The 86,345-nt window shown below is 64.0% G+C and carries 94 protein-coding genes and 1 pseudogene; 48 read left to right on the top strand and 47 right to left on the bottom strand.

The features are described from left to right. Positions 1-443: 443 nt before the first annotated feature. Both rpsT and mutM read right to left on the bottom strand, forming a co-directional pair. A complete protein-coding gene (gene rpsT, locus VVT58_RS15700) occupies positions 444-707 on the bottom strand; it encodes a 30S ribosomal protein S20 (protein ID WP_066559930.1) in 264 nt (87 codons plus the stop codon). A 119-nt stretch (positions 708-826) separates the two neighbouring features. Further along, positions 827-1,639 carry a bifunctional DNA-formamidopyrimidine glycosylase/DNA-(apurinic or apyrimidinic site) lyase gene (gene mutM / locus VVT58_RS15695; RefSeq protein ID WP_327752899.1) on the bottom strand — a complete coding sequence of 271 codons (813 nt, stop codon included), beginning with the start codon at positions 1,637-1,639 and terminating at the stop codon, positions 827-829. 126 nt (positions 1,640-1,765) lie between these two features. On the opposite strand from mutM, the gene VVT58_RS15690 reads away from it, so the two are divergent. The 10 genes and pseudogenes from VVT58_RS15690 to VVT58_RS15645 all read left to right on the top strand — a co-directional run bounded on the left by VVT58_RS15690 (position 1,766) and on the right by VVT58_RS15645 (position 10,404). After that, positions 1,766-2,497 carry a class I SAM-dependent methyltransferase gene (locus VVT58_RS15690; protein ID WP_327752900.1) on the top strand — a complete coding sequence of 244 codons (732 nt, stop codon included), beginning with the start codon at positions 1,766-1,768 and terminating at the stop codon, positions 2,495-2,497. Positions 2,498-2,623: 126 nt separating this feature from the next. Next, complete coding sequence (gene ubiB, locus VVT58_RS15685; protein ID WP_066559939.1) at positions 2,624-4,165, top strand: 2-polyprenylphenol 6-hydroxylase; 1,542 nt, start codon at positions 2,624-2,626, stop codon at positions 4,163-4,165. Between the two features lie 127 nt (positions 4,166-4,292). Beyond that, on the top strand, positions 4,293-5,663 hold the full coding sequence (locus tag VVT58_RS15680) for a M48 family metalloprotease (RefSeq protein ID WP_327752901.1): 1,371 nt from the start codon (positions 4,293-4,295) through the stop codon (positions 5,661-5,663). Then, positions 5,660-6,430 carry a DsbA family protein gene (locus tag VVT58_RS15675; RefSeq protein WP_327752902.1) on the top strand — a complete coding sequence of 257 codons (771 nt, stop codon included), beginning with the start codon at positions 5,660-5,662 and terminating at the stop codon, positions 6,428-6,430. Before VVT58_RS15680 ends, VVT58_RS15675 begins: the two co-directional genes overlap by 4 nt. 358 nt (positions 6,431-6,788) lie before the next feature. After that, complete coding sequence (rpmH, locus tag VVT58_RS15670) at positions 6,789-6,923, top strand: 50S ribosomal protein L34 (protein WP_021317369.1); 135 nt, start codon at positions 6,789-6,791, stop codon at positions 6,921-6,923. A gap of 32 nt (positions 6,924-6,955) precedes the next feature. Further along, positions 6,956-7,303, top strand: a pseudogene (gene rnpA, locus VVT58_RS15665) (ribonuclease P protein component); the annotation flags it as partial. Between the two features lie 167 nt (positions 7,304-7,470). Next, complete coding sequence (yidD, locus tag VVT58_RS15660) at positions 7,471-7,683, top strand: membrane protein insertion efficiency factor YidD (RefSeq protein WP_082748686.1); 213 nt, start codon at positions 7,471-7,473, stop codon at positions 7,681-7,683. Between the two features lie 35 nt (positions 7,684-7,718). Continuing rightward, positions 7,719-9,422: a membrane protein insertase YidC gene (yidC, locus tag VVT58_RS15655; RefSeq protein WP_327752903.1), complete on the top strand. Its 1,704-nt coding sequence runs from the start codon at positions 7,719-7,721 to the stop codon at positions 9,420-9,422. A gap of 25 nt (positions 9,423-9,447) precedes the next feature. Further along, positions 9,448-10,095: a ribosome biogenesis GTP-binding protein YihA/YsxC gene (gene yihA, locus VVT58_RS15650; RefSeq protein WP_327752995.1), complete on the top strand. Its 648-nt coding sequence runs from the start codon at positions 9,448-9,450 to the stop codon at positions 10,093-10,095. A 6-nt stretch (positions 10,096-10,101) separates the two neighbouring features. Then, the gene (locus tag VVT58_RS15645; RefSeq protein ID WP_327752904.1) at positions 10,102-10,404 is read left to right on the top strand and encodes an alkylphosphonate utilization protein; all 303 of its coding nucleotides are present in this window, start codon (positions 10,102-10,104) and stop codon (positions 10,402-10,404) included. A gap of 6 nt (positions 10,405-10,410) precedes the next feature. Here VVT58_RS15645 and VVT58_RS15640 read toward each other — a convergent pair whose 3' ends face one another. Beyond that, the gene (locus VVT58_RS15640; protein WP_327752905.1) at positions 10,411-10,965 is read right to left on the bottom strand and encodes a 2'-5' RNA ligase family protein; all 555 of its coding nucleotides are present in this window, start codon (positions 10,963-10,965) and stop codon (positions 10,411-10,413) included. A gap of 125 nt (positions 10,966-11,090) precedes the next feature. Here VVT58_RS15640 and VVT58_RS15635 point away from each other — a divergent pair, with 125 nt between their 5' ends. The 4 genes from VVT58_RS15635 (at position 11,091) to VVT58_RS15620 (ending at position 14,121) form a co-directional block, all read left to right on the top strand. Beyond that, positions 11,091-11,363 carry a pyridoxamine 5'-phosphate oxidase family protein gene (locus VVT58_RS15635; protein WP_327752906.1) on the top strand — a complete coding sequence of 91 codons (273 nt, stop codon included), beginning with the start codon at positions 11,091-11,093 and terminating at the stop codon, positions 11,361-11,363. Then, positions 11,360-11,788 carry a DoxX family protein gene (locus tag VVT58_RS15630; RefSeq protein ID WP_327752907.1) on the top strand — a complete coding sequence of 143 codons (429 nt, stop codon included), beginning with the start codon at positions 11,360-11,362 and terminating at the stop codon, positions 11,786-11,788. Before VVT58_RS15635 ends, VVT58_RS15630 begins: the two co-directional genes overlap by 4 nt. A gap of 102 nt (positions 11,789-11,890) precedes the next feature. Next, a complete protein-coding gene (locus VVT58_RS15625) occupies positions 11,891-13,939 on the top strand; it encodes a carbon starvation CstA family protein (protein ID WP_327752908.1) in 2,049 nt (682 codons plus the stop codon). Further along, the gene (locus tag VVT58_RS15620) at positions 13,936-14,121 is read left to right on the top strand and encodes a YbdD/YjiX family protein (protein ID WP_327752909.1); all 186 of its coding nucleotides are present in this window, start codon (positions 13,936-13,938) and stop codon (positions 14,119-14,121) included. The genes VVT58_RS15625 and VVT58_RS15620 overlap by 4 nt, the downstream gene beginning before the upstream one ends. 193 nt (positions 14,122-14,314) lie before the next feature. On the opposite strand, the gene VVT58_RS15615 is transcribed toward VVT58_RS15620, so the two are convergent. After that, on the bottom strand, positions 14,315-15,232 hold the full coding sequence (locus tag VVT58_RS15615) for an XdhC family protein (protein WP_327752910.1): 918 nt from the start codon (positions 15,230-15,232) through the stop codon (positions 14,315-14,317). 11 nt (positions 15,233-15,243) lie between these two features. Then, a complete protein-coding gene (locus VVT58_RS15610; protein ID WP_327752911.1) occupies positions 15,244-15,915 on the bottom strand; it encodes a S24 family peptidase in 672 nt (223 codons plus the stop codon). A 112-nt stretch (positions 15,916-16,027) separates the two neighbouring features. On the opposite strand from VVT58_RS15610, the gene VVT58_RS15605 reads away from it, so the two are divergent. Beyond that, complete coding sequence (locus VVT58_RS15605) at positions 16,028-16,213, top strand: hypothetical protein (protein ID WP_082748690.1); 186 nt, start codon at positions 16,028-16,030, stop codon at positions 16,211-16,213. 109 nt (positions 16,214-16,322) lie between these two features. Here the strand turns inward: VVT58_RS15605 and VVT58_RS15600 are convergent, their stop codons facing one another. The 7 genes from VVT58_RS15600 to VVT58_RS15570 form a co-directional block, all read right to left on the bottom strand. Further along, positions 16,323-16,955, bottom strand: coding sequence for a hypothetical protein (locus VVT58_RS15600; RefSeq protein WP_327752912.1), 633 nt, complete (start codon positions 16,953-16,955; stop codon positions 16,323-16,325). After that, a complete protein-coding gene (locus tag VVT58_RS15595; protein WP_327752913.1) occupies positions 16,952-17,512 on the bottom strand; it encodes a glycoside hydrolase family protein in 561 nt (186 codons plus the stop codon). The genes VVT58_RS15600 and VVT58_RS15595 overlap by 4 nt, the downstream gene beginning before the upstream one ends. A gap of 41 nt (positions 17,513-17,553) precedes the next feature. Beyond that, complete coding sequence (locus tag VVT58_RS15590) at positions 17,554-18,306, bottom strand: hypothetical protein (protein ID WP_327752914.1); 753 nt, start codon at positions 18,304-18,306, stop codon at positions 17,554-17,556. Further along, positions 18,303-18,665, bottom strand: coding sequence for a hypothetical protein (locus VVT58_RS15585; RefSeq protein ID WP_327752915.1), 363 nt, complete (start codon positions 18,663-18,665; stop codon positions 18,303-18,305). Before VVT58_RS15585 ends, VVT58_RS15590 begins: the two co-directional genes overlap by 4 nt. A 6-nt stretch (positions 18,666-18,671) precedes the next feature. Next, positions 18,672-18,968 carry a hypothetical protein gene (locus tag VVT58_RS15580; protein ID WP_327752916.1) on the bottom strand — a complete coding sequence of 99 codons (297 nt, stop codon included), beginning with the start codon at positions 18,966-18,968 and terminating at the stop codon, positions 18,672-18,674. 108 nt (positions 18,969-19,076) lie between these two features. After that, positions 19,077-19,616, bottom strand: a complete 540-nt coding sequence (locus tag VVT58_RS15575; protein WP_327752917.1) for a hypothetical protein — start codon at positions 19,614-19,616, stop codon at positions 19,077-19,079. A gap of 2 nt (positions 19,617-19,618) precedes the next feature. After that, positions 19,619-22,309, bottom strand: a complete 2,691-nt coding sequence (locus VVT58_RS15570) for a hypothetical protein (RefSeq protein ID WP_327752918.1) — start codon at positions 22,307-22,309, stop codon at positions 19,619-19,621. A 64-nt stretch (positions 22,310-22,373) separates the two neighbouring features. Here VVT58_RS15570 and VVT58_RS15565 point away from each other — a divergent pair, with 64 nt between their 5' ends. From VVT58_RS15565 to VVT58_RS15525, 9 genes are all read left to right on the top strand, one after another. Further along, entirely contained in the window at positions 22,374-22,832 is a 459-nt protein-coding gene (locus tag VVT58_RS15565) for a hypothetical protein (RefSeq protein WP_327752920.1), read from the top strand. Next, positions 22,792-23,550 carry a hypothetical protein gene (locus tag VVT58_RS15560; RefSeq protein WP_327752921.1) on the top strand — a complete coding sequence of 253 codons (759 nt, stop codon included), beginning with the start codon at positions 22,792-22,794 and terminating at the stop codon, positions 23,548-23,550. Before VVT58_RS15565 ends, VVT58_RS15560 begins: the two co-directional genes overlap by 41 nt. After that, positions 23,492-24,613, top strand: a complete 1,122-nt coding sequence (locus VVT58_RS15555; protein WP_327752922.1) for a DUF935 family protein — start codon at positions 23,492-23,494, stop codon at positions 24,611-24,613. The genes VVT58_RS15560 and VVT58_RS15555 overlap by 59 nt, the downstream gene beginning before the upstream one ends. Then, positions 24,610-24,843 (top strand): hypothetical protein, encoded by a 234-nt coding sequence (locus tag VVT58_RS15550; RefSeq protein ID WP_327752923.1) that lies wholly within the window; start codon positions 24,610-24,612, stop codon positions 24,841-24,843. Before VVT58_RS15555 ends, VVT58_RS15550 begins: the two co-directional genes overlap by 4 nt. Then, positions 24,840-25,040, top strand: coding sequence for a hypothetical protein (locus tag VVT58_RS15545; protein ID WP_327752924.1), 201 nt, complete (start codon positions 24,840-24,842; stop codon positions 25,038-25,040). Before VVT58_RS15550 ends, VVT58_RS15545 begins: the two co-directional genes overlap by 4 nt. Further along, positions 25,033-25,533 (top strand): hypothetical protein, encoded by a 501-nt coding sequence (locus tag VVT58_RS15540; protein ID WP_327752925.1) that lies wholly within the window; start codon positions 25,033-25,035, stop codon positions 25,531-25,533. The genes VVT58_RS15545 and VVT58_RS15540 overlap by 8 nt, the downstream gene beginning before the upstream one ends. An 820-nt stretch (positions 25,534-26,353) precedes the next feature. Beyond that, positions 26,354-27,211, top strand: coding sequence for a DNA adenine methylase (locus VVT58_RS15535; RefSeq protein ID WP_405053710.1), 858 nt, complete (start codon positions 26,354-26,356; stop codon positions 27,209-27,211). Between the two features lie 218 nt (positions 27,212-27,429). Then, a complete protein-coding gene (locus VVT58_RS15530) occupies positions 27,430-27,927 on the top strand; it encodes a hypothetical protein (RefSeq protein WP_327752926.1) in 498 nt (165 codons plus the stop codon). Between the two features lie 682 nt (positions 27,928-28,609). Continuing rightward, a complete protein-coding gene (locus tag VVT58_RS15525) occupies positions 28,610-28,948 on the top strand; it encodes a hypothetical protein (protein ID WP_327752927.1) in 339 nt (112 codons plus the stop codon). 46 nt (positions 28,949-28,994) lie between these two features. Here the strand turns inward: VVT58_RS15525 and VVT58_RS15520 are convergent, their stop codons facing one another. Then, positions 28,995-29,852 carry a hypothetical protein gene (locus VVT58_RS15520; protein WP_327752928.1) on the bottom strand — a complete coding sequence of 286 codons (858 nt, stop codon included), beginning with the start codon at positions 29,850-29,852 and terminating at the stop codon, positions 28,995-28,997. A 5-nt stretch (positions 29,853-29,857) separates the two neighbouring features. Then, a complete protein-coding gene (locus tag VVT58_RS15515) occupies positions 29,858-31,084 on the bottom strand; it encodes a TIGR04063 family PEP-CTERM/XrtA system glycosyltransferase (RefSeq protein ID WP_327752929.1) in 1,227 nt (408 codons plus the stop codon). Positions 31,085-31,373: 289 nt separating this feature from the next. On the opposite strand from VVT58_RS15515, the gene VVT58_RS15510 reads away from it, so the two are divergent. The 5 genes from VVT58_RS15510 to VVT58_RS15490 all read left to right on the top strand — a co-directional run bounded on the left by VVT58_RS15510 (position 31,374) and on the right by VVT58_RS15490 (position 36,309). Beyond that, positions 31,374-32,732 carry a putative O-glycosylation ligase, exosortase A system-associated gene (locus VVT58_RS15510; protein ID WP_327752930.1) on the top strand — a complete coding sequence of 453 codons (1,359 nt, stop codon included), beginning with the start codon at positions 31,374-31,376 and terminating at the stop codon, positions 32,730-32,732. After that, positions 32,729-33,424, top strand: coding sequence for a hypothetical protein (locus VVT58_RS15505; protein ID WP_327752931.1), 696 nt, complete (start codon positions 32,729-32,731; stop codon positions 33,422-33,424). The genes VVT58_RS15510 and VVT58_RS15505 overlap by 4 nt, the downstream gene beginning before the upstream one ends. A 222-nt stretch (positions 33,425-33,646) precedes the next feature. Further along, a complete protein-coding gene (locus tag VVT58_RS15500; protein WP_327752933.1) occupies positions 33,647-34,654 on the top strand; it encodes a DNA topoisomerase IB in 1,008 nt (335 codons plus the stop codon). 27 nt (positions 34,655-34,681) lie between these two features. After that, positions 34,682-35,827: a mechanosensitive ion channel domain-containing protein gene (locus tag VVT58_RS15495; protein ID WP_327752934.1), complete on the top strand. Its 1,146-nt coding sequence runs from the start codon at positions 34,682-34,684 to the stop codon at positions 35,825-35,827. A gap of 95 nt (positions 35,828-35,922) precedes the next feature. Beyond that, positions 35,923-36,309 (top strand): hypothetical protein, encoded by a 387-nt coding sequence (locus VVT58_RS15490; RefSeq protein WP_327752935.1) that lies wholly within the window; start codon positions 35,923-35,925, stop codon positions 36,307-36,309. A 42-nt stretch (positions 36,310-36,351) separates the two neighbouring features. Here the strand turns inward: VVT58_RS15490 and dgcA are convergent, their stop codons facing one another. Then, complete coding sequence (gene dgcA / locus VVT58_RS15485) at positions 36,352-37,326, bottom strand: N-acetyl-D-Glu racemase DgcA (RefSeq protein ID WP_327752936.1); 975 nt, start codon at positions 37,324-37,326, stop codon at positions 36,352-36,354. Positions 37,327-37,421: 95 nt separating this feature from the next. Here dgcA and VVT58_RS15480 point away from each other — a divergent pair, with 95 nt between their 5' ends. Next, positions 37,422-38,708 (top strand): class I SAM-dependent methyltransferase, encoded by a 1,287-nt coding sequence (locus VVT58_RS15480; RefSeq protein ID WP_327752937.1) that lies wholly within the window; start codon positions 37,422-37,424, stop codon positions 38,706-38,708. Between the two features lie 92 nt (positions 38,709-38,800). Then, on the top strand, positions 38,801-40,588 hold the full coding sequence (locus VVT58_RS15475) for an ABC transporter transmembrane domain-containing protein (RefSeq protein WP_327752938.1): 1,788 nt from the start codon (positions 38,801-38,803) through the stop codon (positions 40,586-40,588). Positions 40,589-40,605: 17 nt separating this feature from the next. Here VVT58_RS15475 and gltX read toward each other — a convergent pair whose 3' ends face one another. Then, positions 40,606-41,934: a glutamate--tRNA ligase gene (gene gltX / locus VVT58_RS15470; RefSeq protein WP_327752939.1), complete on the bottom strand. Its 1,329-nt coding sequence runs from the start codon at positions 41,932-41,934 to the stop codon at positions 40,606-40,608. Positions 41,935-41,939: 5 nt separating this feature from the next. Continuing rightward, complete coding sequence (locus tag VVT58_RS15465) at positions 41,940-43,601, bottom strand: NAD+ synthase (RefSeq protein ID WP_327752940.1); 1,662 nt, start codon at positions 43,599-43,601, stop codon at positions 41,940-41,942. Between the two features lie 212 nt (positions 43,602-43,813). On the opposite strand from VVT58_RS15465, the gene VVT58_RS15460 reads away from it, so the two are divergent. Next, positions 43,814-44,749: a ribose-phosphate pyrophosphokinase gene (locus VVT58_RS15460; RefSeq protein ID WP_066559994.1), complete on the top strand. Its 936-nt coding sequence runs from the start codon at positions 43,814-43,816 to the stop codon at positions 44,747-44,749. An 89-nt stretch (positions 44,750-44,838) separates the two neighbouring features. Here VVT58_RS15460 and VVT58_RS15455 read toward each other — a convergent pair whose 3' ends face one another. Continuing rightward, complete coding sequence (locus VVT58_RS15455; protein ID WP_327752997.1) at positions 44,839-45,075, bottom strand: hypothetical protein; 237 nt, start codon at positions 45,073-45,075, stop codon at positions 44,839-44,841. Between the two features lie 51 nt (positions 45,076-45,126). Further along, positions 45,127-45,555, bottom strand: coding sequence for a VOC family protein (locus VVT58_RS15450; protein ID WP_327752941.1), 429 nt, complete (start codon positions 45,553-45,555; stop codon positions 45,127-45,129). 138 nt (positions 45,556-45,693) lie between these two features. Between VVT58_RS15450 and hisN the strand changes: the two genes are divergently transcribed. Further along, the gene (gene hisN / locus VVT58_RS15445) at positions 45,694-46,479 is read left to right on the top strand and encodes a histidinol-phosphatase (RefSeq protein ID WP_327752942.1); all 786 of its coding nucleotides are present in this window, start codon (positions 45,694-45,696) and stop codon (positions 46,477-46,479) included. A 116-nt stretch (positions 46,480-46,595) separates the two neighbouring features. On the opposite strand, the gene VVT58_RS15440 is transcribed toward hisN, so the two are convergent. The 5 genes from VVT58_RS15440 to VVT58_RS15420 all read right to left on the bottom strand — a co-directional run bounded on the left by VVT58_RS15440 (position 46,596) and on the right by VVT58_RS15420 (position 49,844). Next, positions 46,596-46,913 (bottom strand): PilZ domain-containing protein, encoded by a 318-nt coding sequence (locus VVT58_RS15440; RefSeq protein ID WP_066560006.1) that lies wholly within the window; start codon positions 46,911-46,913, stop codon positions 46,596-46,598. 326 nt (positions 46,914-47,239) lie between these two features. Further along, positions 47,240-47,662, bottom strand: coding sequence for a biopolymer transporter ExbD (locus VVT58_RS15435; protein WP_066560011.1), 423 nt, complete (start codon positions 47,660-47,662; stop codon positions 47,240-47,242). Between the two features lie 80 nt (positions 47,663-47,742). Next, entirely contained in the window at positions 47,743-48,231 is a 489-nt protein-coding gene (locus VVT58_RS15430; protein ID WP_176597522.1) for a biopolymer transporter ExbD, read from the bottom strand. Between the two features lie 113 nt (positions 48,232-48,344). After that, complete coding sequence (locus VVT58_RS15425) at positions 48,345-49,103, bottom strand: MotA/TolQ/ExbB proton channel family protein (protein ID WP_066560014.1); 759 nt, start codon at positions 49,101-49,103, stop codon at positions 48,345-48,347. A gap of 84 nt (positions 49,104-49,187) precedes the next feature. After that, the gene (locus tag VVT58_RS15420; RefSeq protein ID WP_327752943.1) at positions 49,188-49,844 is read right to left on the bottom strand and encodes an energy transducer TonB; all 657 of its coding nucleotides are present in this window, start codon (positions 49,842-49,844) and stop codon (positions 49,188-49,190) included. A 267-nt stretch (positions 49,845-50,111) separates the two neighbouring features. On the opposite strand from VVT58_RS15420, the gene VVT58_RS15415 reads away from it, so the two are divergent. Both VVT58_RS15415 and VVT58_RS15410 read left to right on the top strand, forming a co-directional pair. Further along, on the top strand, positions 50,112-50,972 hold the full coding sequence (locus VVT58_RS15415) for a hypothetical protein (protein WP_327752944.1): 861 nt from the start codon (positions 50,112-50,114) through the stop codon (positions 50,970-50,972). A gap of 97 nt (positions 50,973-51,069) precedes the next feature. Continuing rightward, complete coding sequence (locus VVT58_RS15410; RefSeq protein WP_066560022.1) at positions 51,070-52,389, top strand: homoserine dehydrogenase; 1,320 nt, start codon at positions 51,070-51,072, stop codon at positions 52,387-52,389. Between the two features lie 4 nt (positions 52,390-52,393). Here VVT58_RS15410 and VVT58_RS15405 read toward each other — a convergent pair whose 3' ends face one another. Beyond that, positions 52,394-52,705, bottom strand: coding sequence for a hypothetical protein (locus VVT58_RS15405; protein WP_327752945.1), 312 nt, complete (start codon positions 52,703-52,705; stop codon positions 52,394-52,396). 212 nt (positions 52,706-52,917) lie between these two features. Here VVT58_RS15405 and glpX point away from each other — a divergent pair, with 212 nt between their 5' ends. After that, positions 52,918-53,901 (top strand): class II fructose-bisphosphatase, encoded by a 984-nt coding sequence (gene glpX, locus VVT58_RS15400; RefSeq protein WP_327752946.1) that lies wholly within the window; start codon positions 52,918-52,920, stop codon positions 53,899-53,901. A 70-nt stretch (positions 53,902-53,971) separates the two neighbouring features. Here glpX and VVT58_RS15395 read toward each other — a convergent pair whose 3' ends face one another. From VVT58_RS15395 to VVT58_RS15365, 7 genes are all read right to left on the bottom strand, one after another. After that, entirely contained in the window at positions 53,972-54,349 is a 378-nt protein-coding gene (locus tag VVT58_RS15395) for a MerC domain-containing protein (RefSeq protein WP_066560034.1), read from the bottom strand. A 243-nt stretch (positions 54,350-54,592) separates the two neighbouring features. Then, positions 54,593-56,374 (bottom strand): diguanylate cyclase, encoded by a 1,782-nt coding sequence (locus VVT58_RS15390; protein WP_327752947.1) that lies wholly within the window; start codon positions 56,372-56,374, stop codon positions 54,593-54,595. A gap of 67 nt (positions 56,375-56,441) precedes the next feature. Next, entirely contained in the window at positions 56,442-57,908 is a 1,467-nt protein-coding gene (locus tag VVT58_RS15385; protein ID WP_327752948.1) for a glycerol kinase, read from the bottom strand. Further along, complete coding sequence (locus tag VVT58_RS15380; RefSeq protein WP_327752950.1) at positions 57,905-59,413, bottom strand: glycerol-3-phosphate dehydrogenase; 1,509 nt, start codon at positions 59,411-59,413, stop codon at positions 57,905-57,907. Before VVT58_RS15380 ends, VVT58_RS15385 begins: the two co-directional genes overlap by 4 nt. Before the next feature lie 108 nt (positions 59,414-59,521). Next, positions 59,522-59,929: an ATP-dependent Clp protease adapter ClpS gene (gene clpS, locus VVT58_RS15375; protein WP_066560041.1), complete on the bottom strand. Its 408-nt coding sequence runs from the start codon at positions 59,927-59,929 to the stop codon at positions 59,522-59,524. Positions 59,930-60,277: 348 nt separating this feature from the next. Next, complete coding sequence (locus VVT58_RS15370; protein ID WP_327752951.1) at positions 60,278-61,183, bottom strand: phasin family protein; 906 nt, start codon at positions 61,181-61,183, stop codon at positions 60,278-60,280. Between the two features lie 143 nt (positions 61,184-61,326). Beyond that, complete coding sequence (locus tag VVT58_RS15365; RefSeq protein ID WP_327752998.1) at positions 61,327-63,066, bottom strand: class I poly(R)-hydroxyalkanoic acid synthase; 1,740 nt, start codon at positions 63,064-63,066, stop codon at positions 61,327-61,329. Positions 63,067-63,206: 140 nt separating this feature from the next. On the opposite strand from VVT58_RS15365, the gene VVT58_RS15360 reads away from it, so the two are divergent. The 3 genes from VVT58_RS15360 (at position 63,207) to VVT58_RS15350 (ending at position 65,544) form a co-directional block, all read left to right on the top strand. Next, positions 63,207-64,415: an LL-diaminopimelate aminotransferase gene (locus VVT58_RS15360; RefSeq protein ID WP_327752952.1), complete on the top strand. Its 1,209-nt coding sequence runs from the start codon at positions 63,207-63,209 to the stop codon at positions 64,413-64,415. Positions 64,416-64,534: 119 nt separating this feature from the next. Next, positions 64,535-65,011 (top strand): DUF2721 domain-containing protein, encoded by a 477-nt coding sequence (locus tag VVT58_RS15355; RefSeq protein WP_066560049.1) that lies wholly within the window; start codon positions 64,535-64,537, stop codon positions 65,009-65,011. After that, a complete protein-coding gene (locus tag VVT58_RS15350; protein ID WP_327752953.1) occupies positions 65,008-65,544 on the top strand; it encodes a (2Fe-2S)-binding protein in 537 nt (178 codons plus the stop codon). Before VVT58_RS15355 ends, VVT58_RS15350 begins: the two co-directional genes overlap by 4 nt. A 55-nt stretch (positions 65,545-65,599) precedes the next feature. Here VVT58_RS15350 and VVT58_RS15345 read toward each other — a convergent pair whose 3' ends face one another. The 3 genes from VVT58_RS15345 to VVT58_RS15335 all read right to left on the bottom strand — a co-directional run bounded on the left by VVT58_RS15345 (position 65,600) and on the right by VVT58_RS15335 (position 69,648). Beyond that, positions 65,600-66,409 (bottom strand): class III extradiol ring-cleavage dioxygenase, encoded by an 810-nt coding sequence (locus tag VVT58_RS15345; protein ID WP_327752954.1) that lies wholly within the window; start codon positions 66,407-66,409, stop codon positions 65,600-65,602. A 130-nt stretch (positions 66,410-66,539) separates the two neighbouring features. After that, the gene (locus tag VVT58_RS15340; RefSeq protein ID WP_327752955.1) at positions 66,540-69,110 is read right to left on the bottom strand and encodes an HWE histidine kinase domain-containing protein; all 2,571 of its coding nucleotides are present in this window, start codon (positions 69,108-69,110) and stop codon (positions 66,540-66,542) included. After that, positions 69,103-69,648 (bottom strand): biliverdin-producing heme oxygenase, encoded by a 546-nt coding sequence (locus VVT58_RS15335; RefSeq protein WP_327752956.1) that lies wholly within the window; start codon positions 69,646-69,648, stop codon positions 69,103-69,105. The genes VVT58_RS15340 and VVT58_RS15335 overlap by 8 nt, the downstream gene beginning before the upstream one ends. 243 nt (positions 69,649-69,891) lie before the next feature. Between VVT58_RS15335 and VVT58_RS15330 the strand changes: the two genes are divergently transcribed. The 3 genes from VVT58_RS15330 (at position 69,892) to VVT58_RS15320 (ending at position 72,222) form a co-directional block, all read left to right on the top strand. Further along, a complete protein-coding gene (locus VVT58_RS15330) occupies positions 69,892-70,782 on the top strand; it encodes an RcnB family protein (protein WP_327752957.1) in 891 nt (296 codons plus the stop codon). A gap of 113 nt (positions 70,783-70,895) precedes the next feature. Further along, positions 70,896-71,573 carry a 2OG-Fe(II) oxygenase gene (locus tag VVT58_RS15325; protein ID WP_327752958.1) on the top strand — a complete coding sequence of 226 codons (678 nt, stop codon included), beginning with the start codon at positions 70,896-70,898 and terminating at the stop codon, positions 71,571-71,573. A gap of 178 nt (positions 71,574-71,751) precedes the next feature. Beyond that, positions 71,752-72,222 carry an RcnB family protein gene (locus VVT58_RS15320; protein WP_327752959.1) on the top strand — a complete coding sequence of 157 codons (471 nt, stop codon included), beginning with the start codon at positions 71,752-71,754 and terminating at the stop codon, positions 72,220-72,222. A 223-nt stretch (positions 72,223-72,445) separates the two neighbouring features. Here VVT58_RS15320 and VVT58_RS15315 read toward each other — a convergent pair whose 3' ends face one another. Next, positions 72,446-74,026, bottom strand: coding sequence for a lysine--tRNA ligase (locus VVT58_RS15315; RefSeq protein ID WP_327752960.1), 1,581 nt, complete (start codon positions 74,024-74,026; stop codon positions 72,446-72,448). Positions 74,027-74,232: 206 nt separating this feature from the next. Here VVT58_RS15315 and VVT58_RS15310 point away from each other — a divergent pair, with 206 nt between their 5' ends. From VVT58_RS15310 to VVT58_RS15295, 4 genes are read left to right on the top strand one after another with little or no spacing between them, the layout of a single operon-like run. Further along, the gene (locus VVT58_RS15310; RefSeq protein ID WP_327752961.1) at positions 74,233-74,589 is read left to right on the top strand and encodes a PilZ domain-containing protein; all 357 of its coding nucleotides are present in this window, start codon (positions 74,233-74,235) and stop codon (positions 74,587-74,589) included. Between the two features lie 52 nt (positions 74,590-74,641). After that, complete coding sequence (locus tag VVT58_RS15305; protein WP_327752962.1) at positions 74,642-77,392, top strand: ATP-dependent DNA helicase; 2,751 nt, start codon at positions 74,642-74,644, stop codon at positions 77,390-77,392. Next, positions 77,389-77,931 (top strand): histidine phosphatase family protein, encoded by a 543-nt coding sequence (locus tag VVT58_RS15300; protein WP_327752963.1) that lies wholly within the window; start codon positions 77,389-77,391, stop codon positions 77,929-77,931. The genes VVT58_RS15305 and VVT58_RS15300 overlap by 4 nt, the downstream gene beginning before the upstream one ends. Before the next feature lie 7 nt (positions 77,932-77,938). After that, complete coding sequence (locus tag VVT58_RS15295) at positions 77,939-78,460, top strand: GNAT family N-acetyltransferase (RefSeq protein WP_327752999.1); 522 nt, start codon at positions 77,939-77,941, stop codon at positions 78,458-78,460. Positions 78,461-78,466: 6 nt separating this feature from the next. Here the strand turns inward: VVT58_RS15295 and VVT58_RS15290 are convergent, their stop codons facing one another. From VVT58_RS15290 to rpmF, 5 genes are all read right to left on the bottom strand, one after another. After that, a complete protein-coding gene (locus VVT58_RS15290) occupies positions 78,467-78,826 on the bottom strand; it encodes a MerR family transcriptional regulator (protein WP_327753000.1) in 360 nt (119 codons plus the stop codon). A gap of 198 nt (positions 78,827-79,024) precedes the next feature. After that, the gene (gene ihfA / locus VVT58_RS15285; RefSeq protein WP_087575301.1) at positions 79,025-79,321 is read right to left on the bottom strand and encodes an integration host factor subunit alpha; all 297 of its coding nucleotides are present in this window, start codon (positions 79,319-79,321) and stop codon (positions 79,025-79,027) included. A gap of 314 nt (positions 79,322-79,635) precedes the next feature. After that, a complete protein-coding gene (locus VVT58_RS15280; protein ID WP_087576026.1) occupies positions 79,636-80,604 on the bottom strand; it encodes a beta-ketoacyl-ACP synthase III in 969 nt (322 codons plus the stop codon). Beyond that, the gene (gene plsX, locus VVT58_RS15275) at positions 80,601-81,626 is read right to left on the bottom strand and encodes a phosphate acyltransferase PlsX (RefSeq protein ID WP_066560084.1); all 1,026 of its coding nucleotides are present in this window, start codon (positions 81,624-81,626) and stop codon (positions 80,601-80,603) included. Before plsX ends, VVT58_RS15280 begins: the two co-directional genes overlap by 4 nt. 68 nt (positions 81,627-81,694) lie before the next feature. Beyond that, entirely contained in the window at positions 81,695-81,874 is a 180-nt protein-coding gene (gene rpmF / locus VVT58_RS15270; protein WP_066560085.1) for a 50S ribosomal protein L32, read from the bottom strand. Positions 81,875-82,081: 207 nt separating this feature from the next. On the opposite strand from rpmF, the gene VVT58_RS15265 reads away from it, so the two are divergent. Then, a complete protein-coding gene (locus VVT58_RS15265) occupies positions 82,082-82,513 on the top strand; it encodes an MAPEG family protein (RefSeq protein ID WP_087576027.1) in 432 nt (143 codons plus the stop codon). A 2-nt stretch (positions 82,514-82,515) separates the two neighbouring features. On the opposite strand, the gene VVT58_RS15260 is transcribed toward VVT58_RS15265, so the two are convergent. From VVT58_RS15260 to VVT58_RS15240, 5 genes are read right to left on the bottom strand one after another with little or no spacing between them, the layout of a single operon-like run. Further along, positions 82,516-83,172 (bottom strand): MBL fold metallo-hydrolase, encoded by a 657-nt coding sequence (locus VVT58_RS15260; RefSeq protein ID WP_327752965.1) that lies wholly within the window; start codon positions 83,170-83,172, stop codon positions 82,516-82,518. Between the two features lie 38 nt (positions 83,173-83,210). After that, the gene (locus VVT58_RS15255; RefSeq protein WP_066560091.1) at positions 83,211-83,636 is read right to left on the bottom strand and encodes an Rrf2 family transcriptional regulator; all 426 of its coding nucleotides are present in this window, start codon (positions 83,634-83,636) and stop codon (positions 83,211-83,213) included. Between the two features lie 39 nt (positions 83,637-83,675). Then, positions 83,676-84,716, bottom strand: coding sequence for a glycerophosphodiester phosphodiesterase (locus VVT58_RS15250; RefSeq protein WP_327752966.1), 1,041 nt, complete (start codon positions 84,714-84,716; stop codon positions 83,676-83,678). Beyond that, a complete protein-coding gene (locus tag VVT58_RS15245) occupies positions 84,713-85,069 on the bottom strand; it encodes an ArsC family reductase (protein ID WP_066560099.1) in 357 nt (118 codons plus the stop codon). Before VVT58_RS15245 ends, VVT58_RS15250 begins: the two co-directional genes overlap by 4 nt. A 5-nt stretch (positions 85,070-85,074) precedes the next feature. Then, positions 85,075-85,455 (bottom strand): RidA family protein, encoded by a 381-nt coding sequence (locus VVT58_RS15240; protein ID WP_066560102.1) that lies wholly within the window; start codon positions 85,453-85,455, stop codon positions 85,075-85,077. 147 nt (positions 85,456-85,602) lie between these two features. Between VVT58_RS15240 and VVT58_RS15235 the strand changes: the two genes are divergently transcribed. After that, positions 85,603-85,908, top strand: a complete 306-nt coding sequence (locus VVT58_RS15235; protein ID WP_087576030.1) for a hypothetical protein — start codon at positions 85,603-85,605, stop codon at positions 85,906-85,908. 18 nt (positions 85,909-85,926) lie between these two features. Here VVT58_RS15235 and VVT58_RS15230 read toward each other — a convergent pair whose 3' ends face one another. Further along, positions 85,927-86,316, bottom strand: a complete 390-nt coding sequence (locus tag VVT58_RS15230; RefSeq protein ID WP_327752968.1) for a globin — start codon at positions 86,314-86,316, stop codon at positions 85,927-85,929. Between the last annotated feature and the right edge of the window lie 29 nt (positions 86,317-86,345).

Genomic DNA, 86,345 nt, shown 5'->3' with positions numbered 1-86,345 from the left:
AAACAGTCGACCCCCATCAACTGCACCCCCATAGGCAGGGGCGATGCGACGCAGAAACCCGTTCCGGAAAAGCCCCGCCTTCCCGAGTTTCGTGCATCAACTAACCTTCTGATGGCCGCCGGAAATTCGATTCGAGTGGCAGCCGGAGGATCAAAATAGACAGGCCTGCATCGCCGGATCAAGGGCACTGCCAGTCAAAAATGTGAAATAAAGCCGTTGACTCGGCAAACCCGCAGAAAAGGCCGGTTTGAATAAATTTCTATATATATCAGATACTTAATAGATCATCTTGACCGCCACCTGTCTCGAATCGAGAGAGAATCGCCGGAAATAGGCGCTTCCTCCAAAATGACCCTTTGGTGAACGAAACATGAAAAAGCCCGCCCCGCTGAGAATCGCGGGGCGGGCGTATTTCTTCTGACGAGTTTGAAAGTGGCTGGGGCTTAGCCCAGCGCGCCGACGCGCTTCGTCAGGCGGCCGAACTTGCGAGCCGCAGTATTCTTGTGCAGCACGCCGCGGGCCACGCCACGCGCGAGTTCCGGCTGGACCGACTGAAGCGCCGTGGTCGCAGCCGCCTTGTCGCCGGCGGCGAGGGCGGTTTCGACCTTCTTCACCAGGGTGCGAATCCGGCTGATGCGGGCGCCGTTGATTTCGGCGCGGCGGGCGTTGCGGCGGATGCGCTTCTTGGCTTGCGGCGTATTGGCCATTTACTGTCCTCGGTTCTCGTCAAATCTCATGAAAAGGCCCGCCGGGAATCGCCAGCCAGCCCTGTGAAGGTGCGCCCCTTACAGGGGATCATGAGGGGCGTCAACCGCTGAACGCCCCGCTATCGCTGGCATTTCGGGCAGAAAAAGGTCGATCTGCCCCCATCCACCCGGCGGCTTATGAGCGTGCCGCAAAGGCATGGCTGCCCTTCGCGGCCATAGACCCGCCATTGTTTGGAGAAATAGCCCAGCTCCCCATCGGGCCGCGCATAGTCGCGCAAAGTGGAGCCGCCAGCGGCAATGGCGGCGGTCAGCACCTCGCGAATCGCCTCGACCAGCAAAGTAAGGCGCGGGCGGCTGATCCTGCCCGCTTCGCGGGTCGGGGCGATGCCCGCCATGTTGAGCGCTTCGCAGACATAGATATTGCCCAGACCCGCGACGATGCGCTGATCGAGCAGCGCGGCCTTGATCGAGGTCGCCTTGCCATGGAGCCTGGCCGCCAGGGCGGCGGCGGTGAAGTCCGGGCCCAATGGTTCCGGCCCCATGCGGGTGAACGGGCTATAGCTTTCCCAAACCTCGCTGCGGACGAGATCGAGCGAGCCGAAGCGGCGGGGATCGTTGAGGGAGAGCAATCGCCCGCCCGAAGTCTCGATCAGCAGATGGTCGTGCGCGCCGATCTCCGCCGGGTCGATTCGCCAGCGGCCGGACATGCCGAGATGGAAGATCAGCGTGTCGCCCCGGTCGGTGTCGATCAGGCCATATTTGGCGCGGCGGGCCAGCGCCGTGACTGTGGCGCCGGTCAGGCGCTGGCGCAAATCGACGGGAATCGGGAAGCGCAGGTCGGCGCGGCGCGGCTCGACACGGGTAAGGACGGCGCCCTCAAGAACCGAGCGGAGGCCCGTGACCGTGGTTTCGACTTCGGGGAGTTCGGGCATGGCCTTTCTATGTCGTGCGTCAACCGGCCGGGCAACAGGCGACTTGATGCATGCGCCGCTCCCCGGACATTTTAGCTGATCTCAGATGTTTCCTCTCCTCAAGAAAATGCTCTAGAGCGTGCGCCCATGAGTGAAACCGCTTCCTTTGGCTATCGCGATGTCGAAGCCACCGACAAACAGGGGATGGTCCGCGCCGTCTTCTCCAACGTGGCGTCCAAATATGATCTGATGAACGACGCCATGTCGGCGGGCGCGCATCGGCTGTGGAAGGACCAGTTCGTCAATCGCGTGAAGCCACGGCGGGACGAGCAGATTCTCGACATGGCGGGCGGCACCGGGGACATTGCTTTCCGGATGCACAAGCATGGCGCGCGGGTCACGGTGTCGGACATCAACCCCGAAATGCTGGCCGTGGGCGTCGAACGGGCGCAGAAGAAAGGCTATGAAGGTCTGATCTGGTCGGAGCAGAATGCGGAAGAGTTGAGCTTCGGGGATCGCGCTTTCGACGCTTATACGATCGCGTTCGGCATCCGGAACGTGACGCATATCGACAAGGCGCTGCGGGAAGCGCATCGGGTGCTGAAATTTGGCGGGCGCTTCTTCTGCCTCGAATTTTCCACCACGACCTGGCCGGGCTTTTCGGATGTCTATGACGTCTATTCGCATCGGCTGGTGCCTAAGCTCGGCAAGCTGCTGGCGGACGATGAGGACAGCTATCGTTACCTGATCGAATCGATCCGGCGCTTCCCGACCATGCCGGAGTTCGAACGGATGATCCGGGAAGCCGGGTTCGTGCAGACCAAGGTCGAGCCGATTCTCGGCGGGCTGGTCGCAATCCATAGCGGCTGGAAGATTTGATGGGCAGGCAAGTAAAGCCCCTCCCGTTCAGGGGAGGGGTTGGGGTGGGAGCCATCCATTTTGCACAGCGCTTGGGGCACTCCCCCACCCCCAACCCCTCCCCTTCAGGGGAGGGGAGCAAGTAACGTGGCCTCCCATATCACGCATATCTGGCGGCTGGTTAAGTGGAGCCGTATCCTAGCGCGCCATGGAGCCTTGCGGGGAATTGAGCGCGATCCCTTGACCCCGACGCCAGTGCGGCGGCTGATCAAGGTGGCGCGTTTCGGCGCGCGCGTGCCCAGGCAACCACGCTATGCCGACGCCTTTCAGTCCATCGGCCCGGCGGCGATCAAACTGGGGCAGACGCTGGCGACGCGGCCCGATCTGGTAGGCGACGAGGCCGCCAATGATCTGCTGCGCTTGCAGGACGCGCTGCCGCCCGTGCCCTTTGCGACCATCAAGGCGCAGATCGAGCAGAGTTTCGGGCGACCGCTGGAGGCGCTGTACAGCCGCTTCGATGAGGAGCCGGTGGGCGCGGCCTCCATCGCGCAGGTGCATCGGGCGGTCACGACGCAGGGGCGCGACGTCGCGGTCAAGGTGATCCGCCCCGGCGTCACCGATCAGTTCAATCGCGACATCCAGACCTATGAATGGGCCGCCGCCCATGTCGAGATGCTGGGCGGCGAACTGGCGCGGCTGCGGCCCCGGCTCGTCATCGCGAACATGAAGCGTTGGACGGCGCGGGAACTCGACCTGCGGCGCGAGGCGGCCTCCGCCTCCGAATTGGGCGAGGCGATGGAGGCGATGCCCGGCTATCGCGTGCCCGCCATCGACTGGGACCGCACCAGCGGCAAGGTCATGACGATGGAATGGATCGACGGGGTCAAGATCTCCGATCGGGACGCGCTGATCGCCGCCGGGCATGATGTGAAGGAGATCGCGTCGCGGCTGGTGAATGCTTTCCTGCGGCAGGCGATTGCCGAGGGCTTCTTCCATGCCGACATGCATCAGGGCAATCTGTTCGTGACCGCCAATGGCGATATCGTCGCCATCGACTTCGGCATCATGGGGCGGATCGACCGGCGCGCGCGCATGTGGCTGGCGGAGATTCTCTATGGCCTCATCACCGGCAACTATAAGCGCGTGGCGGAAATCCACTTCGAGGCGCAATATGTGCCGGGCCATCATAATGTCGAGGAGTTCGCGACGGCTCTGCGGGCCGTGGGCGAGCCGATGCGCGGCAAGCCGGTGCGCGAGCTGTCGGTCGGCGGCATGCTGGACGGGCTGTTCGCGATCACCCGCGATTTCGACATGCAGACCCAGCCGCATCTGCTGCTGCTGCAAAAGACCATGGTGATGGTGGAGGGCGTGGCGACCTCGCTCGATCCCGACATCAACCTGTGGGAGACGAGCGGGCCTTATGTGAAGGAATGGCTGCGGTCGGAACTGGGGCCGGAGGCGAAGGCGGCCGACGCGCTGATCGAAAATTGGCGGATTTTGCAGCGCCTGCCGGGACTGGTGAAGCGGATCGAGGAGGCTTTCCCCGAAAAGGGTGGCGCGCCGCCGCCGCCGCCTTTGCCGGAGGTGCGGCTGATCCGGGTCGGGGCCGGGTGGCGCTATGTGGTGGTGGCGTTGCTGGCCGGAGCGATCGGGGCTGGCGCCATGGCGGCGGTGACGTCCTTTCTGTAGGGGTTGTTTTCGGCCAGAGGTGGACGTTGATAATAGGCTACATATATCCTTTCAGTTACCGTTCATCCCGTTCAAGGCATTGACAGTCAGCGATGGAGCCTCTTCCCCTGCCCCGGACCGCCCTCGCATGCCGAACCATGATCGCATGAACGCCCGCTGGCTTCGCGTCGCCGCCATTGCCGTGGCGTCACTCGCCTTGCTGGCGCGCCCGGCGGCGGCACAGCAGATTTTGCGGGACGCGGAAACCGAGGCGTTCATGGCCGACATGTCCGCGCCCTTGGCCAAAGCGGCGGGCATGGAGCCGCGCAATGTCCAGGTGCTGGTGATCAATGACCCGGATATCAATGCCTTCGTCGCGGGCGGCCAATATGTCTGGGTGCATAGCGGGCTGATCGCCGCGGCCGACAATGTGAACCAGGTGCAGGGCGTGGTCGCGCACGAAATCGGCCATATCGAGGGCGGCCATGTCATCCGCTATGGCGAAGGGATGAAGGAGGCGACCGGCATCACCCTGCTCAGTCTGGTTCTGGGCGCTGCGGCGATCGCGGCGGGCGGCGCGGAAGCGGGCATGGGCATTTTGGGCATGGGGCAGCAGGCGGCGATGGGCAAGTTCCTCGCCTTTTCGCGCGCGCAGGAAAGCTCCGCCGATCTGGCCGGGGCGCGTTATCTCAGTAAGGCCGGAATTTCGGGCAAGGGCAGCCTGGAATTTTTCAAGAAGCTGCAGAACCAGGAATATCGCCTCGCCATCCCGCAGGACGACAGTTACGGCCGCACCCACCCGCTGTCGGGCGAACGCATCAATGTGCTGCGGGAGGTTTATAGCGTCGATCCCGCCTGGGACAAGCCGATCGACCCGAAGCTGGAGGCGCGGTTCGAGCGGATCAAGGCGAAGCTGGTCGGCTTCGTATCGGAGCCCAATCAGACCCTCATCAAATATCCCGAAAGCGACCAGTCGATCCCGGCCCATTATGCCCGCGCCTATGCCTGGCATAAGAGCGCCTATCCGGACAAGGCGCTGGCGGAGGTCGACGCGCTGCTGACAGCCGTGCCGCACGATCCCTATTTTCTGGAGTTGAAGGGGCAGGTGCTGCTGGAAAGCGGCAAGCCCGCCGATGCCATTCCGCCATTGCGGGAAGCGGTGCAGCTTACCAACCAGCCGCTGATCGCCACCCTGCTCGGCCATGCGCTGATCGCGACGGAGAATGACGCGAATTTCGCGGAAGCGGAAAAGGTCTTGCGCAACGCCATAGCGCGGGACCGGGAAAATCCCTTCGCCTGGTATCAATTGGGCGTCGTTTACGAGCATCGCGGCGACTTGCCCCGCGCGGCGCTGGCGACGGCGGAGCGCTATTCGATGATAGGCGAGGACCAGATGGCGCTGCGCAGCGCCGACGCCGCGATGCAGGGGTTGAAGCCAGGCACGGTTGACTATCTGCGCGCACAGGATATCGCCATGGTCTCCCGCGCCGCCGTCGAACAGAAGCGAAAGAAAAAATGACCGAAAATTCGCGACCCGGCTTTCGTGCGGCGCTTTCCAACAGGACCATATTGATGACCCTTGGCGTTTTCGCCTTTATCGCCGTCACCGCGACCGGCGCTGCGCTAGGCACGCAGAGCACTGGCCGCGTGGATGCGAGCGACAAGGCTGCGATCGAGCAGATCGTCCACGACTATATATTGGAGCATCCCGAGATCATTCCGCAGGCGGTTGAGAAATTGCAGACCAAGCGGATGGCCGGCACGATCGACGCCAGCCGCCAGACCATCGAAACGCCCTATGCCGGGGCATGGGAGGGCGCGGCCAAGGGCGATGTAACTGTGGTCGAGTTTTTCGACTATGCCTGCGGCTATTGCCGGGCTTCGCTCCCCGATCTCGCCAAGCTGGTGGGTGAGGACAAGGGGGTCAAGGTCGTCTATCGCGAACTGCCGATTCTGTCCGACGAGAGCATCAATGCCGCGAAGGTGTCGCTGCTGGCGGCGGAGAAGAACCAATATATGCCCTATCACCGGGCGCTTTACGCCGCCGGGAAAGTGACGCGCGAGACGATCCTGGCTGCGGCGGCGAAGGTCGGCATCGACGCCAGGGCGGCGGAAGCGGCCATTGCGGACAGCAAATATAATGCGGAGATCCAGTCGAATATCGCGCTGGCGCAGAAGCTGCAGGCGTCCGGCACGCCGACCTTCGTGATCGGGGGACAGGTTCTGAACGGGGCTGTGGGTTATGATGCGCTGCAGGCGGCGGTGAGCGCGGCGCGGGGGAAATAGGCGGCGGTTTTGGGTGGGGGCGGACATTCTGCTTGCGCCGTTTCCCAGAAACGCAACGTACTGCTGCGAAGGCACTGGAGCGAGACCCGCGGCTCGCGACGGCTCAGTCCCGTCGTCAGTGGATCATCGCACGGCCTGAACTGGGTTCCTGCCTGCGCAGGAACGCGTTGCGCCTAATGTCCCGTACTGACCAAGAACGGACATTCCGCTCCACCATCTTCAAAACCATGACCTCCTGCCTCCTCCGCCATTGACTCGGCCATGCCTTTTGCCTATCGGACGCCCCCTGACATGCGGTCGCCCAACGGCGGCCCTTTTTTGTCACGCCTGATTCTTTTAGTATTTTGAGGAATGAACGATGAAGCGCACCTTTCAGCCGAGCAATCTGGTTCGGAAGCGCCGTCACGGTTTCCGCGCCCGCATGGCGACTCCCGGCGGCCGCAATGTGATCCGCGCACGCCGTTCGCGCGGCCGCAAGAGCCTGAGCGCCTGAACGACGCGCCGCTAGCGAGCGCGCCTGCCGTCATGGCACGGCGCGCCGATTTTCTGGCGGCGAATCGCGGACGGCGCGCCCCCATGCCGGGCTTTGTCCTGCTGGTGCGCGAACGTGGCGATGGCGATCCGGCGATGCGCATCGGCATCACGGTCACGAAAAAGATTGGCGGCGCTGTCATCCGCAACCGGATGAAGCGCCGTTTTCGCGTCCTGGCGCGGGAACTGCTGCCCGCGCTTGGCGTGCCGGGGGCCGACCATGTGCTCATCGGACGCGCTGAGGGGATCGAGCGCGATTTCGGCCTGCTCCGTGGCGAGATGGAGAAGGCGCTGCGCAAGGTGATGAGCCGGCCTGTTGGCGAGGCGCCGCGCAGGAAGGGGCGGCCTTCTGCACCGAAGAATAAGGCGCTTTTGCGAAAGCACCCGACCGAAACCGTCGGCTCGGGAGAGCCTGGTCCAGACACAGCGATTCCAGGCGACGACCGAACCGGGCCGCCGCGAGCCGGTCTCGCTCCAGTGCCTTCGCAGGAAAATGGAGCGGAAAAGCCTTGATCGGGCGCATCCTCATCCTGATAGCGCGCTTCTGGCAGCTTGGTCCTTCGCGCATTTTACCGCCCAGTTGCCGCTATGCCCCCTCCTGTTCGGAATATGCCATTCAGGCGATCCGCAAATATGGTGCGGTGAAGGGTAGCTGGCTGGCCACGAAGCGGCTAATGCGATGCCACCCTTGGGGCGGTTCGGGTTACGACCCGGTCCCCTGACACAGATTTCAAAAGATACGGCGGAGCCGACAAGCGTGGACGACAAGAAGAATATCATTCTGGCGGTGCTGCTGACCGCGGCGATCCTGTTCGGCTGGCCCTATGTCACCAAACATTTCTTCCCCGCCGCCAATCCGCCCGCGACCAAGGTCGAAAGCGGCAAGACCACGCCGCTGACGCCCTCCGGCTCCACTCCGGCGGCCGAAGGCTCCGCCGCGGTCCGCGATCTGGCGCTGGTGTTGAAGGACAGCCCGCGTATCCCGATCCGCACGCCCAAGATCACCGGCTCGATCAACCTCAAGGGCGCGCGCATCGATGACATCGTGCTGCCGACCTACAAGGAAACCATCGCCAAGGATTCGCCCGCGATCCGCCTCTACAGCCCCAGCGGCACGAAGGACGCTTATTTCGCGGGCTTCGGCTGGCAGGGCGAAGGGGTAAAGACGCCCGATGGCAGCAGCGCCTGGACAGCGAACGGCAAGGAGCTAACCCCGACCAGCCCCGTCACGCTGACGTGGAACAATGGCGCGGGCCAGACCTTCGAGATTCGCTATTCGATCGACGAAAATTACATGATCACCGCGCAGCAGAAGGTGTCGAACAGCAGCGTCGGCGCGGTGGGCGTGAAAAGCTATGGCTATGTCAGCCGGGCGCATCCTTCGGTCGATCCCGACACCTGGACGATTCACGTCGGCCCGATGGGCGTGTTCAACGGCGCGGCCAATTATGACGTGAATTACAAGGATCTGGCCAAAGGACCGGCGAGCCAGAGCTTCCAGTCGACTGGCGGCTGGATCGGCTTTACCGACAAATATTGGCTGTCCGCGCTGGTGCCTGATCAGAAGACCGCCTTCTCCGGCCAGATGCGCAAGGGTGCGGGGACGCAGTTCCAGACCGACGTGTCGCTGGCTCCCGTGATGCTCGCGCCCGGCAAGGCGGTGACGCAGACCAACCGGCTGTTCGTCGGCGCCAAGGAAGTGAAGACGCTGCAAGCCTATGAGCGGGCGGGCGTGCCGCTGTTCGACCGGGCGATCGACTGGGGTTGGTTCTACTGGTTCGAACAGCCGATCTTCGCGTTGCTGCACTGGCTGTTCACCGTCATCGGCAATTTCGGCGTGGCGATCATCTGCCTGACCTTCGTGGTGCGCGGCCTGATGTTCCCCGTCGCCCAGCGCCAGTTCGCCAGCATGGCGGCGATGCGCGCCGTGCAGCCCAAGATGAAGGCGCTGCAGGAGAAGCATAAGGACGACAAGCAGAAGCTCCAGCAGGAGATGATGGAACTTTACAAGCGCGAGAAGGTGAACCCGCTCGCCGGCTGCCTGCCGATCTTCATTCAGATTCCGATCTTCTTCGCGCTGTACAAGGTGTTGCAGCTGACGATCGAAATGCGCCACCAGCCCTTCGTGCTGTGGATCAAGGATCTCTCTGCGCCCGATCCGCTGCACATCGTCAATCTCTTTGGCCTGCTGCCCTTCACGCCACCCGCTTTCCTCGGCATCGGCCTGCTGGCGCTGCTGCTCGGCATCAGCATGTATTTCCAGTTCAAGCTGAACCCGGCGCAGATGGACCCGATGCAGCAGCAGGTGTTCGCGATCATGCCGTGGATGATGATGTTCATCATGGCGCCCTTCGCGGCGGGCCTGCTGGTCTACTGGATCACCAACAACTGCCTGTCGATGTTGCAGCAGTGGTTCCTCTACAAGCGTCACCCGCAGCTCAGCGCAGCGACCGCGAAATAAGGCTGCAATCTCAGTGACCTCCGAATTGACCGAACAGGAACAGGCCGATCTGATCGAGGAAGCGCGCAAGGTCTTTGCCGGACCGATCGCCTTCCTCAAATCCGCGCCCGACCTCAAATTCCTGCCGGACATGGCGGTGAATGAGGTCGCGTTCGCGGGCCGGTCCAATGTCGGCAAATCCTCGCTGCTGAATGCGCTGACAAATCGCAACGGATTGGCGCGGACTTCCAACACGCCGGGGCGGACGCAGGAGCTGAATTTCTTCGACGTCGGCGATCCGCTGCGGTTCCGGCTGGTCGACATGCCGGGCTATGGTTATGCGAAGGCGCCCAAGGATATGGTCCGCAAGTGGCGCTTCCTGGTGAACGACTATCTGCGCGGGCGGGCGAAGCTCAAGCGCACGCTGGTGCTCATCGACAGCCGTCATGGGATCAAGGATGCCGATACCGACATTCTCGACATGCTGGATGCGGCGGCGGTCAGCTATCGCATCGTGCTGACCAAGACGGACAAGGTGAAGGCCAGCCATCTGGCCGACGTCTCCCAAGCTGTCGCGGAGGCCATTCGCAAGCGGCCTGCCGCCCATCCCGACATCATCGCCACATCGAGCGACAAGGGCATGGGCATAGCGGAACTGCGCGCGGCTGTGCTGGAAAGCGTGATGCAAGGATAAGCCGCCATGACCGACGACGATTACATCTATGACGAAGCCAGCGGCGAATGGATCAGCGCGGCCGAGGCAAGTTCCAAGGCCAACGCCGCCGACAGCATCGAGGTTCGTGATGCGGTCGGCAATCTGCTGGCCGATGGCGATCAGGTGACGCTGATCAAGGATCTGACCGTCAAGGGCGCGGGACAGACGCTCAAGCGCGGGACGCTCATCAAGTCGATCCGCCTGACCGGCGATCCCCAGGAAATCGACTGCCGCTATGACGGCATCAAGGGGCTGGTGCTGCGCGCAGAATTTGTGCGCAAACGCTGACTCCCATCAAAACAGGCTATATTGCCCGCTGCCGTTCAATCCCCAGGTCGCCAGCGTTTCATGATGGGTGCGGCCGACATGGCTGCACACCAGCATGAACTGGTCGACATGCCAACTGAACCCGTCAACGGGGCGCACCTCTGATCGGCCGTTCAGGTAGAACAGCGTCTGGTGCGGGCTGAAGCTCCAGCCGGGCCGCAGCATCACCCCTGCCCCTTTCATACCGGCCACGATCTGCCTTTGCAGCGCATTCAGCAGCGGCACGGCATGCGACGGGCGCAGAGCCGCCGAGCGATTGCCGATGCTGAGCTGGTCCAGCCGCAGGTCGAAGGGTTCGGCCATCACGCCCGTCCCGGCACGCATCAGCGCCTTGATGACCGCATAGGGATAGTCGACATAATCGCTGCTGATCGCCAGCGTCACATGTTGATGATCCACGGCAATGCGCCGGGCGCCCTGGGCGATGGTTTCAGCGAAATGATCTGTCTGGCGCGCGATCAGCGGGCTGGGCTTCAACGCGAAGAAGAGGCGGAAGAGGGTCTGGGTGGACCGGCTTTCCATGGCATTTGCTCCATGCGACTCGATACTATTTGTTCATGATATGTTCTTTTTTCCCGCAAGGCGAATCTGCGGGAGCCGCCCATGATTTCATGCGTTTGGGCAAAATGGGACAAGGAGAGTGGACGATGATGGTCAAGGATATCGAGCGCGATCCACGCGTCGGCCTGTCCTTTCAGGGGCGCACAGGGTTGCTCAAGCAGAACCCGCTGTTCATCGCCGTGGAGGGCCGCGCCGACCTGATCCGCGACCGCGATGCGATCCAAGCGCATTGGAACAGCGATCTGCAAGGTTGGTTCGAGGAAGGACCGGACACGCCGGGCCTGGTGATGATAAGGGTCCATGCCGAACGCGCCCATGTCTGGGACGGCGAGAATGAGGCTGAAATGGAGCTTGGATGACATTCGACCGCGCGGTGCCGGAAGGGCGGGGAAGACGGATCGGGCGGATCGTTCTGGCGGCGGCTTACGGATTGGCCGGGGTAGCGCATCTGGCCCGGCCCGGCGGCTTCGTCGCGATCACGCCTGGCTGGGTGCCGGCGCCGGAGATGGTGGTGGCGCTGACCGGAGCGGCGGAAATTGCGGGGGCGGTCGGGTTGATGATCCCGGCGCTGCGCAAGGCGGCAGGGATTGGACTGGCCCTGTATGCGCTGTGCGTCTGGCCGGCGAATTTCCACCATGCGCTGGACGATATTGCCTTGAGCGGGGTGCATTTAAGCTGGTGGTATCATGGGCCGCGGTTGGCGGTGCAGCCGGTGATCATCTGGTGGGCGCTTTGGGCGAGCGGGGTGGTGAATTGGCCGTTCAGGGGTGATTGGAGACATTAAGCCCCTCGCCCGAAGGGAAGGCGCGGTGCAAGAGACGATTGTCTTTGCAAGGCGCGGCTTTACTGTGGCGGCCTTCGGACGAGCAGGCGGCCAGAGAGAGTGATGACCCGGCATATTCCATGGATAATGATCGCGATCGTCGGTGCGGTGGCGCTGTCGGTCGTTGCCGTATCGCGCGGCGAAGCGGTCAATGCGCTGTGGATCGTGGTGGCGGCGGTGAGCAGCTTCCTCGTCGCCTATCGCTATTATGCGCTCTATATCGCGCAGAATGTGATGCGGCTGGACCCATCGCGGCCCACGCCCGCGATCCGGCGGGCCGATGGGCTGGACTATGTCGCGACGGATCGGACGGTGCTGTTCGGGCATCATTTCGCGGCGATTGCGGGCGCGGGGCCGCTGGTGGGGCCAGTGTTGGCGACGCAGATGGGCTATCTGCCCGGCACGCTCTGGATCATTGCGGGCGTCGTGCTGGCGGGCGCGGTGCAGGATTTCATGGTGCTGTTCATCTCCATGCGACGCGACGGCAAGTCGCTGGGCGAACTGATCCGCATGGAAATGGGGCAGGTCGCGGGCGCCATCGCCCTGTTCGGCGCCTTCATGATCATGGTCATCATCCTCGCCGTGCTGGCGCTGATCGTGGTCAAGGCGCTGGCGGAGAGTCCATGGGGCATGTTCACAGTGGCGGCTACCGTGCCGCTCGCCATGTTCATGGGCGCTTATACGCGCTGGATCAGGCCGGGGCGGATCGGGGAAGTCTCGCTGCTGGGACTGGTCGGGCTGCTGGCGGCGATCGTCTATGGGCAGAGCATCGCGCAATCGCCGGTCTGGGCTCCGGTGTTCACCTTCACGCCGGTGCAGCTCTGCTGGATCCTGATCGGCTATGGCGCGGTGGCTTCGGTGCTGCCGGTGTGGCTGTTGCTGGCGCCGCGGGATTATCTGTCGACCTTCCTCAAGATCGGGGCGATCGCGGCATTGGCGATCGGGATCGTCATCATGGCGCCGCCGCTGAAAATGCACGCCGTCACCCAGTTCGTGAACGGCAATGGGCCGGTCTGGGCGGGCGGGCTGTTCCCCTTCCTGTTCATCACCATCGCTTGCGGAGCAGTGTCCGGCTTCCATGCGCTGATCGCCAGCGGCACCACGCCCAAGCTGATCGCCAGCGAGGCGCATGCGCCGATGATCGGCTATGGCGCGATGCTGATGGAGGCTTTCGTGGCGATCATGGCGCTGGTCGGCGCGTCGATCCTCGACCCAGGCATCTACTTCACGATGAACAGCCCGGCCGCCGTGATCGGCAAGGATGCGGCGAGCGCGGCGGCGGCGGTGACGGCAATGGGTTTCCCGATCTCGCCCGACCTGATCCTCCAGACCGCGAAGGATGTGGGCGAGCATAGCATCATATCCCGCGCGGGCGGCGCGCCGACTTTGGCGGTGGCCATGGCGGAGATATTCTCCCATGTCGTGGGCGGGCCAGCGATGAAGGCCTTCTGGTATCATTTCGCGATATTGTTCGAGGCGCTGTTCATCCTGACCGCCGTGGACGCGGGCACCCGCGCCGGACGCTTCATGCTGCAGGATCTGATCGCGCTGCTGGTGCCGGGGTTCAAGGAGACGAAGAGCATGGCGCCAGGGATCGTCGCGACGGCGCTGACCGTCGCGGCCTGGGGCTTCTTTCTCTATCAGGGCGTGACCGATCCGTTGGGCGGGGTGAACACGCTCTGGCCGGTGTTCGGCATCTCCAACCAGATGCTGGCGGCGATCGCGCTGATGCTGGGGACGGCGGTGCTGTTCCGGATGAAGCGGGATCGGTTCGCCTGGGTGACATTGGTGCCGACGGCCTGGTTGTTGATCTGCACCCTGTCGGCGGGGTTCCTGAAGCTATTCTCGGCCGATACCAAGCTGGGGTTCCTGGCGCATGCGGCCAGATTCGGCGCGGCGGCGGACGAGGGTCAGGTGCTGGCGCCGGCCAAGTCGATGGCGGAGATGCGGCAGATCATCTTCAACGACCGGGTCGACGCCGGGCTGGTGGCGATCTTCCTGTTCGTGGTGCTGGCCGTGCTGTTCTTCACCATCCGAACCTGTCTGGCGGCGCGGAAGGTGACGGCGCCCACTGCTCGGGAAATTCCGGCGCGACTGGTGCCGGCGGAATGAGCGTCTTTCTCCTCCGACTGCGGCAGATGGCGCGCATGATGGTTGGAGTGCCGGATTATGACGTCTATTTGCGGCATATGCAGGAGCATCATCCCAAGCATGATCCGATGGATCGAACCGCCTTTTTCCGGGAGCGGCAGGAGGCGCGCTATGGGGGAAAGAATGGGGGGAAGTGCTGTTAGGGCCAATCGACATTCAGCCCTGACGGCCTGCAAATGGCGCTTTTCCGTGCTTCCGGTGCTCACGTACTTTTAGTACGCTGCGCTCCAGATCACGAAAAACCACCATTTTCGGCACGTCATCATCTGAATGTCGATTGACCCTAGGACACAGCGTCCTTTCCCCTCCCCGCCCGCTTCGCGATAGGGTGGATTTTCAGCGCGTGACGTTGAAGCCCGCGATCATGCCGGCGGCGATCGACAGCGCGATTTCCGCGGCGCCGATCGCGCCTATGTCGAGGCCAGCGGGACCATCTATGCGCGCCAGATCCTCCGGCGAAAAGCCCATGGCGGTCAACCGTTCCAGCCGCGCCGCATGGCTTTTGCGCGATCCCAGCGCGGCAATATAGCCCGTCGGCGCGCGTAACGCGGCGGCCAGCGCCGGATCGTCGATCTTGATGTCATGGCTGAGCGTCACCACCGCCGTCGATTCGCCGGGAAAGCGGGCGGCGACAGCTTCATCGGGCCAGCGATCGTCCAATTCGACGCCTGGGAATCGCTCCTCCGTCAGAAAACGGCCGCGTGGATCGATGACGACCGGCGTGACGCCGATCGCCTGCGCCAGCGCGCTCAACGACTGGGCGATCTGCACCGCACCAACGATCAGCACCCGGCGCGGCGGATCGTAGCGGTTGTGGAACTGCCCCTCGATCGCGCCTTCCCGCGTCAGGCCGGTTGCCAGGTCGGTCGACAAGGTCAGCGCCCTGCCCTTCTCGCTTGCCGTGTCGATCCGATCGAACAGCGCCGCATCGAAGCCATCCGGGCCGACCGGCTGGACCAGCACGCTGATCTCCCCGCCGCAGGGCAGGCCGACGGCCCAGGCGTCTCCATCGGCCACGCCATAAATTTCCAGATGGGCCGGACGCCCGGCGATCACTTCGGCAGCGCGCTGGAGCAAGTCGGTTTCGACGCATCCCCCCGATATGCTGCCTTCGAAGCGGCCATCCTCATGCACGACCATATGGCTGCCACGCGGCCGGGGCGCCGATCCCCAGGTCGACACGACCGTCGCCAGCGCCAATCGCGCGCCGCGCCATTCCCTGGCCTTGCGGATGACCGCGCCATTGTCGTTCAAAATCCCGCCTCCTAAACCAGCCGTCTTCCGGTCCATACCACCCGTCCCACGATCACGACCAGCGCCGGGTCGATATCGATCCAGTCGGGATAATGGGGATTGTCGCTAAGGACAGAGAAAAAGCCCCGGCGCGGTCCCATGGCAACCCGCTTCACCATCAGCACCTCGTCGAGCCTCAACACATAGACGCCATCGCGCAGCCGCGCCGCGTCGTCATCATGATCGACCATGATCTCATCGCCGTCGCTCAGCGTCGGCGCCATGGATTCGCCGTCGACGCGGATGATCGATATTTTTTGCGGCCGGACGCCCAGATGGCGCAGCCAGTTGGCGTCGAACGCCATCACGCCGGTCGTCCGCTCATCTTCGTCCAGCGATCCCGGCCCGGCGGACGCACCCAGGGACAGGCGCGGCACGGTCACGACCGAAGGCAAGGACCGTAGCTTGACCGGCGATGTCCCCCGCACGGTCGATCCGCCCAGCATCTCCTCCGCCACGCCGAAATAGCGGGCCAATATGCGCCGGTCCTCCTCGTCCAGCTTACGCGGCGTGCCGCGTTTGATGAACTGCTGGATATAGGCCGGATTGCGGTTGAGCAGGCGCGAGAGGTCGGAATAGCTGTCCCCCCGCTCGGCAATCAGCCGTTCCAGCACGATGCGTGGATCTTCTCCGTTACCGACCATATTTCATCCATAATGATAGGAATTTTCCTAGACAAGTAGGAAATAGGGCAACAAGAAAATGTCTTCCGGATTCGCAGGGGGCGAATCGAATCGACAGAGGAGAAACAGGACGATGCTGTTGCGTGCCGTCGAAAAATTTCTGCGAGAAAATGCTATCCCGGCGACCAGATTTGGCCGCGAGAGCGTTCGCGACCCACGGCTGGTCTTCGACCTGCGCAAGGGGCGCGAACCGGGCGACAGAATGAGGAGACGCGTAGAACATTTCATGAACACATATCGCAGGAGCGTCAGCCAATGACAAGCATCGACATGAACGCCGCCAAGGCAAATCTGGTCCGAAATGGTTGTAGCGCGACAAAAATTGACGACAAAAATTCGCGACAAAAACTACGATGAGAAAGAGCAGTTCAGGGCAGTTGCAGGGGCGCTTCAGGCGCCTTTTTTGTTGCCCCGTTGACGTCGATCGATGCGGCATCCTTCCATGCCGCAATGAGCGCCTCCAGGCGCTTGCCGCGCGCCACGCAATTCAGCGCGTCGGCTCTTGAAATGATAGCGGCTCCACCGGCTGACAGAGGTCCGCTGGGCATGATGGAAAGGCGGGGCAGTTCCGCTGATCCGCTACCACCGGCAAGGCTTTCTCCACCCGAGGCTGCCCCGCCACTCCGCATGCGGCGATCAGCATCAGCAAGGGCAGCGGCAAGAGACGATTGATAGGCATTGGACCGTTTCTCCAGCTTGGTCGACCATTCCCCTTCGACCCGTTTGACGTTGGCGACATCATCCTTGGCCGCCTGAATGCGGGCTGCGCGGACCAGTGCCGCGAACTTCCGCATCTCCTCCCGTTGGGTGAGGAAATCGCCTTTCCACTGCGTTGCCTTGGCCGTCTGGACGCCGATCTCCGCCTTTGCCTTGCGCAACTCCACACCACGCCAGCCAGCGACAATGGCCAGAGCAATCATGCCCATCAGGTATGGGCGGTCAGCGATCCACCCGAACGCGGCGCGCGCCAACCCGCTGAAGCGAATGATGGCGGCGATCACGCGATCAGACCCCGAAGGCAGACGGTCATTTCATAGGTGCGGCGGAAGATCAGGCCGTCTACCGGCTGGAGCTTGCCATTGATGCGGGAGTTGATGAACCCGCTCGTGACGACGGTAGCGCCGTCCTTACGCAGCACTGTGAAATAGGGGCCGGTGGCGAGGCAGCCGCCTAGCCAGTCCCCGACCTTGAATCGCTTTCCAGCCGTCGAGTCGCACCATGCGGCAATGCCGACGTTATAAGCCATCAGTCCGGATGCCCGGATCAGTTGAGGGCGACCAGCAAGGCCAGGGGCGCACTGAAGGACGCCGTCGACATGAACGATCGCCTGCTTGTCGAGACTCGCGGCGCATTCGGCGTCGGTGTAGAGCTTTCCGACGACGACATCGGTTGTATCGCCAGAGCATTTGGTCGGAATTTTCGCGATATCGAGGTAGCCAACATTCTTCGACCCCTCCCATAGTTTGATGTCCGCCGTCAGGGCGGTGGCAGCAACGGCGCTGCCCAAAAGAACAGCCAGCGTTTTCTTGGGTGCAGAGTTTGCCATGAAGGACGGCATGGGCCGCCCGAGGGCATTTCCTTGAGTTCCCCCGAGGGACATCAAGCCCACTCTACATGGGCGCAAGCCCATCGGGCGGCGTCCGGATCGGTTTCCTCATATGCCTGGAAGCGATCGAACGTGCCATAGTGAATAGCATCGTTCAGACCGACGGGAGTGTCCGCATCTTCCACCAACAGGACCGGCTTGCGCAAGCCGCGATCCTTGGCGATCGACCATAGCCGGGCAAGCTCTGCATCCGTCAGATCGACGAACGAACAGGAAAAGGCCGCCTTCACCACGCCGTCGCCCGTACCGAACCCACCGCCGGGAAGGTCTTGGCGAGTGCCAGTATCGACCGGCGTCCGGCCTCCGCCCAACTCCCGGTGTTTCTCGAAGGCCGAGCCGATCACCAGCGCGCCTGCATAGAGTGCGGTGGCGCCCGCTTGGGTGAGCGTAAGGCGGAAATAGCGCGCCGTGACCGGCTCCGCGAGGCGGGCAAAGGCGTGGTGGCGCGGACCTTCGCTGTCGGCGGCGCGCATCGGCCCGACCGCTTTTATGACGGCAAGGCCGGTGCCCAGGCCGGTCCCCGACGCTATCGTCCAGGTCGCGGCTACAGCGGCATTGGTATAGCCGAGATAGAAGCTGTCGACCGTCACCGCCGCGCCCATGTCGATGTCCACTGTTACCGGCGCGGTGGATGGCGCGATCCACGCCTCGTTCGGATCAAAGCTGCGGAGATTGTCGGCGCCGGACCCTGCGACGACGGGAGCCGCCGCGATCGGCAACGGCTTGACGATCAGAACCCCGCTCATGCGAGCTTCCTCAACACGGTCAGATTGGTCCGTTCGACCACATCCTGTTCCTTCACGCCTATGACGAAGACGGTAGCTCCCTCATGATAGCCCTGCCGCGCTGCGGTCAGGTTCACGGCGCGACAAAGAAGGTCGATCCGCAAGCCCGCGACCTGAAGGACTTCGACCACCATCGGCTGGCCAAAAAGAACGAGCTGCCTAGCCGCCTCCGCGTCAGCATCGGCTTGATTGGCCAGCGGAGAGACAACCTCTCCAACGGCCGCCAACTGCCCCCACGCCCCTTCGATCTCTGCTGAAGAGGCCGTGGCGACAAGGCAGGCCGATCGGAGCCATGCACCAAAATCAGCGGGGACGTTCATGATGGGTTATTCCGCTGCGTTGGGCTGCGTGATCGCCTCGACCCGCGACACTTCCTGGTCGATCAAGGCCTGGACCGCTCGGATCACAGTGATCACGTTGCCCACTTGTTCGTGGGCCAATTCGCCCTCCGGCAGATCAGCACGCAGCTTTTCGAGATCGTCAGCGATCTTTCCGGTCGAGGGGCGGTTCATGACCGCCTGAGCGGCTTGGAGCGGCACAAGAGTTTCCACCGCGATCTGGCGGTCGAGTTCGGCACGCTGCGCCAGAAGCGTGGCAATGGCGCTGTTAGAGGTATCAGTCATGAACATTCTCCTTTGAAAAAAGCGGGGATCAGTTGCAGCGTCATGGGCTTCGATCGCGGCGGATTGCGCTGCCAATTCTGAAAGGGAAGGCGAGGTCATCGACGGCTCCTATTGAACAGCGGGCCAGCCGCGAAACACGTCGACGGCCAGCGCTTCCGGCGCCGTCTGCGCAGCGTCCAGGCTGATCCGCAGACCCCGCGCATATTCATGTATGCCGTCGAGATAGCCCATGGCCTGCCCGGCGAGCTTCAGCACGTCGCCAGGCGAAAGCTCGACAACTGAATTATCATGCATCGTGAAGTGCATCGGGCCAGCGTCACCCTCATGCTGGAGCCACATGGCTGCCCCAGCCTTCATTTGAAGATTGAGAATGGAGTTCGCGTCGGAATCCACCACGCCCCAATCCGTAAGCGCGCCACGGACCAGCATTTGCGACCGGATGATCTTGGTGAACTCCCACAGGCTGTCGCGCAGCCCTTCGACGGGCAGTGCATCAACCGGCGTCTGGGCCGCATAGTCGTCAGCCGAAATGACCACCACGCCCCTGCTGGCGTGGAGCGGTTGGAGCCGGGCCGTGCCAGTCGGACCGGAGCCGCGCATCAGCTCTTCGCCCGAAACCACGTCATAAAGGATGAAAAACTCTTGCATATTTACCTCTTCAACTCAGTCGCGACGAGTGTCCTGTGCGCCACGTCGAATGTTGCCGTGTCGCGGTAGCATTGGATTTTGTAAGTGTGCGTACCCGCCGAGGGCGTGTCCAAAATCTGGAAGGCGGCAGGGCCGCTGTAGGCAGAGTTCGACCCGATCACGACGACAGGCATCGTCACCGGCCCGAAGATCACCGCGCCATCGCGCAGAACCTGAAACCGATTGTCGACGCCACCGCCAGCGCGAAAGATGGTCGCCATCAGATTGGCTAGAAGTTGGACCGTGCCGCCAGCCGTGCCGATCGTGAGGGACTGAACATCGGACCAGACATCCTCAGCGAACCCCATGGATGCGGCGGTATAGGCCCATGACGGAACGGTAGCGGCGTTAGCGGCGAGCTTGGCCGTCGTAACCGCAAGATCGGCAAGATGAACCCCATTGATCGTGCCTGCCGTGATCAGGTTGCCGCTGATCGCCACATTGCCCACGATGTCGACGCCCGCGCCGCCATTGTCGGCCCAGACCGTGAGTTGAGCGCGCGATCCAGGGACGGCGGCATTGACCTGCCAGTAGGCGCGGGTACGGTTGTAGGCGTCGGCAGCCGCAGCGGCCGTTACTTCGACCGATGCCCTATTGTCGGACGGCGAATAGGGCGTCGGCACGGTCGCGTTGGCGTTGACTTCCTTGATCTGCGGCCTGGTCGCGAAAAGCCACGAGTCCGCCTGACCTGCATTGGTGTTCTCCTTTCGCACCATGAGCATCACGTCATATGTGCCCGCTGGCGCGGTCAGCTTGATCGCCGGACGATCGTAGCCGTCGAGCGCCGTTCCGCCCGCCTTGCTGGCGTTCATGGCCTGCCCAAGCACCGTCAGCCAGCCGCCGCCGCTATCGCGGGCGATCAGGTAGATATTTCCCGTGCATCGGTGAAGACCCGTGTAAACGGAGGCTTCGTAGACCTTGCCCGCCTGGGCGGGAACGACGCCCTGCCACTCACCATAGGAGCCGCTGACGCCGCCCACTTGGTAAACCGCCATCACATGTTCATTTGGCGGCCGCCAAGCATCCCCCGCGCCGTCCACGCTATAAGTATAGTTGGGCGTGCCGCTGCCGTAGTTGGTCGCCGTCGACCAGCCGCTCGTGTCTTTATTCGGCAGCGACGAGTTACGCAGCAGATTGCCACCGCCCCCGCCATAGGTGGCGGCGACAGTGGCGGAGGTCGAGGCGGCCGCAGCGCTCGCACTCGCGACGGCTGCCGAACTGGACGAGGCAGAGGCGGACGCCGCTGCGGCATATTCGCTGGTGACATCCTCGACCGTTATCCCGGTCATGTGCCAGATGCCGTTTGGCGCACCGCCCGTCGTCTGGAACTCAAAAATGGGCTTCCAGTTGTTGACGGTCCAATCGCTCGGGACCGTAAATTCAACCCCGACCTTTACGAACTGACCTGCGGCGGGAACTGACCAGTTGATGCAACCCGCGGGCGTTACGGAATCGCTACCCGTCAACGAGACCGCGCTCCCATCCCAATCGTTGGTGTTGGTCCCCAGCAACCACATTATGACATTGGAGCGGTTCGTCGCGTTGGTATAAATCCAACCAGTCACGCGATAGCGTCGACCCGTCGCCTTGGGGCGGGCTTTCTTGAAGGTGATGCGGTTGTAGGTGCCGCCATAACCTCCAGGCTGAGCCGTTATCCAGGGCTGCGGCCAAGTGTTGTTTGGGCCATAATTGAATTGGAAATTGGTCGCGTTGTCGCCCGCATAGTCATAGCTATTCCCGCCGATCGGGCCGACATAATTGGGCCAGCTTGTGTCTTGCACGGTCTGCGCCGCTGCGCTGTAATTCGCAGCCAAGCTCGCCTGATTGGCCGCCGCCGACGCTGATCCGCTTGCGCTTGCCGCGCTGCCAGATGCGGCCGATGCGCTGCTCGCCGCGTTGCCCGCCTGTGTTGCGGCTGACGTGGCACTATTCTGAGCGGCGGTCGCGCTGGATCCTGCATTGGTCGAACTGGTCGACGCGCTCGATGCAGAACCGGCCGCCGCCGTGGCGCTGTTGGAAGCATCCGTCGCCTTCGTCGTCGCCGTGGTGGCGCTGGTCTGAGCGGCGCTGGCGCTATTGCCCGCGTTGGTTGCCGACGTCGATGCCGAAGAAGCGCTGCTCGCCGCCGCCGAAGCGGACGCGGCGGCTGCTTCACGCTCGGTCACGTCCTTGATCGAAAGGCTTATGATCGAGAGCGTGAGGGCGGTTTCCGCCGTGGCGAGACGAAGGCCGAAGCGCACGAACGCCATGTCGCTGGAGGGCGCCCCGGAGCCGCCGACGAAACCCGACGCCATGTCGAATATCGAAGTGATGGTGCGAAGGGTGGAACCGGGCGTCAGCCCCGCAGTGGCCGGTCCCTGCGACGTCCCGTTGGTGGCGTTGGTGTAATCGGCCTTCAGCATTGCGCCGACCAGGTTCATGCTCACGGAGCCATCGCTCACCGCATCAACCAAGAACGTCGCGGTGACTTCATATTTGCGCCCGGTCGCAAAGGGGACGAGACCCTTGGTCAGGACATTGGCGCCCGCGCCCGTCCAAGCGGTCGGCCGGTAGACCTTTCCATAAGTCGCATCGGTGACGATCAACGCCGAAGATACAGAGGCGACCGTGGCGGGATCGCCCGCACGTATTTCAGTCCAGGCGTCCGCGCCCACTTCGAAGCGGGTAGGGAACAGCGCGGGACTGGCGTAAACCAGTGCCCGCGAACTGGTGTAGGAATTGCTCGCGAGAGTAGCGCTGGAAGAAGCAGAACTGGCTGATCCGGCCGCATTGGTTGCGGAGGTCGCTGCACTGGACGCGCTGGTGCTGGCCTCGCCCGCCTTCGTCGTCGCCGTCGTTGCGCTCGTCTGCGCAGCGCTCGCACTCTGCGCCGCTTCGGTCGCCTTGGTGCTGGCGGTTGACGCGGAGGTGCTTGCCGCGCCCGCGCTATTGCCCGCCGCAGTTGCCGAATTGGCGGCGTTAGTGGCGCTGGTCGATGCAGCGGATGCTGAGCCAGCCGCATTGGTGGCACTGGTCGATGCCTGCCCGGCGCTGGTGCTGGCGGCAGTCGCAGAATTTCCAGCGGCGGTGGCGCTGCCTGCGGCGTTCAGGGAAATCCATCGTCGCGCTGTCGTCCAGGCCGCGTTCGCTTCGCGGCATGCAGGGCGTCGTCCTCATCGACGAAGCCGCATTCCATGATGACCTGGACGAGCTGCTGAAAGCTGCGCTCGCGCTGCTCATGTGGGGCGGCAGCGTCATCGTGATCTCAACCCATGACGGCACCGACAATGCCTTCAATGGGCTGATTGAGGAAATCCGGGCTGGAAAGCGCAAGGGCAAGGTCATGCGCATCACCCTTGCCGACGCCCTGAAGGACGGCCTGTTCAAGCGCATCTGCCTCAGGTCCGGCAAGGAATGGTCCCCGGAAGCGGAGAGAGCCTGGGAGGCCGATATCCGCGCCACCTATGGCGATGCAGCGGAGGAGGAACTAGACGTCATTCCTGCGCGCGGTTCCGGCGTCTACCTTTCGCGCGCGATGATCAAGGCGGCCATGTCGCCTCTATATCCCGTCATACGGCTGACTTGCCCCAACGGGTTCGAACAGCAGTCGGATGAATATCGCCAGGATTTCGTCCGCGAATTCCTGGAAAGCGAAGTCGGACCATGGCTGCGCGACTTCGACCCGCTGCGTCGGTCATTCTTTGGCCAGGACTTCGCCCGCAACGGCGACGTCTCCCCGATCGCGGCCGGGCAGCTCGACGAACATCTCAATCTGGTCTGCCGCTTCATCCTCGAAATGCGCAACGTGCCGTTCCGAGAGCAGGAATTCGTGCTCAAGGGCAAGCGCCACGGCGATAATGTTCGACATCGTCGGCATGAAGGTTCGCCATGCCCGCCGTTTCCGCTTCGACGATGAGGACCGGCTGCGCATGCTGACGCCCACGAACATGCAGGGCGAAATCCTGCCTGAGCGCAAGTTCTGGGTCCATAGCGTCGGCGCTGCCGATGACGATCAGCCCTATGGCCATGGCCTTGCCCACTGGCTCTATTGGCCGACCCTGTTCAAGCGGAACGGCATCCGCTTCTGGAACATCTTCCTCGACAAGTTCGGCACCCCCACCGCCAAGGGCACCTATCCCCGAGGATCGAGCCAGACCGACATCAACAAGCTGTTGATGGCGCTCCAGGCCATCGCCACCGACTCGGGCTTCGTGGTTCCCGAAGGCATGGCGGTGGAGCTGCTCAACGCGGCTCGCTCCGGCACTGGCGATTATCACCAGCTCTGCCTCTACATGGACGCGGCCATCGCCAAGATCGTGCTGTCGCAGACCATGACCACGGACAACGGCTCCTCCCGCTCCCAGGGCGAGGTCCATGCCGATGTGAAGCTCGACGTGGTCAAGACCGACGCCGACGATTTGACCGACAGCTTTAGCGTCCAGGTCGCCCGTTGGTGGACCGACTGGAACTTCGGCCCCGACGTCGCCGCGCCGATCGTGCGCCGGATCGTCGAGGAGGAGGAAGATACCAAGGCCAACGCGGAAACCGACAATATCCATGCCGGGCTGGGTTGGGTGCGTACCGCCGACAGCTTCCGCGACACATACGGGGAAGGCTTCGTTCGGAAGGGCAGCAAGGATGATCCCGACGCCGGGCGCAGCAATGGATTGCCGCCTCCCGCCGCGAAGGTTCCGGCCAAGCCAGCCAGCTTCGCTGAGCTGGAAGACGACGGCCATGATGATGCAGACGGCATCGTCGATCGCATGATCGCGGAGGATGGCTATCGGGTGGCCAATGCCATGACCAGCAATGTCGTCGAACGTCTTCTCGCTGCCGACAACGAAACCGAAGCCCGCGCGATCCTTGCCCAAGCGCTAGGCACCATGGACGATCTGCCGCTTATCCAGGCGTTGGAGCGGGCCGGTTTCGCTGTCCAGCTCGACGCCGCGAATCAGCCATCAACCGAGGTCACGCAATGACGTGGCATCCGAACACTGGCCGTCCGCCCATCTTCTGCCCGGAACATCCGGATCAGCCCTGCCCACCGCATCTATTTGCCAAGAGCGAGGCGGCTGGGGCGCGCGCTCGCGTCAAACTGCGCAATGGCGTCCAGCCAGACGAAAGCTGGCCCGTCATCGGCCGTCCGCTGCCCACGCGTTGGACGCTCACCGGCTGCAGCTTCGACATCCTGGAATGGAAACGAGCATGAAACCCATAGTGCATGCCGCCGATTGCATATCCTTCTTCGCAGCCTCACCCGGCCCTTGCGATTGCAACACTGATCATGGCGCGAATAGCAACGATGAAACGGACGAAGGCGATCATTTCGACGATTGTCTAGGCATCCACGTGCAGGCCGATGCCAAGCGCCTCAGCTCCAGCGCAGGGGCGAACGGCAATGGCTGACGGTCTGGGCAATTCCATCTTCCTGAAGCCTGACGATGTCGTCCGCGCCTTCGAAGCGCGTGGGGCATTGCAGCCGACCGTCCGATGGTCGGAAATGATGCATGAAAACCATGCTGTCGCCTTCACCGTGGCCAAGATCGCCAAGCTGGACCTTCTCCGCTCGGTTCAGGCGTCCATAGGCGATGTCATCCGCGAAGGCGGTACCTTTGAAGAGTGGAAGTCTGGCATCCTACCTGAGTTGCAGCGCGCTGGCTGGTGGGGAGCCGTGTCGAACCGGGAACTGACCGGGACGGACGAGACGATAATCGTCAACAACAGGCGTCTGAAGACGCCCAACAGGTGGCCATGCAGGCAAACGCCCGAGTCGTGGTCATGCCTGAAGGCGTTTATCGCAAGCAGCGCGGCGATCAGCCTGAGGTGTCTCGCGGGCACCCGGAACTTGGCCCAGATGCCTACCGGCTGCTTCCCGACATCGTCTCCCACGCCGTTGTAATCGCGCAGCAAGGTTCTAACCGGCTGATCTTCTTTGCCGACGAGGCGGGCAATGTCTGGAAGGCCGTGGTCCGTCAGGATCAAGGCGACGAACTGCCCATATTGGTCAGCTTCCATCGGAGCCGCCCACGGAATATCGCGGCGGAAACGCGGAACCTCACCATTCTCTTGGATCGGCGCCAATGAGGAGAGAAGCGATGCGTGGCAGGGACTTCCTGTCCCCTGCAAAGCGGTCAAAGGCCATTAGCCTCGCGCTACGGAGGGAAGAATTCACCGCGTCGCGCGCATCGCACCCTTTATATAGCGCAGCGGCTGCTATTTGCCAAACACAGCGGCAAGCAAGGAGCCGATCGCCACGACCAAGGACAGATAGGCGACCTTTTCGGCCCTTGTGCTCCGCCGCCGATCTAGCTCGCGAGCAATCCGTACACGGGCTTCCGCTGAAACAGGGCCATCTCTCCTGGCACCATGCTCCAGCACCGCTGTTGGCAGAGCCGCGATCATCTTTGGCGTCCACTCGCCCCCAATCCAGGCGCTTGCCTCTGGGAAGTCATCGCAGGCTGCCCCTGCATTTTCTCGACGCCGATAGTCAGCCTCTATTCGGTCAAATCGCCACTTGCGCCACCGTTCAATCACGTCCGCCCTCCCTTTCGATAGGCACGATCATAGCGGCGTCATATGAAAAATTCACCGCCCGCAGGCGGGGGATGGGGCGCGCCAACGCCCCAAGCCGACGGACTCGACCCGTCATGATTCGGCTGGCCAAGGCCGAAACCATCCCGCCATCCAACGCTGGATGGTTGGAACATAGTGAGAACAACGTGACAGAGTCGAGTCAATTTCCCACCGTCCCGCATGTTGCTGGCAATGACGTTGCAACGCCCCTGCAACCCGTCGATCCGGTGCGCCCGGTCGCTCCCTATATCGGCGGCAAGCGCAACCTTGCGAAACGGGTGATTGCCCAGATCAACACTATCCCGCACCACACCTATGCGGAGGTTTTCGTCGGCATGGGAGGCATCTTCCTGCGCCGTGACCTACGGCCCAGGGTGGAGGTCATCAATGACTGGTCGGAGGATGTTTCCACCTTCTTCCGCGTTCTCCAGTATCATTATGTCGCGTTCCTCGACATGATCCGGTTCCAGATTGCGTCCAGAGCGGGCTTTGAAAAGCTGCTGCGGATGGAACCATCGTCCCTGACCGATCTGCAACGGTCGGCGCGGTTCCTCTACATCCAGCGCCTGGCCTTCGGCGGAAAAGTCGCAGGCCGATCCTTCGGCGTCACGCCGCTTAACCCGAGCCGGTTCGATCTGACCAAGCTCGTGCCGATGCTGGAGGCGCTGCACGAGCGGCTCGCGCCGGTCACGATCGAACGACTGCGCTGGCAGGATTTCCTCTCGCGCTATGATCGCCCTGGCACGCTGTTCTATCTCGACCCGCCCTATTTTAACAACGAAGGGGACTATGGCGCGGGCATGTTCGGCCAAGCCGAATTTGCGGAGATGGCCGACCGGCTGGCGGGGCTCAAAGGACGGTTCCTACTGAGCTTGAATGACCATCCCACGGTCAGAAAACTGTTTGCCCGCTTCGACATCGAGGAGGTGGAAACCACCTATACGATCAGCGAGAAGGCTGGCGGCCAACCAGCCCGCGAACTGATCATCAGCGGCCGAGCCTGATGCCTATTTCCGCTTCCCACTTCATTCCCCCGTTTGGGTTCCGTGCGGGGATACCTGCGTCACAATCCCCATGTGCAGCGGTAAAGTCGTTGGCGCTGGCCCGCGCCAAAACCGCTATGCATTAGGCAATATGTCGAAGTTAATAAAAAGTTAATGGAGGCTTGAAGCGCAAACACGGTAAGCTATTCATAGCGCGGGAAAATAGACGCGGGGGCTGCATGTCGGACATGGAAGAGGAACGCATTCTGGCCATGAAAAGCGCGACATTGAGTCTGGCGGAAACGCTCGGCTTGAGACTGGTCGATGGACGCAAGTTGAGGGTGGCCTTGGAGCCTGAAAGGCAGATCGATGCCACGACCAACAAAAGCACCCTGAGGCTTTCGATCGCGCAAGCCTGGGCGAAGGCCATGGAAACGGTGGACACGGAATTTGGCGCCGATCTAACCAGCTCACCCGTCTGGTCCATTTTGATAGACCTCTACATCAGCGACGCGGTTAGTCGGCCGGTTGCGGTGAGCGATGCCTGCCGCGCCGCCCGAATTGCGCCCACTACGGGGTTGAGGTGGGTGCATGTCCTTGAAGGTCGAGGATATATCTATCGGCAGGACGATATAAGGGACAAGCGGCGCGTCTTTCTCCATCTGACATCATTAGGTACAGAGAAAGTGGAAGCCGTGCTGGACCGGATAGCGCGAACGAAGCGCGACTCGGTTTAATTCGGGTCGCGTTGCGTAAGTAGGTCAAGACCGTGCTGTAAATGGGAGCAGACGAGGTTGTACCGTTGGGCATCGGCAACACGCGCCTCTTTGGCAAGCCCGTCGAGGCAGACAATGACCTGGTCTAAAAGTCGGCTACAATCCGTTTCGGTTACGGGACCCTGTTCATTGCGCGTCACGGCGGCGGCCTCCTATTTAACGCCCCCAATAATGGCAGAATAGCCTTACTCGGGAGTGAACGTAAGCCCAAGCATCATCCAAAATGACGGGTCTTTGATCTGCATCAAAGGGGCGGGATATTTCCCGCCAGTTGCGGGCGAAATGCCAGCCAGCGAACTGATCATCAGCGGCGGCATCTGATGCCCCAATCCGCTTCCCAGTTCATTTCCCACTTTGGCTTCCCGCTGGGGACGACCGCACGCGCCGCAAAGCCGCAGAAATCCGGCCGAAATCGAAAGTGGGAAGCGGATTTTCCGGAAAGTGGGAAGCGCCTACGGATTTCCGCCATTTTTCAAACCTTGGGACTGCCTGCTTGCCGATCAATCCGCGAAACGCGCCAAAAACTCCTCAGATGGGCGCGGCACGCCGCAAAACCCGCGAAAGGCCCATTTTTCCGGGCATCTCATCCCGATATGTCCCGTAAAAGCCCCCAATATCCCGCATCCCCGGAACTGGGTAATAAATGGCGCGGCACAATGGTGAGCCGACGGCGAAGGCGCGCGATCCCCTCCCCCGGCTTCTGGCGCAATTGCTGGAGCGGGCGGGGGCGGCCGTCACGGTGGAACGCGCCGCCAGCCGCCCCTGGGCCAGCGCACTGTTTCAGGGACGGCGCCACGTCATCGCGCTGACCCTTACCGGAGTGGATGCGGCAGAACGATGCGCGGCCTTTGCCGAAGGGATCGAGGAAGCGGAATGGAGCCTGGCCGGCCATTTCGTCGCGGACATCAGCATCGACGACCGCCGTCCCATGCCGGGCGGCGAATGGATCGAGCTGTCGGCGCTCACCATCGAGGATTGGTGATCATCTTGATCGGAGCGCGCATGGCCGCACGCTCCCGTCCATCAATTCAACGCGCGCGGCCAGCCATGTTGCGCAAATTCCCCAAGGCGGTGCGCAGGGCTTCGTCGACGCCCTGTTCGACATGGTCGCGCACCGGCACGGCGGCCTCGACGGGCATGTCGGCCAGCACCGAGGCGGGCCGGCCCATGCGCTTGCGCTGGGCAAGGCCGCGTTCCAGCCGCTGAGTCAGTTCCGCCAGGGAAAGATGCGCTACGGGGGCGGGAGCGCGAGCGTTAGTGGTCTGGGGCTGCGCGGGCTCCGCGATCTCCTCATAATCGGCGTCGACGGTTTCCGGCGAAAAAGCGCGCTGAAGGCGGGCGAAAGCGCTCTCTTCCGTCATCTCCTCCGGCATGCTGGGGATGGAAAGACCGGCGGCGGGCGCGACATCGTCCGCGACCTCCGCCTCGACATCGTCATGTCCCGGCGCGGTGCGGGCGAAAATATCCAGCCCGCCAAAGTCGCGGCTGGCGAAGATCGGCGCGCGCGCGGGCGCATCGGGATGGGCGTCGGCGCGGCGCAACGCCGGTCCCGACTTGCTCCGGTCACGCGACAGCCAGCTCAGCTTGGACAATGCAAAACCCATCTTGCTCACTCCTGCGGCGCCGTTCCCGCGCCCTTGCTTGTCATGCGTCAGCAGAGCGACGCGCTTTTCCCTTTTCCCCGCCCCGATCAGGCCCAACGCCATCACCGCGCCGAAACCCGCCAGCAACAGCCGGGCCGTCATCCCCAGCGGCGGCGCGGCTGCCGGGATGGCTTCGCTGAGGCCACTCGACGCCACCACCGTCTCGACCAGCCCGACCGGCAGCGAGAACAGCAGCAGCCCGGCCCCCAGCGCGCCCAGCAGCGCCTTTGCCAGCCTACTCATTTTTCTCAGGCCGCCGCCCGCACCCTTTGAGGGCGCGCCAGCAATTGCCGATAGACGGGTTCGTAACGAAGAATGTTTGACGACCAGTTACGCTCGCGCTCCACAAAGGCGCGCGCCACTGTCCGGCGCTCGTCCCAAAAGCCGCGATCCGCGAACATTTCCGCCAGGGCGGCGGCGATGGCGGGCGGATCGTTGGGTGCGAACAGCGTGCCGGTAACGCCATGCTCGATCAGTTCGCGATGGCCGCCGACGCTGGACGCGGCGACCAGCCGGCCCTGCGCCATGGCTTCGAGCGGCTTCAAAGGCGTCACCAGATCGGTAAGCCGCATCGCCTTGCGCGGATAGGCGAGGATATCGACCTGCGCATAATAATGCTCGACCTGATCGTGCGGCACCCGGCCGACGAAGACGATATGGTCGGCAAAGGGCGAGGCCATGGCCTGATCCCGCAGCGCCTGTTCGCATGGGCCGCCGCCTACCAGCAGCAGCTTCGCCTTCGGGCGGGCGCGCACCAGTTTCGGCAAGGCGGCGATCAGGTCGTCCAGCCCTTCATAATCGTAGAAGCTGCCGATGAAGCCGACGACGTCGGCGCCCTCCAGCCCCAATGCCTTCGTCAGCGCGGGGTCGCGGGGGACGGGCGTGCCGAACTGCTCTATGTCGACGCCGTTGGGCGAGACGATGATCTTGTCCTTGTCGATTCCCCGCGCAACCAGATCGCCGCGCAGCCCTTCGCAGATCACCGCGACCGCATCGGCGGCGCGCACCGCATGGGTTTCGAGCTGGCGGGTCAGCCAGTAGCGCGGGCTGCCCTCCGTCCCCGTGCCGTTGCCGACCGCCGCATCCTCCCAGAAGGCGCGGATTTCGTAGATCATGGGGATAGCGTGGCGCTTCGCCACCTTCTGCGCCGCCATGGCGTTCAGCACCGGCGAATGGGCGTGGATGATGTCGGGCCGCCACTGGCGCACCAGCGTTTCGATCGCGTCGGCATGGGCGGAAATATCGCGCCATTCGCGCAGCAGCGGATTGCCGCCGGTCGATTCGCCCGGCGTGCGGTGGAAATGCAGGCCGTCGACGATTTCCTCCAGCGGTCCCGGCGCGGCGTGACGATGCCCGGTGATGCCGCGCACGTCCCAGCCCTTCGCCAGTTGCGCCCGCAGAATAGCGCGGGTGCGGAAGGTATATCCGCTATGCATCGGCAGGCTGTGGTCCAGCACATGGAGAATCCGTGTCATGGCCCTGAGTCTTGCCGGAAAAGGTTTAACGGGCCGTCAACTCTGTTGGGTTAGAGGTGGGATGGTTCGGGGCAAGAGCGCGGTGTTCCTGCGAAGGCAGGAACCCAGTTCCCACGTCCGAGCTGGGCTCCTGCCTTCGCATGAGCACGTTGTAGATTATGGATAGACCGCGCACCCGCGATGATCGACGCCCTTTCCCTTCTCATCAGCCATGGCGTCATCATGCTGGCGGCCTGGCGCCTGCTGTCACGGCCCGATCTCGACCGCGATCCGGATGAGGTCCGCGAAGATGCGTGACCTGTTCTTCGTCGCCTTTCTGGGCGCCTTCTTCCTGGCTGGCTTGCGCAGGCCTTTCCTGCTGATAGCAGTCTATGCCTATATCGACATCGTTTCTCCTCAGCGACTCTCCTATTTCCTGCTGAACAGCATCCCGATTTCCTTCATCGCCTTCCTGCTGGCGGTGGGGACTTGGGCACTGGTCGACGACAAGAAGGATTGCCGCTTCTCCATGCGGCAGGTGATCCTGCTGCTGCTGCTCGCCTGGTGCGGCTATACCACGGCGACGGCGGACTTCCCGATCAACGCGGTCACAAAATGGGGCTGGGTCTGGAAGGCGATGGTGTTCGCCATCTTCCTGCCCGTCACCCTGCGCACACGCCTGCGGATCGAGGCGCTGGCCCTGTTCATGGTGCTCTGCGCCAGCACGATCATCATCAATGGCGGCATGAAGACGGCGCTGTCGGGCGGCGGCTATGGCGTGCTGAACCTGATGGTCGACAATAATAGCGGCCTGTATGAAGGCAGCATCATCTCGACCGTCGCCATTTCCCTGATCCCGCTGATCCTCTGGCTATCGCAATATGGCACCATCTTCCCGCCCGACTGGCGGGTGAAGCTGTTCGCCTATGCGCTCTGCTTCGCCTGCCTCTTGATGCCGATCGGGACCGAGGCACGTACGGGGCTGGTCTGCATCGCCGTCCTGGCGGGGCTGATGCTGATGCGGTCGAAGCGGCGGTTCGTCTACGGCCCGCTGATGGCGGTCGCAGCGCTGGCGGCGATCCCCTTCCTGCCCGCCAGCTTCACCCAGCGCATGTCGACCATCGAGAATCACCAGAGCGACGAAAGCGCCTCCACGCGCCTCGAAGTGTGGAAATGGACGCTGGACTATGTGAAGGAGCATCCGGGCGGCGGCGGCTTCGACAATTACCTGCAAAACAAGTTCACCTATGTCATGCAGGAGCGGGTCGTCGACGCCGCCGGATCGCGCATGGAAAAGCGCATCGTCACCGACCATGGCCGCGCCTATCACAGCGCCTATTTCGAGATGCTGGGCGAGCAGGGCTATTTCGGCTTCTTCCTCTGGGCGCTGCTGCACCTGACTTGCTTCATCCGGACCGAGGCGATCCGGCGCAGATACCGGAACCGGGAGGGCGATGAAGCCTGGGTCGCGCCCTTCGCCCTCGCCCTGCAACAGGGGCATGTCATCTATATGGTCGGATCGCTGTTCGTGGGCATCGCCTATCAGCCTTTCATCTTCATGATGCTGTCCCTGCAAATCGGCCTCGACACCTATTTGACCCGCAAACGCAAGTTCGCGGCGCGCCAGCCGTTATTTCCCGCATCACCAGTCGCGCAGAGGACCGCATGAAGGGCGAGTTGAAGATTTTGGGCACAGCCCACGGCCTGCTGCTGGGGCTGGTGCTCGCGTCTCCGCTGATCGCGCCGTCGCTGCTGCCCTGGGGCGTGGAAGCGCTGTTCATCATCGCCGCCTTTCAGTTGCGGCTGGCCGACCGGCGCTGGGAAACCCGCGCGGGGTTGCAGGGCTGGATCAGCCATATCCGCATGGCGCCGCTGCGGCTGGTGCCCTGGGCCGGGACGGCGGTCGTCGCGCTGATCGCGGGGCCGGAACAGGCGCGGCTCGCCGCCGCGATCCTGATCGCCATCGCCATGAGCGAATTGCTGATCTATCCGGTCAGCGCTCATCTGCTCGGCCGTCTGCCGCGCCTGGGTCTGGCGGGAGCGATTTTGCTGCTGCTCATCGGCTGTGGCGTGGCTGAGCAGGGACAGGCGGCGCGCTTCGTCATAGCCTTTGCGTTGGGGATGGGTGGTTGCGTCTTCTGGCTGCGCGGCCCGGATGGGGAGGCGGGGGCGACACTCGCCGCGCTGGCGGGCGCGGTTGCCGCGCTGATCATCGCCCTGCTGTGGCCGGTGGCAAAGACAGTGGTTATTCCCGCCGCGATTCTCTGCCTGACGCTGACGCTCGCTCATTTGTCGGTCATGCGCCGCCATCCGCTGCATTGGCGGCTGCCGAGCGGCATGCGGTTCATGCGGTTTCACTAGGCGGCGTTCGGAAGGCTTTGGCGACGGCTATTGGTCATATCCAGCCATTAAGCGCTCCGTGCTCCTGCGAAGGCAGGAGCCCAGTTCGGACGGCGGGACTGGGCTCCTGCCTTCGCAGGAGCACGGAGTATGTTCCGGCTAGATATGTCCGCTTCCACCCATTCTCCTCCCCCGATCATGCGTTGCGGAACGAAGCTATGAACGGCGGGTTGAAGAAAAATCATGCCGCCAAAGCCCATTGTCCACGCCAATGACAGCCTGCCCGGCATTACGCGCCGGGCTCTGAAAAGAGGGTGGGCCTATTTCGACGCCAGCGGTGCGCGCATCACCGACCGGGAAGAGATCGACCGGCTGAACGCCATCGCCATGCCGCCCGCCTATCGCGATTGCTGGTTCTGCTCCACGCCCAATGGCCATATCCAGGCGACCGGCTATGATGATCGAGGGCGCAAGCAATATCGCTATCACACCGATTTCCGCGCCGCGCGGGAGGCGGAGAAATATGCCGGATGCGCCGCCTTCGGCCATGCGCTGTCGAAACTGCGCGCCCGGATCGAGGCCGATCTCTCCAAAAGGGGCCTACGCAAGGAAAGGACGCTGGCCGCCGTCGTGCGCCTGCTCGATCTGGCCAAGGTCCGCATCGGCAATGAGCAATATGCCGCCGCGAACAAGAGCTTCGGCGCCACCACGCTGCGCCGCCGCCATGTCGACCTGCGCGGTCAGGCGCTGCGCCTGCGCTACCGCGCCAAATCGGGGCGCGAGCATGAGCTGACCGTCACCGACCGCCGCCTGGCCCGCTTCGCGCGCGCGGTGCAGGATCTGCCGGGACAGCATCTGTTCCAATATCTGGATGAAGAGGGGATTGCCCGGCCGATCACCTCCAGCGACGTCAACGCCTATATAGCGGAGGCCATGGGCGGCGATTTCACCGCCAAGCATTTCCGCACATGGGGCGCTTCCGTCATCGCCTTCGAGGCTTTGGCGACGAAAAGCCTGTCGCTCAAGCAGATGATCGCGCCGGTGGCGGAAGCGCTGGGTAACACCCCGGCGATCAGCCGCAAAAGCTATATCCACCCCGCATTGATCGAGCTTTGCCGCAACGGACAGGATGAATGGCGCGAAGGGCTTCGCCTGCCGCGCGCAACTCGCTATCTGTCCCGTTACGAACGCGGACTGATCGCCTTGCTGGAGAGCCTGGACACAGCGTCCGCGCTCCCGCTGGCGGCCTGACCCGCACCCACGGCTTCAAGGATGTTCATGGCCAAGAAAGACCCCGTCGCCCTGCCAGAGATCGACGTCCGCCCGCCCAATCTGACGGAAATGTGGCATTCGACGGTTCACTGGTTCTCGCTCCACTATCTGCAAATCCTGATCGCGATCGGCGCGGCGGTCGTCATCTACAGCCTGCTGACGGCGCTGCGCAGCGTCGGCGGGCGGCTGAAGGGCGCTCCCGGCGACACGCTGGGCTTCGCCAATGTCGCGGGCCGGGCCTTTGCCCGGACCACCCATTTCTTCATGGCGATGGTCGCGGCGCGGCTGGTGGTCAGCTACGCCAATCCGCCGCAGATGGTGCTGAAGACCGTCGCCTTCCTCTTCACCATTGCCGCCGTCTTCCAATGCGCCATCTGGGCGCGGGAGATCATCCTGGGCCTGGTCGAGCGGCGCACTTCGGCGGATGAAAGCCAGAGCCTGGCCAATGCCATGGGCCTGATCCGGGTGCTGGTGACTTTTGCGCTGTTCGCGATCGCGCTGATCGTCGTGCTGGACAATCTGGGCGTCAACGTCACCGGCCTGGTCGCGGGCCTGGGCATCGGCGGCATCGCAATCGGTCTGGCCGCGCAGGGCATCTTCTCCGACCTGTTCGCCGCGCTGTCGATCATCTTCGACAAGCCCTTCCGCCAGGGCGAGGTCATCACCTATGACCAGACCACCGCCCGGGTCGAGCATATCGGCCTCAAAAGCACGCATCTGCGCGCGATGAGCGGCGAGAAGAAGGTGATCTCCAACGCCAATCTGCTGCAGAAGGAGATCACCAGCCTCCAGATGTTGACGCAGCGCCGCGTGACCTTCGCGATCGGCATCATCTACCAGACTCCCGAGGACAAGGCGGAGGCGATTCCCGCGATGCTCAAGGAGATCGTGGAGGCGCAGGGGCATATCTTCGTCAATGCGGGGCTGGTGAGCTTCGGCGCCAGTTCGCTCGACTATCAGCTTAATTTCGACGTGCCCGACCCCGACACCCATGATTATTTCCTGTCGCGGCACGGGGTCGGCCTTGCCATCTGGAAGCGCTTCAGGGCGGAGGGGATCGAATTCGCCTATCCGACGCAGACCAGCTTCACCGCCGCGCCGGATGGCCGGACGGTTATGCCCTATCCGGAAGCGCCTGCCCGGCTCGCCTGATCGCATATCGGACTCGGCCCATCATGCTCCCGCTTGCCTGACCCGGCGGCGGGAGTCAGGCCGGGCCGACCATGAACAGACATTTCGGAATTTCCATGAAACCGATCTATTTGCTGGCCGCCGCAGCATTTGCTCTCGCTCCCGCAGCCCATGCCGAGGGGATCGGCGCCGAACTTGATTATGGTCGGGCCGACGGCCATTGGGGCACGGAAATCGGCGCGGGCTATGCGCTGGACATTGGCGGCTTCAGCCTGACGCCGGGCGGCGGCGTCTATCTGCGCGACGGTGATGCGAAGCTCTATGGACGCGTGGAGGCGAGCTATACCCTGCCCGCCTCCGCCACCATCGGCGCGGGCGTGCGTTTCAGCGGCGACAATGTGCGGCCCTATGCGACGCTTGCCATGCCGCTGATCCCCAAGCTGCGCGCCAAGGCCAATGTCGGGCCTAAATATTATGCCGTGGGCCTGACGTTGGGCTATTGATGCTAACCCGCCGTGCTCCTGCCTTCGCAGGAGCAGGTAATTCTAGCCCACGCCCCACAGGCTACCGGGATGGAGCAGCCCATCATGTAGAGTAAGTGCGCCTTCCCTGTCCTTCGCCAGCAACAGCGCGCCATCCAGATCGATCCAATCCGCCCCCTGCGCCACCAACGCCGCCGGCGCGATCCCCAGCGACGTGCCCAACATGCAGCCGACCATCACGCGAAACCCCCGCACTCTGGCCTCCCGCGACAGGGCCAGCGCCTCGGTCAGCCCACCCGCCTTGTCGAGCTTGATGTTCACCGCGTCGAAATCCCCCAGCCGGTCGAGATCGGCCCGCGTATGACAACTCTCGTCGGCGCAAAGCGGCAACGGCGACCTGATCCCGGAGAGCCGTTCCTCCCTGCCATGGAAGATCGGCTGCTCGACCATCTCGACACCCAGTTCCGCCAGCCCCTGCGCCTCGGCCACGATATCCAGATCATGCCAGCTCTCATTGGCATCGACGATCAACCGCACGTCCGGCGCGCCCGCCCGCACGGCGGCGATCCGCGCCCGGTCGCCCTCGCCGGTCAGCTTGCATTTGAGCAGGCCGAAGCCGCGCGCCGCCGCCACCCGCGCATCCGCCTCCATCTTCTCCGGTTCGCCCAGGCTGATGGTGAAGGCGGTGGGCAAGGGCTTGGGTTCCTCCAGCCCCGCCAGCTTCCAGACCGGCACCCCGGCGCGCTTCGCCTCCAGATCCCAGAGCGCGCAGTCCAGCGCATTGCGCGCCGCCCCCCGCGGCATCGCCTCCAGCAGCGCCTCCCGCTCCAGCGGCCCGGCATAGGCGTTGATCGCCGCCGCGCAGCCTTCCGCCGTCTCGCCTTCATAATAGATCGCCGTGCCCTCGCCCCGGCCGACATGCGCGCCGTCGCCCACGGTGCAGACGACGACGTCCACCGATGTCTTCGCCCCCCGGCTGATGATGAAGGCTCCCGCGACCGGCCAGCGGTCAACAGTCGCGGATATGATGCGTGTCATCGGCGTTCCCTATGCTGGCAATATACGGGTCTATGCGGACGGGCTATCCCGCCGCATAACCAGTCTCAACCCGCAGATAAAGGATAGGCGCACCCGTGACCTCCAGAGAATTGACCGGCTTCCTGTCCCTCAGCGATGCCGACGCGCTGGCGGCCCGGCGCCGGCTGTCCGATATGGCATGGCGCATCGGCTTCGGCGCGATCACATGGCCCTGGCTGCTGGCCAGCCTGTCAGGCGGGCGCAAGGCGGACAAGCGCGCCTTGCTCGATGAACTCGGCCTGCCCCACGACGCCCTGCCGCATCTGGGCAGTTGGAAGGCCGATGTCGGCTTCCTGCGCCATATCGTCCGGGAAATCGCCCGGCTGCGGCCCGCCCATGTGGTCGAACTGGGCGCGGGCGCTTCCACGCTGATCGCCGCGCGCGCCCTTGCGCTGCATGGCGGGGGACGGCTGACCAGCTTCGACCAGCATGACGGTTTCGTGCAGGCGACTCGCAACTGGCTTGCCGATCATGGCCTGACGGCCGATTTGCGCCACGCGCCGCTCGCGGTCGAGAGCCGGGATTGGCCGGGCCGCTGGTACGATATCGACAGCCTGCCCGACAGCATCGACCTGCTGATCATCGACGGACCGCCCTGGGCGGTGCACCCGCTGGTGAGGGGCGCTGCGGATAGCCTGTTCGCGCGCCTTTCTCCCGGCGCGGTCGTGCTGCTCGATGACGCCGCCCGCCCTGGCGAGCGGCTCGTCGCCCGGCGCTGGCGCAAGCGCTGGCCGCATATCGATTTTCGCCTGAAGCATGACGGGACCAAGGGCACGCTAGTCGGGCGCCGCCGCGACACCTCAATCCCCGTCGCCAACGACAATGATCAAGGCCGCGCCTGGCGCCATCTCGCCCGCGCCGCGGGCATCGCCGCGCTGATCGCCACCGGCTGGATCGCGCGGGGCGAGCTGGGCGAATTTCCCCAGGCGGCGCAGGCCAGCACCTTCCTGGACGAAGCAGCCGCGTCCCACCGCACCGGGCTGCTGCGGCAGCGCATGACGTCGCAGGTGGAAAGCGCCACGCTCAACCCCAATGAAATCCAGCGCTCGACCGGCATCATCCTGCCTCCGCTGCCCGCAAAGTGGCGCATCCATGACGTGCAGCTTTATCCGACGCCCGACAGCCCGGCCGTCGCCGTGTCGATCACCACGCCGGAGGGCGAACAACTGTCCTTCTTCGCGGACCGGGCCGAAACCCCGGCGGAGGCGCATCCGCTGCTCGCCCGGCGCGCGGACGATGTCATCGCCTATTGGGAAGCGGGCGACATGGCCTATGCCCTGACCGGCCGCGCCGGGCCACAGCGCATCATGGCGCTGGCGGCGGAGATCGCACCCGCCGGTTGACGCGATCCCGGTGGGACCGGACTATATGACACCGAGATTTCGGCGTCGTGCAATGTTCCATTTCTCGCGAAATCCCTTTAGAGCCCGGCGCCATGGAGGATGTGGAACAACCATCGCCGCGCGACAGCGCGCGCCCCGCACTTGGCAGCCTGGCGATGATCTGGCGTTTCGCCAGCCGCTATCCGGGCCGCATCGCAGGGGCGATGGCCGCCCTGATCGTCTCGTCCGCCGCGACGCTGGCGATCCCCAGCGGTTTCCGGCTGGTCATCGACCGGGGCTTCATGGGCGGCGGAGACATCAGCCGCTGGTTCGAATATCTGTTCCTGATCGTCGCGATCCTGGCATTGGCTACGGCGGCGCGCTTCTATTTCGTGTCCTGGCTGGGCGAACGCGTGGTCGCGGACATACGGTCGGCCACCCAGGCCAATCTGCTGCGGCAGGAACCGCGCTTCTTCGAGGAAAACCGCCCCTCCGAAATCGCATCCCGCATGACCGCCGACACGGCGATCATCGATCAGGTGGTGGGCTCGACCGTGTCGATCGCGCTGCGCAATCTGGTGACGGGCACCGGCGGGCTCATCTATCTCTTCGCGCTGGCGCCCAAGCTCGCGGGCCTGCTGCTGCTCGGCATTCCCGTCATATTGGTCGCGATCGTCGGTCTGGGACGCCGCGTGCGCGCCCTGTCGCGGGCAAGCCAGGACCGGCTGGCCGATGTCGGCAGCGTCACCTCGGAAACCCTGGGCGCGATGAAGATCGTCCAGGCTTTCGGCCAGGAAGGCCGGGAAGCGGCGCGATTCGACACGACCGTCGAGGCGGGCTTCATGACCGCGCGGCGCCGGATAGGCCTGCGCGCAACCATGACGGCGATCGTCATCGCTCTGGTCTTCGGATCGATCACCGCGGTCATGTGGCAGGGTGCGCTGGACGTCGCCGCCGGACGCCTGTCGGGCGGCAGCATCGCCGCTTTCGTCCTGACCGGCGGCCTCGTCGCGGGCGCGTTCGGCGCGCTGTCCGAAACCTGGGGCGACCTGCTGCGTGGCGCGGGGGCAGCCGGGCGGCTGCATGAACTGATGATCGCGACGCCGCAGATCATGGCTCCGCCCCGCCCCGTTCCAGTGCCGCGAACCGAGCATGGCGCGCATCTCCAGTTCGAGGATGTGCATTTCCGTTACCCCACCCGGCCCGATCAGGCGGCCCTGCACGGCATTTCGATCGATATCGCGCCGGGCGAGACCGTCGCGATCGTCGGCCCGTCCGGCGCGGGAAAATCGACCCTGATCCAGTTGGCGCTGCGCTTCTACGATCCGGATTCGGGCGTGATCCGCCTGAACGGCGTACCTTTGCCTCAGGCCGATCCGGCGGCGGTGCGGGACATGATGGCGATGGTGCCGCAGGAAAGCATCATCTTCGCCGCGTCGGCGCGGGACAATCTGCGCTACGGACGATGGGACGCCAGCGACGATCAGATCTGGGCAGCGGCCCGCGCCGCCAATGCGGAAGCTTTTCTGCGCACCCTTCCAGAAGGCCTCGACAGTTTTCTGGGCGAAGGCGGCGCCCGGCTTTCAGGGGGCCAGCGGCAACGCCTGTCGATCGCCCGCGCGCTGCTGCGCGACGCGCCCATCCTGCTGCTGGACGAAGCGACCTCCGCGCTGGACGCCGAATCGGAGCGGCTGGTGCAGGACGCGCTGGGGCGGCTGATGCAGGGCCGCACGACCATCGTCATCGCCCATCGCCTGGCGACGGTCAGGGCAGCGGATCGCATCCTGGTGCTCGATGAAGGGCAGTTGGTCGAACAGGGCGATCATGCCACGCTGATGGGGAAAAAGGGTCTCTACGCCCGGCTGGCCAATCTCCAGTTTCAGGATGCGCCTGCGGCCTGAGCGGGGCGGGCAGCCCGTCAGAATTTCAGGCGGGTCAGTGCCTCTTTCTTGCCGATCAGCGGCAGCATCTGTCCCATGTCGGGGCCGTGATCCATGCCCGTCAGCGCGCGGCGCAGGGGAAGGAACAGCGCCTTGCCCTTGCGGCCGGTTTCCACCTTCAATGCCTCGGTGAGCGTCCGCCAGACGGCAGCGTCGAAAGTCGCTTCCGACAAGGCGGCGTGCGCCAGCGCAAGGAAGTCGCGATCTTCTTCCGCCGGTGCGGGGGCGTCGATCGGGCCGGTGACGATCCGCCACCAGTCGGCCACGCCGGCGACCGTTTCAAGGTTGGGCCTGATAACCTCCCACGCCGCTTCGTCCATCCCTTTGGGCAGACGATCAGCGACGGCGGCATAGGGCAGGAGGTGGACGATCTTCTGATTGAGGGTCGCCAGTTCCGCCTCATCGAAGCGCGCGGGGGCACGGCCGAAATGAGCGAAGTCGAAGCTGTCGATCAGCGGCTCAGGACTTGTGAATGGCTCGACCGGCATGGAACTGCCCAGGCGGGCCAGCAGCGAGGCGATCGCCATGGGTTCAAGACCGATCTCGCGAAAATGGGCGACGCCGAGCGAGCCAAGGCGCTTGGAGAGCTTGCCTTCGCTGCCGGTGAGCAGCGCTTCATGAGCGAATGCGGGGAGCGGCGCGCCCAAAGCCGTGAACATCTGGATCTGGGTGGCGGTGTTGGACACATGGTCCTCGCCGCGCAGGACGTGGGTGACGCCCATGGCGATGTCGTCGATCACCGATGGGAGCATGTAGAGCCAACTTCCGTCGGCGCGGCGGATCACCGGATCGGACAGCAGCTTCGGATCGAAGCGCTGCTCGCCGCGGATAAGGTCGGTCCAGGCGATAGGCTGGCCATGATTGAGCTTGAAGCGCCAATGAGGCTTGCGGCCTTCGGCTTCGTAGGACGCGATCTGGTCCAGGGTCAGAGACAAGGCCGCGCGGTCGTAGACAGGCGGCAAGCCGCGACCAAGCAACACCTTGCGACGCAGGTCCAGTTCCTGGCTCGTTTCATAGGCCGGATAGACACGGCCCGCGGCTTTGAGAGCTTCGAATTTCTCTTCGTAGAGGGCGAAGCGGTCCGACTGCTTTTCCTCGCCGTCCCAATGGAGACCGAGCCATTTGAGGTCCGCCTTGATCGACTCCACATATTCGGAACGCGAGCGTTCGAGATCGGTGTCGTCAAGGCGAAGCAGGAACTGCCCCCCGCTCTTCCTCGCCCACAGCCAGTTGTGGAGCGCGGCGCGGATATTGCCGACATGGAGATTGCCGGTGGGCGACGGGGCGAAGCGGGTGATGACGGTCATGGCCGTTACAACGTCCGGAAGGCGTTGGTGATCGGATAACGACGATCGCGGCCGAAATTGCGTGATCCCAGCTTCACGCCGGGGGGCGACTGGCGGCGCTTATATTCGGCCACGTAGAGCAGGCGCTCGATGCGGGCGACGGTATCACGGTCGAAGCCGCGGGCGACGAGTTGTTCGACCGACAATTCCTCTTCCACCAGGCCGTAGAGGATCGGGTCCAGCACCTCATAGGGGGGCAGGCTGTCCTCATCCTTCTGATTGTCGCGCAGTTCCGCGCTGGGCGGCTTGGTGATGACGCGTTCGGGCATGACCAGACCCTTGGGGTCTAGGCCCAAGCCCAGCGACGGCACATTCTCGTTGCGCCAGCGGCAAAGGTCGAACACCGTGGTCTTGTAGGCGTCCTTGAGCACCGAATAACCGCCCGCCATGTCGCCATAAATGGTGGCATAGCCGACCGACATCTCGCTCTTGTTGCCGGTGGTGAGCAGCATATGGCCGAATTTGTTGGACAGGCCCATCAGCGTAAGCCCACGGATGCGGGACTGGATATTCTCTTCGGTAAGGTCGCGCTGGCGGCCGGTGAAGACGTCGGCCAGCATGGAATCGAAGGCTTCCACCGCCGGTTCGATCGGGATGGTGTCATAGCGAACGCCGAGCAGCCGGGCGCATTCTACCGCGTCGTCCAGACTTTCCTGACTGGTGAAACGCGACGGCATCATCACGCACCAGACGCGATCGGCGCCCAGCGCATCCACGGCGACAGCGGCAGACAAGGCGGAATCGATGCCGCCCGACAGGCCGAGAACCACGCCGGGGAAACGGTTCTTGTTCACATAGTCGCGCAAACCGAGAACCATGGCGTTATAGATGTCGGCCGGGCGCTCATCGAGGATATGCCGCTCGCCGGGAAGGCAAACCCACTGGCCGTCCCATTTTTCCCAAGTCGTGAGGACCAGCGCCTCTTCCCAGTCGGGGAGCTGCTGGGCAAGGCTCAGATCGCCGTTCATCACGAAGGACGCGCCGTCAAACACCAGCTCGTCCTGGCCGCCGACGCGGTTCAGATAGATGAGCGGCAGGCCGGTTTCGCGGACGCGCGTGCCGGCCACGGCGTTGATGCGGCGGTCGTCCTTGTCGACCTCGAACGGGCTGCCATTGGGGCTGATCAGGATTTCAGCGCCCTCGGCCCGCAGATGCGCGGTGACGAAAGGGAACCAGATATCCTCGCAAATGGGGACTCCGATCTTCACCCCCATAAAGTCGATCGGCGCGGGCAGCGGACCGGGGGCGAAGAGGCGCTTTTCATCGAAGGTGCCGTAATTGGGCAGTTCGCGCTTCTGGCGGATGGCGGTGACGGCGCCGTCTTCCAGCAAGGCGACGACGTTGAAAAGGACGCCCTGCGAGGCGACGACCGTGCCCACCAGCATGGCCGGGCCGCCATCCGCGGTCGCCTGGGCCAGGCGGTCGAGTTCATGGTTGGCGCGGTCGACCAGAGCGGGCTTCAGCACCAGATCCTCAGGCGGATAGCCGATCAGTTGCAGTTCGGGATAGACGATGAGGTCAGCATCCATGGCGCGGGCGCGCCATTCCAGCATCGCATCGGCATTGGCGGACAAGTCGCCCACCGACTGCGTCATCTGGGCAAGGGCTATCACGAGTTTGTCGGTCATGAGGAGCGCCCCTAGAGCATTTTGGCCGTGAGCCAAAATGCTCTGTCATTTGTTGCCGCATTTTCAAACCCGATGCCCCGTTTCAGGACCGTTCTAAAAATGCTCGGGTTCATTTTGCCGCGAGGCGCGAAAGCGCCTTTTCAGGAGAGACCTCCGCCGCTAAAGGGGCCGCGTTCTCGCCATCGTCATCAATTCGTCACGGGGGTTTGGCCATGAAGCTCATGACCGGCAATTCCAATAAGCCGCTCGCGGCCGCCATCGCCGACTATATCGAGATTCCCCTGACCGACGCGAGCGTCCGCCGCTTCGCGGACGAGGAAGTTTTCGTGGAAATTCATGAGAATGTCCGCGGCGAAGACGTGTTCGTGCTGCAATCGACCAGCTATCCGACGAACGACAATCTGATGGAATTGCTGATCATGATCGATGCGCTGAAACGCGCGTCGGCCAAGCGAATCACGGCGGTCGTCCCCTATTTCGGCTATGCCCGGCAGGACCGGAAGCCCGGCCCCCGCACCCCGATCTCGGCCAAGCTGGTGGCGAACCTGATCACCACGGCGGGCGCCAACCGCGTGCTGTCGGTCGACTTGCACGCCGGGCAGATTCAGGGTTTCTTCGACATCCCGACCGACAATCTGTTCGGCGCGCCGGTCATGTCGGCGGATATCCAGGCGCGCTTTGGCGATCGCAACCTGATGGTCGTATCGCCCGACGTCGGCGGCGTGGTGCGTGCGCGGGCGCTCGCCAAGCGGCTCGACAACGCGCCGCTGGCCATCGTCGACAAGCGCCGCGAGCGGGCGGGCGAATCGGAAGTCATGAACATCATCGGTGACGTGAAGGGCCGCTTCTGCGTGCTGATCGACGATATCGTCGATTCGGCGGGCACGCTCTGCAACGCCGCCGCCGCGCTGAAGGCGGCAGGCGCCGAGGAAGTGGCCGCCTATGTCAGCCATGGCGTGCTGTCGGGCGGCGCGGTGGCGCGCGTCGAGGCGTCGGAGCTCAAGGAACTGGTCATCACCGACACGATCCAGGGCACCGACGCGGTGAACGGCGCGAAGAGCATCCGCCACTTGCCCATCGCGCCCCTGCTGGGCGAAGCGATCAAACGCATCGCGGACGAAAGCTCGGTTTCCAGCCTGTTCGACTGAGGCCGACAGATTTTCCGATTTCAAACGCCGCCGGTGGAAACATCGGCGGCCTTTTCATGCGCGATGAAGCAAGGTCGCGCGGCGCGCCTTCAGGCGGTCGGCAACAAGACCACTGGCACGCTAAGGAAGAGGATCAAGGCGACAAGAATGCGCTGGCCGCGCGAGATGCCCAGCGGCTTTTCCCGCCAGATCATCGGGCAGCTCAGCAGGGCAAGCAGGAACAGCATGTTCGACAGCGTCATCGCCCCGCCAACGGGCATGTCCTGTCGCAGCGCCAGAGCCCCGAAAAGCGCAACGAAACTCAATATCCAGCCGATCAACGCCACGCCCAACTCCTTGCCGATCCAGAAGAATAGACGGCTCATGTTGCGGAAGATTTAAAGCCCGCTCGCCCAGGGATCGTAGGTGCCGAAGCTCCAGACGTTACCCTCCGGATCCAGCGCCTCGTAACCGCGGCCGGGATAGCCCTCATTATCGTGCGGTTCGCGCACCACCACCGCGCCTTCGTTGCGGGCATGGAGGCAGTGGGCGTCGGCGTCGGGCACAACCACATAGATGCAGGTGGTGACGCCGCCCAGATCCTTCGGCGTCGTCCAAATATAAAGCGACTCCCCTTCCCCGTCGCGGGCGCTGCCCAGCATCACCATGCCCTCGCCCAGCGCCAGTTCGGCATGATGGACGATATGGGGATCGGCTTCATCCTCGTAGCAGGCGCGCAATTCAAAGCCGAAAGCGTCGCAGAGAAAGCGGATGGCGGCGGGCGCATCGGCATAGCGCAAGCCGGGGATGACGGGTGAACCGGGCATCTTTTCCTTCCTTCATTTTAAAGGAATCGGGCGGGATTAGCCTAACCTTTCCGTCCCTTTGCCGCGATATTTGTTTTCCGCATTTTCTTGGGCCGTCAGGCGTTCCGCCCGACTTGAAAATGCTCTAGGTCGAGGCGCATGACGACCCGCGATGACCTGACCCTTGCCAACCGCCTTGCCGACGCTGCCGGTGCGGCGATCCGCCCTTTTTTCCGTGCCCGCTACGACATGGAATTCAAATCCGACAAGTCGCCCGTGACCGAGGCCGACCGCGCCGCGGAAGCGGCGATCCGGGCGATATTGGAAAAGGAACGGCCGCAGGACGGCATCATCGGAGAGGAATATGGCGCGACGCGCGAGGATGCGGAACGGGTGTGGATACTCGATCCGATCGACGGGACGCGCAGCTTCATCGCCGGTCGGCCGATTTTCGGGACGTTGGTGGCGCTGACCCAGGCGGGTTGGCCGACCATCGGCATCATCGACCAGCCGATCTCCGGAGAGCGCTGGGCAGGGATGATGGGGCAGCCGACCACCTTCAACGGCAAGCCAGTGACGACCCGGCCGTGCCGCGATCTGGATCAGGCGATCCTGGCTTCAACCGCGCCGCAGCTTTTCCCCGGCTGCACGGCCGAGCATTTCTCCCGGCTGGCGGGACAGTGCCGGGACACGGTCTGGGGCGGCGATTGCTATAATTACGGGCTGATCGCCTCCGGTCATGTCGATATCGTCGTCGAGGCGGGATTGAAATTGCACGACATTGCCGCGCTGGTCCCGGTGGTCGAGGGCGCGGGCGGGCGCATGTGCGATTGGGCGGGCGATCCCTTGACGCACGACAGCGCCGGGCAGGTGATCGCGCTGGGCGATCCGGCCCGGCTGGACGATGTGCTGGAGGCGCTGGCCGAGGGGCATGAGGGCCATTAAGAAGCCCATTCTGGAGAGTGGCTTTTTAAGGTGACGGCCGGTTAACAGCCGGATGACTGAAAATGGCTAAAAACTCGCCAATGCGGGAAAAGCCCCCCATGGCGGAGCCGAAAAGCTTACTGGCTGATCTTGAGGATATGGTCGAGAATCGCCGGATGTAACGGACGTTCGAAAACGCAGCCCGACTCGTGGGACCGGCTCCACAGCACGCGGGCGCGGCGGCCTTCGAAGCCCGGCAGCATGATCCATACATCATCGTCCGCCGTGAGCTTCATGAAGCTTTTCAGACGAAAGCCGATTTCGGAAACGTCGGTAATGTGGCTCTTGAACCAGGTTTCACCGGGCCGGCGTACCCGAACGCCGATCAAAGCCGTGCGGCGATCCGCTAGACGGTTGTTGCCGCGATACAGGTTTGTCTGAACTTTAGCGCCCATGATCCAATGCCGATTTGACCGTCGGCATCATCGCCCATCACGGTGAAGAAAGCATTAAGCCGGACCGTGCAGAGCAAAAATAAGGGGCCGCCGAAGCAGCCCCCGTCCAGGTCGGCGCATTACAAGGCCGATTGCGTCACCCCAGCCCGCGCCCGGAAACGGGAAGTCGAACATTCCCGGCCAGACGGCGGCGGCGTATTCGTGCCTTGAGAGCCCGGAAACCATCGGATGATCCCATCCTACGGCGATCGCGCGCTCCTGTCCGATGCGCATTTCCCTTTTTCCGAACCGGGTTCCGGCAATGCCGGAACCCGGTTCCGATGGCTTTAGAACTTGCCGTACTGTTCGTTGCCGACGAAGCCGAGCTTCGTCACGCCAGCACGCTTGATCTCCGCCAACACCTGGTCAACCACGACATAGCGGGTCGCCGCATTGGGCTGGAACTGCAGTTCGGGTTCGACCGGCAACCGCAGCGACTGCTGCAGATACTGACGCAGGGTCAGCAGATCGATGGCCGAACCGTTCCAGGTGATGATGCCGCTGGGATCGATCGCCACCTTGTTCTTGACAGGGTCGATGACGCTGTCGGTCGGCGGCGCGTTCTGCGGCAGGTCGATCTTGACCGCGTGGGTCTGGATCGGGATGGTGATGATGAACATGATGAGGAGAACGAGCATGACGTCGATAAGCGGCGTCGTGTTCATTTCCACCATCGGTTCGCCATCGTCTCTTCCGGCACTCATTGCCATGGCGATACTCCTAGAGCATTTTCAACAATGGTCGTCTGACGGCCATTCGGTTCGAAAATGCGTCAACAAAGAACATTAACTTAAAGCCGGCGGGTCGTCGTGCCCGGTTCGGGCTCGGAGATGAAGCCGACCTTCGGGAAACCGGCGCGCTGCATCGTGTAGATGGTGCCGCCGATGCACCGATAGGGGACGTTGATGTCACCGCGGATATGCACTTCGGGCAGATCCTCGGGCGTCATATTTTCAACGCCGCCCGCCTTCTTGATGTCCGCTTCCAGCTTCGCGACCGCACGGTCGAGCAGCTCGTCGGAGGACACCCGAGTCAGGTTCCAGTAGACCGCACAGCTACCGTCGGAAGCCTGCGTGATCGACAGGGAGACGTTTTCCGGTTTCGTCGTCGTCGGCTCGAACGCGACCTTGGGAAGCTGTAGCTGAACCGTCTGGACGACGACCGGGACCGCGATAAGGAAGATGATGAGCAACACCAGCATGACGTCGACGAGCGGCGTCGTGTTGATGTCGGACATCGGCTTGTCTTCACCGCCGTCAGAGCCAACACTCATTGCCATTGATTATTTCCTAACATGCTTGTCGAGGGCGCCCCGGCATTTCGGGACCCACGTCCGATAAGGGGACCAGGCGTCGCAGCCGCCGCCGGCCCCCTTGCCGGCATCTCAGCCTATCAGGCCTTGGTCGGGGCAGCGGCGGGCTTGGCAGCCGCAGCGGCCGGGGCAGCGGCGATCGCGGGCTTCACGGCGCCGTTCGACACCAGATAGGCCAGCAGGTCGACGGTGAAGCCGGCGAGCTGCTCGGAGATCGACTTGTTGCGGCGCTGCAGGAAGTTGTAGGCGAGCACCGCGGGAACGGCCACGGCCAGACCCAGGGCGGTCATGATCAGAGCTTCACCGACCGGGCCGGCGACGGCGTCGATCGAGGCCTGACCGGCGGCGCCGATCTTGATCAGAGCGCGGTAGATACCGATAACCGTACCGAACAGACCGATGAACGGCGAGGTCGAACCGACGGTCGCGAGGAACGCCAGGCCACCGTTCAGCTTCGAGTTGATCGCGGCTTCCGAACGCGCCAGCGAGCCGTGCAGCCAGTCATGCGCTTCGACCGGATCGGTCAGCTTGGTGTGTTCTTCCTGCGCCTTGATGCCGTCGTCGACGATCTGCTTATAGGCCGAATTCTTTTCGAGCTTGGCGGTGCCTTCCTTCAGCGAAGCGGCGCGCCAGAAGGTCGCACGAACCTTCTTGCCCTGGTTGATCACCTTCTGCTGTTCGATCAGCTTGGTGAACAGGATGTAGAAGGTACCGACCGACATACCGCAAAGGATGATGAAAACGGTCCAGGCGATGGTGCCGCCCTGCTGGAGCGCTTCCATCAGGCCGTACGGGTTCTCCGACTTCGGCGCGGCGGCCGCTGCGATAGACATCAACATGTTCAAGACTTCCCTCTCAAAGGATCAATAACAAGGGGCAGGCGGCTTCCAGTCATTCGGAGGCGCGCGCCTGCCCTTTCAAAATCACTCCGGCAGACGCCAGGTAATGCGACCATTGTACGTGTCCGACATCGGACCACCCCCGGCTGCTACCGCGGGCTTGAACCTCGCGCGCTTCGGCAACAGGCGGCAGGTCGCCTCATCGAGGTCGGCATGGCCGGTCGAAGAGGTGATCGTGCAGTTGGTCACGCGTCCATCCGGACCGATTTCCAGCCGGAACCCGGCCGTGCCCGAGCGTTCTTCACGCTGCGCGCGGCTCGGATAGTCGGCGTCGCTGAGCCAGCTGCCGGGGCTGCTGCGCGGAGCCGCGCGAGAGGCGGGAACCTCCGGCGGCGGCGGAGCAGGCGGCGGCGGAGAAGCGACCGGAACCGGGTTAAAGACCGGCGGCGGAGTCCGAACCGTCTGAATCGGCGGCGCGGGTGCCGGAGTCTGAACGATCGGCGGCGGCGCGACGACCGGCGGCGGTTCAATCGGTTGATCCGGCGGGGGCGGCGGCGGCTCCTCGTCCGGTGGCGGCGGTTCCTCCTTCACGTCGATCACGTTCAGCTGTTCCGCCGCCTTTTTGACATATTTCATGCCAAGACCGGTGACGAAGGCATAACCCAGAACAGCGTGAATCAGGGCGACGATAATGATCGAGATCGTGCGACTCGATCCTTGCGAGTGGTCAGCATAGGCCATTCGGCAACGACACTCCTTAACTCAGCTTACCAGTTGATTATCGGCAAATAAGCCAAAAACGGCCCGAGCTGGCCGGGTCATCCCGGTCATCTTGGCCCCTATCCGTTCATTTGCTACCGTGCGAACTCCTATCGCGGCGCATCGTGGCACGCAAACGCTTTATCGATATGATCATTTGCGACCACCATTACACAGCAGAAAGACTTGCATGTGACAAAGATGTCACGGCCTGCCATCATTAGGACGAAGATGAAAAAGAAATCCACCATGACCCTGCGGAAGCTGGCCCTGTTCTGCCTCATTTCCGCCGCACAATCGCAGATTTCCGCGGCTCAGACGGCTGCCGACAAAATGGCGGCGCAACCATCCGAACGGGTCGCCGGCCTCGCTTATGCCGATATTGCGGACCTCGCGGACGCCGCGTCGCTGGTGGCACAGGCGCGGATTGGCAACATCATCAAATTGAAGCCCGGGCAGGCCGGCACCGTCCCGGCAGGGTATCAAAGGGTCTATGTCGAGGCGAATGTCGCCAATCTGATTCGCGGCGAGGGAGGAATCACCCCTACGGTCCGCTATCTTTACGACGCGCCGCTCGATGCGCGGGGCAAATTGCCCAAGCTCAAGAAGGCGCAGGTCATTCTGTTCGCCCGCCCGGGCACGCGCCCCGGCGAAATCCAGCTCGTCGCGCGCGACGCGCAGGTCATCGCCTCTCCCGCCGAAATTGCGCGGGTGAGGGCGATTCTGTCCGAATTGGTCGCCAATGACGCTCCCCCGCGCATCAAGGGGCTGGGCGATGTCTTCCATGTCGCGGGCACGATCGCAGGCGAAGGCGAGACCCAAATCTTCCTGCGCACGGAAAATGGCGATCCCGTATCGCTGTCCATCTTGCGCCGACCCGGGCAGGAACCGCGCTGGGCCGTGGCGCTGGGCGAGATCGTGGACGAGGCCGCCCGCCCCCCGGCACGCGGCAGCCTGCTTTGGTACCGCCTCGCCTGCGGCCTGCCCGACGCGTTGCCGGCCCGGTCGGTGCGCGCCCTTTCCCCGCAGGACGCAGAGGCGGCCCGCGCCGATTATCAGGTGGTTCTGAACGCTCTGGGCTCCTGCGGCCGGACGCGGGCGGTTCGCTGATCGCTCGGAACGGCCCTCCGGCTCCTTTTCCTTGGACAGAAGCGCAGAGGCGGCTATCAGCGCGGCGTCCCGTGATCAGGAAGGATGAAGAGAAGCCATGACCAATCTGCACCGCCATGCCCCGCTGCGCGTCGCGCTCGTCGGCCTCGGCACGGTGGGCGGCGGCGTCATTCGGCTGCTTCAGACCAATGCGGACCTGATCGCCCGTCGCGCCGGATGCCCGATTCAGATCGTCGCCATTTCCGCGCGCGACCGGAACAAGGATCGCGGCGTCGACCTGTCACCCTATGAATGGGTGGACGACATGACGACGCTTGCGACCCGCGACGACATCGACGTGGTGGTGGAGTTGATCGGGGGGGCGGACGGCCCTGCCCTCACCCTCGCCCGCCAGTGCCTGACCGTCGGCAAGCCTTTCGTCACCGCGAACAAGGCGATGCTGGCCCATCATGGGCTGGACCTCGCCGGTCTGGCGGAGAAGGCCGGCGTCGCGCTCAAATATGAAGCGGCGGTGGCCGGCGGCATCCCGGTCATCAAGGGCATGCGCGAAGGCGCCGCCGCGAACGAGATCAGCCGGGTCTACGGCATCCTGAACGGCACCTGCAATTACATCCTGACCACCATGGAGAAGGCCAAGGAATCGGGAAACCCCCGGGGCTTCGACGAGGTGCTGAAGGAAGCGCAGGAGCTGGGCTATGCGGAAGCCGATCCCAGCTTCGACATCGATGGCGTCGACGCCGCGCACAAGCTGACCATCCTTGCCAGCCTGGCCTTCGGCACGGAGCTGGATTTCGATGCGGTCGCGACCACCGGCATCCGCCATGTCATCGCCGCCGACATCGCGGAAGCGGCGGCGTTGGGATACCGCATCCGTCTGGTCGGCATGGCGGAGAATGGCCCTGAGGGTCTGTTCCAGCGCGTCCACCCGATGCTGGTGCCGCTCGACCATCCGCTCGCCCATGTCGATGGTTCGCTCAACGCCGTCGTGGCGGAGGGCAATTTCGTCGGCCGCCTCTTCTTCCAGGGGCGCGGCGCGGGCGATGGCCCGACCGCTTCGGCCGTGGTTGCGGACCTGATCGACGTGGCCCGCGACGAATATGGCGACGCGCTGGCCATGCCTGTCGCCGCCCTGGCGCAGCAAAAGCCCGCCGATGCCGGCAAGCGCGTGGGCCGCGCCTATCTGCGCTTCAAGGTGCAGGACCGGCCCGGCGTGCTGGCGGAGATCGCGGCGGCGACCCGCGATGCGGGCGTCTCGATCGAAAGCATGATCCAGCGCGGCGCCAATCAGGCGGACGGCGTATTGGTCGCCATCGTCACCCATGCGGGCGAGGAGCGCTGCGTCCTCGACACGCTGAACCGTCTGGCGGGTTCCGAGAGCCTGCTCCAGACGCCGATGGTGATGCACATATTGGACTGATCCGTCAGTCCAGCCCGAAACTCCGCGCCAGCGTTTGTTCGATCGGCTCGCCAAGCCGAAAGATCCGACGATTGGCGCGCTTGGGGCAATTCATATTGCCGATGATCCGGCATGGCCGCGCATCGAAGCGATAGGCATTCATCTTGCCATCACCGCCTGGCGCAACGCTGCTGCCGAGGCGCGGTCCTTCCGTCTCCCCGCCCCCCAGGCAGAGCGACGGCACGGCCTGACAGGGCGCCGGACGGACGTTGCCGATCCGGCGCGTGACGCCTTCGGGTTGAGCGGCAAGGCTGGCGGCAATCAGCAGGAGGATCATTTGCGCGGCCCTTGAGCGATTCCGACCGGCCGGAATCGATCGCCGGCCAAGAAATCGCGTAAAATCAAAGAAACGGAGCGGTTCTTGCTCTTGTTATCCTGCGAACGTGACAAACGTGCTTCCGTTGCATGGGCCTGCTGAAAAGCGCACCCTCGACAAGGATCGGCCGACATCCTATCGCGCTTCACAATAGCGATAGAAGAGGAAACGACATGGTGCAGGCAAGCTCGATACTCGATCGTGTGCTGGTGCTGGAGATGGTGCGCGTGACCGAAGCGGCCGCCATCGCCGCATCGAAGCTGATTGGGCGCGGCGATGAAAAGGCCGCCGACGCCGCCGCGGTCGAAGCGATGCGCCTGGCCTTCAACGACCTCTATATGGACGGCACCGTCGTCATCGGTGAAGGCGAACGCGACGAAGCGCCGATGCTCTATATCGGGGAGAAGGTGGGCAATGCGATCGGCACCGGCCCCCGGATCGACATCGCGCTCGATCCACTGGAAGGCACGACCATCACCGCCAAGGCCGGTCCCAACGCGCTCGCCGTGCTGGCGATCTCGGAGGAAGGCGGGCTGCTGAACGCGCCTGACGTCTATATGGAAAAGCTGGCGGTCGGTCCCGGCCTGCCCGACGGCATTATCGACCTCAACAAATCGGTGCAGGAGAATGTCGAGGCCGTCGCCAATGCCAAGGGCGTCGACCCGCATGAGATCATCGTCTGCGTGCTCGACCGGCCGCGCCATGAAAAGCTGATCGCGGAATTGCGCGCCATCGGCTGCGGCATCATGCTGATCCCCGATGGGGACGTAGCGGGCGTGATCGCCACCACCAATCCCGAAACCAATATCGACATGTATATGGGTTCGGGCGGCGCGCCCGAAGGCGTGCTGGCCTGCGCGGCGCTGCGCTGCGTCGGCGGGCAGTTCAAGGGCAAGCTGCTGTTCCGCAATGATGACGAGCGCGCCCGCGCCCGCAAATGGGGCATTACCGATCTCGACAGAATCTATGACCTCAAGGAGCTGGCCAAGGGCGACTGCATCTTCGCCGCGACCGGGGTCACTGACGGCTCGCTGCTGAACGGGGTCAAGCGGCTGCCCGGCGGCAAACTCACCACCGACAGCGTCGTGATGCGCGCCAGCACCGGCACGGTGCGCTGGGTGAAGGGCGAGCATCGGCTGGACCGGAAGCCGATCTGATCGATCATGAAGGGGTAAGAAAAAGGGACTCGCTCGAGTCCCTTTTTTCATGCGCGGCGTCGGCGCTTGCCTATCGCCCTGCGCGGTGGTTCAGATCGTGCCCGAGCGCCAGGATCGCGACGCCCAGCAACGTATAGGCGCTTTCCTGCCAGCCATGATCCATGGTGAGCGCGCCCGCCATGATGCCCAGGCCCAGCGATCCGATGGCGGCGGGCATCATATAGCCATGCGCCACCGCGCCATGACCGAGCGCCACGGCGCCGAGCAGGATCGCCAGCACAAGACCGGTCTCATGGAAGATCGGACTTTCGAAAATCCCGCCCGCCGAGGCCAGCACGCCCAACAAAACGGCGGTGCCGAAGCAATGGGCCACACACATGCCCGACAGCACGATCGCAATGCGATCGATCCGACCGTTGAGCAAATGCTGGCGAAGGCTGATCGGCATGGTGTGAGCTACATAGGCGAGGCGGAGGAAAGTTACAACATATCATCACCTGATTTTTGCGATGCTGTAACAAAGGACGTTCATGGCCAATTAGCTGCCATTGAGCGCATCCGTGTTCCTGCGAAGGCAGGAACCCAGTTCCGCCGCTTGTGGATCATCGCACCGTAGGAACTGGGCTCCTGCCTTCGCAGGAGCACGATGCGCTTCAAGAAAAAGCGCTAAGCAAACTGCCCGCTCTCCACCCTATGCCGCCAGCCGCAGACAGTTCCGCCCGCTATGCTTGGCGTTGTAGAGCGCCTTGTCCGCTGCCTCCAGCACCGCCTGGTCGTCGCTTTTCCCGTCCAGCCCCACCAGCCCCGCGCTGAACGTCACCGGAATCGCCTCGCCCGAATCGATCTGCACCGGATGGGCCGCCACCATTTCGCGCAGCCGTTCGCAGATCATGCTCGCGCGCCCGACATCGGTGCCGCTCAGCAGGATGGCGAACTCCTCGCCCCCCAGGCGGCCGATGCTGTCGACGCTGCGCAGCCCCGGACGCAGCCGCTCGACGAAACCGGCCAGCACGCGGTCGCCCGCGCCATGGCCGTAACAATCGTTGACCGCCTTGAAATGATCGATGTCGATCAGCAGCAGACAGGCGCGCGCGCCTAGGCGAACGCGCAGCATCTCCTCCTCCAGCTTTTCGAGGAAGGCGCGCCGCGTATCAGCCCCGGTCAGCGAATCGAGCGCAGCCTCCTGCTGCAAAGCGCGTTGCCGCGCCTTGTGCCGGGACATGTCGCGGATCGTGCTGACCAGGCCGGTGGGCAGGCCGCGCTCGTCGACCACCGCGCGCGCCACCATCTCGCACCATTCCCGGCCCTGGGCGGAGATGAAGGGGCGGAATTCCACCGTCTGCACGTCGCCCGGCTGGGCCAATGCCCGATCCAGCGTCGCGATCACCTGTTCCCGGTCCTCCGGATCGACCAGATTGGCGGCATCCTGACCGACCAGCAATTCCGGCGCGCAACCGATCTGTTCGGCCGCGGCGGGCGAGGCATATTCGATCACCCCCTCGACGCTGATGTTGAGCACGACGTCGCCGCTATTTTCCGCGATGGCGCGATAGCGCGCCTCGCTTTCCTGCAGCATCTGGAACAGGCGGCGGCGGCTGTTCAATTCCGCCGCGATCGGCATGGACAGCAGGAAGCAAAAGGCCAGGAAAAGCTGGAAATACTGCATCCGCTCGCCCAGGGTGCCGGGGATCATGTGCAACGGCCCATGGCCGGTCATGGTGGCCATGCCGCCGATGATCGCCAGGATCATGACCGATGCCGCCGCCCCCAGATTGCCCAGGCGGAACACGATGGCGACCATCGGCAGCAACAGCGCGAACAGCATCGGATAGCGCGCGACATAGAAGACATGGGCCGTCGCCAGGGCGAACAGCAGCAACAGGCCCAGCGCTTCCCATTTTTGGCGATGGCTGGTCTGGCCGAACCAGCGCCGCAATTCGCCCTGCATCAGCATCATCAGGATCGGCGTGCAGGTCAGCCCGCCCAGCACATGCCCGGTATACCATTGCAACAGGGATGCGCCGAAGGACACGGGAATCAGCGTCGATGCGACAGACGCCGCGGCCATGCCCGCGATCAGATTGGCCGGGCCGCAGAGCGCCAGGACGAAAACGAACAGCGGCTGCATCGATCCGGCGAATTTGCCGCCCGGCGCGAAGCGGTGGCAGAGCAGCGCGACGATCAGTGCTTCCAGCAAATTGATGCCCGCCATCGGCGCGGCGGCGAGTGGCCCCATGCCCCACAGCGCCGTCGACAGCGCGCTCGCCACGCCGCAGGCGATAAGAGCCCCTGGCCAGCTATTGGTCCGGGACGTCAGCAGATAAGCCATCAGCAACGCGTTGGCGCCCCAGATGAACGCCAGCCCCCCTTCGAAACGCGAACTGGCGAGCGCCAGCGACGCCATCAGGAAATAAGCGCAACCCAAGGCGATCGGCGCCAGGCGGGAAGAAGGATGTCGAAGAGACGTCTGCATGTTCCGCACCGCCCTAGACGCTTATCGTTAAAATATACTCACGATAATGATTTTACACAGAGGAAAATCATGCGGAGGCCAGCAAAGCCTGCCATCCCCGCAGCCTTTCCCTCCGGATGTCCTCCGGCAAGGCCGGGGTGAAGCGCTGCCCTCCCGCCCCCATCGCCGCCGATGCCGTGGAAAGCGAGGGGAACAGGCCGCTGCCTACCGCCGCCAGCATCGCCGCCCCCTTGGCTGTCGTCTCCACATCGGCCGGGCGATCGACGGGCAGATCCAGAATGTCCGCCAGATCCTGCGCGATCCAGTCATTGGCGCTCATCCCGCCATCGATGCGCAGCGTCCGCCAGGGCACGCCGTCAGCCGCGAAAGCCCCGGCCAGGTCATGGATCTGGTGCGACAGCGATTCGAGCGCCGCGCGCACGATATGCGCACGCTTCGTGCCCAGCGTCAGACCATGGATCACGCCCTTGGCATCGGCGCGCCAGTGCGGCGCGCCCAGCCCCGCCAGCGCAGGCAGCATGGTGACGCCACCGCTGTCCGGCACCGACCGGACCAGCCCCTCCGTTTCCGCCGCCGTGGCGATCAGGCCCAGCTCGTCGCGCAGCCATTGGATCAGGCTGCCCGCGACGAACAGCGATCCTTCCAGCGCATAGCTCGTCTCGCCCGGCAGCCGGCAGAGCAAAGTCCCGAGCAGGCGATGCCGCGAAACCGGCACGGCGCTGCCCATATGGGCGAGGACGAAAGCGCCGGTGCCCAATGTCGCCTTGGCATCGCCCGGCGTCAGACAGCCCTGACCGATGGTCGCCGCCTGCTGATCCCCCATCAATCCCCGGATCGCAATCGGCCGCCCGAACCATTCCGCCCGCGTCTCGCCAAAGGCACCGATATTGTCGGTGATCTCCGGCAAAGCCCGCAACGGCACGCCGAACAGGTCGCATAGACCCCGATCCCATTCCGTCCCGTCCAAAGCCATCAACTGGGTGCGGCTGGCATTGCTGGCGTCGCTGACATGCAGACCGCCGGTCAGCTTCCACACCACCCAGCTTTCGACCGTACCAAAGGCCAGAGCGTCTCCCGCCTCGACCACCGCAGGCGCATGATCCAGAAGCCAGCGCATCTTGGTCGCGGAGAAATAGGGATCGAGCACCAGCCCGGTCCGCCGCTGGATCGCCCCCTCCTCGCCCGCCTCCCGCAGTGCGGCGCAATGATCGGCGGTGCGGCGGTCCTGCCAGACGATGGCAGGGGCCAAAGGCTGCCCCGTCCGCCGGTCCCATGCCACCACGGTTTCGCGCTGGTTGGTGATGCCGATAGCGGCGATGCGGTCCGCCCCGCCCGCCAGCGCCACCATCTCGCGCGCGCAGGCCAGGGTCTTCTCCCAGATCTCCGCCGCGTCATGTTCGACCCAGCCGGGCTGCGGATAATATTGGGTTAGCTCCGCCTGCGTCATGCCTAGCCGCCGCCCGTCCGGCGCATAGAGCATCGCCCGGGTCGATGTCGTGCCTTCATCCAGCACCAATATGTGCGGCTCGCTCATGCCCCCTCCCCCAGCCACTGTTCGACGCGCGCTTTCTGCTGCGCGTCCAGGCGCAGGCCCAGCTTGGTCCGGCGCCACAATATGTCGTCGGCGGTCATCGCCCATTCCCGCTCGACCAGATAGCGCAGCTCCGCCTCGGTCAGGCCATGGCCGAAATAAGTCCCCAGCCCATCCATGCCATGCGCCGTCCCCAGCCAGTCCCAGGCGCGGGTGCCATAGGCGCAGGCGATGCGCTGCAATGAGGCATAATCGAGAAACGGATAGTCGCAGCCCAGATCCGCGATGAGCTGATCGCGCCCCTGCATCGGGAAATCGCCGCCCGGCAGCGGAGCCTTTGCGGTCCAGTCGCCGCCCGACAGGCTGGGGAGAAAAGGTTTCAGCATCGCCACCGCTTCGGCGGCGAGGTGGCGATAGGTGGTGATCTTGCCCCCGAACAGGCTGAGCAGCGGCGCCTCCCCCTGCGGCGCGTCCAGCTCCAGCCGGTAGCCACGCGTCGCCGCCTCCGGCCTGGCCGAACCGTCGTCGATCAGCGGGCGCACCCCGGCATAGGACCACAGCACATCCTGCGGCGCGATCGCCTTTCTGAAATATCGATTGGCCGCGTCGCAGAGATAGGAGATCTCCTCCGGCTCCGGCCGCACATCATCGACCGGGCCGGCATGATCGCGGTCGGTCGTCCCGATCAGGGTGAAACCCCGCTCATAGGGCAGCGCGAAGAAGATGCGGCTGTCGGGCAGTTGGAAGAAATAGGCGAAGCCATGATCGAACAGCCGTGGCACGACGATATGCGATCCGCGCACCAGCCGCATGTGGCGCGCCGAGTCGCCATGGGCGCGATGGAGCAGGTCGAGGACCAGCGGCCCCGCCGCGTTGACCACGGCGCTCGCTCGAAAGCGCGCCGCCGATCCATCCGGCCCCTGCGCATGGATCGTCCAGCCGCCGCTTTCCCGATCCAGGCGCTGCACCTCGGTCCGGGTGCGGACGTCCGCGCCCCGGTCGGCAGCATCGCGAGCGTTCAGGATGACGAGGCGTGCATCATCTACCCAGCCGTCGGAATAGATATAGGCCTTGCCGAAGCCGGATTTCAGCGGCTGCCCAGCTGGATGGCGGCTCAGGTCGACACCCTCCGTCGGCGGCAGCGCGCGGCGGCCGCCGATATGGTCGTAAACGAAAAGGCCAAGGCGCAGCATCCAGCGCGGCCGCAGACCCGGCACCCAGGGCAGCACGAAGCGCAGCGGATGGATAATATGCGGCGCGATCGCCCAGAGCCGCTCGCGCTCGGCCAGCGATTCGCGCACCAGGCCGAATTCACGATGCTCCAGATAGCGAAGTCCGCCATGGATGAGCTTGGTCGAGGCGGAGGATGTGCCTTGCGCCAGATCGCCGCGCTCCAGCAGCAGCACCCTGGCCCCTCGCCCGGCGGCATCGCGGGCGACGCCGCAGCCATTGACGCCGCCGCCGATCACGGCGAGGTCATAGGCGGCTGGGTCCGTCTCCCTTGTCACGGGGGCATGTTAGCGTGGTTGGGCGGTGGGGGGAACCTTGATGCCGCGTCAGCACGCAAGCGCTGACTTAAAATCCCCCTGCGCGAAGCGCGGGGAAGGAAAAATCTCCTACGCCTTTTCCAGCGTGCACTGAAGCGGATGCTGGTTCTGCCGGGCGAAATCCATCACCTGGTTCACCTTGGTTTCCGCCACCTCATAGCTGAAGATGCCGCAGACGCCGACGCCGCGCTGGTGGACATGCAGCATCACGCGGGTCGCCTCCTCCATGTCCATGCGGAAAAATTGTTGGAGGACATGGACGACGAATTCCATCGGCGTGTAGTCGTCGTTCAGCATCAGCACCTTGTAGAGCGAGGGCTTTTTCGTCCGGGCGCGAGTGCGCGTAGCGATGCCGACATTGGGACCGCCCGAGCCGTCGCCCTGGTCGTCCTGATCCCTGCCCGCCATCATCGCGGGATATGCCGATATCGAAATGCTGCTCATAATGCGGAAGGATATGGCGATTTGGTCTTGCATGGCAAGAGGGCGGGCGGGCCGTAAACCATGCTTCTCGATAGTAATGGCTTGGGAAAGTGGAAATGGGTGGCAGGCGGACTTTGAGTTTCCGTTCGCCCTGAGCTTGTCGAAGGGTCTTGCTGAGCGAAGGCGAAGCATGGGAGCCTCGCTCCGCTCGGCAAAGGGCTTCGACTTGCCGAAGGCAAGTTTATCCTGAGCGCCTGCCTTGGCAGGCAGACGAAGGGCTCAGCCCGAACGGATATCTCTCGTCAGCTTTTGGCCATGTGCCGCCTTGGGTTCGCCGGAAAAAAGAAACGGCCTCCGCGCTAGGCGGAAGCCGTTTCCTTTTTCCAAAGCCCGAAGGCAAGATCAGGCGGCGAGCGACTTCACCTTGTCGGTCACCACGGTCACGCGGGCGGTCAGCGGCGACGCCACGTCGCCGGCCAGCTTGATCAGCGCTTCGCTGCTCTTGGCCGCTTCCTTGGTGAATTCGTCGAAGCTGCTCGAAAAGAGCTGGCTCTGAAGCTGGAAGAATTCGGTCGGGGTCTTCACGGTCGAGAAGCTCTTGAAAGAGGCGGTCGCCTTTTCGAAGCTCTTCTTGCTGTAATCGACAGCTTCCTGGCCCAGGGTTTCAAAGCCCTTGGCCGCGATCTTGCCGGATTCGACCAGCGCTTCGACATTGCCCTTGGCGATGTCGCTGAACTCTTCGATCGCCTTGGTCGACTTCTCGACGCTCACCTTCGCCTTCTCGTTCAGGTCGGCATAGACCGTTTCGAGCTTGGCCTTGGTTTCTTCAGCGAACTTCTTTCCGGTTTCGATCACGTCGTTCATCATCTTTGTTCCTTCTGTGGCGGGCAGCAATGTGGGCTCTGACGGCCCGGCCTTCGGCAGGCTCTTGACTTCCTTGGGCTCCGGAGGCGCAGCCTTTGCCACCGGCTCAATCTTCGGCGTTTCTACCTTCGGCGCCGCAACAACGGGCGACGGCGCAGGTGCAACGGGGGTCGGTTCGGGCTTGGCTTCCTTGACCGGTTCAGGCTCGGGCGCTGCATCGACGGCGGTGGTCGCCGCGATCACCGCCACCGGATCGGCCTTGGCCACTGGCGCCGGTTTGGCGACAGGGGTTGCAGGCTTGGGGGGCGCCGGTTTTTTCGCGGCAGGCTTCGCCGGTACATTGATCGCAGCTTCGGCGGCCTTCAGCGCCTCACTGGCGGACAGGGTCGACGATGCCTTCTTCGCGACGGGTTTCTTACGCACTGGCTTTGGGGTAACGGCCATGGACCAACCTCCCTTTGTTGCAGTGCACAATATGGCTTTTGCAGCGCCGTTGCAAGCACTTTTGTGCACTGCAACAAATTTGACATATGCATATGGCCGCAAGGAAAAGGCGGACTACCGCAAATTTCCGGCAAGCGGATGATTCAGCGCGTTTTCACGTAACGGCCCGGCGCATCCTCGATCGTCTTGAGTCGGCCCTTGCCCGGCTGGCGCGCGCCTTTCGCCGGCACGGTTTCGGGATTTTGCCCGCGAATCCACTCGATCCAATCGGGCCACCAGCTACCCTTGGTCTCCTTCGCCTGCGCAAGAAAGGCGTCCAGAGTCGGCTGCGATTCGTCGCAGGCCCAATATTGATATTTCCCCGCCGCCGGCGGATTGACCACGCCCGCAATATGCCCCGATCCCGCCAGCAGGAAACGGATCGGCCCGGCAAGATGCTCGGTCAGCTTCCACACGCTTTCCAGCGGAGCGATATGATCCTCACGCCCCGCCTGCACATAGGCAGGGGTCTTGATCTGGCGCAGATCGATCGGCGTGCCCGCCACGCTGATCGCGCCCGGCTGCACCAACAGATTGTCGCGATAGAGCTGGGTCAGATAATCCCTGTGCCAACGCGCCGGCAGATTGGTCGTGTCGCCATTCCAGTAGAGCAGGTCGAAGGGCGGATAATCCTGCCCCAGCAGGTAATTGTTGACGACATAGTTCCAGATCAGGTCGCGCCCGCGCAGCAGGTTGAAGGTCGCGGCCATATAACGCCCGTCAAGGAAGCCGCCGGTGGAAAGCTGCTCCACCATCTTCATCTGCTCGTCATCGACGAAGAGGGTCAGATCGCCCGCCTGGGCAAAATCGACCTGGGCGGTGAAGAAGGTGGCGCTGGCGACCTTGTCCGCCTCCCCCCGCGCCGCCAGCAGGGCCAGCGTGGCGGCGAGCGTGGTGCCCGCGACGCAATAGCCGATCGCGTGGACGCTCGGCACCTTCAGCAGATCGCGCACCGTGTCGATCGCGTCGATCTGGCCGTCCAGGATATAATCGTCCCAGATCAGATCCTTCATCGAGGCGTCGGCCGACTTCCAGGAGACGAGGAAGACGCTGAGCCCCTGATCGACCGCCCATTTGACGAAGCTCTTTTCCGGCGAGAGGTCAAGAATGTAGAAGCGGTTGATCCAGGGCGGGAAGATGATCAGCGGCGTTTCCAGCACCGTCTCCGTCGTCGGCGCATAATGGATGAGCTGGTAGAGCGGCGTCTCCTTGATCACCTTGCCGGGGGTCGAGGCGATGTTGCGCCCCACTTCGAACGCCATGCCATCGGTATGGGTGAGCTGGCCCTTTTCCAGGTCGGCCAGCATATGCTGCAGACCCTTCACCAGATTTTCGCCGCCGCTCTGAATCGTCCTCTGCACGACCATGGGGTTGGTCAGCGGGAAATTGCTGGGCGCCATGGCGTCGAGCATGCCGCTGGTGGCGAAACGCAGCTTCGCCTTCTGCTTCGGATCGACGCCGTCGACCGCATCGGCCAGCTTCATCAGATAGTCCGACAGCAGCAAATAGCTCTGCCGGATCAGGTCGTAAAAGGGATGTTCGGTCCAGGCCGGGTCGGCAAAGCGCCGGTCCCTGGCGGCGGCGGGGCTGCCGGGCGGCGGCGGTTCGGGCTGGTCGCGCAACAGCCCGCCCGAATCGAGGAAACGCTGCCACAGGGCGAGCCCTTCATCGGCAAAACTGGTCTGAATGCGGGACACGGCTTCAGGATCGAACGGCAAGGCGCGGCCGGTCGCGCCGGCCGCCTGTTCCAGCAGCAATTGCTGCGCGCGGCCGAGCACCTGGGTCCATTGCTGCATTTCTTCGAGCGTGGGGAGATGGGGTTCCATGATGTCCTGTGCTTTCATGGCCACCTTCGTCCTCCTGGCATGGTCCGGTTCGCCGCTTTCACTGGCGTGTCGCAAGCTGGCGAGTTATAGCCAGATTGTGACGCGTCGAATGCGCATCACGCACTATTCCTTACCGAGAGCTTTCAGGAAAGCCCCAAATGTCCGAAGAATTCTACCGCATGAAGCGTCTGCCGCCCTACGTCATCGCTGAAGTCAATGCGATGCGGGCCGCCGCGCGAGCCGCGGGAGAGGACATTATCGACCTGGGGATGGGCAATCCCGACCTGCCGCCGCCCGACCATGTCATCGCCAAGCTGTGCGAAGTCGCGCAGAAGCCGAGCGCGCATGGCTATTCCCAGTCCATGGGCATTCCGGGGCTGCGCAAGGCGCAGGCCAATTATTATAGCCGCCGCTTCGGCGTCGATCTGGACCCGGAAACCGAGGTCGTCGTGACCATGGGGTCGAAGGAAGGCCTCGCCAGCCTCGCCACCGCGATCACCGCGCCGGGCGATGTCGTGCTGGCGCCCAATCCCAGCTATCCGATCCATATGTTCGGCTTCATCATCGCGGGGGCGACCATCCGTTCCGTGCCGACCACGCCGGACGAGCATTATTGGCAGTCGCTGGAGCGGGCGATGGCCTTCACCGTGCCGCGTCCCTCGATCCTGGTGGTGGGTTATCCGAGCAATCCGACCGCCGAGACGGTCGACCTCGCTTTCTACGAGCGGCTCGTCGCCTGGGCGAAGGAGAACAAGGTGTGGGTGCTGTCCGACCTTGCCTATTCCGAGCTTTATTATGACGGCAATCCGACGCCCTCCATCCTCCAGGTGCCGGGCGCCAAGGATGTGGCGGTGGAATTCACATCGCTGTCCAAGACCTACTCCATGGCGGGTTGGCGCATCGGCTTCGCGGTCGGCAACAAGCAGTTGATCGCGGCGTTGAAGCGGGTGAAATCCTATCTCGACTATGGCGCCTTCACCCCGATCCAGGCGGCGGCCTGCGCAGCCTTGAACGGGCCGCAGGACATCGTGCAGAAGAACCGCGAACTTTATCACAAGCGCCGCGACGTGATGGTGGAGGCTTTCGGCCGGGCGGGATGGGACATTCCCGCGCCCAAGGCGTCGATGTTCGCCTGGGCGCCGCTGCCCCCTGCCCTCAAGGAGATGGGGAGCCTGGAATTTTCCAAGCAGCTCCTGACCCATGCCAAGGTCGCGGTCGCGCCGGGCGTCGGCTATGGCGAGGATGGCGAGGGCTATGTCCGCATCGCCATGGTGGAGAATGAGCAGCGGCTGCGGCAGGCCGCGCGCAACATCAAGCAATATCTCAAGTCCATGGGCGTCAACACACCCGCCCAAGGCGCAGCCTGAGAGAATGGATGGCATGCTCCTGCGCAAGCAGGAGCATGATTCCCAAGGACATGATGGCGCGCAGCCCATAGAAGCATTTCGGTCCTTGCCATTTCCCTCGCTCTGCGCTGTTTGAAACCATGATCGCACTCCCACAGGTTTCCCAGGTCGCGCAGACCATCCAGCTCGCCTTGGCGCCCGTCTTCCTGCTCGCGGGCATCGGGGCGTTCCTGAACGTCTGCGTCGGCCGGCTGGCGCGCATCATCGACCGGGCGCGGAAGATAGAGGAGAAGATACTCGCCTCCCGCGGCAAGGAGCATGACCGCATGGTGAGCGAAATCCGCGTGCTCGACCGGCGGATGAGCGTGGTCAATGGCGCGATCTTCCTGTCGGTGGCGTCGGCCTGCGCGGTCTGCCTGGTGGTCATCCTGCTGTTCGCGGCGAACCTGTTCGGCGTGCATCTGGGCACGCCGATCGCGATCCTCTTCATCCTGGCCATGGTTTTGCAGGCGGCGGCCTTCGGCACATTCATCCAGGAAATCCGGCTGGCCTCGCGGACCATCCACATCCGCAATGAAGTGCTCTACCATCAGGTGGAGGAAGAGAGCGCGGCATGACGAAATTCACGGTCAACGACCGGCCCGTCCAATATCGCATGGACCCGGCGACGCCGCTGCTCTGGGCCTTGCGCGACGCATCCAACCTGACCGGGACGAAATATGGCTGCGGAACCGGCGATTGCGGCGCCTGCACCGTCGATATCGATGGAGAGGCCGTGCGGTCCTGCCAGGTGACGATCGCCGCCACCGAGGGGAAGTTCGTCACCACGATCGAAGGCCTGTCGCCCGATCGGGGCCATCCGCTGCAACAGGTGTTCGCGGCGGACAATGTGTCGCAATGCGGCTATTGCATTCCCGGCATCATCATGACGGCCTCGGCGCTGCTGCGGCGGACCAGCGATCCGAGCGACGAGGAGATCGACGCCGCACTGACCAACATCTGCCGTTGCGGCATCTATCCCCGGTTGCGGGGCGCGATCCAGCGCGCCGGAAGGGTGATGCGGGGCGAGGAAGTGGTGGACGCCGTCCCGCCCTCAGGGATCACGCCCGATGAAGCAACCAAGGCAGTTCCGGCGCTGCGAAAGCCTTAGATGCGTTATGTTCCTGCAAAGGCAGGAACAGGTTGCTCCTCATATAATAAGCCAGCTAACCGAAGCGATAGCCGGACACGGTCCAGCCCAGCACGGTGCTGGCATGATCGCGCACCGCCGCATCCTCTCCGCCCGCGCCCAGGGCGACCATCAGGGGAAGGAGGTGCTCCTCTCGCGGATGGGCGAAATGGGCTTGCGGCAGGTCGGCCCAGGCAGCGACGCGCCGGGCGCGGCTGGCCGGGTCGGGATCGGTGACGGCGGCGGTCAGGGCGTCGTCCCACAGCTTGGAGGGCGCGGTGGCCTGCGCGCCGCGGACCCGGAGATTGTGGAAGCTCATGCCCGAACCGATGATGAGGACGCCTTCGTCGCGAAGGGGCGCGAGCGCTCGACCAGCGGCAATATGCGCTTCAGGATCGAGGTCGCGGCGGAGCGAAAGCTGGGCAAGCGGGATGTCGGCGTCGGGAATCGCCACCTTCATCGGGATGAAGACGCCATGGTCCCAGCCCCTCTGTTCCTCCGTGCCGGTGGGGAAGCCCGCCTGTTCCAGCAGGCTCGCGGCGCGGCGGGCCAGCGCGGGCGCGCCGGGGGCATCCCAGCGCAGCGTGTAGCTGTGCGGGGGGAAACCATAATAGTCGAACAGCAGGCCCGGCTTTTCGCCGGCGTGAACCGTGAAGCAGCTTTCCTCCCAATGGCCGGAGATCAGCAGGATCGCGCTGGGGCGTTCAGGCAGGGTGGCAACGAGCTTCGCCAGATAGTCCTGCATCGGATGCCACATCGGGTCGCTATGCGGACGGTCGGGGTCGCTGGGGTCCATGAAGAAGCACGGGCCGCCGCCATGGGGGATGAAGAGGGTCGGTTGTCTCATGGCCCATAGATCGGAGCCGTTGCGCGCGGGCGCAAGCTGGCGGGTGGAAACGAATTGTTTCGAGTGATGTGGGCGGGATCGAGCGGCTTCCCACCACTCATGGGAGCGAAGGGCCGGTCGCCCGAAAAGGCTAAAGTTCGGCTTCTTCCAGGACGGGGGCAATCGCCTGCGCCAGCGTCGCGCCGGAATAGGGCTTCTTCAGCAGCGTCACATCACCGAACCGTTCCGGCAAATCCAGCCCATCGCCATAGCCGGTGGCGAAAAGAAAGGAGACGCCCTTTTCCGCCAGCAGGTCCGCCACCGGAAGGCTGGTTTCATTGCCGAGGTTGAAGTCCAGCACCGCCAGATCGACATCATGGATCGCAAGCGCTTCCCGCGCGCGGCCCACGCTGGCGGCGGTAATCACTTCGGCGCCCAGATCGCGCAGCGCATCCTCGCCATCCATGGCGATGATCATATTATCCTCAACCAACAGGACGTTGCGGCCCTTGAGCAGCGTCGGGGTCGGCGCTGGCGCAGGCTTGGCGCGTTCCGTGCCCACCACGTCCGGCAGGATGGAGGCGACATGGGCGGAGGGAATGCAGAAATGCGCCTCCACCCCCGAGAGGCGGTAATTGACCTCCGCCCGGCCACCCAGATCATAGGGGATGGAGCGTTCGATCACCGTCGAGCCGAAGCCCCGGCGCGTGGGCGCGACGACCGCCGGGCCGCCGCTCTCGCACCAGTGAAGCAGCAGACTGCCGTCGCCGTCGACCTCCCAGTCGATCGCCACGCTGCCATTGTCCGACAGCGCGCCATATTTGGCGGCATTGGTCAGCAGTTCATGGATCACCAGCGCCAGCACCGTGAAGGCCGCAGGGGTGAGCAACACATTGGGGCCGGTCAGCTTCACCCGGTCGCGGCGCTCGCCCAGATAGGCGGCCGCCTCCACCTCGATCAGGTCATAGAGCCGCGCGGGCGCCCAGCGATCAGCGGTGATCTGGTCATGGGCGCGGGCCAGCGCATGGACGCGGCTTTCCAGCGTGTCGATGAACTGGTCGACCGACTGGGCATTGTCGCGAGTCTGGGACAGCAGACCCCGGATCAGCGAAAGGATGTTGCGAACGCGGTGATTGAGTTCCGCGATCAGCAATTCCTGCTTTTCATGCGCCTTCTGCCGTTCCTCATGGGCGGAATCGGACAGGCGCAGGACGACTTCGAGCAGCGCCGTGCGCAACGCTTCGGCCACGCGCAATTCGGCGGCGGTGAAGGGCACGGCGGTGCCGCGCACCAGTTGCGACCATTCCTCAAAGCTTTTGCGTGGGGTCAGCCGCGGGCCGTTGGGACCATATTCGACATGCTTTTCCGGACTTCCCGCCCAGCGCACGGAGCGGAGCTGTTCGGCCCGGAACAGGACCACATAGTCGCGCGGACGGCGCGACAGCGGAATGGCGAGCAGTCCCGCCGCCCGATCGGCATAGGCGGATGCTTCAGGCATCAGGCCCGGCAGATGGTCGGTGGTGAAGACCTGGCTGGCCGCCGCCTGGTTCAGCATGGCGACGATCGCGGCGAAGCTCGGCCCGTCCGGGGTCAGGCCGGAAAAGGTCATCTGGCCGTCAATATAGACGCCGACCCCATCCGCGGGAATGGTGTCGAAGATCACATCGCCCAGCCAGCGGGCGTTGGACAGCAGGTCATGGTCCTGCGCGACCGCCGACATCAGCCGGTCGGCCACCTGCCGCGCCTTGCCCTCATAGGCGGCGGTTTCGCTGCGCTCGCGATTTTCTAGCATCATCGAGAAGATCTGGCCGAACAGTTCGGCCGCGCTGCGCTGCGCGAAACTGGGCAGCCGCGGGGCATAATGGTGGCAGGCGAACAGACCCCAGAGCCGCCCCTCGACGATGATCGAGATGGAGAGCGAAGCCCCCACCCCCATATTGCCGAGATATTCGATATGGATGGGCGATACGGCGCGAGTGAGGCAAAGCGACATGTCCAGCGCCGCGCCCGAAGGGTCGAGCTGCGGCACGACGGGAACCGGCTTCGCCCGCACGTCGGCAATCACGCGGAAGATGTTGCGCAGATAGAGCGCGCGCGCCTGGGCCGGAATGTCCGAAGCCGGATAGTGCAGGCCGAAAAAGCTGTCGATGCCGGGACGGAGCGCTTCGGCCACGACTTCGCCGTCGCCGCCATCAGCGAAGCGATAGACCATCACCCGGTCGAAGCCGGTCAGCGCCCGCACCTGCCGCGCGCCATCGCGCAGGAAGGCGGCCATGCCCTCCGTCTGGCCCAGGCGCGACACCATGGAGCGGACCATGCTGCTCGCTTCCATCTCGTCATGGGCGGCGGGTTCCGCCTCGATCACGACCAGCGATCCGGAAAAATGCACCGCCACGTCGAACGGCGCGATCCCATCGACCAGGGTGAGCGAGAAGATGCGTTCCACCGCGTCGGGTCCGCGCAACAGGGTGATGCGGTTGCGCAAGGAATGGACCGCCTCCGCATTGAAGATGCCGCTGACCGGCTGGCCCAGCATCTGTTCGGGCGAAAGGCCGATATGGTCGGCGCTGTTGGCCGAAACGCGCGACACCAGCCAGTCGGCGGTCAACGCGATCAGGAAGCCGAAGGGTTGGACGGCGCCCAGCACATGGATCGGCTCCCGGTCGCAATTGCTGAGGTCGACGGCGAAATCCCCGGCCGGAATATTGCCGCCATCAGCCATGGGCGATCGCCACTTCGTCGCCGGCGGCGGTCGCAAACAGATCGAAGGCTGCCTGCGCGCCGCGAATCGCCTCGTCGATCCATCGGTCGCTCCCTTCGGCGGCGGCTTCGTCCAGCGTCCGCTGAAAATCGGCCCATCCCCCCTTGTCATGCGTGGCCGACAGATAGGCATGCGGCAAACCCGGCGCGACCCGGCGAGCGAGCACCGCCCCGCCTAGCCGCGACCCTTCCAGCGTGTAGCGCGCGCCCCAACGAAAGGCATCGGGCAGCGGCATGGGCATCGAAATGGCGAAGGGCGTGGGCAAGGCTTCGTCCAGCGCCGCGAGATCCTGCGCCACCATCGGCAGGCGCGGCGCATCGGGCTGGGCGATCTCCTCCAGCGGGGCCAGCGCCCTGGCGTGCGCCTTCAGGAAAGCGGCATAGCTGGACCGTTCCTCAAGCGAAAAACGCGAGAACAGGTCATCCACACGCTGATGGCTTTCCATCGTCGCTTGGCGCAAGGCTTGTCGGGCGCGGCCGGCATTGGGCGTTCTCGTCACTCGACGGTCCTAATGTGGTTCACGGGGCGGCGCACTGATCTGGATCAGCTTTCATTTCCTCCTGTCCCATTTCCAGGATTCCCGCCGCGAAGCGAAATTGTGCGGCGGTCGTGGACCGATGTCCATCGCGCATCAAAAGATTCTTTCAAATCGCTGACAGACAAGTTCAGCATCGCGACATCGCCCGAGTCTTAAAAGCGACATATGAGGGGCAATGGCCCCGTGAAAATGAAGGCTAATGGCATGTTGAGGAAAATGATGCTGGCGGGGTTGATGACCGCGACGGTGCTGGGCGGGATCGCCCCGGCCTACGCCCAGCGAGGCGATGACAACGGCTGGCGCGGACGCGGCGGCGAACGGTCGGGACGGCCCGATGGCGGGCGCGGCGGTCAGGGCAATGGCCAGGCGCAACGTCAGGACGGCGGTGAGATGCGGCAACAGCAGGCGCAGCGCTGGGAACAGCGGCAGGCGGAACGGCCCGCGCCGGTGGCTCAGCCCCAGGCCCGACCGGACCGGCAGTGGCGCGGCAATGAAGCACGTCCCGAACAACGCGGACCGGACACGGTAACCCGTTGGAACCGTGGCGAACGCCGCTTCGAAACGACGGTTCGCGGCGATGACCGCAACGACCGCAACCGTCAGGGCTGGCAGGACAACCGGCGCGACGATGATCGCCGGGATCGGGATTGGCGCGACCGGGATCGGCGCGACGACCGCAACGACCGGCGGTGGAGCAATGACGACCGGCGCTGGAACGGCGGCAATCCGGGCTGGAATTCGGGACGGCGTTTCGATGACCGCAACCGTTGGGAAGGACAGCGGCGCTGGGACAGCGGCTGGCGCAACGACCGGCGCTATGACTGGTCGAGCTATCGCTCGCGCTATGGCGATCGCTACCGGATGGGGCGCTATTATGCGCCGCGTGGATGGAGCTACGGATATTCCCGCTATTCGATCGGGATCTTCCTGAACAGCCTGCTCTATTCGAACAGCTACTGGATCGACGATCCCTATTCTTACCGCTTGCCGCCCGCTTACGGCACGCTGCGCTGGGTCCGCTATTATGACGATGCGCTGCTGGTCGATATCCGCGACGGCTATGTGGTCGACGTGATCCACGATTTCTTCTGGTAACGCCGGAAGACAAGCGCTCCTGGACTGGCCTTCAGGAACCACTGGACCCGGAGCCATGCGCTCCGGGTCCTTTTCATTTGCGTGGACATGGGGGCCGGTGGCAGGAAGGCGGCATGAGCGAGATTGTTGACGATGGCGGCGTCGCCTCGATTGTCCGCGCACAGATCGGGGAAGCGGTGCGGGCGCGGCTGGACCGCAACCCGATGGTCAGCCGGATCGATGCGCCGCACCTGGAAATCTATGGGCGGCACGAATTTCTGAGCCCGGAGGAATGCGCCGGACTGCGGGAGCTGATCGATGCGGGCGCGCAGCCCTCCGCCCTGTTTTCCGGCAGCGCCAACGCGGATTACCGCACCAGCGCGAGCTGCAATCTCAGTCCCTGGAGTCCGCTGGTCAGCGCGGTCAGCGACCGCATCTGCGCGCTGATGGGCATCGCCCCCGAACATGGCGAGACGTTGCAGGGCCAGCGTTACCAACCGGGACAGGAATATAAGGCCCATTGGGACTATTTCCCGGTGACCGCCAATTACTGGCCGAGGATGCTGAAGACGGGCGGACAACGGAGCTGGACGGCGATGATCTATCTCTCCCCGGTCGAGGGGGGCGGAGAGACGCACTTCCCGCATTGCGAATTCATGGTGCCGCCGGTCCAGGGCATGCTGCTGATGTGGAACAATATGGAGCGGGACGGATCGCCCAACAGCTTCAGCCTGCACGCCGCCCGCCCGGTGGAAAAGGGCAGCAAATATGTCGTCACCAAATGGTTTCGCGAACGGGTCTGGACGCCCTGAAGCGATCCGGCGCTGATACAAACTGCGACATAAATGACTGATTCCTGACTACTTCATTCCCAACCCGTTCAGCCGGCGGGGTGCATATCTCTCTTCGTGGTCGGCGGAACCTGTCGGGCCGGGGAACAGTTACCCCCTTCCCACCGGATTTCAGCCGCCAGGCTATGGGAGAAAATCTATGCGTAAATTGATTATCTTGGGCCTGATGGCCGCTACGGTCATGCCGGGCGCCGCCATGGCCCAGTCCCGCGGCGAAGTGCGCGACAGCGCCCGCGACCTGCGTCAGGAACAGCGAGAGCTGCGCGACGCCCAGCGCTACGGCAGCCGGCACGACGTCCGCGAGGAACGGCGGGACGTGCGCGACGCAAGGCAGGAACTGCGCGAGGATTGGCGCGATTACCGCAGGTCGCACCGCGACGTTTATCGCGGCGGCAACTGGCGGGCGCCCTTCCGTTATAATCGCTGGGAGGTCGGTGCGCGGATCCGGCCGGGCTATTACAACTCGCGCTATTATATCTCCGACCCCTATCGCTATCGCCTGCCCCGCGCCGGCGCGAACCTGCAGTGGGTGAGGCATTATAACGACGTGCTGCTGGTCAACGTGCGGACCGGCCGGGTGATGGAAGTGCATCGCGGCTTCTTCTGGTAAGCCGACCCGCCTTGAATGACGAAACGGCCCCTGGGTTAAGCTTAGGGGCCGTTTCTTTTTGCGCTATGGCGCGTGCGGTCCATTGTGAAGCCCCCTTGGCCGCGCCGCTCGTTTCCGGGCGGGCGCGGCCGATGGCGCGCGCCAGGCACACCATCAGTCCGAAAGGGGGTGGACCATATGCCGAAACGCCCGAGGCAGCAGAATGTTCCGCCATGTCACCGGCTCAGGCGGCAAGCGCCTCCGCGATCAGGCGGCGGCTGTTGCCGATGCCGTAGAGCGCGATGAAGCTGCCCATGCGCGGCCCCTGGTCGGCGCCCAGCAATGTCTGGTAGAGCGCTTTGAACCAATCACGCAGCTCGGCAAAGCCATAGGCCTCGTCCTTGCCGATGGCATAGACGATGTTCTGGATATCCTCCGCCGTGGCATTGCCGGGCAGCGCGGCCAGTTCCTCGTCGAGCTTGCGCAGCGCGGCGGCTTCGCTTTCGGTGGGCGCGCGACGCTTGAGCGTCGGAGCGACGAAATCGCGGTGATAGGCGAGCGCATGGCCGATCAGCGCGTCCAGTTCCGGATAGGTCTGCGCATTGGCGTCCGCGACATAATTCTGGAGATAGCCCCAAACCTGTTCGCGGCTGGCGTCGCCCATCACGCCGACCAGATTGAGCAGCAGGCCGAAGGTGACCGGCAGTTCACCGTCGGGCAGTTGGCCGTCATGAATGTGATGGACGGGGTTGCCGAGCTGCTGCTCGACCGCCTGCTTGGAATAGTTGCCGCGGAACTGCCAATATTCGTCCACCGCGCGCGGGATGACGCCCATATGGAGCTGCTTGGCCTTTTTCGGCTCGCGATAGGCGTAGAAGGCAAGGCTCTCCTGCGGGCCGTAGGTAAGCCATTGCTCCAGGCTGAGGCCGTTGCCCTTGGACTTGGAGATCTTCTCGCCCTTTTCGTCGAGGAACATCTCGTAATTGAAGCCTTCGGGCGGACGGGCGCCCAGAGCGCGGCAGATCTTCGACGACTGGGTGACCGAATCGATCAGATCCTTGCCCGCCATCTCATAATCGACGCCCAGCGCCACCCAGCGCATCGCCCAGTCGACCTTCCATTGCAACTTCGCGCCGCCCGAGAGGATCGACTGCTCGATAATCTCACCCTCATCCTCGAAGCGGATGACGCCCTTGTCCGCGTCGATCACCTCGACCGGCACCTGAAGCACGATACCGCTCTTGGGGCTGATCGGCAGGACAGGGGAATAGGTCGCCTGCCGCTCCTTGCGCAACGTCGGCAGCATGATGTCCATGATGTCCTGATAATGGCGCAGGACGTTCTTGAGCGCCTCATCGAAAGCGCCGGACTTGTAACGCTCTGTGGCCGAAACGAACTCATAGTCGAAGCCGAAGCGGTCGAGAAAATCCCGCAGCATCGCGTTGTTGTGATGCGCGAAGCTCTCGAACTTCTCGAACGGGTCTGGCACCTGCGTCAACGGCTTGCCCAGATGCTGCGTCAGCATCGCCTGATTGGGCACATTGTCGGGCACCTTGCGCAAGCCATCCATATCGTCGCTGAACGCGATCAGGCGGGTCGGGATGTCCGACAGCGCATGATAGGCGTTGCGGACCATGGTGGTGCGCAATACCTCGTTGAACGTGCCGATATGCGGCAAGCCCGAGGGGCCGTAGCCGGTTTCGAACAGGACATAGCCCTTTTCGGGCGCGCCGTTCTGATAGCGTTTCAGAAGCTTGCGGGCTTCCTCATAGGGCCAGGCCTTGGACGCCTGCGCGGCGGTGCGGAGAAGTTCGGACACGGTCATGATGCGCTCCCCTAAGCATTTTCCAGTCAGATGGAAACATCTGGCAATTCGTAAAATGCGAAGGCCAAAGCATCCGCTATGGACGAAAGGGAACGATTTTCAGTGCCAAAGTGGAGACGAATGGCGGGTTTCGGGCGGCCGTCTTTAACTTTGATTAACCCTGATGATGCATATTTATCACGAGCTTAGGGGGCTCAGGAGGGACTATGCAGCCGCGCAGCCGTCACAGAATAACCGTCGATATTCCCGTCATCGTGACCACGGTACTCGACAGCCTGGAAGGAACGATCATCGATTTGAGCGAAGGCGGCGCCCAGATAGCGGGCTGCGGCCTGCCGGTGCGCAGCCAGTGCCAGATCGATTATGACGGCCATGTCGTCTTCGCGACGGTGCAATGGTCGGAAGAAGACCGGATGGGCATCCGCTTCCCCTATGAACTGGCCGACGGGCCGCTGTTCGACCGGCTGGAGATTGCGCGGTCGGCACGGCTCGCGCCGACGGCCTTTCAACCCCGGACCTTGGGCGCGCGCCCTGCGGGTGGATTCGGACGGCGGTTCGGCTGAATCGCCCGTTTTTCAGGTTTCCCTTTTGTTCCCGTTCGCCTAAGCGATATGGGTGATCGATCCCGCCGCCCTGCCCGCCCTTCACGCCAGTCATGGCGGCATCTGGCTCAGGGAAGGCACCGAGACGCAGGCCGTCGCCAAGGGCGCCGCGATCGCGCGAACGGCCGAGACGCCGACGCTGCTGCTGAATGCGCCGCTGACCGGGCAGCGGCTGGGCTATCCCGATCTGAACGGCCTCGATCTGCTGGAACTGTGGGCCTTCATCCATCCGGCGCGCTTTCTAGTGCCAACGCCCAAGGGGCTGGCCGAAGCGCTGAACCTGCCCCGTCCGGCGCGTGAATCGGATATACCCGCATTGTTGCAGGCTGCGACCAGCGCCTTGCTGGCAACGCTGGAATCCCCCTCATGGACCGAGCGCGAGGGCGGCTGGACGGCGGCGCAATCGCTGCATCGGCTGCGCTGGCCCTGGGCGCCGCTGGTGGCGCCCCGCATCGCTCAGCCGAAGGAGGCGGAGCGCTGGCTCTTTTCCAAGCTTCCGGAATGGGAGGAGGTTCCGCCCCGCCCCGCCCCCCGCTCGGTTTCGCTGCAATCCGACGCAGTGGTGGCGCGGCTGGAGCAATTGACCGGCGCGGGCGCCGAAGCGCGGCCCGGCCAGCGCGCCTATGCGGCGGCGGCGGCGGACGTCTTCCGGCCCAAGGCGCATCGCGACCAGCCCAATATGCTGCTGGCGGAGGCCGGGACGGGGATCGGCAAGACATTAGGCTATCTCGCCCCCGCCTCGCTCTGGGCCGGGGAAGCGCAGGGGACGGTGTGGATTTCCACCTATACCAAGGCGTTGCAGCGGCAATTGGACCGGGAATCCTTGCGCCTCTTTCCCGATCCCGCCGTGGCCGCGAAGCGGGTGGTGGTGCGCAAGGGGCGGGAAAATTATCTCTGCCTGCTGAACCTTGAGGATGCGCTGCAAGGCGGCTTTTCCGGGCGCGCGGCGATATTGGCGCAACTGGTGGCGCGCTGGGCGGCCTTCACCAAGGATGGCGACATGATCGGCGGCGACCTGCCGGGCTGGCTGCCGACTTTGTTCCGGCGCAACGGTTCCACCGCGCTGACCGACCGGCGCGGCGAGTGCATCTATGCGGGCTGTCCGCATTACCGCAAATGCTTCATCGAGCGATCGGCGCGGGCCTCGGCCGACGCGGATATCGTGATCGCCAATCATGCGCTGGTGATGATCAACGCGGCGCGGGGGCGCGAGACGGGACAGGCGCCGCAGCGCATCGTGTTCGACGAAGGCCATCATCTGTTCGACGCGGCGGATTCGACCTTTTCCGTTGCCCTGTCAGGGCAGGAGGCGATCGAGCTGCGCCGCTGGGTGATGGGGCCGGAGGGCAATTCGCGCGGGCGGCGGCGCGGCCTCGCGGCGCGGCTGTCAGACCTCGCCAGCTATGACGAGCAGGGCGGCGAAGCGATCCGGGCGGCGGCGGAGGCGGCGCGGGCACTCCCCGCCGATGAGTGGCTGAAGCGCATCGTCGCGGGCGAGCCGTTCGGGCCGGTCGAGGAACTGCTCGCGGCGGTGCGGGGCACGGTCTATGCGCGGGCCGCCGATACGGGCGAGGCCGATGCGGGCTATGGGCTGGAAACCGAGCTGGCCGAACCGGACGGCGCGCTCGTCGAGGCGGCGCAGGAGGCGGCGCGGGCGCTGGATGCGCTGCTGCGCCCCCTCACCCATCTGGGCAAGCGGATGGAGGCCGTGATCGAGGATGCGCCCGATTGGCTGGACGGCGCGGCGCGGGCGCGGGTCGAAGGGGCGATCGCCTCCCTGGGCTGGCGGCGCGATCTGGTGACGGCCTGGCTAGCGCTGCTGGCGCGGATCGGCGGCCCGGCGGACGCGGATTATGTCGACTGGCTGGCGGTCGAAAGGATCGAAGGACGGGAATTCGACATCGGCATCCACCGCCACTGGCTGGACCCGACCCGGCCGCTGGCGCAGGCGGTGCTGAAACCGGCGCAGGGGGTGCTGATCACCTCCGCCACGTTGAAGGGCGGCGGCGACTGGGACAATGCGACAAGCCGCAGCGGGGCGAGCCATTTGCCGCGTGGCGCCGACCAGTTCGAGGCGAGCAGCCCCTTCGACTATCCGGAGCGGTCGGAAGTGCTGATCGTCACCGACATCAAGCGCGGCGACATTGCCGCGCTGTCGGGTGCTTATGCGCGACTGATCGAGGCGGCGGGCGGTGGAACTTTGGGCCTGTTCACCGCGATCCGACGGCTGCGCGCCGTCCATGCGCGGATCGCGGACCGGCTGGCGCGGGCGGGACTGCCGCTCTACGCCCAGCATGTCGACCCGATCGATACGGGGACGCTGATCGATATTTTCCGCGACGACCCGCGCGCGTCGCTGCTGGGCACCGATGCCTTGCGCGACGGGGTGGACGTGCCGGGCCATTCGTTGCGGCTGGTAGTGATGGAGGGCGTGCCCTGGTCGAAGCCGACCGTGCTGCATGCCGCGCGCAAGCTGGCCGGAGGCGGCAGCGCCTATGACGACCGGCTGATCCGGGCGCGGATGGCGCAGGCCTTCGGCCGGCTGATCCGGCGGGCGGAGGACCGGGGAAGCTTCGTCATCCTCTCCGCCGCCATGCCCAGCCGGCTGCTCAGCGCCTTTCCGCCCGGCACGCCGATCCGCCGCCTGACGCTGGACGAAGCCATCATATCGGTCAGCGGCCATTCCCGCGCTGGCCTTGGCGGCGATGCAGCGCTAGGGCTTCAGGGACTCGAATCCGGCACCCACGACCTGGAGCAAAAATGAAGCGGTTGATCCTGTTCCGTCACGCCAAGTCCGATTGGGACGATCCGGTTGCGCGGGACTTCGACCGGCCTTTGAACCGTCGCGGCGAAAAGGCCGCGCTGGTGATGGGCGAATTCGCCAAGGCGCGCGGCATCCGGTTCGACATGGTGGTCGCATCCCCTGCGGTACGGGTGGTGGAAACGCTGAACAGCTTCTTCACCAGCTATGGTGAGGTGGTCGATCCGCATTGGGACCGGCGCATTTATCTGGCCTCCACCCCCACCCTGTTCGACGTGATCCGCGACCTGCCCGACAGCGCCGACAGCGTGCTGATGTCGGGTCATAATCCGGGGCTGGAGGAATTGATCCTCGATCTCGTCCCCGACAATGGCGCCAGCCCGCTGCGCGAGGATGTGGAGGTGAAATTCCCCACCGCCTCGATCGCGGTCATGGATCTGCCCATCGACCATTGGAGCGAGGTGAAACCCAATATCGCGAGCCTTGCCAGCTTCACCCGTCCACGCGACCTTGATCCGGCTTTGGGGCCGGGATCGCGCTGAGGGGCATGTGACGCCGATCCTCTGGCGACGGGCGGAGGCGCAAGATGCGGCGGCGCTATCGCTACTGGGCGGGGCGACCTTCCTCGCCAGCTTCGCCCATGATCATCCGGGCGACGCGCTGATCGCCCATATCCGCAGCGCGCACGGGGAAGCCTATTATGCGGCCGCGCTGGCCGATCGCAACCAGCTACTACTGATCGGAGAAACGCCGCTGGGCGCCCCTGTCGGCTATGCCCTGCTGACGCCGCCTGCGCTGTCCATCGAGACGCGGGAGGGCGATCTTGAACTCAAGCGCATCTATCTGCTCTCCAGCTGGCAGGGTGGAGGCAATGGCGCCAGGCTGATGGCGCTGGTGATGGAGGAAGCGCGGAGCCGGGGCGCGAAGCGATTATTGCTGGCGGTCTATGAGCGCAATGAGCAGGCTCAGCGCTTCTATGCGCGGCATGGTTTCACCGAAGTGGGCGAGACGGTCTTCATGGTAGGCGACGTGCCGTTTCGGGATCTGATCTTTGCAGCGCCGCTGGAATGACGACAGCTATTCGCCAATAGCCTTGGCCAATGCCGCACGAATGGCTTCGAGCCGGGGAAGCAGATCAGCTCCAGGTCTCGATTCGCCATTTTTCACAGGCGCCACCGATGCCGGAAGCGGATCGCCGCTGCCATCGGCCAGCGCCTTTTGCGCGCCACGCACAGTGAAGCCCTCGACATTCAGCAGATGATTGATCCGCCGCACCAGCGCCACATCAGCGGGCCGGTAATAGCGGCGATTGCCCGAACGCTGAAGCGGTCGAAGCTGGGTGAAACGCGTTTCCCAATAGCGCAAGATATGCTGCGGGAGATCGAGTTCGCTCGCCAGCTCACTGATCGTCAGAAATGCGCCCTCTGCCTTTTCCATGGTCATGATGTTGCACCCTTAGCGGCGCCAAGGTCAACCTTCGGGAAAATGGCTATTTTGGCGATCGTTCGGAGCGCGCTGCACCAAATCTGCTGCAGCGCGCTCTTGTTTTTGATTTTTGCATCATTTCAGGCGCAAAACCGGTTCCCGCCCTTCGACAAGTTCAGGACAGGCTTTTGCGCGCGATGCTTGAGCGCCTCAGACCGAGGCGACCCGATCCCGCATCGTCTGGCTGGCGCGGAAGGTCAGCACCCGGCGCGGTTCGATCGGCACTTCGACGCCCGTCTTGGGGTTGCGGCCCATGCGCTGCGTCTTGTCGCGCAGGACGAAAGTGCCGAAGCTGGAGATCTTCACATTTTCCCCGCGTTCGAGCGCGGCGGACATATGCTCCAATATGGATTCGATTAAGGTTGCCGCTTCCGCCCGCGAGAGGCCAATATGACGGTTCACGCTCTCCGCAAGATCCGCGCGCGTCAGAGTCCCTGTACCGCTCATCGCACTTCCCCACCTTGACACCCGTCGAGCCTAAATGCGGGTGATCATTTGACAATGTGCGCGCTTCTGCATGATTCGGCAAGATGATGCACAGCCGAAATCCTTAAAAAACCGTGAAAAATTGGCGATATAGCGGTCCCGGAACGGGACTTGGAGCGTTCCGGGGGAAAGCGGAAACGATTTTGGGCGGGAACGACCCGTCAAGATATGACGTGGATTGGTTCGGGGATGTGAAAATGGGTGGATGGCGGACCGCCTGCTGTCCTTGAAGTACACCGTGCTCCTGCGAAGGCAGCAATTGGCCAAATTCGGCCCTACACCCGCAGGACGCAGGCGCCCCACGTGAAACCGCCGCCCATCGCCTCCAGCACCAGCAGATCGCCGGGCTGGATGCGTCCGTCGCGCATGGCGAGATCGAGCGCTAGGGGCACCGAAGCGGCGGAGGTGTTGGCGTGCTGATCGACCGTCATCACCACCTTTTCCGGCGCCAGCTTCAGCTTGCGCGCCGTCGCGTCGAGGATGCGGGCATTGGCCTGATGCGGGACCAGCCAATCGATCTCGGCCGGGGTCATGCCGGCGACCTCCATCACTTCGGTCAGCACCGAAGCGAGGTTGGTGACGGCATGGCGGAAGACTTCCTGCCCCTTCATGCGCAGCTTGCCGACCGTCTGCGTGGTCGAAGGGCCGCCGTCGACATAGAGGAGCTGGTTATGGCGGCCATCGGCATGAAGCTTCGAAGCAAGGATGCCGCGCTTGCCGTCGGCGCTTTCCTCCACGCCCAACACGACCGCACCCGCGCCGTCACCGAAGAGGACGCAGGTGGTCCGGTCTTCCCAATCGAGGATGCGGCTGAAGGTTTCCGAGCCGATCACGATCGCATTCCGCGCCGCGCCGGAGCAGATCATGCTGTCGGCCACCGTGACGGCGTAGAGGAAGCCCGAGCAGACCGCAGCCACGTCGAAAGCCACGCAATCATTGATGCCGAGCGCCGCCTGAACGATCGTAGCGGAGGCAGGGAAGGTCTGGTCGGGCGTGGCCGTGGCGAGGATGATCAGGTCGATATCCTGCGCGCTGAGACCGGCGGCTTCCAGGGCGGCCTTGGCGGCGTCGGTGGCCAGAGTCGCAGTGGTTTCGCCCTCGCCCGCAATATAGCGATTGCGGATACCAGTGCGCTCGACGATCCATTCGTCGCTCGTGTCCACGGTCTGCGCCAATTCGGCATTGCTGACGGAGCGGACGGGCAGGGCGGAACCCGTGCCCAGGAGAACGGATCGGCGGATCACTTTGCGGGCAGCTCCATCCTGGATGCGGGAGCGGTCAGCCCCTCGATCCCGTGCATGTCGGCGGCGATACGCCGGGTGATGTCTTCCTCCAGCAGCCGCGCGGCGACATGGACGGCGTTGGCGACGCCCTTGTCATTGGCGCTGCCATGGCTCTTCACCACCACGCCATTGAGGCCAAGGAAGACGGCGCCATTATGGTTGTTGGGGTCGAGATGATGCCGCAGCAGATGCATCGCCGGCTTCGAGATCAGGAAACCGAGCTTGGAGCGGATAGAACTGGTGAAGGCGGTGCGCAACAGGTCGGTCACGAAACGGGCCGTGCCCTCCGCCGTCTTCAATGCGACATTGCCGGAAAAGCCGTCCGACACGATCACGTCGACATCGCCCCGGCCGATCTTGTCGCCTTCAGTGAAGCCTTCGAAGGATAGCGGCAGGCTGGTCGCGGCGCGCAGGATCGCGGCGGCGTCGCGGATTTCCTCCGTGCCCTTCATCTCCTCGGTGCCGATATTCATCAGACGCACGCGGGGCCGCTCAAGGTCGAGCGCGATGCGGGCATAGGCCGCGCCCATCACCGCGAACTGGACGAGATTGCGCGCGTCGCATTCGGTGTTGGCACCCAGGTCCAGCATGACCACGTCATTGTCGCCCAGGGTCGGCAGCATGGCGGCGAGCGCGGGGCGGTCAACGCCCTTCATGGTGCGCAGGGCGAGCTTCGCCATCGCCATCAGCGCGCCGGTATTGCCGGCCGAAACGGCCGCGCCGCATGTCCCCGCCTTCACCGCCGCGATGGCCATGCTCATCGAGCTGGTCTTCTTGCGGATGGCGACGCTGGGCTTGTCGCCCGAATCCACGACGTCGGCTGCGTGGACGATTTCCGACGCGGCGCGCAGATTGGGATGATGGTCGAGCGCGGACTTGATCCGCGCTTCGTCTCCGAAAAGGGTGAAGCGCAGCCCTTCGTGACGGTGACGGGCGAGCGCTGCGCCCGCCATCATCACGCGTACGCCTTCATCCCCGCCCATCGCGTCGATTGCGATTCGCGGTTGGCTGGACAAGTTAACGCACCCTTTTCAGGAGAAATTCTTAAGCGTCAGGCCCCGACGGCGAGGACTTCGCGGCCGTTATAGTGGCCGCAGGCGTCGCACAGATTGTGCGGGCGCTTCAGTTCGCCGCAGTTCGAGCATTCCTGGAACGCTTCGACGCGCAGCGAATCGTGGCTGCGGCGCATGCCGCGACGGGAGGGGGACGTTTTCCTCTTGGGGACAGCCATGTCGGCACCTTATTCCGTAATTGATCGTTTAGTGCGACTGGCCAGTTCCGTCTGGATGCGGACGCCAACGGCGCCGCAGACCCATGCGGCCCGGATGATCGCGAAGCCCTGCGCCTATAGCGCTTTTTGGCCCATGCGCAAGTCCTTCTTGCCCCGGCATCCTGTCGCCCTATTCTGGCCGCGTCACGATAATGCGGGGGAAATCCGATGTTGCTGCCGATCACACTGACGCTGGCCGCCGCCTGCGCGCTGCTCAACATGTGGCTGGGGGTTCGCTGCGCGCGAATCCGGATTTCCGACCAGGTGCTGCATGGCGACGGCGGCAGCGCGCTGTTGGCCAAGCGGATGCGGGCCCATGCCAATTTCATCGAATATGTGCCGGTGACGCTGATTCTCTTCGGACTGGTGGAACTGGCGATCGGGGCGTCGATGTGGCTCTGGGGCGCGGCGCTGGCGCTGGTGTTGGCGCGAATCGCCCATGCCTTTGGGATGGACGCGGAGAAACCAACTGTTTGGCGCGCAGGCGGGGCGCTGCTGACCTGGGTGGTGATGGTCGGGATGGCGGTGGCGGCGCTGTATGTCGCCTATGGAGCGACGCGGGAGGTGCCTGCGCCGCCCGCCATGGCCATGATCCGGTAGAATCAGGCCAGAACGGAATCCGCGACGAAGGGATTGGTGCGGCGTTCATGGGCGAAGTTGCTCATCGGGCCGTGGCCGGGAACGAACGCCGTGTCGCCGCCCAAGGGCCAGAGCTTGCCGGTGATCGCGTCGATCAGATCCTGATGGTTGCCCAACGGAAAGTCGGTTCGGCCGATCGAACCCTGGAACAGCACGTCACCCACGATGGCAAGCTTGCTGGGGGCGTGGTGGAAGACGACATGGCCCGGCGTGTGGCCGGGGCAGTGATAAACGTCGAGCGTCAGATTGCCGACCGTCACCTGATCGCCGTCGTGGAGCCAGCGATCGGGTTCGAAGCTTTCACCATTGATGCCATATTTCTGACCGTCTTCGCCCAGGCGGTCGATCCAGAAACGGTCGGCTTCATGCGGCCCTTCGATCGGCACGCCCAATTCGCGGGCAAGGATACCCGCCTGGCCGCAATGGTCGATATGGCCATGGGTGACGAGGATCTTCTCGATGGTGACGCCATGCTGCTCCGCCGCCTTTTTCAGCACCGGCAGGTCGCCGCCCGGATCGACGAAGGCGCCGCGATTGGTCGCCGTGCACCAGAAGAGCGTGCAATTCTGCTGGAGCGGCGTCACGGGAATCAGGGCGGCTTTCAGGGGCGGAGTCGTCATGCCGCTGATGTGGCGAAGCTGCGCGCCGGGCGCAAGGTTTAGCCCACATTCTCCGTGGCGAAGGGTTCCGCCAGGCTGATGCTGTCCAACACCTTGGCCGTTTCATCGCGCACGCGAAGCATCACCCTATGCAACCGGCATTCCGATTCGGGCAGGCAATTGGTGCACGTCTCATGCGCGAAACGGCTGGCGCAGGGCGTAAGCGCCAGCGAACCCCGCGTCAGCCGGACGATGTCGCCATAGCTGATGTCGACCGGCGCCAGCGCCAGCCAATAGCCCCCGTCGCGCCCCCGCTGGGTCGCGACCAGCCCTTCCCGCGCCAGTTCCGACAGGATCACCGTCAGGAATTTGGACGGAATATTCTGGCGCGTGGCGATCTCGTTCAGGGGCACCGGGCCTTGCCGGTAGCGGTCTGCGAGATGCTGGAGGGCACGGATGGCGTAACGGGTCTTCTGCGAAAGCATGGGGCTGTTATTCGCTTCCGCCGAAGATTTGACAAGCCATCAGGGCGCGGGATTCAGCGCTTCACGCGCTTGTTTGGGAAAATCGCTGAACATGGCGTCCACGCCCGTGCGGGCAACCGCCTGGACATAGCCTGCAAAGTCCCCCCTGCCCTGCGGATCGTCGGCGCGCTGGAAGGCGGCGGGCAGGAAGCTGTTTTCCATGCGCAGCGTCCAGACATGGACTTGCAGTCCCGCATCATGGGCGCGCCCGACCAGCCCCGTCGGGCCTTCGGGCGCCAACACCATGGCGGTCGCCGGACCGATGCCGTCAGCATAATCCGCGATCTGCTTCAGCCCCTGCGTCGTCATCATGTCGGCATAGGTCGTGCCCGGCGCATCGGCGGGGCCGCCCTCGCCCTCGACAAGCTGGATCAGGCGCAGGCGGGACACGGCGCGCAGAGCCTTCAGATTGCCGACCTCGAAAGATTGGATGAAGACCGGATCGGCCTCCGTCTGATAGCCATATTGGCTGAGCAGCGCGAGCAGCGGCGCCTGATGGGCCAGGCCGATTCCGGCGAAATAGCTGGGATGCTTGGTTTCGGGATAGAGGCCGATGCGGCGGCCGGTTTCCGCTTCCTTGGCGCGGACCAGCTTCAATATCTCCTCGAAGGTCGGGATCGGATAGAGATCGTTGAAGCGGCTGTTGGCGGCACGAAGCTGCGGCAACCGTTCGCGGGCGCGCAGCGTGCGCAGTTCCGCGAGGGTGAAATCCTCGGTGAACCAGCCGGTTATGGGCTGACCATCGATCGTCTTGCTGGTCTTGCGAGCGGCGAATTCAGGATGATCCGCGACGTCGGTGGTGCCGCTTATCTCATTTTCATGCCGGGCGACGAGAACGCCGTCGCGGGTCAGCACCAGATCGGGCTCGATATAGTCGGCGCCCTGGTCGATCGCGCGTTCATAAGCGGCGAGCGTATGTTCGGGCCGCTCGCCGCTGGCGCCGCGATGGGCGATGATGAAGGGTTCGGCCATCACGGGCGCCGCCGTCAAAAGAGCGAGGAGGAGGATGGCGGCTGTGCGGAGCATCCTCCCGAAAATCATGCCTTCACGCGCTCCAGAGCGTCCTCATAGGTGGTCGCCTTGAAGCCGACGACGGTGCGGTCGCCCAGATCCAGGATCGGGCGCTTGATCATCGAGGGGTTGCTCATCATCAGCAGCACCGCCTTGTCCGCGTCGATATGGGCCTTGTCGCCGGCATCCAATGCCTTGAAGGTCGTGCCGGAACGGTTGAGGATGGTTTCCCACCCATGTTCCTCGACCCAGCCGCGCAGCGCCGTCTCGTCGACGCCCGACACCTTGTAATCGTGGAAGCTGTAGGGCTTGCCGCTATTGTCGAGGAAATTGCGCGCCTTCTTGATCGTGTCGCAATTCTTGATGCCGTACATGGTCAGCATGGGACTTATCCTTTGAAGGCGGTGACTTCGATCTCGATCTTCATCTCCGGCTTGATAAGGCCGGTGACGATGCAGCTTGCGGCGGGGCGAATCTCACCGAAAATCGGTGCGGTCGCCTGGCCCAGCTCGTCCCAATAAGCGGGGTCGGTGATATAATAGGTCACGCGCACCACGTCCGCAAAGGAGAAGCCGGCTTCTTCCAGCGCCTTGCCGATGACCTTCAGCGCGTTCCGGCCCTGATCCACAACGGATTCGGGCATGGCCTTGGTCTCCGGATCGGTGCCGGTTGTTCCGGCGACGAAGCACCAGTCGCCCTGAACGACGGCGCGCGAATAGCCAACCTGCGCCTCGAAAGGCGAGCCGGAGGAAATGAGCTGGCGGGGCATGGGGATTCCCTTTGTGCAGACCTGGGAGAAATGGGGCGGAAAGGATCGTGGCGGCTCTTGCCCCGTTCGCAGGATACTGTCCAGCGCCTTTTGCCGGAAGGGAACGGCGCGGACCGCTGGCCGTTGAAGCGGGGAAGGAGACAGGCCATGGACCGACCCGACAACACCCCTTTCCCCGACAGCGGCGAAGAGAATAGCGAGCAGGCCGAAGCGGGTTCGCAGGCCCAGGATGTGGCCGAGGAGGCGCGGACGCGCTCGACCGATCGGGCGGAGGATAGCGAACGCGGCGGGCGGCCCAATCCGGCGCAGATCCTGCCGGACGATACGCCCGATCTGGTCGAGAAGATGGAGGAGATGAACCGGTCGGGCCGGATCGACAATGACGCCTTTGCCGGGGAACCGCAGATGGATGATGAGGAAGACAGCCTCGGTCCGACCGAGGATGAGGATTAGGCGCTGCGCATTGGCTGATTACGCGTCCTGGTTCAAGGACAGGTTGATCATGCCCCGTGCCATATGGCTGAGCGCCTCTGCCATGGCCCCGGCGAGGTCCGGATCGAGGCCGGGTTGCGTCTCGATCGCGCGGGTCATGGCGGTGGCCCATTGATCCGCCAGCACCGACGTGATCGGAAAGGCGCGGTGCAGCGACATGATGCATTGGCCGCGCTCGAACCAGTCGCGGGGCCCGCCCGCCCAGCCCGCCAGGAACCGGGTGAGGCCGTGGCGCACGGCGTTCAGATCCGCCGCATGGATGGCGCGGAGGTCGGCATAGGCCGAATCCTGCTCGATCAGGTCGTAGAAGCGGTTGGCGATGGCGGCCACGGCTGGCTCGCCGCCGATGCGGGCATAAGGGGTGGTCATGGAGCCTCCTGCTGGTAGGATCAGCGTGG

Origin of the sequence: Sphingobium sp. SJ10-10, from assembly GCF_036038995.2 — a bacterium.
Classification (GTDB): Bacteria; Pseudomonadota; Alphaproteobacteria; order Sphingomonadales; family Sphingomonadaceae; genus Sphingobium.
Note: the sequence above shows the minus strand (reverse complement) of the source record. Positions and strands in the feature narration are given on the sequence as shown.

Bases quoted from the DNA above. Each gene is read 5' to 3' on its own strand.
- rpsT (WP_066559930.1), bottom strand. From the start codon at position 707: ATGGCCAATACGCCGCAAGCCAAGAAGCGCATCCGCCGCAACGCCCGC.
- mutM (WP_327752899.1), bottom strand. From the start codon at position 1,639: ATGCCCGAACTCCCCGAAGTCGAAACCACGGTCACGGGCCTCCGCTCG.
- VVT58_RS15690 (WP_327752900.1), top strand. From the start codon at position 1,766: ATGAGTGAAACCGCTTCCTTTGGCTATCGCGATGTCGAAGCCACCGAC.
- VVT58_RS15680 (WP_327752901.1), top strand. From the start codon at position 4,293: ATGCCGAACCATGATCGCATGAACGCCCGCTGGCTTCGCGTCGCCGCC.
- VVT58_RS15675 (WP_327752902.1), top strand. From the start codon at position 5,660: ATGACCGAAAATTCGCGACCCGGCTTTCGTGCGGCGCTTTCCAACAGG.
- rpmH (WP_021317369.1), top strand. From the start codon at position 6,789: ATGAAGCGCACCTTTCAGCCGAGCAATCTGGTTCGGAAGCGCCGTCAC.
- VVT58_RS15645 (WP_327752904.1), top strand. From the start codon at position 10,102: ATGACCGACGACGATTACATCTATGACGAAGCCAGCGGCGAATGGATC.
- VVT58_RS15640 (WP_327752905.1), bottom strand. From the start codon at position 10,965: ATGGAAAGCCGGTCCACCCAGACCCTCTTCCGCCTCTTCTTCGCGTTG.
- VVT58_RS15635 (WP_327752906.1), top strand. From the start codon at position 11,091: ATGATGGTCAAGGATATCGAGCGCGATCCACGCGTCGGCCTGTCCTTT.
- VVT58_RS15630 (WP_327752907.1), top strand. From the start codon at position 11,360: ATGACATTCGACCGCGCGGTGCCGGAAGGGCGGGGAAGACGGATCGGG.
- VVT58_RS15625 (WP_327752908.1), top strand. From the start codon at position 11,891: ATGACCCGGCATATTCCATGGATAATGATCGCGATCGTCGGTGCGGTG.
- VVT58_RS15620 (WP_327752909.1), top strand. From the start codon at position 13,936: ATGAGCGTCTTTCTCCTCCGACTGCGGCAGATGGCGCGCATGATGGTT.
- VVT58_RS15610 (WP_327752911.1), bottom strand. From the start codon at position 15,915: ATGGTCGGTAACGGAGAAGATCCACGCATCGTGCTGGAACGGCTGATT.
- VVT58_RS15605 (WP_082748690.1), top strand. From the start codon at position 16,028: ATGCTGTTGCGTGCCGTCGAAAAATTTCTGCGAGAAAATGCTATCCCG.
- VVT58_RS15595 (WP_327752913.1), bottom strand. From the start codon at position 17,512: ATGCCGTCCTTCATGGCAAACTCTGCACCCAAGAAAACGCTGGCTGTT.
- VVT58_RS15590 (WP_327752914.1), bottom strand. From the start codon at position 18,306: ATGAGCGGGGTTCTGATCGTCAAGCCGTTGCCGATCGCGGCGGCTCCC.
- VVT58_RS15585 (WP_327752915.1), bottom strand. From the start codon at position 18,665: ATGAACGTCCCCGCTGATTTTGGTGCATGGCTCCGATCGGCCTGCCTT.
- VVT58_RS15580 (WP_327752916.1), bottom strand. From the start codon at position 18,968: ATGACTGATACCTCTAACAGCGCCATTGCCACGCTTCTGGCGCAGCGT.
- VVT58_RS15575 (WP_327752917.1), bottom strand. From the start codon at position 19,616: ATGCAAGAGTTTTTCATCCTTTATGACGTGGTTTCGGGCGAAGAGCTG.
- VVT58_RS15560 (WP_327752921.1), top strand. From the start codon at position 22,792: ATGCAGGGCGTCGTCCTCATCGACGAAGCCGCATTCCATGATGACCTG.
- VVT58_RS15555 (WP_327752922.1), top strand. From the start codon at position 23,492: ATGTTCGACATCGTCGGCATGAAGGTTCGCCATGCCCGCCGTTTCCGC.
- VVT58_RS15550 (WP_327752923.1), top strand. From the start codon at position 24,610: ATGACGTGGCATCCGAACACTGGCCGTCCGCCCATCTTCTGCCCGGAA.
- VVT58_RS15545 (WP_327752924.1), top strand. From the start codon at position 24,840: ATGAAACCCATAGTGCATGCCGCCGATTGCATATCCTTCTTCGCAGCC.
- VVT58_RS15540 (WP_327752925.1), top strand. From the start codon at position 25,033: ATGGCTGACGGTCTGGGCAATTCCATCTTCCTGAAGCCTGACGATGTC.
- VVT58_RS15530 (WP_327752926.1), top strand. From the start codon at position 27,430: ATGTCGGACATGGAAGAGGAACGCATTCTGGCCATGAAAAGCGCGACA.
- VVT58_RS15525 (WP_327752927.1), top strand. From the start codon at position 28,610: ATGGCGCGGCACAATGGTGAGCCGACGGCGAAGGCGCGCGATCCCCTC.
- VVT58_RS15520 (WP_327752928.1), bottom strand. From the start codon at position 29,852: ATGAGTAGGCTGGCAAAGGCGCTGCTGGGCGCGCTGGGGGCCGGGCTG.
- VVT58_RS15515 (WP_327752929.1), bottom strand. From the start codon at position 31,084: ATGACACGGATTCTCCATGTGCTGGACCACAGCCTGCCGATGCATAGC.
- VVT58_RS15510 (WP_327752930.1), top strand. From the start codon at position 31,374: ATGCGTGACCTGTTCTTCGTCGCCTTTCTGGGCGCCTTCTTCCTGGCT.
- VVT58_RS15505 (WP_327752931.1), top strand. From the start codon at position 32,729: ATGAAGGGCGAGTTGAAGATTTTGGGCACAGCCCACGGCCTGCTGCTG.
- VVT58_RS15500 (WP_327752933.1), top strand. From the start codon at position 33,647: ATGCCGCCAAAGCCCATTGTCCACGCCAATGACAGCCTGCCCGGCATT.
- VVT58_RS15495 (WP_327752934.1), top strand. From the start codon at position 34,682: ATGGCCAAGAAAGACCCCGTCGCCCTGCCAGAGATCGACGTCCGCCCG.
- VVT58_RS15490 (WP_327752935.1), top strand. From the start codon at position 35,923: ATGAAACCGATCTATTTGCTGGCCGCCGCAGCATTTGCTCTCGCTCCC.
- dgcA (WP_327752936.1), bottom strand. From the start codon at position 37,326: ATGACACGCATCATATCCGCGACTGTTGACCGCTGGCCGGTCGCGGGA.
- VVT58_RS15475 (WP_327752938.1), top strand. From the start codon at position 38,801: ATGGAGGATGTGGAACAACCATCGCCGCGCGACAGCGCGCGCCCCGCA.
- gltX (WP_327752939.1), bottom strand. From the start codon at position 41,934: ATGACCGTCATCACCCGCTTCGCCCCGTCGCCCACCGGCAATCTCCAT.
- VVT58_RS15465 (WP_327752940.1), bottom strand. From the start codon at position 43,601: ATGACCGACAAACTCGTGATAGCCCTTGCCCAGATGACGCAGTCGGTG.
- VVT58_RS15460 (WP_066559994.1), top strand. From the start codon at position 43,814: ATGAAGCTCATGACCGGCAATTCCAATAAGCCGCTCGCGGCCGCCATC.
- VVT58_RS15450 (WP_327752941.1), bottom strand. From the start codon at position 45,555: ATGCCCGGTTCACCCGTCATCCCCGGCTTGCGCTATGCCGATGCGCCC.
- hisN (WP_327752942.1), top strand. From the start codon at position 45,694: ATGACGACCCGCGATGACCTGACCCTTGCCAACCGCCTTGCCGACGCT.
- VVT58_RS15440 (WP_066560006.1), bottom strand. From the start codon at position 46,913: ATGGGCGCTAAAGTTCAGACAAACCTGTATCGCGGCAACAACCGTCTA.
- VVT58_RS15435 (WP_066560011.1), bottom strand. From the start codon at position 47,662: ATGGCAATGAGTGCCGGAAGAGACGATGGCGAACCGATGGTGGAAATG.
- VVT58_RS15430 (WP_176597522.1), bottom strand. From the start codon at position 48,231: ATGGCAATGAGTGTTGGCTCTGACGGCGGTGAAGACAAGCCGATGTCC.
- VVT58_RS15425 (WP_066560014.1), bottom strand. From the start codon at position 49,103: ATGTTGATGTCTATCGCAGCGGCCGCCGCGCCGAAGTCGGAGAACCCG.
- VVT58_RS15420 (WP_327752943.1), bottom strand. From the start codon at position 49,844: ATGGCCTATGCTGACCACTCGCAAGGATCGAGTCGCACGATCTCGATC.
- VVT58_RS15415 (WP_327752944.1), top strand. From the start codon at position 50,112: ATGACCCTGCGGAAGCTGGCCCTGTTCTGCCTCATTTCCGCCGCACAA.
- VVT58_RS15410 (WP_066560022.1), top strand. From the start codon at position 51,070: ATGACCAATCTGCACCGCCATGCCCCGCTGCGCGTCGCGCTCGTCGGC.
- VVT58_RS15405 (WP_327752945.1), bottom strand. From the start codon at position 52,705: ATGATCCTCCTGCTGATTGCCGCCAGCCTTGCCGCTCAACCCGAAGGC.
- glpX (WP_327752946.1), top strand. From the start codon at position 52,918: ATGGTGCAGGCAAGCTCGATACTCGATCGTGTGCTGGTGCTGGAGATG.
- VVT58_RS15395 (WP_066560034.1), bottom strand. From the start codon at position 54,349: ATGCCGATCAGCCTTCGCCAGCATTTGCTCAACGGTCGGATCGATCGC.
- VVT58_RS15390 (WP_327752947.1), bottom strand. From the start codon at position 56,374: ATGCAGACGTCTCTTCGACATCCTTCTTCCCGCCTGGCGCCGATCGCC.
- VVT58_RS15385 (WP_327752948.1), bottom strand. From the start codon at position 57,908: ATGAGCGAGCCGCACATATTGGTGCTGGATGAAGGCACGACATCGACC.
- clpS (WP_066560041.1), bottom strand. From the start codon at position 59,929: ATGCAAGACCAAATCGCCATATCCTTCCGCATTATGAGCAGCATTTCG.
- VVT58_RS15370 (WP_327752951.1), bottom strand. From the start codon at position 61,183: ATGGCCGTTACCCCAAAGCCAGTGCGTAAGAAACCCGTCGCGAAGAAG.
- VVT58_RS15365 (WP_327752998.1), bottom strand. From the start codon at position 63,066: ATGAAAGCACAGGACATCATGGAACCCCATCTCCCCACGCTCGAAGAA.
- VVT58_RS15360 (WP_327752952.1), top strand. From the start codon at position 63,207: ATGTCCGAAGAATTCTACCGCATGAAGCGTCTGCCGCCCTACGTCATC.
- VVT58_RS15355 (WP_066560049.1), top strand. From the start codon at position 64,535: ATGATCGCACTCCCACAGGTTTCCCAGGTCGCGCAGACCATCCAGCTC.
- VVT58_RS15350 (WP_327752953.1), top strand. From the start codon at position 65,008: ATGACGAAATTCACGGTCAACGACCGGCCCGTCCAATATCGCATGGAC.
- VVT58_RS15345 (WP_327752954.1), bottom strand. From the start codon at position 66,409: ATGAGACAACCGACCCTCTTCATCCCCCATGGCGGCGGCCCGTGCTTC.
- VVT58_RS15340 (WP_327752955.1), bottom strand. From the start codon at position 69,110: ATGGCTGATGGCGGCAATATTCCGGCCGGGGATTTCGCCGTCGACCTC.
- VVT58_RS15330 (WP_327752957.1), top strand. From the start codon at position 69,892: ATGTTGAGGAAAATGATGCTGGCGGGGTTGATGACCGCGACGGTGCTG.
- VVT58_RS15325 (WP_327752958.1), top strand. From the start codon at position 70,896: ATGAGCGAGATTGTTGACGATGGCGGCGTCGCCTCGATTGTCCGCGCA.
- VVT58_RS15320 (WP_327752959.1), top strand. From the start codon at position 71,752: ATGCGTAAATTGATTATCTTGGGCCTGATGGCCGCTACGGTCATGCCG.
- VVT58_RS15315 (WP_327752960.1), bottom strand. From the start codon at position 74,026: ATGACCGTGTCCGAACTTCTCCGCACCGCCGCGCAGGCGTCCAAGGCC.
- VVT58_RS15310 (WP_327752961.1), top strand. From the start codon at position 74,233: ATGCAGCCGCGCAGCCGTCACAGAATAACCGTCGATATTCCCGTCATC.
- VVT58_RS15300 (WP_327752963.1), top strand. From the start codon at position 77,389: ATGAAGCGGTTGATCCTGTTCCGTCACGCCAAGTCCGATTGGGACGAT.
- VVT58_RS15290 (WP_327753000.1), bottom strand. From the start codon at position 78,826: ATGGAAAAGGCAGAGGGCGCATTTCTGACGATCAGTGAGCTGGCGAGC.
- ihfA (WP_087575301.1), bottom strand. From the start codon at position 79,321: ATGAGCGGTACAGGGACTCTGACGCGCGCGGATCTTGCGGAGAGCGTG.
- plsX (WP_066560084.1), bottom strand. From the start codon at position 81,626: ATGGGCGGGGATGAAGGCGTACGCGTGATGATGGCGGGCGCAGCGCTC.
- rpmF (WP_066560085.1), bottom strand. From the start codon at position 81,874: ATGGCTGTCCCCAAGAGGAAAACGTCCCCCTCCCGTCGCGGCATGCGC.
- VVT58_RS15265 (WP_087576027.1), top strand. From the start codon at position 82,082: ATGTTGCTGCCGATCACACTGACGCTGGCCGCCGCCTGCGCGCTGCTC.
- VVT58_RS15260 (WP_327752965.1), bottom strand. From the start codon at position 83,172: ATGACGACTCCGCCCCTGAAAGCCGCCCTGATTCCCGTGACGCCGCTC.
- VVT58_RS15255 (WP_066560091.1), bottom strand. From the start codon at position 83,636: ATGCTTTCGCAGAAGACCCGTTACGCCATCCGTGCCCTCCAGCATCTC.
- VVT58_RS15250 (WP_327752966.1), bottom strand. From the start codon at position 84,716: ATGATTTTCGGGAGGATGCTCCGCACAGCCGCCATCCTCCTCCTCGCT.
- VVT58_RS15245 (WP_066560099.1), bottom strand. From the start codon at position 85,069: ATGCTGACCATGTACGGCATCAAGAATTGCGACACGATCAAGAAGGCG.
- VVT58_RS15240 (WP_066560102.1), bottom strand. From the start codon at position 85,455: ATGCCCCGCCAGCTCATTTCCTCCGGCTCGCCTTTCGAGGCGCAGGTT.
- VVT58_RS15235 (WP_087576030.1), top strand. From the start codon at position 85,603: ATGGACCGACCCGACAACACCCCTTTCCCCGACAGCGGCGAAGAGAAT.
- VVT58_RS15230 (WP_327752968.1), bottom strand. From the start codon at position 86,316: ATGACCACCCCTTATGCCCGCATCGGCGGCGAGCCAGCCGTGGCCGCC.